The sequence below is a fragment of the Enterobacter cloacae complex sp. P43RS genome, from assembly GCF_014930585.1.
In the GTDB taxonomy this organism is placed as follows: domain Bacteria; phylum Pseudomonadota; class Gammaproteobacteria; order Enterobacterales; family Enterobacteriaceae; genus Enterobacter; species Enterobacter bugandensis.
On sequence record NZ_JADBRJ010000003.1, the window covers coordinates 285,634 to 399,891 of the forward strand.

The following is a 114,258-nucleotide window of genomic DNA, read 5'->3' on the forward strand; positions in this document are numbered from 1 at the left end:
ACGCGTTCCTGCAAAGCGGCGCGCAGGCAGACGACGGCGAAGTGGCAGAAATTGAAGCGCTGATCAAGGCGCGTCTGGAAGCGCGTCAGGCCAAAGACTGGGCGGCGGCAGATGCGGCGCGTAACCGTCTGACCGAGATGGGCATCATTCTGGAAGACGGCCCGCAGGGGACGACCTGGCGTCGTAAGTAAGTCTGTAACGCCCGGTGGCGCTAACGCTTACCGGGCCTACTTTTACCTTCTTTTCCACCACAACATCCCCATCAGCACCACCCCCGGTAGCCACACCCACAGCAGTTCCGAGATAATGACCTCATGCCCGTACGGCGTGGCGTAGCGCGATAGCGCAAACGGCGCGACCTTAATCACCTGCCACGGCGCAAAGAAGCGCTCGTCTGACCACGGCCACAGCCAGCCGACGCCTTTTCCGCCGGTGGTAACGGAATCCAGCAGGCTGTGCGACAGCAGTGAAACGGTTAAGAACAGCCAGCAGCGCGTCAGGCTGGCCCGGAACCATCGTCGGCCAATCAGCACGCAGAGTATCGGTACCGCAAAGGCAAACAGCAGCGAATGGGTAAAGCCGCGGTGGCCGAAAATATTCCCGTAGGCGACGCCGAATTTGAACGCCAGCACGTCGGCGTCCGGCAGCATGGCGAGCACGATCCCGGCAAACAGCAGGCGGGGAGGGATGACTTTCGTTCCCAGACCTAAGCCCAGGCAAAGGGGAACAGCAGCGTGAGTGATAACGGTAGGCATTGCAATTATCCATGGCAAATCACGGCAATATAGCAGCGAATCCGCTGCAGCAAACCTGTGTCAAATTCTGATTTTACGCCGACTCGCGGGCGATAAGCTGCCCGGACAGCGTAATGCGCTGGGTTTGCAGATCCGGCTCCTTCAGCTTGCGGATAATCAGCCCCGCCGCCTGTCGTCCTGTTTCATCGCTGGCCGAAGAGACATAGGTGAAGGAAGGGGAGGTGAGGTTGACGTGGAGCATATCTTCAAAACCGATCAGCGCCACCTGCTGGGTCAGGAACACGTCTTTCCCCACGGTGCGGCCCACCTGGTGAATGCCGGAAATGGAGCCGATCATCGCATCCGGGGAGTGGCAAAGCAGGGCGGTGATGGAGCTGTTTTTCTCCAGCAGCTGGCGCGTTGCCATCGCGGCGGCCTGGGTGTCGTCGCTGCAGGCCGGTGAATAATCATCGCGCCAGACCAGCCCGTTTTGCGTCATCGCGCTGCGAAAGCCGAGCAGGCGCTGCTCGCGGATAAGACAGCCCTCGCGCCCGCCAATGTAGGCGATCGTGCGGTGTCCGCGTTCGATAAGATAGCGTGCGGCAAGGTTCGCTGCCTGGCGATTATCGCGCATGACCAGATTGCATTTTTCGTCCAGCAGAGACTGCGAGACCGCCACCAGCGGCAGCGGGCACTGGCGGATCTGCTCCGGTAAAGCGGCGTTACGGGTGTCAGACGCCAGATAAATAACGCCCGCGACGCCCTGCTGCTTAAACGACAGCAGGGTCCGTTCCAGATGTTCCTGGTCGTTCAGCGGCTGGCCGAGAAACACCATATAACCCTGCTTCTCCAGCTCCTGAACGATGCTCGCCATCACCTTGATGGAAAAGCTGTCGCTGAAGTCACGCAGGATCAGGCCGATAAGATTGGAGGTGTTGGCGCGGAGGTTGGCAGCGGCAACGTTATGAACATAGCCCAGCGTCGTGATGGCGGCATTGACCTTCTCGATCGTCGCCTCTGAGATTTTCCCTTTCTGACGTAGCACCAGCGACACGGTAGAGACCGAGACGCCCGCGTGCTTTGCGACATCAATGATGCTGACTTTCTTCAAAACCGCTCCCTGAAATTTACCGATTATCAGCCGGATAAAACACGTCTCCCAGCGTACAGGAGACGTGTCGTTCAGGCATCTTATTATTTGCCGATCATGGTGGACATGGTCTGGGCGATAAACTGTGCTCTGGCACCGAAAATCACCTGGATCCCGTTGTCGCCGACGAAGACCACGCCGCGTGCGCCAAGCCCGTTCAGTCCGTCCCTGTCCACCGCATCGCTCTTCGCCACTTCCAGACGCAGGCGGGTGATGCAGGAGCCGACGGAGTCAATGTTCTGCGCGCCGCCCAGCAGGCCGATGATTTCGGTGGCAAGTTCGGAATCGGACTTGTCATTCGCGCTGGCGGTCACCTCCGTACGGCCCGGCGTTTTCACGTCGAAACGACGGATCACGAAGCGGAACGTGAAGTAGTAAATCAGCGCCATCGGAATGCCGATGATAATGGCACTCAGGAAGTTGGTCTGATAGCCGTTAAACGACGGCAGGATCCCGAACGACAGGTAGTCGATAAAGCCCGCCGAGAACGATTTGGCGATATGCGCGTGCAGCAGGTACATGGTCATGTACGCCAGGCCCGCCATGATGGCGTTGAAGACGTACAGAATCGGCGCCACGAAGATAAAGGTGAACTCTACCGGCTCGGTGATCCCCGTCAGGAAGCAGGTGAGGGCAGCGGAGAACAGAATACCGGCCGCGATTTTCTTATTCTTCGTATGCGCTTCGTGGTACATCGCCAGGCATGCCGCAGGCAGCGCGAACAGCATCAGCGGGAACTCGCCCTGCATGAACTTACCGGCGTTCTGGTAGGTGTCGCTGCTGAAGGATTTCACCCCCTCTTCGAGCATCTTGAACCAGATGGTCTGGTCACCGTGGATCACCTGGCCCGCCTGGGTGGTGTAATCCCCGAACGAATACCAGAAGGACGGATACCAGATGTGGTGCAGGCCGAGCGGGATCAGCGCGCGCTCCACCAGCCCGAAGATAAAGGTCGATGCCGCCTGGTTATCACCGTTTACGATCACTGAGAGCGCGTCGATACCGGCCTGAATATGCTGCCAGACGTACGGTAGCAGCAGCCCCATCAGGAAAGAGAGGAACGCCGTGGCGATCGCCACAAAGCGCTTCCCGGAGAAGAAGCCGAGGAACTCCGGCAGCTGCATGGTGTGGAAGCGGTTGTAGCACCAGGCTGCGAGAATGCCGCAGATAAGCCCGCCGAAGACGCCCATCTGCAGCGTCGGGATGCCGACCACCATGGCATATTTTCCGCCCTGTGAGGCCATTTCCGGCGTGATGCTTAATACGGTGCTGATGGTGATGTTGGTGACAAACACCGACACCGCCGCCGAGAGTGCTGCAATGCCGGATTCCGAGGCCAGACCGACAGCAGAGCCGATGGCAAACAGCATCGGCAGGTTATCAAAGATAACCCCGCCAGCGTTCATCATTAGCGGCAGGTGGAACTTATCGCCGAAGGCCAGCAGCAGGCCCGCAGCGGGAAGCAGTGAAATTGGCAGCATTAAGGCGCGACCAATCATCGATAACTTAGACAGCGATTTAACAAACCCTGATATCAGACTCATGCTGATTTCCCCCGAGTAGCGCTTTTTAAGCGCTGTTATTGTAAGTAGAACGTTTTAGTAGAACGTTCTACTTATCGTGGGGAAAGAGTGAAAAACGCGCAACTGAAATCTCACCTTTCAACAGATGAAATAGTGATTATTTGAAGTTGATCGATAAATAACCGTGATGGATATGGGGGGATTTTTGATCCCCTCTCCCCTTTGGGGAGAGGGTGAGGAGGACTCAGGCCGTCACGGTCACGCTCTGCCCTTCAAAGCTCACGGTCTGGCCGGCGACAATTTTGCAGCGCTTGCGGGTTTCCACCTCGCCGTCGACTAAAACCCGCCCGTCGGCGATAACGATTTTCGCCTGCGCGCCGCTTTCGCTCCAGCCTTCAAGCTTGAGCAGATCGCACAGCTCAACGTGCGGGTGTTTGCCTAATGAAAATGTGGCCATTTTATGCTTCCTCTACATCGTGGTACTCTTCGCATGCCTGCAAAGTATTCTGAATCAGCGTTGCTACAGTCATCGGGCCAACGCCGCCCGGCACTGGCGTAATGTAAGAGGCGCGAGCCGCCGCATCTTCGTACACCACGTCGCCGACCACTTTGCCGTTTTCCAGACGGTTAATCCCGACGTCCACGACAATCGCGCCCTCTTTGATCCACTCGCCCGGAATAAAGCCCGGCTTGCCGACCGCGACGATCAGCAGATCGGCGTTTTCAACGTGGTGACGCAGGTTTTTGGTAAAGCGGTGGGTCACGGTGGTGGTGCAGCCGGCCAGCAGCAGCTCCATGCTCATCGGACGGCCCACGATATTGGACGCGCCGATGACCACGGCGTTCAGGCCGTAGGTGTCGATGTTATAACGCTCCAGCAGCGTCACGATGCCGCGCGGGGTGCACGGGCGCAGACGCGGCGCGCGCTGGCACAGGCGGCCCACGTTGTACGGATGGAAACCGTCGACGTCTTTATCCGGCGCGATACGCTCCAGTACCTTCACGTTGTCGATGCCCGCAGGCAGCGGCAGCTGAACCAGAATGCCGTCGATCTCTTTATCGGCATTCAGGGTGTCAATAAGTTCCAGCAGTTCCGCTTCGCTGGTGGTTTCCGGCAAATCGTAAGAGCGGGAGACGAACCCCACCTCTTCACACGCTTTGCGTTTGCTGCCGACATAAATCTGTGATGCCGGGTTGCTGCCAACCAGCACAACGGCCAGCCCGGGAGCGCGTTTTCCGGCGGCTTTACGCGCCTTCACTTTTTCCGCGACCTCAGAGCGCACCTGCTGCGCAATCGTTTTACCGTCAATAATCTTTGCTGCCATCAGAGAGAAGATTCCGTCTGTAACGTTTGAAAGGGGGGATTGCCTGTATTTTGTCAGAAGCGAGCGCCGCTGTCAGTCACCCTTTACGAGTTTTCATCCGTGAGGCGCAAAAACCCTTCTTAAGTGATGGTCAATTTCTTAGACGGGATTAGGATGTGACCTGGCGAAATGGCAGTGTTTTGACATATTTAAAAATTACATCCTGAGCTACTTTGTCTCCTCCGAAATAAGTTTTCAATTATGCAATTGAACGTATTTCTTATTCCCGATTTTTCGCGGGAAGGGTTATTTACATTTTAAAGGAATAGACATGAAACTCAGCAACATTGCTTCTTCTGTTATTGCAACACTGGCCCTGGTCGCGGGTGCCGCTAATGCAGCCGATCCCGTTACGCCGGTTACCGTAAATGGCGGTACCGTGCATTTTAAAGGTGAACTGGTTAATGCTGCTTGTTCAGTAAATACCGATTCTTCCGAGCAGACGGTTAATCTCGGTCAGTATCGTACCGCGAAATTCACCAAAGTGGGCGACACCACCTCTAATATTCCGTTCAACATTGAACTGAATGACTGCGATCCGCTGGTTGCGAAAACCGCTGCCGTTGCTTTCACCGGCCAGATCGACGCGACCGACAAAACCCTGCTGGCCGTGACGTCCGGTAACAACGACAACACCGCGAAAGGCGTGGGTATCGAGATCCTCGACAGCAAATCTAGCGTGCTGACCCCGGACGGTGCCACCTTCTCTGCCGCGAAAGACCTGATTAAAGGGACTAACACCCTGCAATTCACCGCGCGCTACAAATCTACGGCTGCAACCACCGAGCCAGGCCAGGCGAACGCTGACGCCACCTTCGTAATGAAATACGAATAATACCCTCGCACAGGGATGTTCAGGCCTCAGGGACGAGGCCCGTCATACGCTACTGCCAGGAACGAAGGATGACAAGGACTGGAACACTACTGCTGTTAACCCTTGCGATGGCCTGCCCGGCATCGGCGCATACCGTGGTGATCGAAGGCGGCAAGGTGCATCTTCGTGGGGAGCTGGTAAACGGCGGCTGCGCCGTGGCGCCCGACAGCCAGAATATGCGCATCGACATGGGGCAGTACCGAACCAATTCATTTTCCGGTGTGGGCAGCTTTTCAACGGTTAATGTGCCGTTCACCGTGCGGCTGCTGGACTGCAGCGTGGATGTCTCCCGCATCGTGGGGATCCAGTTTCAGGGCGTGACGCCCGCGGAAGATCCGCAGGTTTTTCTGGCGACATCGCGGCCAGGTGAAACGCCTGTCAGCAGCGGCGTGGGGCTGGCGCTTTTTGATGAGCAGCAGCGTCAGATTATCCCGAATGCGACGGCCGTCAGCTGGTTGCCCGTGAATACCAGCGAGCTCGCATTTCATTTTAGCGCCCGCTATCGCGCTATTTCCGAACACCTCGTGCCAGGCAATATTCAGTCGGATGTCTGGTTTACGTTGATTTATCCATAACACCTGCGAACACATTATTAAAGGTACGGTTTTGATGAATATGCTAATTAAACCAGGACTGCTTTTATCGTTTATTTTAATGATGGTTTCTGCTTGCGCGAATGCTTCCGGCGGTATTGCGCTGGGGGCCACGCGCGTTATTTATCCGGCGGATGCGAAGCAAACGTCGCTGGCGATCACCAACAGCAATAAACAAGAACGCTACTTAATTAACGCGTGGATCGAAAATGCCAGCGGGCAAAAGGAAAAAACCTTTGCCGTCACGCCGCCGCTGTTCGTTAGCGAGCCGGACAGCGAAAACACGCTGCGTATTATTTACGCCGGGCCCGCGCTGCCCGCCGATCGCGAATCGCTCTTTTACATGAACGTGAAGGCGATCCCGTCAGTGAACAAAGCGAAAACAGAAAACAATAACGTGCTGCAGCTGGCGATCCTTTCGCGCATCAAGCTGTTTGTGCGCCCGAATAACCTGGCGATGCAGCCGGATGAGGCGCTTTCCCAGCTGCGCTTTGAGCGCGTGGGGAACCATCTCAAAGTCAGCAACGCCTCGCCGTATTACATCACTCTGGTCAACCTGAAGCTGGGCGGTCAGACGCTGGAAAACCTGATGGTCGCGCCGAAAAACTCGGCTCAGCAGGTGCTGCCTGCCGGGGCTGGCGGTACGCTCTCCTGGCAGAGCGTGAATGACTACGGTGCCATTACACCGGCGCGCAGCGTCAACCTGTGAGCAGAGTCAGGGCGATGAAAAACCACCAGGGACGTTACTGCCCGGTTGCACTGGCGCTGATGGCCGCGCTCTGGCCGCAGGCTGGCTGGAGCGAAAGCTACTTCAACCCGGCCTTCTTATCCGACGACACCGCCAGCGTGGCGGATTTGTCGCGTTTTGAACAGGGGCACCAGCAGGCACCCGGCATCTATCGCGTGGATATCTGGCGTAACGATGAGTTTATCGGCACCCAGGACGTGCGTTTTGAACAGGCCGAGAACACGCCGCCGGTGGCGGGCGGCCTGTCGCCGTGCATTACGCGCGCGATGCTCGATCGCTTTGGCGTCAACGTTGCCGCATTTCCCGAGCTGGCGAAGGTGCAGGGTGAAACGTGCGTTCCATTGACCACGGCTATTCCCGGCAGCGAAACGGTATTTAACTTTGCTTCACAGCGCCTGAACGTCAGCCTGCCGCAGGTGGCAATGCAAAACAGCGCGCGAGGCTATATTCCGCCTGAACAGTGGGATGAAGGCATTCCCGCCGCGCTGGTGAACTACAGCTTTACGGGCAACCGGGGAAGCGAAGACGACAGCTATTACCTGAACCTGCAGAGCGGGCTGAACTATGGTGCCTGGCGTTTACGCAACAACGGCGCATGGCGCTACACGCAAAATAACGGGAAGCGGCGCAGCGAGTGGCAGAATATTGGCACCTGGGCGCAGCGCACCGTTATCCCACTGAAAAGTGAGCTGGTGCTGGGCGACAGCAACACCGGGAATGACGTTTTCGACAGCGTCGGTTTTCGCGGCGGGCGGCTCTATTCGTCTGACAGCATGTACCCCGACAGCCTGCAGGGTTACGCGCCGACCGTACGCGGTATTGCCCGTACGCCTGCCAAAGTGGTGGTTCGCCAGAACGGCTACGTTATCTATCAAAGCTACGTCCAGCCCGGCGCGTTCGCCATTACCGATCTTAACCCGACCTCCTCCAGCGGTGACCTTGACGTCACGGTGGAAGAGAAAGACGGCAGCCAGCAGCGCTACACCGTGCCGTACTCCACCGTGCCGCTCCTGCAGCGTGAAGGGCGCTGGAAATATGACCTCGTGGCGGGGGATTACCGCAGCGGTAACAGCGACCAGGATACACCGTTCTTCGCCCAGGGCACCCTGATTACCGGCCTTGCTAACGGCTTTACGCTCTATGGCGGCACCCAGCTGGCGTCACGCTATACCGCAGTGGCCGTCGGTGCCGGGAAAAACCTCGGTGACTGGGGCGCAGTCTCCGTCGATATCACCCACGCCCGCAGCCAGCTCGCGGACGACAGCAAACATGAAGGGCAATCGCTGCGTTTTCTGTATGCAAAATCGCTGAACGGGTTTGGCACCAACTTCCAGCTGCTGGGCTACCGCTACTCAACGAAGGGGTTTTACACCCTGGACGACGTGGCCTGGCGCTCAATGGAGGGCTACCAGTATGCCGATAGCCAGGACGATAACGATGTGCCGGACGTGCAGAGCTATCACAACCTGACGTGGAATAAAAAAGGCCGCTTCCAGCTCAACATTTCCCAGTCGCTGGGGGATTACGGCTCGGTCTATATCTCCGGGAGCGAGCAAACCTACTGGGGGACGGACGAAACGAACCTCTGGTATCAGCTGGGCTACGCGGGGGGCGTGAAGGGGATCAATTACTCCCTGTCATGGTCGTGGAACAAATCCGTCGGGATCGACGGTACCGACCGGATCGCGTCGTTTAACGTCTCTGTGCCGTTTAGCCTCTTTACTCGCCAGGGCTATCGCCGGGACAGTGCGATCGATCGCGCCTATGCCACCGCATCCGCCAGCCGAAACAGCGATGGCGACACGAGCTGGCAAACCGGCGTCAGCGGCACGCTGCTTGAGGACCGCAACCTGAACTACAGCGTGACCCAGGGACACGCCAGCACCAACGGCTCAAGCGGAAGCGCCAGCGCCAACTGGCAGGCAACCTACGGCACGCTGGGCGTGGGCTACAACTATTCCCGCGATCAGCACGATCTCAACTGGCAGCTCTCCGGTGGGGTGGTTGGCCATTCAGACGGCGTGACCTTCAGCCAGCCGCTGGGCGATACCAACGTGCTGATTAAGGCGCCGGGGGCATCAGGCGTCAGCGTGGAAAACCAGACCGGCGTGAAGACCGACTGGCGAGGCTACGCGGTCATGCCGTACGCCACTGTCTACCGCTACAACCGCGTGGCGCTGGATACCAATACCATGAGCAACAACACCGACATCGAAAACAACGTGAGCAGCGTGGTGCCGACAAAAGGCGCGCTGGTCCGCGCCAGCTTTGATACCCGCATTGGCGTGCGCGCCCTGCTGACGGTAACGCGCGGCAACCAGCCGGTGCCGTTCGGCGCCGTGGTGCGCGAAACCCAGAGCGGCGTGACCAGCATGGTGGGGGATGACGGGCAAATTTACCTGAGTGGGCTGCCGCTGGAAGGCGAACTGCTGGTCCAGTGGGGTAACGGGGCGCAGTCCCAGTGCCGCGCGCCTTACAGCTTGCCTGAAAAGAGCCTGCAACAGGCGATCACACTTAAGGGGATCCGCTGTGATTAAAATCCATATCTTTGCCTTGTCGCTTCTGGCACTCCTGCCCGCGACAAACGCGTTAGCCACCGTGTGCGTCAATGAAAAGGGCGTGCCGACGGAGGTGCATTACGACCTGACGGATAAATTCAACAGCTCGAATAACCAGGTTGGGCAGGTTGTCACCCTCAGCGAGAAATCGCAGTGGGTGGGGGTAAACGCCGTCTGCCCGAAGGGCACCGTCGGGAATACCACCAAGCGCAGCTACGTGACGGATTACCCGATCACCGGGACCAGCGATGGCTATCAGTATCTGAAGCTTAACGACTATCTGGACGGGGCGATGAAGATCACGGATAGCTATGCTGGCGCGTTTTATCCACCCAAAAACTATATCCAGATGGGGAGCCATCCGAACGTTTCAAAAAACAAACCGTTTGGCGTGCAGGATTCCAGCCTTATTTTCCGTCTTAAGGTGACCCGACGCTTTATCAATATGGTGGTGATCCCGCGTGCCACCATGTTCCGCGTTTACGTCACCACCACCTCCTCCGATCCGTTGACCACGCCGGTCTACACCATCAGCTACAGCGGAACCATTCAGGTGCCGCAGAGCTGCGCCATCAACGCCGGCAATGTGGTTGAATTTGATTTCGGCGACATTGGCGCCTCCCTGTTCAGCAAGGCGGGCGTGGGTAACAAGCCGGAGGGCGTCTCATCGCAAAGCAAAACCATCGCGATTAAATGCACCAACGTGGAGGCAAACGCTATGCTGACGATGCGCGTCGAGGCTGAAAAGGTCTCCAATAATGTGGTGGTGTCGGATAACCCGGATGTGGGGTTTATCATTGCCAACGAGAGCGGTGCGCCGCTCACGCCTAACAACCTGACGAGCAAAATTCCGTTCCGCCTGGACGACAGCGCGCAGGCGCAGGTGGGGATCCGGGTCTGGCCGGTGAGCGTGACGGGCAACAAGCCAGCGGAAGGACGCTTTACCTCGCGCGGATATTTGCGTGTGGATTACGACTAAGGAGCAGACATGCGAAACGGGATCCGTTTTATCACCGTGGCGCTCTTTGCGCTTTGCACCCAGGCTCAGGCGGAAACCGCATTGGGCGAAATTAATATTCGGCTCTACGGCAATATTGTCGATTTCACCTGCGCGGCTGAGGGTAACGATAGCGACAAAACGGTCACGCTGGGCACCTGGCCCACGAAGCAGCTCAACACCACGGGGAGCCGCACGCAGCCTATGCCCTTCACGCTGAAGCTGACCGGCTGTCCGCCCGGGGCGGCGTCCATTACGTTCTCGGGTAAGGCTGACGGGAGCAATAGCGGGTTGCTGGCGCTGAATGATGCCAGTACAGCGAGCCACGTCGCCGTCGAGATCAGGGATGCGGATAAAACGCGTCTGGCGCTTCAGCAGGCCAGCCAGCCGGTCACGGTTGATGCACAGGGGAATGCGACCCTATCATTTTATGCCAATTATATTGCCACGGCCGATAACCCTCAGCCCGGACGGGCTGATGCGGATGCTACCTTCATGATTAATTATAATTAGCACTGACCGCACTCCCTGCAGCTCGGATAAACTGCAGGGAGTGAATTCAGGTTATAGCAGCTCGTGTGCTTTGGCGTAATCTATTAATTCCACGATGCTTTGTACGCCAAGCTTGGAATAAATATTGGATTTGTGCGCGCTGATGGTCTTATTGCTTAACAGTAACTGTTCAGCAATCTCCTTATTGGATAATCCATTCGCCAGATAACGTAATACCGTGACCTCGCGATTCGATAATGGCATATCCGCTGCCATCCCTTTTCCCGAACCCATATGGTTTATAAAATTCAGCGTTTCCGACGGGAAAAAAGAATAGCCCATCAGAATCATCTCTACGGCGTTGTAGATCTCACCCAAATCTTTTCGTTTACTGACGAAGCCGTTGGCCCCGGCGCGAATCGCACGACCCGCGTAAAATAACTCTGATTTAGAGGAGAGGAACAGAATCTTAATGTCTTTGTTTAAGTTTCTGATTCTCTTCAGTAAAGAGAAGGCGTCTGTGCCCGTAAGTTCGATGTCAAGGATCACCAAATCGATAGGATGATTGCGAATACAGTCAAGAACTTCATGGCTATCGCCAGACTTAAGCTTGACTGTGATATTTTTATTTTTCTGTAGCAGGACCTCTATCGACATTCTGACGATAGGATGTTCGTCCATAATGATAACGGATGCCGGTTTCATTTTTAATGCCTCAGATTGTTAAAAGCGTTATGCAGAGTTTTGTAAAACTCTCGAAATGCCGGAAGGATATAAAGTGCAGATCCCTATACCGTAGTATTTCCCTGGAAAGAGCGAAAGCATCCTTGTTTACGTAATGAAAAGAACAGTGCCTCAGCGCGGTCATCTCATTTGGCTGGTGTTGGCAAAAAGATTTTTCTTATTCAGATTTGGTACGCATCTTATTATACAGAGTAAGTTTTTTCCGAAAACCCTGTAAATTAGTCTCCGCTTATTGGTTTGTATTATCTTCTGGATCTTAATGGCTATGTTTTTAAATTTAGCGGAAATATCCTGTTATCCCATTTACCGCATCTTTTCATCTTTATGTAATAACAAAAAATAACAGATGTCTCTTTATGTTGCGTAATTGTTAATAAAAAAGGCCGCCGATTCGGCGGGCGACCCAGGGTCAAAGAGGCGAAAAAGTGCCCTCGCAAGGTGCCAAACCTTCATCTGAAAGTGCTTAAGGCGCATCAACGTCACGCCATCATCGCGCAGGAGAACATGCTATCCACTTTGCTTTCCGCTCCTGGAGAGTGAAGCGAAGCTGCTTGTTTTTACATCATTATCATCTTATTAACGCCCTCTGCATTCACTTAACGGATGGAGGAAAGTGCTGCCTTTGGTTCATTCTGTGACATTTCACATGGTTCCGAACCATAAATTAGGAATAGTTATAAAATCGAATACATTGTTAAAATTTAACCATTTCATAACATGCGTGATAAGTAAATTCCTAAAGCGCTTTAGGAAATAAGAAGTTAGTGCGTAAGTTAAAACGTGCAATCAGAGAGGTTATTAAGAAGGTGTAACAATTCCTGGCGATGGCTCAGCCCCAGCTTAAGCAGGATGCAACTGAGACGATAGATAATGCGGCTATAGGGGCGATTCTGCAGAAGGGCAATCTGACGCAGCGTCTTACCGCGGGCAAGCTCCTGCAAAATGGGCCATTCATTGCGGGAAAACCAGTCTTTATCGGACCCCTGCGGTGGGCGGGCATCCATCAGGCTGTGCTGAAGCCCTGCCGCGTTCATCTGACGTTCCAGCACGTGAAAAGGCCCCGCCGCTTTGCAGAAGAGACGGGTATCATAATTATCTGCCCGGACCAGTAGCCACGGCGTCAGGAAGGGGGGATACAGGCTATGCCTTCTTAACTGATCCAGCTGATCAATCAGCCCGTTGGAACGGCTTTCTACATCCACCACCAGACGCGCTGAAGGCCATTGTGCCTGAGCGCCGAGCGCATCATCCAGTGAGATATAGTCGCAACAGCTGCTCAGGGGAAACTGCCCATTGAGAAAACCGGTGCGCAGAAAATGATCCTCCGTGACCAGAATGATAAACGGAGCGTCGGTTTTTCGGGGCTGGCTGATGGACTGGCTCAAAAACTCGAGCCGGTCGAAAAAGGGGGGAGCAAAAGGTGAGCGCGTAAATCCCAGTGCATCACTTCCTGTACGCCGCCGCCGGTAACGGCGCACTGTCATTCGCATGGTCTCCCTCCTGGAAATGGCTCTTTAATCCTCCGGCCATGTCCAGGACGGCCAGTAATATCCCTGGCCGAGATCTGCGCCTGCCTGCAGTGCCCAGGTGCGATCGCGTTCAGTCTCAATACCTTCGATGAGCACGCTCCCGGCCAGCTGAAAGCAACGTGAAACCAGCTGCCTCAGCGCGGGTGTGGCGCGTAAACGCCAGAATGCGCCCTTATCAATTTTGATGCCGTTCAACGGTAATCGACAAAATAAAAACGGCTGAATGACCGTTTCGTCGATGTCATCCAGCCATATACTGTGCCCCTGTTCCCGGAGTTTCGACAGGTTTTGAATGACGCGCTGCTTCTGTGCGGCAGAGAAAGCCAGAAAGGCAGAGAGATCAACAATCTCGATATTCAGCGGCGTGTTTTTCAGATTGATGAGCCGCTGAAAAGACGCTGGCTCTGTCATAACGGTTATCGGCAGATTAATAAAAAGGTTATTACCGTGCGGCGTCTTTTTTAGTGCGGCAAGCTGCGCTTCAAGCAGCGTCATTGACCAGCCTGCCGACTGATGGCGAAAAAAATCCTCGCTGTGCTGCGTTTCGGACAGAATGCTAAGCACCTCCACGCCAACCTGACGCTGAGAGGTGAGGGCGACGACAGGCTCCAGTTTGATGCCGACGATGTCCTGAGAAATAAACTGTAATCGGGGGGGCGTATCGAACGGGTTTTGCGCTGTCACTCCATTGTCCTGTTGTCTGTCAGCCTCCAGGCGGCCGGGAAACCTCGCTCTAGTGTGACGAGCCGACGAGCAGGAAAACAGCAGGCGTTACTTAAATACAACTAAGCCTTTTCGCAGCGCTAAATTTTACGGTGAAACAGCGAGAAATGTTGAGAAAATAGCCGTATTTACAATCGGCTAGCGGTAATTGCCCCCGAAAACGGAAAAGGCATTGACTCACCTGCCATTGACCGTATAATTCTTCGCGTTTCACCACCGCGAAGTTCACTCTTCTCAGTGCGCCCTTAGCTCAGTTGGATAGAGCAACGGCCTTCTAAGCCGTAGGTCGTAGGTTCGAATCCTACAGGGCGTGCCATTTAGAAACAGGCACTTACGCCAGTTTCAAACCATCCTGATTTTCTCCTTGTGTCGTATTTGCGTCATGGTTGCCAAAATGGCATCAATTTTCCGTGCGTGTTCACTTAAATGGTTCAGCGCAAGGTGAGCATCCCCTTTTATCACGCATTAATTTGAGCAGGATCCTGCAGAGATTTGCGCTTGCCAAAGCATAGATAATGCGTATAGTTCTCATTTGCATTGCAACCAATATATTCTAAAGCCCGTCCACGGGCTATTTTTGCGCGCACTTTCAAACGAGTTAACGATGAACAACACCAAAATGCACAAAACGCTGCTGGCGCTCGCCATTGGCGCGGTTACACATTCCGCCTGGGCGGCAGAGGATAAAAAAGAAGACACCATCGTTGTGCAGTCTGCACCTGCCGGTGACTTTAAACCCGGTGGCGACCAGCTGGTGCCGGCCTTCCTTGACGGACAGGTGGCGAACGGCGGGCGAATGGGGATGCTCGGCCAGCAGAACGCCATGGACGTGCCGTTCAACATCATCAGCTACACCTCAAAACTGGTGGAAGATCAGCAGGCGAAAACCATTGCTGATGTGGTCGCCAACGACGCGGGCGTGCAGTTTGTGCAGGGTTACGGCAACAGCGCAGAAACCTTCCGCATTCGCGGCCTGAAGTTTGACGGCGACGACATGACCTTCGGTGGCCTCTCCGGCGTGCTGCCGCGTCAGGTGGTGGATGCCCAGATGGTTGACCGCATTGAGATCTTCAAAGGGGCCAACTCCCTGATGAACGGCGCGGCAAGCTCGGGCGTGGGCGGGATGATCAACCTTGAGCCTAAACACGCGGGCGACACCCCGCAGGCGAAAGTGGGCGTGGACTACACCTCGGATTCCCAGATTGGCACCACCCTGGATGCGGGGCGTCGCTTTGGCGATAACGACCAGTTCGGCGCGCGCGTGAACCTCGTGCATCGTGAAGGGGAAACCGGCGTACCGAACGATCGCCGCCGCACCACGCTGCTCTCCACCGGCCTGGACTACAAAGGCGACCGCTTCCGCACCTCGCTGGATCTGGGCTATCAGAAAAAAACCTTCCACGGCAGCCCGACCAGCGTCAACATCTCGGCGGTGGACTTCGTGCCAGAACCGCCGAAAAACGATCGCAACTTCTCGCAGAAGTGGGCCTACAGCGATATCGAAAACGAGTTCGGGATGTGGCGCAGCGAGTACGACATCACCGATAGCTGGACCGCCTATACCGGCCTCGGCGCGCAGCACGCGCACGAAGAAGGGATCTACAGCGCGCCGAAGCTGGTGGACAAGAGCGGTAACGCAACGGTCAGCCGTCTGGATACCAACCGCATCAGCGATTCCGTCAGCGGGATGGCGGGCATTCGCGGCAACTTCAACACCGGCTTCGTCTCGCACAAGGTCAACGTGGGGTACTCCGCAATGACCAAAAACGAAAAAATCGCCTGGAAAATGTCGGCGGCGAAGGATAACCCGACCACCAACATCTACCACAACACCGGCGTGGATATGCCGGACAGCACCAACTTCAACGGCTCCGGCGGTAAATACAGCGATCCGCTGACCAGCGGGCGCACCCGCACCCAGGGCTGGCTGCTGAGCGATACCCTGGGCGTGCTGGATGATAAATTGCTGTTCACCGCCGGCGCACGCCATCAGAAGGTGGTTATTCGCGGGTACAACAAAATCACCGGCGCGGAAAACGACGCGGACGGTTTCGACGGCAGCCGCTGGATGCCAACCTACGGCGTGGTTTACAAACCGTGGGAAGAAATTTCCCTCTACGCCAACCACACCGAAGCGCTGCAGCCGGGCAAAACCGCACCTAATACCGCCACCAACTACGGCCAGAGCACCGGCATCGTTCACTCTAAGCAGAACGAAGTGGGCGTGAAGGCGGACTTCGGGCGCGTGGGCGGCTCTCTGGCGCTGTTTGAGATTAAAATGCCCTCGGCGATCCTCGATGCTAACAATCACTACGGCCTGGATGCGGAGCAGCGTAACCGTGGCGTGGAGCTGAACGTCTTCGGCGAGCCGATGCTCGGGATGCGTCTGAATGCCAGCGCCACCTGGCTGCAGGCGGAGCTAACCAAAACCAAAAACGGCGTGAACCAGGGCAACGATGCGATCGGTATTCCGAACTTCTACGCCGTGCTGGGCGCGGAGTACGACATCAAGCCGGTTGACGGCCTGACAGCGACCGCGCGCGTGAACCACTCCGGCACGCAGTATGCCGATCTCGCGAACAGCAAAAAGCTGGATAGCTACACCACGCTGGATCTGGGCATGCGCTATCGCTTCGCGGTGAACCACAACGCAAACCAGATGACCGTGCGCGCGGGCATCGACAACGTGACCAATGAGAACTACTGGGCCAGCGTGGACGATTCCGGTACCTACATCACTCAGGGCGAACCGCGAACCTTTAAGGTCTCGGTTGGCTACGAGTTCTAAGCGTTCCACCTCGTTATCCGGGGCACGGATGCCCCCATCCTTCCGTCATCGTGTTATAAAATTGTAATAAAAGCTTCTTACACTGGTCGCCAACTCTTTACCTCTTGGCCAATGACAGGAAGCCGCTATGGGCAGACCCCTCAAATCCGTTTTTAAAAAAGAACATCGCGACGACATCGCTAACCGCAGCGCAAACCCGGTATTCTCCGAGGTGGCGGAGGTGTTCCTCTCCCGCCGCCGTTTTCTCCAGATGGGGGCCGTTGCGGGGGCCGCCGTATCATTCCCGTTTCTGATCAAACCTGAGAACGCCATTGCCGCGCTATCGAAACCTTCCGCGCTGGCAAAAGCGGTTTCCCTGGGCTTTACCAGCATCGACGTCTCTACCGAAGATACGGTCAGGGTGCCGGAAGGCTATATTGCCCGCCCGTTCTATCGCTGGGGTGACCCGACGGGGATCAAAAACAACATGCCGGCCTTTAAGCCGGACGCCAGCAACACCACGGACGAACAGGCCGTGCAGGCGGGCATGCACCACGACGGCATGGCGTGGTTTAGCCTGCCGCAGGGGGAGCAAAACCCGGAGCATGGCCTGCTGGCGATGAACCATGAATACATCGACAACGGGATGCTGTTTACCGACGGTACGGCGAACTGGAGCCTCGACAAAGCCCGCAAGGGGCAGAACGCGATGGGCGTTTCGGTGGTGGAAGTGAAAAAAGCGGGCAGCGGCTGGGAGGTGGTTCGTCCGTCTTCGTTCGCGCGCCGTATTACCGTCAATACGCCGATGCAGCTTACCGGTCCGGCGCGGCATCAGGACTTAATGAAAACCGCCGCCGACCCGCAGGGGGAGCGCGTGCTGGGCACCATGCAAAACTGCGCCAACGGCCACACGCCGTGGGGCACCTACCTCACCTGCGAGGAGAACTGGTCGGATATTTTTGTCAAAAAAGCCGATCTCAATCCGCTGGAAAAACGCTACGGCATCAGCGACAGCGATGAATCCTACCGCTGGAACGAGGTGGACGAGCGGTTCAGCGTCGATAAAACTCCTAACGAACCCAACCGTTTCGGCTGGGTCGTGGAGATCGATCCCTACGACCCCACCTCCACACCGCGCAAGCACACCGCCCTGGGCCGCTTTAAGCATGAGGGGGCAGCCGTCACGCTCGCCGCCGATAACCGCGTGGTGGTCTACATGGGGGACGATCAGAAGTTTGAGTACATCTATAAGTTTGTCTCGGACAAAAAATACGATCCCGCGAACCGTGAAGCCAATATGCAGCTGCTGACCTCCGGCACGCTGTACGTCGCCAGGTTCAACGAGGACGGGAGCGGAGACTGGCTGCCGCTGATCTTCGGGCAAAATGGCCTGGATAAAAGCAAAGGGTTTGAAAGCCAGGGCGATCTGCTGATTAAAACCCGCCTGGCGGCCGACGCGGTGGGGGCGACCAAAATGGATCGCCCCGAATGGATAGCCGTCGATCCGCACGCCAGCGGCAGCGTCTACTGTACGCTCACCAACAACAGCGATCGCGGGAAAGAGGGGAAAGCGCCGGTGGATGCCGCCAACCCGCGCGCCAACAACGTGTTTGGGCATATCATGCACTGGCACGAAGACGGCGCGGACCCTGCTGCCGCGCGCTTTAAGTGGGATATTCTGGTCATGGCCGGACGCACCGACGGCGACGATCCGAAGGCCAAAGGCTCCATGCAGGGCGCGGCATTCGGCAGTCCGGACGGACTCTCTTTCGATCATCAGGGCGTCCTGTGGATCCAGACCGACGTCTCCTCCAGCACCATCAATAAGAAAGCGTACGAGGGGATGGGCAATAACCAGATGGTGGCGACCATTCCGGGCACCAACGAGTATCGCCGTTTCCTGACCGGGCCGCGCGGGTGTGAGATCACCGGCATTGCGTTTACGCCGGACAACCGCACGCTGTTCATCAACATTCAGCATCCGGGGGAGGGCGGGGATGATATTACCGACCCGGCCAACCCTCGAGCTGTTTCCAACTGGCCGGACGCCAGCCCGAACGGACGCCCGCGATCGTCCACGGTGGTGATCGTTAAAGCGGACGGCGGAATTATCGGGTCGTGACGTTTATCCGCCGGGCGCACGCGCTGGCCCGGCGTTAAGCTTGCTACCACCAGCATGAAGTGTTAAAACGTGCCCCTTCTAAAAAAGAGACAGGGGTAGGGCGTGAAAGACGCGTCATCCGCTTCAGGCCATGGTCGCGCTGAAGCCTCGTCGGATCAGAATCCGACGCTGCAACGTGGTTTGCAAAATCGACATATTCAGTTAATTGCCCTTGGCGGCGCAATCGGTACCGGGCTGTTTCTCGGCATCGGCCCCGCCATTCAGATGGCCGGCCCGGCGGTTCTGCTGGGTTACGCTATCGCCGGGATTATCGCCTTCCTGATCATGCGCCAGCTCGGCGAGATGGTCGTTGAAGAGCCGGTGTCAGGCTCCTTCGCGCACTTTGCCTATAAATACTGGGGCCCGTTCGCAGGCTTCCTCTCCGGCTGGAACTACTGGGTGATGTTCGTGCTGGTGGGGATGGCGGAGCTGACCGCTGCAGGCATCTACATGCAGTACTGGCTGCCGGACGTGCCTACGTGGATCTGGGCGGCGGCCTTCTTCGTCATCATTAACGCCGTTAACCTCGTCAACGTGCGTCTTTATGGTGAAACCGAGTTCTGGTTTGCGCTGATCAAGGTGCTGGCGATTATCGGCATGATCGGCTTTGGCCTGTGGCTGCTGTTCTCCGGCCACGGCGGCGAGCGTGCCACTATCGACAACCTGTGGCAGCACGGCGGCTTCCTGGCGACCGGCTGGAAAGGGCTCATCCTCTCGCTGGCGGTGATTATGTTCTCCTTCGGCGGTCTGGAGCTGATTGGCATTACCGCGGCCGAAGCGCGCGATCCGCACAAAAGCATTCCGAAAGCGGTCAACCAGGTGGTGTACCGTATTCTGCTGTTCTATATCGGCTCGCTGGTGGTGCTGCTGGCGCTTTACCCGTGGGTGGAAGTGAAGTCCAACAGCAGCCCGTTCGTGATGATTTTCCACGATCTCAACAGCAACGTGGTCGCTTCGGCACTGAACTTCGTCATTCTGGTGGCCTCTTTGTCGGTGTACAACAGCGGGGTCTACTCCAACAGCCGTATGCTGTTTGGCCTCTCCGTACAGGGCAACGCACCGAAGTTCCTTACCCGCGTCAGCCGCCGCGGCGTGCCGGTGAATTCGCTATTCCTTTCCGGCGCGATTACGTCTCTGGTAGTGCTAATTAACTACCTGCTGCCGAAACAGGCCTTCGGCCTGTTGATGGCGCTGGTTGTCGCCACGCTGCTGCTAAACTGGATCATGATCTGCCTGGCGCACCTGCGTTTCCGCGCGGCGATGCGCCGTAAGGGACGCGAGACGCAGTTCAAAGCGCTGCTCTATCCGGCGGGGAACTACCTCTGTATCGCGTTCCTGGCGTTGATTCTGGTGCTGATGTGCACCATGGATGAGATGCGGCTTTCAGCAATGCTGCTGCCGGTATGGGTGGTGTTCCTGTTTATCGCGTTTAAGCTCTCACGCAAAAAGTAACCCGTTTTTCTCCCTCTCCCTGTGGGAGAGGGCCGGGGTGAGGGCAACAGACCGCACCAAACCAGACCGCACCTGCCTTCACGCCCGGTGGCGCTGCGCTTACCGGGCCTACAAAACACTGCTTCATCTTTATCGTGACCCCCCTCCCAAATCTTCTACGATCCACAGGATCTTTATTTTGTAATCGATTACTTTTCATTTGAGTTGTTTTGTAATCGATTACTTTTTCCGGGTGAGGCTTATCATGGTGTCAACTGAAAGTAGTGAAAAGGCGATAGCGCAGCACCGGCTACTGGTGCCGCGGCTGTCGCTGATGATGTTTCTGCAATTTTTTATCTGGGGTAGCTGGTCGGTCACGCTCGGCCTGGTGATGACCCAGCACAACATGTCTCTGCTGATTGGCGATGCGTTCTCCGCCGGGCCCATCGCCTCCATTCTCTCGCCGTTCGTGCTCGGGATGCTGGTGGACCGCTTCTTCGCCTCGCAGAAGGTGATGGCGGTGATGCACCTCGCGGGCGCGGCGATCCTCTGGTTCGTGCCGGGGGCGCTGATTGCCGAGAACGGCGCGCTGCTGATTGGCCTGCTGTTTGGCTACACGCTCTGCTACATGCCGACGCTGGCGCTGACCAACAACATCGCGTTCCATAGCCTGGCGAACGTGGATAAAACCTTCCCGGTGGTGCGCGTGTTCGGCACCATCGGCTGGATCGTGGCGGGCATTTTCATTGGCGTCACCGGCGTGGCGTCCAGCGTTACCATCTTTCAGGTAGCGGCGGCCAGCTCCGTGCTGCTGGCGCTTTACAGCCTGACGCTGCCGCACACGCCTGCGCCCGCGAAAGGCCTGCCGGTGAAGGTGCGGGATCTCTTCTGCGCGGATGCGTTCGCGCTGCTCAAAACCCGCCACTTTTTCGTCTTCTCCGTCTGCGCGATGCTGATCTCCGTCCCGCTCGGCACCTATTACGCCTACACCGCCTCGTATCTGGCGGATGCAGGAATTGCCGACGTCAGCACCGCCATGTCCTTCGGGCAGATGTCCGAGATCTTCTTCATGCTGGTCATTCCGCTGCTGTTCCGCCGTCTGGGCGTGAAGGTCATGCTGCTGATCGGCATGCTGGCGTGGTTCGTGCGCTACGCCATGTTCGCGCTGGGCGTCAGCGAGGAGGGGCGCATTCTGCTGTATCTCGGCATTCTGCTCCACGGTGTCTGCTACGATTTCTTCTTTGTCGTCGGCTTTATCTACACCGACCGGGTGGCAGGCGAAAAGGTGAAAGGCCAGGCCCAGAGCATGATCGTGATGTTCACCTACGGCATCGGCATGCTCCTCGGCTCGCAAATTTCCGGCGCGCTCTATAACCGCCTGGTGGCAGGGCAGACCGTGCCGCAGGCGTGGGTGACATTCTGGTGGATCCCGGCGGTAGCGGCCGCGGCGATCGCGCTGATTTTCCTTCTCACGTTTAAGTATGACGATGACAAGGCGTAACGTTCAGGAGGTGGTATGAGGACGATGAAAGGACCCGGCATTTTTCTGTCGCAGTTTATTGGCGCAGAAGCGCCGTTTAATTCGCTCGACGGGCTGGCTGAATGGGCGGCAGGTAAAGGTTATAAGGCGGTGCAGATCCCCTGCAACCATCCGCACATCTTTGACGTCGAGAAAGCGGCGGAGAGCCAGGCCTACTGCGACGACATCACCGCAAAGCTGGCCGCACACGGGCTGGTTATCAGCGAACTGTCGACCCATCTGGAAGGGCAGCTCATGGCGGTGAACCCCGCCTACAGCGACGCGTTTGACCACTTCGCGCCCGCGTCCGTGCGCGGTAACGATGCTGCGCGTCGGGCGTGGGCCACGGAGAAGCTGAAGCAGGCGGCGGTCGCCTCGGCAAGATTAGGTCTGAAAGCGCACGCCACCTTCTCCGGCTCGCTGGCGTGGCCGTTTTTCTATCCGTGGCCGCCGCATAACGAGCAGCGTTTTCAGGAAGCATTCGAGGAGCTGGCAACCCGCTGGCGGCCAATACTGGATACCTTTGGCGAGCAGGGGGTGGACGTCTGTTTTGAGCTGCATCCCGGGGAAGATCTGCACGACGGCGTGACCTTCGAGCGTTTTCTGGCGCTGGTGGATAACCATCCGCGCTGCAACATCCTCTTTGATCCGAGCCATATGCTGCTCCAGCAGATGGACTATCTGGCCTTTATCGACATCTTCCATGCGCGCATCAAGTCGTTCCACGTGAAGGATGCCGAGTTCCGCCCCAGCGGGCGCAGCGGCGTGTACGGCGGCTACCAGCCGTGGATCAACCGCGCCGGTCGCTTCCGTTCGCCCGGCGACGGGCAGATCGACTTTAAGGGCATTTTCAGCAAGCTGACCCAGTACGACTACGACGGCTGGGCGGTGCTGGAGTGGGAGTGCTGCCTGAAGGACGGCGATACCGGCGCGCGCGAAGGCAGCGAATTTATCCGCCGCCATATCATTCCCGTTTCCGGACGGGCGTTTGACGATTTCGCCGCAGGGGGCAGTCATGATTAACGTCGGGATCGTCGGCAGCGGGTTTATTGGCCCGGCACATATCGAGGCGCTCAGGCGCCTCGGGTTTGTTCAGGTGGTCGCGCTGTGCGACGGCTCGCTCGTTAAGGCGCAGGAAAAGGCGCGCCTGCTAAACGTACCGCACGCGTACGGCAGCGTTGAGGAGCTTCTCGCGCACCCTAATTTGCACGTGGTGCACAACTGCACGCCGAACCACCTGCACGCACAGATTAACCGCCAGATCCTGCGCGCGGGCAAACACGTGTTTTCCGAAAAGCCGTTGTGCATGACGCCTGAGGAGGCGCGCGAGCTGGTGGCGCTGGCGGAGCAGGCGGGCGTGGTGCATGGCGTGAGCTTCGTCTATCGCCAGTTTGCGATGGTGCGTCAGGCGGCGAGCATGCTGCGCGCAAGCAGCCTCGGGCGGATTTTTGCCTCACACGGCAGCTACCTGCAGGACTGGATGCTGCTGGAAACCGACTACAACTGGCGGGTGGATGCCGCGCTCGGCGGCGCATCGCGCGCGGTGGCGGATATCGGCTCCCACTGGTGCGACACGGTGCAGTTCGTCACCGGGCGGCGCATTACCGAGGTGATGGCTGATTTATCCATCGTCTGGCCGACGCGCAGGGCCAGCAAGGGCGGGAATCAAACCTTCTCCCATGACGAACAGGCGGAGTATGAAGACAAACCGGTCACGACCGAAGACTTCGGCTCGGTGCTGTTCCGCTTTGACGACGGCAGCAAGGGCTGCTTTAGCGTCTCGCAGGTGAGCGCCGGGCGTAAAAACCGCCTGACGTTTGAGATCAACGGCAGCGAGCGTTCGCTGGCGTGGGACCAGGAGGTGCCGCAGCAGCTGTGGATCGGCCATCGTGCGCAGGCAAACCAGACGCTCACCGACGATCCAGGCCTGATGAACCCTGACGTAGCCGACAGCGCCCACTTCCCTGGCGGGCATATTGAAGGCTGGCCGGATGCCTTCAAAAATATGATGGCGCAGTTCTACCGCGCCGTGCAGGCGGACGCAATGCCGGAGACGCCGCAGTTTGCGACGTTTCACGATGGCGCAAACGTGATGTATATCATTGATGCCATTGTGAAAAGCCATCAGCAGCAGCGCTGGGTGCGCGTGGAATGCTGACGCATTGCCCGGTTCGCCGGGCAACAAATTTATGGTAGCCTGCACAAAACGCTAACCGCAGGATGTATCGTCGCTATGTCAATTCAGAAAATCGCTCAGCTGGCCGGGGTTTCCGTGGCAACGGTCTCTCGCGTGCTGAATAACAGCGACACCGTGAAGGCGAAAAACCGCGAGCGCGTTCTGCAGGCGATTCAGGAGAGCAACTACCAGCCAAACCTGCTCGCCCGTCAGCTGCGCACCGCCCGCAGCTATATGATCCTGGTGATGGTGTCCAACATCGCCAACCCGTTCTGCGCCGAAGTGGTGAAGGGCATCGAAGCCGAGGCGGAGAAAAACGGCTACCGCATTCTGCTATGCAACTCCGGCTCGGACATCGAGCGCTCCCGCTCGGGCTTGAGCCTGCTCTCCGGCAAAATCGTCGACGGCATTATCACCATGGACGCCTTCTCGAAGCTGCCGGAACTTGCCGCGCTGATTGGTTCTGCACCGTGGGTGCAGTGCGCCGAATACGCCGATGCGGGCGCGGTCTCCTGCGTCGGCATCAATGATGTGGACGCTTCACAGCATGCCGTCAGCCAGCTGGCCGACGGCGGCCGCAAGCGTATCGCGATGATCAACCACGATCTCAGCTACAAATATGCCCGCCTGCGCGAACGCGGCTACAAGAGCGTGATCCACCTGCGGGATCTGGACTATCAGGCGGTGGAGTATGCCAGCGATCTCAGCTCGGGGGCGGGCATGGCGGCGATGCAAAACCTGTTAAAAGATAATCCGCCGGATGCGGTATTTGCCGTTTCCGATACGCTGGCGGCGGGCGCGCTGCGCGCCATTCAGCAGGCAGGTCTGCGGGTGCCAGAGGATATTGCCGTGGTCGGCTTTGACGGTACGGAGCTGGCGGACATGATTTCACTTACCACCATCGAACAGCCGTCGCGCGATATCGGGCGCAAGGCGGTCAATCTTCTCTTAAACAAAATCGACAACCCGGATGCGCCCACGGAAAGGGTGATGATGGACTGGCGCTTTATTTCCCGCGCCAGCACCTGATTATCTGGCAATAACGCCTGCCAGGGAGCGAATATCGTTCCCGGTCGGCGACTGGTGAATACGCAGGCCAAACTCATCCACTACCGCGAAAATATGGTCGAAGATATCGGCCTGAATATCTTCGTATTCCGCCCAGATTACCGTATTGGTAAAGGCATATATTTCAATCGGCAGCCCGTTGGCATCCGGCGCCAGCTGGCGCACCATCAGCGTCATATCTTTACGAATACGCGGATGATTACGCAGATATTCATTCAGGTAAGCGCGGAAGGTGCCGATATTGGTCATCTTGCGCAGGTTTAATACCGATTCCCCTTCGCCGTTCTGCTGATTCCACAGGCTGATTTCCTCATGCCGCGCGGCCAGATAAGGCTTCAGCAGTTTCGCCTGAATCAGCTTCTGCTGCTCCTGCTCGTCGAGAAAATGAATGCTGGTGGTATCGATATTCAGGCTGCGCTTGATGCGTCGCCCGCCGGAGGCGGACATCCCACTCCAGTTGATAAAAGCGTCGGAGACCAGCGCCCACGTCGGAATGGTGGTGATGGTGTTATCGAAGTTGCGTACTTTAACGGTCGTCAGGCCGATGTCCGTCACCGTACCATTAGCGCCGTACTTCGGCATCTCCAGCCAGTCGCCGAGCTTGAGCATGTCGTTGGCGGAAAGCTGAATACCCGCCACAAGGCCGAGTATCGGGTCTTTAAACACCAGCATCAGGACGGCGGCCATCGCACCCAGACCGCTGATCAGAATCGCCGGGGACTGGCCGATCAGCAGGGAGATAATCAATATCCCCACCAGGATAGCGCTCACCAGCTTGATGCCCTGGAAGATCCCCTTCAGCGGCAACTGCGAGGCGGTCGCCATCTTTTGCGACAGATTAAATATCACGTCCAGCAGCGAGAAGAAGGAGAGCAGGGCATACACCATCACCCACAGCTTCGCGCAGGTGGTGAGTATTTCCGCCGCTTCGCTGCCTTTTTGCAACCACAGTACCGCCTGAACGTTGACGATTATCCCCTGCAGGGTAAAGGCCAGACGGTGAAATAATTTATTCTGGGTAATGATTTGCAGCCATAAATGGCTACTGGCCTGCGCGCGTTTCTCGAATGCGCGCAGCACCAGTTTGTGCAAAATAAAATGAACAATGATGGCGGTGAGAAAAATAATACCAAAGATAATCACTAAAGAGGTGGTGTGATTAATTTCAATCCCTAACTCTTCAACCTGAGCAATTAATTCCTGCATAACGTCTCCTGTATTGTTGCAGCCCCATAATGGCGGCTGCGGATCTATTATGCAAATTCACAGGGTTATTTGGCGGCCTCACAGACCTTCACTACCGGCAGGCAGAGACGATGACGCATGCGCAGCGTCGCCAGCGCCAGGATAACCATCAGGCCGGTTTCCACCGCCAGGAAAAGGGTAATCGCCTGCGCGTAATCCCCGTGGTAATGCTGCAGCCCGTGCAGCAAAATCGCCCCGAAAATGGCCGGTCCCAGACCCAGCGCGGCCTGCTGCAGCGTGCTGAGAATGGCGCTTGCGGCCCCTGCGTCGTCAGGCTGGATGTCGCGCATCCCGATGCGGTAGAAGCTGTTTACAATCAGCGCCTGGCCGTAGCCCACCAGCCCGGTGGCAGGGGCCAGCGTCAGCGCGGTGTTGTTTACGCCCCAAATCCGGAACGTCGCGATGAGCGCCAGCAGGCCGATTATCTGAATTGCCAGACCCGTCAGCAGAATCGTGCTGGTACTGTAGCGGGCAATCAACCGTGGCGCGAACCAGGCAGAGATAAAATAGGTCACGCCCAGGGCGATAAAGCTGTTCCCGGACTGCCACGGCGCCATCCCCAGACCGGTCTGCATGGTCAGCGCCATACAGAACATAAACCCGGACCAGACGCTGAAAAAGAGCAGCGCAATCACGATGCCAAAGCGAACGCTGCGAAGCTGAAGCAGGCGTGGCGGGATCAGCGGATGGGCATTCTCTCTCTCCTTTTTGCGCGCGTTCCGCGCCATCAGCCAGGCCAGCGGAATAATGGCAAGAAGCATAACCTTCAGCGACCACGGCCAGTGCCACTGCGGACCGAGCGCCATCGGGAACAGCAGGCAGCAAAGAATGAGGGCCAGCAGCACGGTGCCTGTCCAGTCGATGCGCGACGGCGTTTCACGACGGGTTTCCGGCACGTAGCGGCGGCTTAACGCCAGCACCACCAGACAAATCGGCACGTTGATAAAGAAGGCGTTACGCCAGCCCAGCCCGGCGATATCCGCCGACACCAGCCAGCCGCCGCCCATCTGCCCGACGATAAACGCAATCCCGCCAATGCCGCCAAACAGGCTAATGGCTTTCGCGTGGGCGCTACCTTTTAGCGTGACGTGCAGCGTGGCGAGGATCTGCGGCATGATGAGCGCTGCCCCCGCGCCCTGAACGATGCGTGCGGCCAACAGTTGTTCAATATTTCCCGCCATCCCGCACAGCAGCGAGGCCAGCCCAAAAACTGCCACGCCCCACATAAACAGGCGACGGCGGCCAAGGTTATCCCCCAGCTTGCTGCCGAGCGCAAGGCAGACGGCAAAGGCCACGCCGTAGAGAGCGACAATGAGCTCCAGCTCGGTGGCGGTGGCATGCAGCGAGTGGGTGATGGCGTCCAGCGCCACGTTGGTGATTGAGGTATCAATCATCGGCAGCATCTGGCCGGTTAACAGCAATATCAGGCCTGCGCGACCCGGTGAAACAACTGACGTATTCATGGTAACTCCATTGCGTCATTCATCAGATGGTCGTAGCATCAACCATCTGATAAACGGGTACCAGTTCTTGCTTATACTGGTACTGGCACTACCATGCAGGGGGATTTATGGCCTTGATGTCTGAACCCGTCACCTCACTTCAGGATGACACCCGAAAACAGCTGGGGGCATTTTTACGTGCCCGGCGGGAAAGCCTCGATCCCCAGCGTCTCGGCCTGCCGCGCAGCGGTCGGCGGCGCACGCCGGGCCTGCGCCGGGAAGAGGTGGCGATGCTCGCTGACGTGGGCGTGACCTGGTACACCTGGCTTGAGCAGGGCAGGGACGTTAACCCCTCCAGCGCAGTGATGGCCGCCATCGCAAAAGCGCTGCAGTGCACCCCGACCGAGGCCCGGCATCTTTTCGTGCTCGCCGGCTTGCCGCCGGGTGAAGCCCCGCAGGCGGTCTGCTGCGAGGGCATCAGCGAAGGCACGCGCCGCCTGCTCGATACCCTGATGCCTAAACCCGCCAGCATTCAGAAGCCCAACTTCGACATCGTCGCGTGGAATGACAGCTTCGGGCACCTGATGGGCGTTGATTTCAATGATATCCCGCCGGAAGACCGCAACTGTATTTACCTGTTCCTTACCCATCCGGCGTGGCGCGCGCGTCTCGGCAGACGCGACGACGTGCTGCCGATTTTCGTTTCCTATTTCCGCGCGGCGATGGCCGAGCACCGGGGCGACCCGCTGTGGGAAGCCAAACTGGCGCGCTTCTTCGCGGTGTCCGAAGAGTTCAAAACCCTGTGGCACCAGCGCAACGACGTGCGCGGCGTGGAGAACCAGCTCAAGCTGTTTACCCATCCAGAACTGGGAGATTTTACGCTGCAGCAGATGTACTGGTACTCCGCGCCGCGAAACGGATCGCGGCTACTGGTGTATCTCCCGGTGGATGAGGCGGGGGAAAGGGCGATGGAATGGCTGGCGGCGCAGGGGAAGTAAGTTTTTTGCGAGGCGCTTTCAGGTAATCAAAGCGGCTCCGGTTCTTCCTGTTAAAAATGGGTAAGGTGGGACACGAAAAGCTAAATTAGCCTTTAATGCAAATTGCCTTATATGCTAATATCATCAGGGATGAAATATCGTGTTCAGACTTATCGTTCATGAGGCGGTAAGGGAAGAGATTCTCTTACTGCCTGCTGGGGTGAAGGCGAAGCTGATTCGCCAGCTTGATAAATTGCGTTTAAACCCGACGGCTCTTCGGGAACCTGACAGCAAACCATTGCCGCATGGCCTGTTTGAAATAAGGACCGTTGGGCTGATCCATACCCGAGGTATCTATGTTTACCCGCGGGAAAAGACGATTTTTCTTTTGCGCGTGTTTGTTAAGAAGACGCAAAAAACGCCCTCTGCTGAACTTCGTCTGGCACTGAAGCGACAACAGGAGATGTGGGATGAGCAAGAAGATTATTGACTGGGATGAACTCAGGGCTGAACTGTTAAGCGATTCAGAGGTTCAGGCTTCCTTTGATGCAGAAGAGCGCAAGGAGCGTTTGCGGGAGATGCTGGCGCAATGGCGCAATCATGCTGGCCTGACGCGCGCCCAGGTGGCGGAGCGGATGGGCGTCAGCGCACCAACGGTATCAAGAATGGAAGCGAATATTACCCGGGCGAGTCTCGATACATTAACGCGTTATGCGCTGGTGTGCGGGATAAAGCATCCGCAGATTACGCTTTATTGACGCTTAATCAACTTACTGAATTTACGCGATTTCTATTGGAAGTTAAGTTGACTATACTTATGCGATGAGAAACAACTAATGATTGATTCCGCAGAGTTCAGCCAAAAACTTGGGCTTATCTCCCGAAACGTCGAACATACCGAAGCATTTCTGGCGCGGGGTACTGCGGATTTTCATCTGCCGGGGTTCTTGCTGCCTGTCGGATACCGGCTTTTAAAATCGCGTTATGGTGATGAATATCGTCTCGTGACTACCGATGACGGTAAGCCTTATACGGCGTATGCCGTGAAGCTTACATTTCATAAAGAAATTACCTTTCCCCACGGTGCCGCCACGCAGGTGATGGTATGGCGCACCCCGCGCGCCGTCCACCAGCGCGTAATAAGCGGATTACCGCAATTATTTTTCCAGTGGGTGCTCAGCGAATACGACATCGTAGTCTCCGACAGCGAGCAAACGGGGGACGGGCAACGGTTCTGGCTGCGCATGATCGACTGGGCGTTCACCATGAACTATCGCATTAGCGTGGCAGACGGTACAGTGGGAGAAGAATGGACGTTAACGCCCGTAAACTCTTACGCCGAGCTGGAAGAGCGCTGGATTGCCTTTGCCTGGGGAAGCGATCGCGATGTGCATCCACACCGCAGGCTGGTCATCAGTAAAACGTAACGGGCCGCGTGCAGCGACCCGTTTGAATCAGCACTCGGTCACAATCGTGCTCAGTGGCAGACGAGACTTCGGCAGCGTGGCGTTAAAATCTTCCACGCTGTGATGCCCAACCGGCACCACCACCAGGCTGGTGAAGCCTTTCTCTTTCAGACCAAACTCTTCATCCAGAATCGCCGCGTCAAAGCCTTCAATCGGCACCGCGTCCAGACCCATCGCGCCCACGCCCAGCAGGAAGTTACCGACGTTCAGGTAAACCTGTTTCGCCATCCACTGGTCGTCATCTTTCAGATCCACGCGGTGCATGTCGGCGAAGTAGGTGCGGCCCTTATGGTTCGCGGCTTTAGCTTCCGGCGTGTTGAAACGGCCATCGGCCTCTTCCTGGTCGACAACGCGTTCCAGCCAGGCGTCGTCCATCGCGGTTTTCGCGCAGAACACCACCACGTGAGAGGCGTCCAGCATTTTGCGTTCGTTGAACACGTAAGTGCCTGCGGCGGATTTTGCCACGCGGGCTTTTCCTTCCTCGGTGCTGGCCACAATGAAGTGCCACGGCTGGGAGTTGGTGCTGGAAGGGCTGTACTGCAGCAGGGTTTTGATTTTCTCTGCTTCTTCAGCGGTCAGTTTTTTGGTTGGGTCGAACGCCTTGGTAGAGTGGCGTTTCAGGGCGACAGAAATGATATCCATAACTACTCCTGGTAATGAAATTCGCCCGTGTGCGGGCGCGAAAGGAGAGCAGATTACCGCGCGAAGCGGCAAAAGATAAGTGCGATTCGAGCGGTTATACTGTTCGGCACAGACGAACAATCAGGCAGGGCGTATCCATTTCTGGTCTTTTTTCGGCAGCTTATCGACGACCAGGTTCCACGAATCCTCGATCAGGTCGGCGACCAGTTCTGGCGTGATGTCCTCGGTGCCGTAGAGCGAAATCCAGTGTTTTTTATTGAGGTGGTAGCCCGGCTCAACGCCACGGTAAATCTGCTGATTTAACAGGGATTTTTCCGGGTCGGATTTCAGGCTAACGTGGGGGCGTCCGTGCGCGGTGGCCATCAGCATAAAAATTTTCCCGCCCACCTTAAACACGTCGTACTCGGGGCCAAACGGCCAGCAGTGTTCGGTGAAAGGCATCTCCAGCGCGACGCGTTTTGCGTGCGCCTGCAGGGATTTACTGTCCATCGTTATCCTCCTGAGCCAGCCCGCGCCACATGGCTTCGAAACCCAGCGCTTTAAAATCGGTGGCGCGGGACGGATCGCGGGTGGCAAACTCCATGGTGGTTTCCGCCAGCGATAAGAAAAGCGCATCGCCAAACGTTTTGAATTCATCGGACATAAACACCGGGCGCACCGAACGGCGGCATAGCTCGTGAAGTTCCGGGAACATCTCTTTCACCGCCTGTTCCGTTTCAGCGCTTAGCTTTTCACTCACGCCAATCTGGCGGATCGCCGCATGCGCCACGGGGTTACGAATCCCCCAGTCCACGTAGCTGTTCCAGATATTGCGGGTATGCTCTTTAGGAAGCGTGAGGGTGCGATCGAGGTTCGCCAGCATGGTCTGGCAGAGATCCTGCTTGAGGTGCAGGTAAAGGGCATTCAGCAGATCGTCTTTAGTAGCAAAGTAGCGAAACAGCGTGCCTTCAGCGACGCCCGCATTACGGGCAATTAACGCCGTTGAGGCGGCAATACCTGACTGTGCAAATGCCACCGTCGCGGCTTCCAGTAAGGCCTGTTTTTTATCTTCACTCTTCGGACGTGCCACTAAATTTTTCCCCCTTTCAATTATAAAAACCCTGATTGAAACACGTGCTTTGACACGCTGCAACGCGGAATGTCAAAGATCGAAAACGTCTTGACGACTTTATCATCATATCTATAATGAGTGCTTACTCACTCATAATCAAGTTTCCCTCGCGTAAACCATCGGATGGCGCGCGTTATCGGGTCAGGATATGAAAAAGCCTCTCTTCATCTGCGTGGTGTTCCTCATGATTATTGCTTCAGCTGCGAGTTTACCGTTTGTTCTGAATGCCGGATTTGGCCAGCCGCCGCAGGGTGCGCAGCTCACGGAAGTGGAGGCTTCTCCGCACTATCGCGACGGGAAGTTTCACAACGCGCTCCCGACGCCTGGCTTTACCGGGCAGCAAAACATGCTGGTGGCGTGGTGGCAGTTCCTGACCCGTAAAACCGAAAACGCTCGTCCGGCGCAGCCGCTGCCGCTGGTGAAAACCGATCTGGCGAGCCTGCCTCTGGAGCAGGATACGCTGGTGTGGCTCGGCCACTCCTCGTGGTATATGCAGCTGGCGGGAAAACGCATTCTGATCGACCCGGTCCTCGGCAACTACGCCGCGCCGTTCTCGTTCCTCAATAAAGCGTTTGCGGGAGAGTATCCGTGGCGCGCGGAGAGCATGCCGGAAATCGACCTGCTGATCATCTCGCACGATCACTACGACCATCTGGACTACGCCACCATCCGGGCGCTGCTGCCGAAGGTGAAGCGCGTCGTTACGCCGCTCGGCGTGGGATCCCACCTGCGCTACTGGGGAATGAAGCCTGAGATTATCGACGAACGGGACTGGAACCAGTCGGTGCACATCAGCGATGCGCTGACGGTTCATGTTCTGCCCGCGCGCCACTTCTCGGGGCGCAGCATTAAGCGTGACCAGACCCTGTGGGGCAGCTTCATGTTTGTCACGCCAGAGCAGAAGGTCTACTACAGCGGCGATTCCGGTTATGGCCCGCACTTTAAGGCCATCGGCGAGCAGTTTGGCGAAGTGGATTTAGCCATCATGGAAAACGGCCAGTACGACCAGGACTGGAAGTACATCCACATGCTGCCGGATGAAACGGCGCAGGCCTCGGCGGACCTCAATGCGAAAGCGGTGGTGCCGGGGCATAACGGACGTTTCGTGCTGGCGAAACACACCTGGAACGATCCGCTGATCCAGCTGGCGCGGGCCAGCAAGGACAAAAATTATCGGCTGCTGACGCCGGAGCTGGGTGAGCCGGTCCGGGTGAGCGATAGCACGCAACAATTTCGTGAGTGGTGGGAATAATGTTGAACCAAGAAACAGAGGGGGAGAGCAGCATGACGATTTCCGCTCAGGTCATTGATACGATTGTCGAATGGATCGATGACAACCTACACCAGCCGCTACGCATCGAAGAGATCGCCCGCCACGCGGGTTACTCCAAGTGGCATTTACAGCGGCTGTTTATGCAGTACAAAGGCGAAAGCCTGGGGCGCTACATCCGCGAGCGCAAGCTGCTGCTGGCGGCGCGGGATCTGCGTGAATCTGACGAGCGCGTATACGAAATCTGCCTGCGCTACGGCTTTGAATCGCAGCAGACGTTTACGCGCATCTTTACCCGCACCTTCCATCAGCCGCCCGGGGCTTACCGCAAAGAGAACCATAGTCGGGCGCATTGAAATTGACGAAACAAAGGCCGGGTAAGGCATCGCTGCTACCCGGCTTTTTTATTGGCCTACGACGCCAGTGAAAACCAGCGGCGCCAGACGAAACGCAGGATGAAGAATTCGATAGCGCCGAGCAGTAAAAACCACACGCAGAACAAAATGGTGTAGAGCTGGTTCAGATCGACCATATGAAAGGTTTGAACCAGCTTCTGCGCCAGCACCAGACCCAGCGACGGCGCGGGTAGCAGTAAGCAAGAGATCAGGGCCATCAATAAAATGCCCCCCGCAGTCAGCAGCGATTCCAACGGGTGTTTCATCGTAATGTTAATCGTCAGTTAAAAATGTCATTGTCCGGCATCCTTTAACGTAAAGCAATATCAACCCGTCGGCCCTTTTTTAATTAAATAATTCCTTCCCCCGAAGAATAATGCGCGGAAGGAGAATAATTTAATCCTGATGATTAAATTAATATCGCGCTATGTAAATAAATGTCTGCATCACGAAAATAATTTTACAAACATATAGGTGCTATATCCAATTAACGTCGCAATAACAATGGCTGCGACAATGTATAACGCCAGGCGCCGTCCGCGATAAATACCAAACATGGTTCCCCCTCGTTTAGGATTGGTTTAGAAATATTTTGTAAAAATCAGCTCGTCGAAATAATTTTAATCAATTTTGAATAACCCAGTGGTAAATATATTGCGGTAGATCAATTTTACCCGCAAGACTTTAAAATCAATTTATTTAAGCCAGAAAGGAATTCAGGCTTCTGTTCACCGGATATTGAAGGAAAAATATGATGACTGAAAAAAAATACTCCCCAAACGTGCCGCCTTCCGGCGGGCTGGCATACCAGCAGACCGCAGAGCAGGTGCTTACCCACGTGCAGAGCCAGGCCAGCGGTCTGGATCGTGCAGAGGCGCAGGCGCGTCTGCAAAAAACAGGGCCGAACGCGCTGCCGGAGAAAAAAGGTAAACCCGCCTGGCTGCGTTTTTTGGCCCATTTTAACGATGTGCTGATTTACGTTCTGCTGGCCGCCGCGGTATTAACGGCGGTAATGGGTCACTGGGTCGATACGCTGGTAATTTTGGGCGTGGCGGTCATCAATGCGCTAATTGGCCACATTCAGGAAAGCAACGCGGAAAAATCGCTGAAGAGTATTCGCAATATGCTTTCCAGCGAGGCGCGCGTTATTCGCAACGGCAACCATGAAACCATACCGACGACGGAAATTGTTCCGGGCGATATTATTGTATTGCGCGCGGGGGATCGTATTCCGGCGGATATGCGTTTAATCGAGGCGCATAATTTACGCGTGGAGGAGGCGATTCTGACCGGTGAGTCCACCGTGGTGGATAAACACACGAATCCGCTGAGCGGCGAATTACCGCTGGGCGACCGCACCAATATGGTCTTCTCAGGAACGACCGTGAGCGCGGGCGGCGGCGTCGGCGTAGTCACCGCGACCGGCAAGGATACGGAGCTCGGCCATATCAACCAGATGATGGCGGGCATTGAAAAACACCGCACCCCGCTGCTGGTACAGATGGACAAGCTCGGTAAAGCCATCTTCGTCATTATTCTGGCGATGATGGCCGCGCTGTTCGTCTTCAGCCTGATGTTCCGCGAGATCCCGATGGGCGAGCTGCTGCTCTCCCTGATTAGCCTGGCGGTCGCCTCCGTACCGGAAGGTCTGCCGGCGATTATCTCCATCATCCTCTCCCTGGGCGTACAGGCGATGGCGCGCAAGCGGGCGATTATCCGCAAGCTGCCGACGGTTGAAACGCTCGGCGCGATGACCGTAGTCTGCTCGGATAAAACCGGGACCCTGACCATGAACGAGATGACGGTAAAAGCCATCATCACCGCCGACGTCTGCTACCGCGTGGACGGCAACAGCTACGAGCCGGTAGGCAATATCTACCTGGAAGGCAGCGACGAGCCGGTCCACATCCAGCCGGGCACCGTCCTGGAGCAGTACCTGCGCACCGTTGACCTGTGCAACGACAGCCAGCTGATTCAGGACGAGCGCGGCCTGTGGGGCATCACCGGCGGGCCAACCGAGGGCGCGCTGAAGGTGCTGGCGGCCAAGGCCCACCTCGAGCCGGTCGTGACCACGCTGGTTAACAAGATCCCGTTCGATTCTCAGTACAAGTACATGAGCACCCACTACCAGATTGGCGGTGAGGAGCAGATTTTGATTACCGGCGCGCCGGACGTCATTTTCGCCCTGTGCAACCAGCAGCAGACGCGTAACGGTGCGCAAGCGTTCAACCGTGCGTACTGGGAAACGGAGATGGAGCGCTATGCGCGTCAGGGGCTGCGCATGGTTGCCGCGGCGTTCAAACCGGCGAACGGCGAGCAGGAGCTGACGCACGACGACTTGAGCCACGGCCTGATTTTCCTCGGCATTGCCGGAATGATGGATCCGCCGCGCCCGGAAGCGATTGATGCGATTAACGCCTGCCAGCAGGCGGGGATCCGCGTCAAGATGATCACCGGGGATCACCCGCAGACGGCGATGAGCATCGGCCAGATGCTGGGGATCAGCAACAGCGAGCAGGCGGTCACCGGCTATCAGCTGGAGAAAATGGACGACGCCGAGCTGGCGGAAGCGGCGGTGAAGTATGACATCTTCGCCCGTACCAGCCCGGAGCATAAGCTGCGCCTGGTGAAAGCGTTGCAGGATAAAGGCGAGATCGTCGGCATGACCGGCGACGGCGTAAACGATGCCCCGGCGCTGCGCCAGGCGGACGTCGGCATCGCGATGGGCATTAAGGGCACGGAAGTCACCAAAGAGGCAGCGGACATGGTCCTGACGGACGATAACTTCGCCACCATCGCCAGCGCGGTGAAAGAGGGGCGTCGCGTTTACGACAACCTGAAGAAAACCATCCTGTTCATCATGCCGACCAACCTGGCGCAGGGGCTGCTGATTGTGATTGCGCTGCTGGCGGGGAACATCATTCCGCTAACGCCAGTGCTGATTTTGTGGATGAACATGGCGACCTCCGCCACGCTCTCCTTCGGCCTGGCCTTTGAGGCCGCCGAGCGCAACATCATGCGCCGCCCGCCGCGCCAGACCGGGCAGCACGTAATGGACGCCTACGCCGTGTGGCGCGTGGCCTTCGTCGGCACCATGATTGCCATCGCCGCCTTTGCGCTTGAAGCCTGGCTGGCCCCGCGCGGGCACAGCGCGGAGTTCATCCGCACCGTGCTGCTGCAGATGCTGGTCTGCGCCCAGTGGGTGTACATGATTAACTGCCGCAACACTGAAGGGTTCTCACTGAACCGCGGCCTGCTGGCGAACAAAGGGATCTGGCTGGTGACGGGCGTACTGTTCCTGCTCCAGGCGGCCATTATCTACCTGCCGTTTATGCAGATGCTGTTCGGCACCGAAGCGCTGCCGCTGCGCTACTGGTTCGTGACGCTGGCGGTGGCTGGGGTGATGTTCTTCGTCGTCGAAATCGAGAAGCGACTGACCCGCAGGTTCCGTAAGGCTGCATAACGAAAATCTTACCCCTCACCCTAACCCTCGCCCCTTTGGGGAGAGGGCCGGGGTGAGGGGAGAAACAACGCTGAGGTACTCCCATGAAACTTCCACTCCTGTTCGCACTTCTTGTCAGTACCCTGCAACCCGTCTTTGCCGCCGCGGTCCCCGTTCGCGTCGCCACCGTGGAGCAGACCGCCCATGCCGCCGAGCGCCAGATCCCGGGCCGCATCGAAGCCATTCACACCGTTGAACTGCGCGCACGCACGGAAGGCGTGATAACGAAAATCAACTTCCGCGACGGGCAGTACGTGAAAAAAGGCGACGTGCTGTTCGAGCTGGACGACGCCGAGCCGCGCGCTGCCCTGCGTCTGGCGCAGGCCGAAGTGAGAAGCGCTGAAGCCACGCTGCGTCAGGCGCAGCAGCAGCTTTCCCGCTTCGAAAGCCTGGGCAGCAGCAACGCCATCAGCCGTCACGACGTGGATAATGCCCGCATGCAGCGCGACGTGGCGAGCGCCGCGCTGGAGCAGGCGAAAGCCCGGCTCGACACCCGCAGCGTCACCCTGAACTACACCCGCATCACCTCGCCGATTGACGGTCGCGTGGGCCACAGCCAGTTCCACGTGGGCAGCCTGGTGAATCCTGCCAGCGGCGTGCTGGTGGAGGTGGTGCAGCTCGATCCCATCCGCATCGCCTTTGCGCTGGAAGAGGGAGCGTTTGCCACTAAAGCTGGACAGCACGCGGATATCAGCGCCATGAAGCAGGCCTGGCAGGCGCTGATCGACAGCAACGGCCAGCGCGTCGGCGGGGAACTCACCTCCGTGGACAACCGCATCGACCCGCGCACCGCCAGCGTGATGCTGCGCGCCGAGTTTGCTAACCCGCGCCACCAGCTGCTGCCCGGCGGCAACGTGAATGTCTATCTGCGTCCGGCGAGCGAGCAGCCGGTGCTGACGCTGCCTGCCGCTGCGGTTCAGCAGAACGGCGACGGCTACTTTGCCTGGGTCGTTAACGCCGACGGCAACGCCGAAAGGCGCCCGCTGAACGTGGCCGGGCAGATCGGCCAGCAGTTTCAGATTGCCTCCGGCGTGAAGCCCGGTGAGCGAGCGATTACCGACGGCGCGCAGCGCGTGCAGCCCGGCGCTGCCGTCCAGATACTCAATTAAGGAGCCATCATGCTGACGTTTTTCATCAAACGCCCGCGCTTCGCGATGGTGATTGCGCTGGTCATCACCCTGCTGGGGGCCATCGCGCTGAGGATTATTCCGGTAGAGCAGTACCCGCAGATCACCCCGCCGGTGGTGAATGTTTCTGCCAGCTGGCCGGGCGCCAGCTCGGCTGACGTGGCGGAAGCCATCGCCACGCCGCTGGAGACGCAGCTTAACGGGGTGGATCACATGCTCTATATGGAGTCCACCAGTTCGGATGAAGGCACCTACAGCCTGAACATCACCTTTGCGGCGGGCACCGATCCGGACCTCGCCGCCATCGACGTGCAAAACCGCGTGGCGCAGGCCGTGGCGCAGCTGCCGACCGAGGCACAGCAAAACGGCGTGCAGGTGCGCAAGCGCGCCACCAACCTGATGATGGGGGTAAGCCTTTACTCACCGAACAACACCCACACGCCGCTGTTTGTCAGCAACTACGCCAGCACGCAGGTGCGCGAGGCGCTGTCGCGTCTGCCGGGCGTGGGACAGGTGCAGATGTTTGGCGCGCGGGACTACAGCATGCGCATCTGGCTGCGTCCGGACCGCATGAACGCCCTGAACGTGACCACCGATGACGTGGCGCAGGCGCTGCGCGAGCAGAACGTGCAGGGAGCGGCGGGCCAGATCGGTACGCCACCGGTATTCAACGGCCAGCAGCAGACGCTGACCATCAACGGGCTGGGGCGCTTAAGCCAGGCCGAAGACTTTGCCGACATCATTATTCGCGCCGGGGAGATGGGCCAGCTGGTGCGCATGAAGGACGTCGCCACCATCGAGCTCGGCTCGCGCAGCTACAGCTCGGGCGCTCAGCTGAACGGGCATGACTCCGCCTACCTCGGCATCTACCCGACGCCGTCCGCCAACGCCCTGCGCGTGGCCGACGCGGTGCGCGCGGAGCTGGAGCGTCTCTCGACGCGCTTCCCGGACGACCTGGTCTACGAGGTAAAATTCGACACCACCACCTTCGTTGCCGCCACCATTAAAGAGATTGGCGTCTCGCTGGCGCTGACCATGCTGGCCGTTGTGGTCGTGGTGTCCCTGTTCCTGCAAAGCTGGCGCGCGACGCTGATTGTCGCCCTCGCCATTCCGGTGTCGCTGGTGGGCACCTTTGCGGTGCTCTACGCGCTCGGTTACTCCGCCAACACGCTGAGCCTGTTCGCCATTATTCTGGCGCTGACCATGGTGGTGGATGATGCCATCGTGGTGGTTGAGAGCGTCGAAACCCTGATGGCTGAAGGGCAGAGCCGCACGGCGGCGACCGCGCTGGCGCTGCGCCAGATCGCCGGGCCGGTGATTGCCACCACGCTGGTGCTGCTGGCGGTGTTTGTGCCGGTGGCGCTCCTGCCGGGAATTGTGGGCGAGCTGTACCGCCAGTTCGCGGTGACGCTTTCGACCGCCGTCACGCTCTCAAGCCTGGTGGCGCTGACCCTGACGCCCGCGCTCTGTGCCATGCTGCTGCGCCCGCGTCCGGCGAAGCCTGCCGCCATTTTTCGTGGGTTCAACCGTGGGCTGGACGCCACGCGCACGCTTTACACCCGGATAGTGAGCGTATTCAATCGGCGTCCGTGGCTGGCGCTGCTGGCCACCGCAGGCGCGGCGGCAGTGGTGGCGTTCAGCTTTATGTCGATGCCAAAGGGCTTCCTGCCCCAGGAAGATCAGGGCTACTTCTTCGCCAGCGTCCAGCTGCCGGAAGCGGCCTCGCTGGAGCGCACCGAAGCGGTGATGGCTACCGCGCGCGAGCTGATCGCTAAAAACCCGGCGGTGGAAGACGTCATTCAGGTCTCCGGGTTTAACATCCTCAACGGTACCAGCGCCTCCAACGGCGGGTTTATCTCCATCATGCTGAAGGACTGGAGCGAGCGCCCGCCGCTGGACGAGGTGATGGGCACCCTTCAGCGCCAGCTGCTGGCCCTGCCGGAAGCGACCATCATGACCTTCGCGCCGCCGACGCTGCCGGGGCTGGGCAACGCCTCTGGCTTCGACCTGCGCATTCAGGCGCAGGCGGGGCAGAGCCCGGCGGAGCTGGAGCGCGTTACGCGTGAGGTGCTGGCAAAAGCCAACCAGCATCCGCAGCTGAGCCGCGTGTTCACCACCTGGAGCAGCAACGTGCCGCAGCTGACGCTGACCGTTGACCGCGAGCGTGCGGCCCGGCTCGACGTGCCGGTGTCGCGCATCTTCAGCAGCCTGCAAACCGCCTTCGGCGGCACCCGCGCCGGGGATTTCAGCGTCAACAACCGCGTCTACCACGTGGTGATGCAGAATGAGATGCAGTGGCGCGAGCGCGCGGAGCAAATCAGCGAGCTGTTCGTGCGCAGCAACAGCGGCGAGCGGGTGCGTCTGAGCAACCTCGTCACCATCACGCCGACCGTCGGCGCGCCATTTATTCAGCAGTACAACCAGTTCCCGTCGGTATCGGTAAGCGGTTCGGCAGCGGAAGGGGTAAGCAGCAGTACCGCGATGGCGGCGATGGGCGAAATTCTGGCGCAGAGCCTGCCTGCCGGGTACGACTACGCCTGGAGCGGCATGTCGTATCAGGAGCAGCAGACCGGCAACCAGGCGGTATGGATTGTGCTGGCGGCGGTGGTGATGGCGTGGCTGTTCCTCGTCGCCCAGTACGAGAGCTGGACGCTCCCGGCGAGCGTGATGCTTTCGGTGCTGTTCGCCATCGGCGGGGCGCTGGTCTGGCTGTGGCTGGCGGGCTACGCCAACGACGTGTACGTGCAGATCGGTCTGGTCTTGCTGATCGCGTTAGCGGCGAAAAACGCGATTCTTATCGTGGAGTTCGCCCGCGCGCGGCGGATGGACGGGATGGCGATTGTCGATGCCGCGCGGGAAGGGGCATCGCGCCGCTTCCGCGCGGTGATGATGACCGCCGTGTCGTTCATCATCGGCGTCCTGCCGATGATGCTGGCGACCGGGGCGGGTGCCCAGAGCCGCCGCATCATTGGCACTACGGTGTTCAGCGGCATGCTGGTGGCAACCGTGGTAGGGATTGTGTTTATCCCCGCGCTGTTCGTGCTGTTCCAGCGCCTGCGCGAGTGGGGCCACGGCCTTACGGACTCGTCGCCCACAGCTCGCAGTGCTTCTGAACCAGAGAAATAAGCGAGCCGCCGTCGGCGATGAAGTCCCGCATGCGCTGCGCCTCGCTCTTGCCCTGCTTTAACAGCAGGGCAATTTCATTAATTGCGCTCGTTGCGCCGAGCTTCTCGGCCGACGGCGCAACCTGCTCCAGCAGCCAGGCGATATCCTCCACCACGGTTTTGTGCTCGCCGGTATGCACGTCCGTCAGAACCCCCTCCAGCCCGTAGCGACACGCCTGAAAACGGTTAAAGCGGTACAGCAGAAAATCCCGCTCCTGATGCTTATACGGCCGCGTGGTCAGCAGCCAGTGGGACGTCGCCTGGATCAGCCCGGCGATATTAATCGCGTGGCCGAGCGTCAGCGGGGTATCCATCACCCGTACCTCAACGGTGCCAAAGTGCGGGCTGGGGCGAATGTCCCAGTGCAGATCTTTAATGCTGTCGATCATGCTGGTAGCGCTCAGGCGGCGGAACAGCCCTTCGAACTCCTGCCAGCTGTTAACCCACGGCATCTGGCCGTTATCCGGGAACCCCGAAAAGATATTGAGCCGCGACGAGGAGAACTTCGTGTCTGTGCCCTGCATGTACGGCGAGGCGGCCGCCAGGGCGATAAAGTGTGGCACGAAGCGCGACAGGCCGTGCAGGAGGTAAATGGCGTCATCCCCGGTCCGGCAGCCGACGTGCACGTGCTGTCCAAACACCGTTGCCTGCAAAATCAGGTAGCCAAAGCGCTCCAGCGTGACGTTATAGCGCTCGTCGTCGCACACCTCCTGACGCTGCCATTTCTGGAACGGGTGCGTTCCGCCGCCGCAGATCTGAATATGCTGCTCCGCCGCCGCGCGCAGGATGCTCTGCTGCATCACCGAGAACTGCGCCGCCGCCTGGTCAATGTTCTGGCACACGCCGGTGGCGATTTCGAGCATGCTTTCGGTGATGTCGTGTTTGACTTCACCGCCTTTGATGTCGTCTTTGACGGCGGCGATGAGGGCAGAGGAGTCCTGGCTCAGATCGTAGCCCGGCGGGTTAACTACCTGCAGTTCGAGTTCGATGCCGAGGGTGAACGGTTCAGAGGATTTGAAATCAGGTAAAGGCATGGCGCACTCCGTTGTCTGTGAATGTTGAGTATAGACAACGGGTGTGGCGCGCTCGTCTCAGGGTGGTATAACTGATAGCAGGCTTAGCAAAAGGGGAGTGACTCATGTCTGACCATCCAACCATTGCGCTGATTGGTCCCGGTGCGATTGGCATCACCATTGCCGCGGTGTTGCATGACGCGGGCCGCACGCCGCTGCTCTGCGGACGCACCGCGCATCCGGAATTACGCCTGCGTTACGACGAGGGGGAAACGGTTGTGCCCGGTCCGGTATTCACCGATCCGTCCGTCATTACTCGCCCCGCAGATCTTGTTTTTGTGGCGGTAAAAACGACGCAAAATTCCGACAGCGCCAGGTGGCTGCGCGCGCTGTGCGATGAAAACACCGTGGTCTGCGCGCTGCAAAACGGCGTAGAGCAGAAGGCGCAGCTTGAGCCTTTGGTCAGTGGCGCAACGGTGCTGCCGTCGGTGGTCTGGTTCCCGGCGCAGCGCGAGCCGGATGCCTCCGTCTGGCTGCGCGCCAAACCGCGCCTGACGCTGCCGGATGTGCCCCAGGCGCAGCGGGTGGTCGAAGCGCTTCGTGATACGCGCTGCGCGGTTGAGCTCTCGGAAGATTTCCCCACAGTCGCCTGGCGCAAGCTGCTGCAAAACGCGGTCGCCGGGTTGATGGTGCTGGCCAACCGCCGCGCCGGGATGTTCAGGCGCGAGGATGTCAGCGAGCTGGCGCTGGCCTACCTGCGCGAAGGGCTGACCGTCGCCCGCGCTGAAGGGGCGAAGCTGAACGATGACGTGGCGCAGGAGATCCTGGCGAACTTCCAGCAAGCGCCTGAGGACCTGGGTACGTCGATTCTCGCCGACCGCCAGGCGGATCGCCCGATGGAGTGGGATATCCGTAACGGCGTCATCCAGCGCTACGGCCGCAAACACGGCATTGCGGTGCCCATCAGCGATGTAGTGGTGCCGCTGCTGGCGGCGGGGAGCGAGGGGCCGGGTTGAGCCTGGGTCTGGAGGGAAGGAAAGACCCGGCCGTTGTGCGCCGGGTAGCGTCTCTACTTAGCCTGACGGGCTTTCTCTGCTTTCAACTCTTCCATTGTTGCCTCCAGGATCCAGAGGCACTGAGCACCCTCAACCGTCTCCAGCAGCGCCCGGCGGGTACGCTGATAGAACGCGTCGATTTCTTCGGGGGATTTCTCTAAAGGCGGCGTGCAGACAATATCGCTGCCTATCATGTGCGGCCACTTTCCGGCGTCAATGGCGCGGAGCGCTTTCAGCGTTGCGTTCGTGTTTGTTATGAGCGCTGCGGCTAAGGCGTCCTCCAGCTGTTGCGCCTGCTTGACGTCAGCCGTAGCAGACAGGGTAGGAGCTTGCTCAATCCAGTGTGCATCACCAGAGGCGATTCCATTAAGTGCTGATGACCAGTCAGTGCTGGCTGCAATGGCTGGGACGGCGAGCGCACATAGCAGGAGTACGATAGGGTATTTCATCGCACGACCTCAAGGTCACCGCCGTCACGAAGGATTTTACGTCGCGTTGACAGTGAGAGAATGATGCACCCCTCTGATGCAAACCCGGCTTGACCATACTTGTGGTCACCATGAATGCGGAATTCTGAGCGACCAAAACTCTCTCCGGAGGTTTGCTCAAGGATGATTGTAATTGGTCCTTTTGAATTCGAATGACCCGCGATTTTATATGTCCCGCGAGGCAGTGGCCCCAGTCCCTTTACATGCTGACGGTCCGGGTTGTTTTTATTCGTAAGAGCACCGGAATATCCGGTCTCAATTAGTTTACCGTCTTTATACATCCTGCCGGTAGACTGCTCATACTTCCATCCCATAACGTTCTCCTTATGCCGTTTTGCGATCATTCCAGCTATCAGAATGCATGATGTTACCGTCGACATAGCGCCAGGTAATTTTTTCATACAGCAGTTCTACCAGCTCAAGATGGTTATGTTTCTCATAGTCAGGATCTTTGACGTCAAGCATCATTGGACAGACGCTGACGATCGTCACTCCTTCCATAAGGCTGGAAAAATATTCCACTTCCTGGCCGGCATCGTTGATGTGGTAAAACTTTACCTCTGCGGATTTTAGCTTCTGACCTGTGCTGACAGCCTTGTACAAATAGGGGCTGGAGGCGTCGATCTCTTTATCGAAAGAATAAGGGGAATGGACGCGAAGACTTGTTGCTTTGCCGTTATGCTTGTCCGTGGGTTGCATTACGCCGTGGTTCAGTGCGATTAACTCAATACTTCCTTCACGACCATGTATATCGACAGAGCCTTTGATGTCGGCACCACCGTCGTCTTTGAGCCATAAATAAGCGGGAATAGCCATTTGTATAAAACTCCATTTAAGAAAATCCTGAAAAAGCCTTTTGGTTAAGTTGGTTAGGTAACCATGGTGACGCTAGCGCTTATAAAGTGGGTCGTCAATTTTTGTACGATTTGGATATGAAATGATCTGCATTTTCGTTGATACAAATTAAGAAAATGTGGGATCTTACGGTTTGAAACTGGAAAATTTATTAATGTTTAATGCCGTGGTTTTACTTAAGTATTAATTAAGTAAATATTGATTGAAAGTCTAATAAATATTTGGGTTGTTATTAGGTTTATATCTATTTAACGATTTATTGATTGGTTAAAAGCTCATAACGGTTCGTCAGAATACCCGCAAATCCCTAGCGACATGCCTGAAACGGTTAAAGAGGTTAAGCAGAAAATCCTACTTCCGATGCTTATATAGCCGTCTGGTTAGCTGCCAGTGCAGATCTTTTATGCTGTCATTCCTGGCCGACCGTCAGGCGGATCGCCCGATGGAGTGGGATATCCGCAACGGCGTCATCCAGCGCTACGGCCGCAAACACGGCATTGCGGTGCCCATCAGCGACGTGGTGGTGCCGCTGCTGGCGGCGGGGAGCGAGGGGCCGGGCTAACGGCCGCTGTTTTTCCATTCGGCAAAGTAATGGGCGGCCGTGCTGCCCATCGCTTTTCTAAACAAAATGATAAACGCATTCATATCTGAGAGTGGAGGCGGGCCGATAGAGAGGAAGGGAGATGAACATGAATGTCCGCTCTGTGCCAGCAGCAGACGTTGAGGAGAATATTATTTTGATGTGAAATATTTGCGTAATATTTTTTCTAATAGCGAGAAAACGACCGTCACCCTTTTGGGAGTAATCAGCTGGTAAGGTCGATATAAATAAAATTGCCATTTCTCCTGTCGGAGTTCTGGCAGTGGGGGAACAAGTTGGCCGCTTGCTAAGTACTCCCTACAGATAAAATCGCTGGATTGCACAACCGTTTTTCCGGCCAATGCAGCCTGAATTTCGGCGTATGGGTCTGTAGTATAAAACTCAATATGACGAGGGACAAAAGTGTTCACTGCGTCACTCATAAACTCAAATGATTTTCCCGTCTCAGGATTAATTAAACCACTGAATGGATAACGCTGTCGAAGATCTTCTAAATCAGTAGGTGCTCCCAGACGCTCAATAAGTTCAGGGGATGCAACCAAAATATGTTCAACTTGTCCGATGTTTTTAATGATAAAGTTTGGATTAGGTTCTCGCCCTACGCGTATACCTATATCGATACGATGCTCAATAGTATCAAGTTTCATCATATCTAAACGCCAGTCAATAAATAAATCAGGATAGGGGCGTAGTGCAGTCAAGAGTTCATACAAGATTTGTTCATGATTTGAAAATCGAAGTAATGTGATGCGAACAATACCTTTCATTTCATTATCATCTTTCGCCATCTGAAATAATTTTTCAGAATCTTCCAGCAGTCGCTTCGCTTGGGGTAAAAATAGTTCGCCGAAACTGGTGAGAAAGATCGAACGAGTATTGCGTTTGAATAAAGGTTCACCAAGTTGTTTCTCCAACTCAGCGACTGTTCGGGTTACTACTGATGGTGAAACCGACAGTTTGATGGCTGCTTCGCGGAAGTTCAAGGTCTCAGAGGCGATGATGAAAAATTTTAGTGCATCAAGTTTGTTCATGATTATTGTGAAATTTGCAATAATGTATTTTGATAATAGCAATTAATTTGCAACTATTCCAGCCATATAATCGAACAATCAAATAAGTAACCTGTCTTACTTTTTATCAGAACTCAAAAGAGTAAATTATGTCAATTCAACCAGTAGAGTTAAACAAAGCCTATCGTTTATTACAGGTCGGGCCAACCACGATGATATCGGCTAAAAATGATGGCATTGAAAATGTCATGGCAGCGGCCTGGGTGGGATTAGTAGGCAATAACAAAGTGATGGCTTTTATAGGTCCACAGGCATTTACTCGCGGGCTTGTAGAAAAAAGCGGATATTACGCTGTCCAGATCCCAGTAGTAAATCAGATGGAAATGGTTTTATATGCTGGAGGCCACAGTTATTCCGACACACCAGATAAAAATAGTAAAATCCCACTATTTTATCAGAAAGAGTTTGATCTGCCTTTAGTTGAAGGTTGCGCTGGCTGGTTAGTATGTAAGGTCATACCCAATGAAGAAAATGAAAAGCAGCACAACTTGTTCTTGGGGGAAATTGTCGGAGCATGGAGTGATGACCGCGTTTTCAGAAATGGGCACTGGATTTTTGATGATGCGCCTGATGAATTACGTACTGTCCATTACGTAGCTGGTGGACAGTTTTATGCCATTGGCAAAGGTACAAAATTTAATTATGGTCCGGGAAAAGACTAATCCTTACTTCTGTATAAATGTAGCCATATAACATGTCTACATAGAGGTAGTAGCAAAAAAAAACAATTAAGATGTCCGCTTTTCGCTCATAAGAGACAACCATACTCAAATCTCCCACATTGCAGGAGATTTGAGTATGAACACGTCACCGTGGAATAAAGACCGTATCATAGGCCAAAAAAGACCACTTCAGATATCTCATATCTGGGGGATCCGAATCCGGCTTGAACTGGAAGGTAAAACGCGTGATTTAGCTCTGTTCAATATGGCCTTAGACAGTAAGCTACGAGGCTGCGATCTGGTGAACCTCAAAGTATCTGATGTTGCATATGGTAGCTCGGTTTCAAGCAGAGCAACGGTGCTGCAACAGAAAACCGGAAGCCCTGTGCAATTTGAGATAACCAAAGGGACAAGAGAAGCTGTTGCTGCATTGATAAAGCTTGGCAATTTGCACAGTAAAGACTTCTTGTTTCGGTCTCGGATCGGAACTAACCGGCACATATCAACCCGACAATACAGCCGAATTTTTCATGGGTGGGCAGAAAAGCTTGGTCTCGAAGCTTCGCTTTACAGCACACATTCCATGAGAAGAACAAAACCTTACCTGATATACAAGAAAACCAAGAATCTCCGGGTGATCCAACTTCTGTTGGGCCATAAGAAACTGGAAAGCACTGTCCGTTATCTAGGCATCGAAGTCGATGATGCGTTAGAGATCTCTGAATCGATTGAAGTCTAAGGTTGTCAGGGCTGCAACAGCAGCCCTGTGCCAGGAGCGGACGTTGTTTTTCAACTATTACCCAGGCCTGCGAACCACCTCATCTTTATCCCTTAAATTCTCAATGTATCGATAACCGCTCTTAGAGCGGGTGACACATTGCGGTGCGGATAATAGAGATATGAACCTTCCAGGCGCTGACTGTAGCATTGCAAAACTCTGATCAGCGCCCCCTGTTCTATATCATCAGAAACTAATTCCTCCGGAACATAAGCCAGTCCCAGGCCTAGCCGGGCGGCTTTGGCTTCCATATAGCTGTCAGCAAAGGCCCATTGTCCCTGAGGTTGATGGGTTATCTTTTTACCGTCTTGATTGAGTTCCCATGCATACAGGCTGCCGTCTCCAAACTGGTAAGCGATGCAGGGATGAATAACTAAATCGGAGGGAGTTTGCGGAAATCCGTAGCGACGAAAGTGCTCGGGCGTGCCGACAACGGCCATCTCCATATCGGGCGAAATGCGCACCGCGACCATACCGCTACCTACTTCCGAGCCCAGACGTATACCGGCATCGAAGCGCTCAGCAATAATATCGACAAACCGGCTTTCGCTGATGAGCTCCAGCCGAATATCTGGGTAGCGTTGTTTAAACACCGCCAGCTTCGGCAGCAGCACTTTATCAATGGCGTGCTGACTGGCATTAATACGGACCGTACCCGATGGGGTATGGCGATAATGGGCCAGCGTGGCAAGCCCCATATCTAAAGCGTCAAATCCAGATTCGACGGTTCGATAGAGCAACTCGCCGGCATGGGTGAGCGATAACTTGCGCGTGGTACGCACCAGAAGCTGCACGCCCAGTCGTTCTTCCAGCTCGCGCACTGCACGACTAATTCCTGACTGCGCCAGGCCAAGCCTCTGCGCGGCGGCAGTAAAACTCCCTTCTCGCACGACCTGCATAAACAGATAGAGATCGTTATAGTTTTCCCGTTTCGCCATCATCCTTCCCCTGCTGCCGCATCACAATTCAGAACAATATGTTATCAATCTTAGCATTTTTCACCCTCTAATCAGTACTATTTCTGCTAACTATAATGTGCGCATTGCAACAAAGCACAGCAGCGTTGTCCGTAGGAAACCTGTTTCTGGCACGTTTTATGAAGGGGATTTTGATGACTGCTTTCACCCAAAAATTGACAACTGCGATACCCGCCCTGTTGTTATGCGCATCATTAAGTGGAGTCACAAATATGAGTTACGCTGATACAGCCAATCCGAACGCGCCCGTTTCGCTGGTCGAGAAATGGGATAAAACTTTTACTGAGAGCACGCAAGTTGATCACCGTAAGGTGACCTTTCCGAACCGATACGGGATCACCTTAGTCGGGGATCTCTACATCCCGAAGGATCGTGGGGATCGCAAGCTGGCAGCTATTGCTGTTAGCGGCCCCTTCGGGGCGGTGAAAGAGCAATCCAGCGGCCTGTATGCGCAGACGCTGGCTGAACAGGGATTTGTCACTCTGGCTTTCGACCCTTCATACACGGGCGAAAGCGGCGGCTACCCGCGCAACGTCGCATCTCCGGATATCAACACCGAGGATTTCAGCGCGGCGGTTGATTTCTTAGGCCTGCAAAAAGAGGTGGATCGCAACCGTATCGGGCTGCTCGGTATCTGCGGATGGGGCGGCATGGCCTTAAACGACGCCGCGATGGACACGCGTGTCAAGGCGGTGGCGACCAGCGTGATGTATGACATGAGCCGTGCGATGGGGCATGGCGTGGGCGATGGCAAAGACCGCTATACCACTGCCGATCGTCGTGCCGTATTGCAGTATCTGAACACGCAGCGCTGGAAGGATGCGGAAAATGGCGCTTTCGCGCCAGGCGGGCATGACATTTATGTTGATGAGAAGGGCAACGTCACCGCTTCCGATCGTATTCTGCCGGAAACTCTGCCCGCGAATCCTAACCCAGTATTGAAAGAGTTCTTTGATTATTACCGCATGCCGCGTGGTTTCCATGCGCGTTCGGTCAACTCAACCGGTGCCTGGAACGCAACCATGCCGCTGTCATTTATGAATATGCCGCTGCTGAGTTACGCCAATGAAGTTACTATCCCTACACTCATCGTGACCGGCGAAAAAGCCCATTCACGCTATTTTGCTGAAGATGCCTTTAAGGCAATCGGCAGCAAAGAGAAAGAGTTAGTGATTGTCCCTGGGGCAAACCATGTTGATCTGTACGACAACGTTGCGGGTAAGATCCCATTTGCCAAATTTGAGCACTTTTTCAAAGCAAACTTAAGGTAACCCGAAAAGTTTACCAGGCCACCTGTCATAAACGGGTGGCTTTTACCTGCCTGGTGTGACGCCGAATATGTCACATCGCCCCATATTCTCACCCACCTATTATGTCGTTATTCCCTGAATAACTTCTGACCCGACTGCGCCTGAATCTGGCTGGTTCGATATTAAGGGATGCTAATAATGTCCACTGTAAGTCTAAAACCATCATACGAAAAAAAGCATGCATACTGGAGCGGCGTATTTGCCATGACGCTTTGCGTGTTTGTGCTGATCGCTTCTGAGTTTATGCCAGTCAGCCTGCTTACGCTCATTGCCCGCGATTTGCACGTTACCGAAGGGTTGGCAGGGCAAGGAATTGCCGTCTCTGGCGCACTGGCAGTGCTGACCAGTCTGACTATCTCCCATATTGCCGGGGATCTAAATCGTAAATATCTTCTGCTGGGGCTGACGGTCTTAATGGCCATATCGGGAATAGTTATCACCATAGCGCCTGACTATCCGGTTTATATGCTGGGGAGGGCTCTGATTGGCGTAGTTATCGGAGGGTTCTGGTCAATGTCGGCTGCAACCGCCATTCGGCTCGTGCCGCAGCACCAGGTTCCCCGCGCACTGGCAATTTTTAATGGCGGCAACGCGCTGGCCACCGTTGTGGCTGCGCCGCTTGGTAGCTACCTGGGGACAATCGTCGGTTGGCGTGGGGCCTTTTTATGTCTCGTCCCCCTTGCGATAGCTGCGTTCATCTGGCAATGGGTCAGCCTGCCTTCGATGGAAAGCGATAAAACACAAAAACCACAGGGATCTGTGCTTCGTCTGTTCAGCGTCGCCATCGTACCAACGGGACTGCTGGCCTGTGGGTTGTTCTTTATGGGGCAGTTTGCTTTATTTACCTACGTGCGCCCCTTTCTGGAGAGCGTCACCAGGGTGGGACCTTCTGACCTTTCTCTGATTTTGCTCGCAATAGGCGTAGCAGGTTTTGTCGGCACAACGATCGTCTCAACATTCCTGAACGCCAAATTTTACAAGACCTTAATCATGATCCCGTTGCTTATGGCCGCGATTACTGGTGCGTTACTGCTGGTCGGACACCACATCTGGGCCGTTGCCGTATTATTAAGCCTGTGGGGGCTACTTGCGACGGCTGCGCCAACAGGATGGTGGACATGGATAGCACGAGCGTTACCCGAAGATGCAGAGAGGGGTGGTGGCCTCATGGTTGCGGTGATCCAGCTATCGATTGCGCTTGGTTCAACGGCTGGAGGTCTGGCATTCGACAGTCTGGGATGGAGAAGTGCATTTGGTTTAAGTGGTTTGTTACTACTGGGGGCGGTAGTGATGACATATGCAACATCCCGTCAAAATAGGAAGGTACACTAACGCAATTCTTTTATATCTGGTGTGCGCTCTTTAAGGACATACGACAGAGGGGCGAATGTCCGCTCCTCGCTCTAAGCGGACCTTGACTGCGGCCCTCCACTTTGTGCCAGAAACGGACGTTCATGCAGATATTGCCGCTGTAAAAGCAACTAAATTTGCAAAGCAGGATTTGCTTAAAGCAACATAGCCACCAGTACCATGCACAACAGCATCACGTAGATTCTCGCGTGCCAGACATCAGGGACGGCGGGGAACACCCGGCGGCTAAATACTATACCCGCCCAGCCAGCCACCAGGAGCATGCCCAGAATCTTCAGGCTGATAAAACCCACAAAACCGCCTGCCGAAATTTTGTGCCAACCGCTTATCGCATAGGTCACCGCACCGCACAACGCCACCGGCAGGGAAAGCGGGTTGGCCGCGCTAATACACTCTCGCATCGTATGACCGTGTCGCCGCAACAACGGCACCGTCATTACGCTGCCACCCACACCCAGCAATGCGGCAATCGTGCCGATTAGCATACCGTCGCAGCAGTCAACGTAATGTGGGTGGGGCCGTGGTCTTCCCGCCAGCAGGATGCTGTGCTGGCTGAGGCGAAGGCCAATCCGGGCGTGGCCGCACTGGCTCAGGGGAAGTTTCAGCCGTCTTCAGATGGTAACTCAGTGTTGTTTATTGAATCCGTAGAGGGTTCTGAATTCCAGGGCGTATTTCTGGCTCAGCTACGGCCAAAAGGGAATGCTCGCTCTTCCGTTGTTGTGGCCGATTCAGGCCAGCTTTCCCGGCATAAAGATGGTTCCCAAATTGTAACGCTGAATAAGGGCACACGCTTTGAGGGAACCGCCACACATCGTGACTTCCGTATCACTGATTTCAATAATTATCAGGCAACTATCGGGAGAAAGAACGTTACTGCGGATCTGAACGACACCGAACAGATGGATATACGTACCCTGTGGAATGTGGGCAGCGAGCGTGCCCGTGCAGATCTTCACTGGCGTATAACGCTTGTGATAACGGTATTTATCATGGCGCTACTGGTGGTGCCTCTCAGCGTCGTTAATCCGCGTCAGGGACGCGTACTCTCGATGCTGCCGGCGATGCTGCTCTACCTGATCTTTTTTCTGCTGCAAACGACGCTGAAATCCAGTGCAGGTAAAGGCAGGCTCGACCCTGCCGTCTGGATGTGGGGAGTCAATCTATTGTATATCGCTCTGGCGACGGTCCTGAACCTGTGGGACACCCTTCCTGTACGGCGTATCCGCGCCCGTCTTTCCACCAGAAAATTCCAGGAAAGATCTTCAGACTGAGCTCGTAATCAGGCAGCTTAATGATAACGGGACCTGCTGCAGTTGATACTGTGCTGTTGCAACTGCGCAAAAAAGAAACTTCAGCAGCGGCCCTCCCTAACTCTTCATTATGTCCTGACGCCAGTTAAGACACTCACCTTTATGAACCTGAAGAGATAGCCGGATTGTCCTCATATAAGACGGTTTTTTCTTTTTTGCAGATTTCGACATGATCCGACTTTGCCTTTTTTCGGATCTGACCGTGAAAAGAGACAAGTTAGCATATGTATTACACATCCATATACCTGGTATCTACATCTGCATATACTGAACATAGTTATTAAGGCCGGTCGGCCAGGAGGAAATGATGAAAACCGTATCGGACCGAAGTCATTGCTCTTTTAGGGATTTTTACACACTGCGTTTAATGATTTCATGGATAGTGCCCACCATATTTGGTGGGCACTATCCTCTCAGGAATTTCAGGATCTGTCAGACGGAGCTGAGATGACGCTTACTAGGATTCCACCACTTGACCGGATGCAGTTCTGATGTTGCTGCATGAGAAAGGCCATCCCTGGCGATGGCCTGTGGCATCATAGCCTGTCAGGTCTGCAACGTCCGGGGTGAACCGGACATCGCGTTACGTCAGGCAGAAGCAAACGTAAATCCGTTGAGCTCAGGGTCTGCCTTCGCGAGCTGGCTGAGTAACCCGATGTTGATGAGCCGGGAAAGGTTGATCAGGCCAATGAGATCTGCGTCTTCATAGAAAGACTGGAGCTGCGCAATTATCCCCTCAGGTTCGAGAAAACGATGTCCCTCGATGGTCGCGCTGCAGGCTTCATGCACCAGTGCAAAATCGTTGCCAGCAAGGCTCCGGTACAGCATACCAGCGGTGAAGCCCGAAGATTCACCATGAAAGAACGGCACTTTTTTTCGGCTGGCAAGCGATTCACCTACAGCGGGCAGGAGACCTTTTCTCACAATCGTTTTATCCAGCAGCAGAGTGGCCCGTAACGCGTCAGGAATGCTTTCAGACAAGGTGATCAGGGTCTTAGAAAGAAAGGGAACGCGGTTCTCAAGTGAAAAGAGGGAAGAGATGCGATCCTCATTATGTAAGTTATAGTCATGAAGGTCGCGGCGTTTTAATTTTTGATAAAAAGACCAGTAGTCTTCATTGCCGAGATGGCTTTCGGATGAGACGAACGCCGAGTCAAAGAGTTTATAGTCACTCAGTTCCTGCCAGGCTTTCAGGTGCATACATCCGGGTGATTCCAGATCGTATTTTTCTTTCAGATACCGCAGCGACTCTTCGACGCTCTGCCATGGATCTTCTTCGTCAAAGACAAACGACTGAGTATATCCCCCAAACAACTCATCGCTGCCGTTACCAGACAGCACCACGCGAACATCCGGCGTATGTGCTTTGATGTAAGAGTAGATGCAAGCCTTATAGATCTGTTCTGCGCCAAAGTAGGGGCTTTCACTCGCCCACAGAAGAGTTTTCCAGTCCTCCGGCAGAACCGTCATTTGCGAGTCGACATAAACCTTATGTAGCGGAACACCGAACTGTTCGGCTGCTGCGATGGCTCCGCTGACGTCTCCTGATTCTTCGGTACCGGGCGAGACAAGCGTATATGCGACCACGTTGGCATCCTTCAGGGCGGCCAGCACGCCTATAGAATCGATCCCCCCGCTAAGCAAGATGCCTGTCCGGCCGGATGGCGAGAGCTGCTGTCGGCAACTGGCCTCAAAAGCCCTCGAGAATTCGGCTATGAAACTCGACGGCGTTGTCAACGGTGGCATGTTCTCCGGTGTGCCGGCACAGTAACGGACAACCACAATGCCTCCGGTGGACACATTGTATTTCACTATGCTTCCCGGAGGGACTGATTTGACCCGTGCAAAGACGTTACGGTATTTTAAGGCGTCATAGCCAACATCGCCGCGCAACCACGGGTCATTGAGCATTTCAGCATAATCAATATTCTTGTCCGGTAAAAACGGCAATACTCCCTTTGCTTCAGATGAAAAGAAAATATCACCCTCTTCATCCACCCTGTAGAACAGGGGTTTGATACCAAGCGGATCGCGAATCAGTGAGATTTCATTTCGTTGCTTGTCATAAATAACGATGGAAAACATACCTTCCAGGTGACCGGCAAATTGATCCCCAAAGTAGTGGTAGAGCGTCGGGATCACCGCACAGTCAGAATCATTTTGATAAAAATAATCGGAATAACGGTCCCTTAAATCCAGATGATTATATATTTCAGCATTCGCGAAGCAAATTACGGTACCATTTTGATTCAATAACGGTTGCGATCCGTTGTGTTGTGAAACAATAGCCAGGCGGTTGAAAACAACAGAGAACCCCTCATTGTTATAATGGGTTGTTTCATCGGGACCTCTAAACTGAAGTTTACGTGCCGACTCCCATAATGCCCGCTCATGCCCGGCGGGGTGCTTTGAATAATACCCTACGATTCCGCACATATTCTATTATCCTTTAAAGAAAGTGGCAATTTCCTTTCCATCACGATGTTCAATAGCCATGTGGATACCAAATATCGCGGCATGATGAGAGGCAAGATCGGATACATATCGATAATAGACATCAATGTCGACGTCATACAGATAAAAAGCATCAGGGATATGTTTTTTATCTGTCATATATAAACGAGAAATCACTGAAATGGACTGCGAGTCTTCTACCATTTTCACTTCACTGTAAAGAAGCCTCCGTCCCTCTGAAAAATGCCTGGCGTATTCCGAAAGGGTCGGTGCATGTCCATTAAATAAGAAAAGATCATACCCTCTTGCCATTGCTTCTTCCAAAACCCACCGTGAAAGATCAGCGGGTGTCATTGAAAATTTTCTGCCAAGCGCAATAAGCATTACGGCATAAGAGATTATGGCTTCGCTGCGCGGGTCAAAATCGTCAGGCGTAATATTTTCTATCATGACAGATAACTCATATATTTTCTGATGGCATAGTTAAGAGCCTGATAATTATCAAACACATCGGCGTGACTTCTTTGGTAACTATCAGTGGTGATATTTTTGATGGCAAGTATAACCGACTCATTTATTTGCGCTGGATGATATACATCCTCACAGGTTATATATTCACGTAGGGCTGGATCTTTAATCATTTCTTTTTTAAGAGCATCAAGGATCACCTCCACCTTTGAGGGCACAGAATACGTGAGATTCACCGCAAGGGTCTCCACGTCAGAGCGGGTAGCATGCCACCATCCCCGGGGAACAAATAACACGCTCCCAGGTTTGAGGACGACTTCCGTCGCCTGTTCAAAGAAGTTTGCCGGGGGCTCTCCCTGCCAGTACTGCCGCATTTCTGCCGACAGATGGGGGTAGTCTTTTAAGTCAAGATGTTCTAGAGGCCGGAGGGCATTTTCATTGGGCATAAAGTACCATTTTTTCTCCCCCTGAATTTGGAAAACAAAGTTAACGTAGGAGTCGAAATGGGGGACGAGTCCTCCCTGTTTGTGCGCGGCGTAAATGATAGCCTTATGAAAAACATTTTCTGGTAATAACAGGTTTTTTTTGAGTTTTTTTCCAATCCTATACAATTTTTCATAGGCTAAATCAGCAAAATCGAACTCCAGTGCTGCACCTTCTGCGTAAAGTTTCGCGGCCTTGTTTGCATTGACCATTAAGCGGTCTGACAAGCCTTCCGTTCTCTCCAGTAATTTCTTCCCGTAACACATGACCGGAGATTTGTAGTCCCGCATGACCGTGTCAATGGTAAACGAGTCGGGAAGGCTGAGAAAACTGAGCACGTCGTCTAACTGCGCATGCGACACGTGGTAATTCTTATCCGGCCAGCAGTTCTCAATAAAGCCCTGAAGTCCGTCCGCTCCAAATATAAGTCCATTGTCACTGACCACATTATTCATCTGAACGTCCTCTGCAGATTGGGTTTTTCTGCCATGCGTAGCATCATAAACAGGCAGAGCATAACCACAGCAAATATCATCCCATCTGTCGCGACCGCGATACCCGCGGAATATGACTCTGAAATGACGGTTAATAATTTTGCGCCGACTGCGGCACCGAGGCAGCTTATAAGAATAAAGCATGAAAAAATCGCCCCTTTATACTTATCTTCCGTGTTGGATTGGATAATCAGGCGGGTCATTGAGAATCCGATGCTGGTCCCTACACCCCATAAAACTCCTGAAGCCAGACAAAGATAGGGGGTCTGACTGAGGCCGAAGAAAATGACGCCGCAGCTGCAAATTAACCAGCCGATGATATAAAGACTATTATGATTAGTGCTCTTCAATTTACGTAAAACAAAGAATCCGGTGGCTAACCCACCTAATGACCAGGCAATTTGCATGCCAGCAATATAAAAATTGTTACTATTATCTAACTCCTTGACGTGCAGGGCAACACCGACCACAAAGACCGCCATCGAACATACGCCAATCATAAAATAAGTAATGCTCATCAGTAATATCGTTTTATTGGAAACGATTTCTCTTAATGCATCCAGCATGACCTTTATGTATTTTGGCTTCACCGCATCCGAACTGACTTTATCTGGGATCTTAAAAAGAAAAATGAGCCCCATCACACTGAGTAAAAGCGCAATGCTCAGGTAGGTTTTTGTGCTGTCAGTGATGAGGATGTAAGACAATAGTGTACCCGTCAGCCCAAAAAAATAGTTCAACGTGGTTGTGTTTATTGTCATGTTTTTTATTCTGCCAGAATTAATATCAGGGAGAATACTGTCCAATGTAGGCTTAATAAAACCCGTTCCAAAACCAAATAACAGACTATACGCATACACGTTGAAAATAGGTAACTCAGAAGGCGGACTGAAAATAAGTGAAATGACAGCAAATGAGAGCAGGATAAACCCAAAAATAGCTAACCTTCTGGCACTGATGATATGGCTGATACATCCCGCCACAACAATCCCAATCACAATGGAGATATAAAATACTGAAAACGCATCTGCCGTTTTATCCATCATTCCCGCGCCTAAAAAGACGATGAGCCACGGCAGAAAATAGGCATTGGCTGTTTCCATAAAATACCAGCATGAACTGTATCTATAATAGTTTTTTTCGCTGTTGGTTAACATATGGCTTCCTGTATATTAACTCCCACAATGTTGGTCGTGGACTGTCAATGATGAGCTGATGATCGTAATTGATGTAGTCAATGCCAGCCACTAACTCTTCTTCGCTAAAGTCGACAGGCTGAAGTTCATACGCATTCATGCTGGCGCACGCCAGGAAATGCTCAATAGCCGAGATCTCAATACTCTCTTCTACCGCTTTTTTTACAATTTCCCGGTAAGAGTATTCATCCAGCTGTTGCTCAAACTGGGGAAGTAGAGCTTTTACATCCGGATAGGTATCGACTAAGTAAAGCACCCCGCCATCCATAAGTACGCGGTCGCACTCCCGCAGGGCCTGGACAGGATCTTGCCAGTGGTGAAAACAGGAGTAGGAAAAAATCAGGTCGAAGCACGCATCAGGAAAAGGCAGTGAATGCACATCTCCCAGAACCAACTTTACGCGATTGGTCAAATCCAGAGAGGCGATTTTAATGTTGGCCAGATCGAGCATGCTGGGGTTTATATCTAAGCCATCAATCTGACAGACATTCTGTTTCGCGAAAAAAACGCTCAGATCGCCAGGACCGATACCCAGATCAAGAGCTCTTGTGATATCACATTCGGCGCACAGTCGCTGCATTCTTGTCGCTAACATCGGGTAGATATGGCGTTGATATTTTTGGACAAAATCGTTGTATTTTATACAGGCCTTTTGACTGAGCATGTTCAGTTCCTCAAGGTCACATCTTCAATAATTTTTTCTTCCTGCATCTCCTGGATCAGACTTTCAACATCAGACGTTATATCGGAAACGACGGCATCATATTCCTGTGATAAAGCGTCAACGATCTGCATATTACTGAGCCCGTCATTAATTTTTTTGAAAACGAATGCCGCCGTGGAGTTCAGCGCGTAATCTGGCTCAATAATGATAGATTCGTTTACTTCTTTCCACTTAACCCCGTCTGAAATAACAAAAAAAATCTCTTTCATGACAAAATCCTTTTATTAATCGATGGAAATAACCAATGCGAAATAAGGGGTGTCCGGAGACACCCCTTATTCTCTCTTAGATCAATGACCGCCAGCAGATACTGAGCGACGGATTTGAACTAAGCGTGGTTTAGCATAAGTCTTTTTCATTGCTCTATTCCTTTTGAAAGTAAATTGATATAATCGCCCTGTTTCACAACAAGTTGTTAACAGGTATTTAATATTTAGCAAAGGTAATGGTTTCCTGCAAGAAAAATTAATCGCTATTTTTAAATATTATATCTAACTGAACAATAAGGCTTTTTATTGATTTCGAAGCGCAATTATTAATAATTAAAATATTAAGGGGTTGTTACGATTATGTTAATGACGCATCTTCTTAAAAGAAATTCATGTTCAACTTTAACATCTCTCATCCTGGAGCACTGCGGCGGTGATTCAATGGTTGTGCATGGAGAAGAGTTTTTTCTTCCATCGCTTCCTGTATTTGTGTGCTGCAAAGATGATGAGGTCCACGGTTTTTGCATTTTTAAAGAAAACGAAAAATATATTGAAATTGTTGCGCTGAATGCATTAAGACCCCGGAAAGGGATTGGTCGTATTCTCATCGGTGAAGTCAAACGCTATGCCGAGGCTCAGGGAAAGTTTCAAATTAAACTCACAACGACAAATGAGAACGTGGGTGCCATTGCTTTTTACAAAAAAATGGGTTTCAAACTGTATGCTGTAGATGTTGATGCTGTTACAAGGGCTCGATTAATCAAACCGTCTATCCCGTTATTTAGCGATCAAGGTATTTTAATTAAAGATGAACTGAATTTTTCATTTTCATGGGACAATGCATGCCATTGAATTTATTGAGCTTACGCCCATTATTTGATCAGTAAGACACAGACCGGCATGACCAGGGCCCCGGAAGGGATGGCACTTTCGTTCACCGCTAAAGTTAGCTTTTTCCGGGGTGTGATGGCATATCTGGCTCATTCTTCAGAGCCAGGGCTGATGAAGAAAAAACAGTGCAAACGCTCCCCACTATGGCACGTTCATACAGTTCCAGATGCAACCTGATATTGCCCGGGATTTCAATGAAATTCACCTGTCCGCAGAACTGCGTGCTGTCTGCGATCTCGGCTACCACTTACTCCGAGATGCGCTTCGGCGCCACCGGTCTGAAGGCCTCCCCGCGCCACGTGCAGCTGGTTGACGCGTTCTGCGCCCGCCTCGACGGCATCCTGCCCGGGGACCGCGCCGCGGTGGACGCGAACACGGAGATTAAGGTGGCGCTGCGCCTCGCCGGAACGCCGATCGGTCTGAACGACACGGCGATAGCCGGGCATGCCATTGCGGCCGGCGCCATTCTGGTGACGAATAATGTGAGGGAGTTTGAGCGGGTGCCGGGTCTGGTGCCGGAAGACTGGGTTAACTGACGGCAGTAAAAGCTCATGAGGGAGGGATGTCCGCTTTGTGTCAACAACGGGTAAAAAGTGATCCACTTACCGTCACCACCAACGGTCTAATATTGATCCACCTTGTTTACTCAGGATTAGCTTCCGCTATAACCCCGGCCTTTCGTTTCTGCTTCAGCCGATAGCTCTCTCCTTTTATCTGGACTACGTGTGAGTGATGTAATATCCGATCCAGCATCGCCGAGGTCAGGGCTGCATCACCGGCGAACGTCTGGTCCCACTGCCCGAACGGCAGGTTAGAGGTCAGGATCATCGCGCTCTTTTCATAACGTTTGGCGATGACCTGGAAGAACAGCTTGGCTTCCTCCTGACTGAACGGCAGATAACCTATTTCGTCGATGATGAGCAGTTTTGGGGCCATAACACCGCGATTGAGTGTCGTTTTGTAACGCCCCTGACGCTGGGATGTCGACAGCTGTAACAGCAGGTCCGCAGCTGTTGTGAAGCGAACCTTGATGCCCGCCCGTACTGCTTCGTAGCCCATGGCTATCGCCAGATGTGTTTTTCCCACGCCCGAGGGGCCCAGTAACACGATGTTTTCGTTACGTTCGATGAAGCTCAGGGAACGCAGCGACTGGATTTGCTTCTGAGGTGCGCCGGTGGCGAAGGTGAAGTCGTATTCCTCGAACGTCTTTACCGCCGGGAAGGCTGCCATCCGTGTGTACATCGCCTGTTTACGCTGATGCCGGGCCAGTTTCTCCTCATGTAACAGGTGCTCCAGGAAGTCCACGTAGCTCCATTCCTGCTCCACCGCCTGTTGCGACAGCGCCGGTGCTGCGCCGATAAGACTGTCCAGCTGGAGTTGTTCGGCAAGCACCATCAGCCGTTGATGTTGCAGTTCGACCATCATGCGGCTCCTCTGCAGAACGTGTCATAGATGGACAGCGGATGATGCAACGGCTGCCTGTCGAAGGTCACCAGGCTTTCGTCGACCTGCACGTCATACTGTTTTTTCTCCGGTGGCAGTGCCAGCATGGACTGCTGTTCCTCCACCCAGCGATCACAGGGGCGGGTCTGGATAGTTTCATGCTTCCGTTGATTGGCCACATCGTACAGCCAGCGCAGGCCGTAACGGTTTGCGGTTTCAACATCGACGGTGATCCCCATCGGGCGCAGGCGCGTCATTAGCGGGATGTAGAAGCTGTTGCGGGTGTACTGCACCATTCGCTCCACCTTGCCTTTAGTCTGTGCCCTCAAGGGGGCGGCACAGCCGGGGAGAGAAGCCCATTTCTTTGCCGAACTGCCACAGGGAAGGATGGAACCGGTGCTGTCCGGTCTGATAAGCATCTCGCTGGAGCACCACCGTTTTCATATTGTCGTACAGAACTTCCCGCGGTACACCGCCGAAGAAGCTGAACGCATTGCGATGACAGGCTTCCAGCGTGTCGTAGCGCATGTTGTCGGTGAACTCGATGTAAAGCATTCTGCTGTACCCCAGAACAGCAACGAACACATGCAGGGGGGACTTGCCGTTTCGCATGGTCCCCCAGTCAACCTGCATCTGCCGTCCGGGCTCGGTTTCGAAGCGAACGACCGGCTCTGCCTGTACGGGGAGTGTCTGCGAACAGATGAACTCTCTCAGGATAGTCAGCCCTCCACGATAGCCCAGCTCCATGATTTCCCTGGCAATAACGGTAGCCGGGATTTTGTAGGGATGCGCATCGCTGATCCGCTTCGATATGTAATCGCGGTATTCATCGAGCAGTGATGATGATGTCGGGCGTGGTGAATACTGCGGCTTTTCAGATTTGGCTTTCAGGTGGCTGCGGACAGTATTGCGCGAAATACCCAGTTCCCTGGCAATGGCCCGGATACTCATTCCCCGCTTGTGCAGGACTTTAATTTCCATACGAATCTCAAAAGTGATCATAAGCTCCCCTGTATTCAGAGGAGCAGATTAACCCCTGGATCAATTTTCAACCGCTGGGGTGGATCAGTTTTGCACCGTTGGTAACACTTTGTGCCAAAAGCAGACTTTAAGTTGTCCAAGAACAGCTCTCATATCTTGGCCTATTTATGTCGACCACCGCTTCAGTGCCTGCAGGATTTAAGGGGACAACGAGCCTGCATGTGGACACAGGTATATCGGTGAGTTAATGTCTTTAAGGGGTATCATTTGACAGTATCTTGAGGGACTTAGAGTGCGGGTTAAATCGATTAAGCTTACCAATTTCAAGAAATTCAAAGATGAATATTTTGAATTCAACGATGACGTAAATATCTTTGTAGGTGATAACAACGCCGGTAAAAGTACTATTCTGGAAGCCCTGGAAATCGTACTGAATTACAGCTATCGGGGCCGCCCCTTCAACAGCGAGTTTACGCCAGACATTTTTAATAAGGATGCAGTGCAGCTTTTTTTGGCTTCTGATAAATCGGCCATGCACTTGCCTGTCTTGGCAATAGAAGCATTCATTGAGGGAGTGCCTGAATACCGGGGTACAAATAATTTCCTTAAAGCCGATGCTCAAGGTATCACGGTGCTGGTGCGCTTTGATGACACGCTCAAGGACGTTTACGCCGACCACTTACTGACAAACCCACACATTACGAGTATCCCGATCGAATTCTACAAGCTGGAATGGCTGGATTTCGGATGGAATCCTGTTAAAGCCGTAGCGAAGAAATTCCGGGCGTTATACATCGACCCAACTCGTATCCACCCCACTCTGGGTAAGAATCAGTACATCTCTACCATACTTAATACCGCTTTAAAGAAAGAGGAACTGGTTAAGCTGACCCTCAATTATCGTGAGAATCAGCAGGTTTTTAACAACTCAGGTGAGGTCAGGACAGTCAATACCGGTCTGGATACGGACCACTTGATCACAGAAAAAAAGCTGTCCATTGCCGCAAGCACTTTACCAGCGGGCTCTATTCAGACCAGCCTTCAACTTGAAGTAGATGATGTCCCTTTCCAGTTCATTGGCAAGGGTGAGCAGAGTAATGTGCAGATCAAGCTCGCGATTCAGAACAAGTCGAAGGATATCGATTTGGTGATGATGGAGGAGCCCGAAAATCACCTTTCTCACACTAACCTCAATAAGCTGGTTCACTACATTGAAAATCAGCGGGGCGACAAACAACTCTTCCTTACCACTCACAGCTCGTATGTGCTCAACAAGCTGAGCATTGATAAAATCTGCCTGGTTCAGTCGGGATACAAACGTCTGCATAAGCTTGCCCCTGCAGTGGTCAAAACCTTAAAGCGCTTACCGGGCTATGACACATTGCGCGTGGCACTCTCGCACAAAGTCATCCTTGTCGAGGGACCGTCAGACGAGTTAGTACTCAAGAAGATTTACCACCGCAAGCACAACCGCCTGCCCGAGCAGGATGGTATTGATATCATCGTCGTGCGCGGAGTCGGGTTTGATACGTTCATCTCCGTAGGTATGGAAATTGGTACCCGAATAAACGTCCTCAGAGATAACGATGGCGACTATGAAGAAAACGTCGTGAAAGTGCGTGCCGATTATGCGGCCTATCCCAATATCAAGCTTATCTCCTCTGCCAAAAATGAGGAGTTTTCGCTTGAACCCGCGATGATATATGCCAATGCAACCGACTTGGTTACGCTGGACGCTTTCGCCAAAGTGGTGTTATCGACACAGACGTTTAACCTCTACGATAAATTAGTCGACTTAGATAAGAGACGCGACTTTCTGATCGATTGGTTTCGAAGCGTCCAGGGAAACGGTAAGGGCGCTCGCAAAGTCGATTCAGCTATCAAGCTGTTCGATGGCACTCTGAATTTCAGGTATCCACCTTTCCTCGATGAGGTGTTCGACTTTGCCTAATGAATTCTGGATTGCCGGTGCAGGATCAGGAAAAACCCAAAAAGTCATTGAGGATGCCATTGAAGTCATAAAGGCGGGCGGACGCGTATTGGTCGTCACCTACACCATGAACAACCAGGCAGAGCTCCGTTCTCGCTTTGTGGAATTGTACGGCAAACACAGCGATGATTTTGTTGTGAAAGGCCTGTTTTCATTTTACCTAGAAGACTTAGTGAGACCTTATCAAACGGCCATGTTTCCAGATCGAATCACTTCTACAATGTTCACCGAGCATAACCCTCACCTGATACCTGGTACGAGGAAATGGCATTCCAAAAGAGGGGAAAAAATTAATGGGGCGCTGAATCCTCTTCATTATCTGACGCCGTGCAAAACCAAAGCTTACACTGGACTGCTGGCGAAGCTGGCAACAAAAATCTCCGCTTCAACAAAGAATGCCCCCGCTAGCAGATTGAAAGAGATTTATCAGAGGATCTTTTTTGATGAGGTTCAGGATTTGGTTGGATGGGATTTTGACGTTATCAAAGCACTCAGTAAGGCAATGCATAACTCTATTTGCTGTGTAGGCGATTTTCGTCAAACTATTTACACGACCACGTTCGGCCACAAGGCACCGGAAACACCTGAGCAAAAGATTCAATACTTCAAAGACCTCAATTTTAGTCCGTTCTCGCTGGCGAAGAATCGCAGATGTATCCAGGAAATCTGCGATCTCGCGGATACCATTCATCCCGGTATTTATGAACAAACGCAATCAGAGGTGGGAGAAGTACCTGCTGAGATGGCCCATCACTGCGGCTGTTTTCTCATAAAACCATCTCAGGTGAACGATTATCTCAATATATTCAAGCCTCAAGTTTTGCGATGGTCATCGCCCATGGGAAAAGGCTATTTGCCACCAGGTATCACCTGTCACACTTTCGGCTCCTGTAAAGGTCTCGGTTTTGACCGCGTACTAATTATTTCACCGGAGAAACATCTCAAGTATCTGGGTGGCGACCTTGACGTGTTCGATAAAGATAAAACGGAGGAATCTAGAAACAAGCTGTACGTGGCCATTACCCGAGCTCGTTACAGCCTGGCGTTTGTCGTTGAGGAAGAGCATTTTACAAATATAAAGCTGCCACATTGGGTTAGACCTATGTAAGTCGATGCTAACGTCTAACCATTTAACTTCCGCTTTTCGCTCTTAACGGACATTCAACAAACTACTCTGTACTTTGAGTAAGGCCAAAGTCCTGCTTTTTACCCCAGCAGAACCCCGGCCACCCATCACCCGCCTCAGTGCGCCGTTATATAAGGCTCCTTCACAAACTCCGCCAGCAGCCAGACCATATCATGCAGCAGCCCGGTGAGTTCTTTCGCCACGCTCGCAGGTAATGTCCCGCCCATTACCGCCAGCGTTAACGCTACGGCATAGTCCACCTGTAGCGCCGTTTCTTGCCAGCATTCCGGCACGCAGGAGGCGATCTTTTCCCCGGCAATGAGTCGTTCGACCAGATACGGTGGAAGTTCTGTGTCACAGCACTCGCGCAGCCGTTTCAGCGCAGCCAGCAGTCGCCCGCATAGCGTGGCAAAGGTCACTGCGTCGTCAGTTTCCACCAGTACGCTGACATACGCGGTACAGGCATCGACCAGTTCAAAAAGATCCGCAGAATCGGAAATTGAAGCGTTGATGAGGTGATGAACAGCGCTTTCTTCAGAGAGCGCGTAAGAAAATCCTGGGGTAGTAGCCATTTAGCATCCTCTTTGTCTAAAAAAACGTCATGTTATGCTAACGGGTTCCTACGCCCGGTTACGGATGTGCCGCAACGCAGGCACTTTACGACCGCGGAGAAGGGATGAAAAGGGATAACCCTGAATTACATAAGGTTGCTTGCAGGTTTGCGAGGCGGCTTCCAGAACGGCATTTCCGGGCACCGCCGCACCATTAATCCTCGCTCATCATCGCCAGAAACCGCTTCACCGTCCGCGAACGTTCGAAGCGCCGCCAGCAGAGCGCGATATCGGTATAAAGCTCCGGCGAGCGCAGCGCGTGGTAGGTGACATTCGGCGGTGAAATGGCCGCCATGGATTTCGGCACCAGCGCGAACCCGCCGCCGGCGGAGACCATGCTCAGGGAAGAGGAAAGCTGCGACGACTGCAGCGCGCGCTGCACGTTTATTCCGGCCCGCTCGCAGCAGCCGTAAACCCGGTCATACAGCCCCGGCGCGACCTCCTGCGGGAACAGCACCACCGGCGTATCCCGAAGTTCCTCCAGCGCCAGATCGCCGCACGTCGCCAGAGGATGATCGCGATGCAGCGCCACCACCATTGGCTCCCGGTCGAGGATTTTTAATTCGAATACCTTGCTGCTTTCGCACGGCAGGCGCACAAAGGCGATATCCAGCTCACCCTCCGCCAGCATCGTGGTCAGCGACGACATGTTGGCTTCCACCTGGTGAACCTGCACTGCCATGTTCTGCACCTGAAACTGGCGGATCAGGGCGAAGATTTTGGGATGAAAAGCATCTGAACTGGTAATGCCAATCGACAGGCTGCCGTTCAGCCCGCGCGCGATGCCCCGGGCTTTCTCCAGCGCGGCGTCGCTCAGCGCCAGGATCTTACAGGCGTCCTCATAGAAGGCTTCTCCCGCCTCGGTCAGCTCCACGCCCCGCGTCAGGCGCCTGAATAGCGGCGTGCCCACTTCCTCCTCAAGCCGTTTGATCTGCTGGCTCAGAGGAGGTTGTGAAATACCCAGCGCGTTGGCCGCCCTGGTGAAGTGTCGCTCGCGTGCTACCGCGACAAAATAGCGCAGATAACGAAGTTCCATATCAAAAACGTCTCAAACCAGCATGGATTCTATATTGGAACTCTCTGCTGAATCGGGTCAACATTTATTTAACCTTTATAAATAAAGTTGAAGAGGACGAGCATGATGATGCATTCATCTGCATGCGACTGTGAGGCGAGTTTATGCGAGACCCTGCGCGGGTTCTCGGCTCAACATCCTGACAGCGTGATCTATCAGACATCGCTAATGAGCGCCCTGCTAAGCGGCGTCTACGAAGGGGAGACCACCATCGCCGACCTGCTGGCACACGGCGATTTTGGCCTCGGCACCTTTAACGAGCTGGACGGCGAAATGATTGCCTTCAGCAGCCAGGTGTACCAGCTGCGCGCCGACGGCAGCGCCCGCGCCGCGAAGCCGGAGCAAAAAACGCCGTTCGCGGTAATGACCTGGTTCCAGCCGCAGTACCGCAAAACCTTCGACGGGCCGGTCAGCCGTCAGCAGATCCACGACGTGATCGACCAGCAAATCCCCTCCGACAACCTGTTCTGCGCGCTGCGCATCGACGGCAATTTCCGCCACGCGCACACCCGCACCGTACCGCGCCAGACGCCGCCGTACCGGGCGATGACCGACGTACTGGACGACCAGCCGGTGTTCCGCTTTAACCAGCGCGAGGGCGTGCTGGTGGGGTTCCGCACGCCGCAGCATATGCAGGGCATCAACGTGGCGGGCTATCACGAACACTTCATCACCGACGACCGACAGGGCGGCGGCCATCTGCTCGACTACCTGCTGGAGAGCGGTGTGCTCACCTTCGGTGAAATTCACAAGCTGATGATCGACCTGCCCGCCGACAGCGCGTTTTTACAGGCCAACCTGCACCCCAGCAACCTTGATGCGGCTATCCGCGCCGTCGAAAACTAAGAGGAGAACTACCGTGAACAGTGAGAAACAGTCACGTCAGTGGGCGCACGGCGCCGATATGGTTGTCGGTCAGCTGGAAGCGCAGGGCGTGAAGCAGGTGTTCGGGATCCCGGGCGCAAAAATCGACAAGGTCTTTGATTCCCTGCTGGACTCCTCCATCGAGATCATTCCCGTACGCCACGAGGCCAACGCGGCGTTTATGGCGGCGGCAGTGGGGCGCTTGACCGGCAAAGCCGGGGTGGCGCTGGTCACCTCCGGACCGGGCTGTTCAAACCTGATCACCGGTATTGCCACCGCCAACAGCGAAGGCGACCCGGTGGTCGCGCTGGGCGGGGCGGTGAAGCGGGCGGATAAAGCCAAGCTGGTGCATCAGAGCATGGACACCGTCGCGATGTTCAGCCCGGTGACGAAATACGCCGTAGAAGTGAACTCCCCGGACGCGATTGCCGAGGTGGTGTCCAACGCGTTTCGCGCCGCCGAGCACGGCAGGCCGGGCGGGGCGTTTGTCAGCCTGCCGCAGGATATTGTCGACCAGCCCACCACGGGGGCGATTTTGCCCGCCAGCGGTCCCGCGCTGATGGGGCCGGCACCGGAATCCGCCATTAACGACGTGGCGAAGCTTATTGAAAAGGCTAAAAACCCGGTCATCTTACTCGGCCTGATGGCCAGCCAGCCCGCCAACAGCGCCGCGCTGCGCAAGCTGCTGGAGAAAAGCCGTATCCCGGTCACCAGCACCTACCAGGCCGCCGGGGCGGTGAATCAGGAGCACTTCACCCGCTTTGCCGGACGCGTCGGCTTGTTTAACAACCAGGCGGGCGACCGGCTGCTGCATCTGGCGGATCTGATTATCTGCATCGGCTACAGCCCGGTGGAGTACGAGCCTTCTATGTGGAACCGCGGCGACGCTACGCTGGTGCACATTGACGTGCTGCCCGCCTATGAGGAGCGCAAGTATGTTCCCGATCTGGAGCTGGTGGGGGACATCGCCGCCACGCTGAACCTGCTCGCCAGCCGCATTGAGCACAAGCTTGAACTGAGCCAGCGCGCCTCGGAAATTCTGGTCGATCGCCAGCATCAGCGGGACCTCCTCGACCGCCGCGGCGCATCGCTTAACCAGTTTGCCCTGCATCCGCTGCGCATCGTGCGCGCCATGCAGGACATCGTGAACAACGACGTGACGCTTACCGTCGATATGGGCAGCTTCCACATCTGGATCGCCCGCTACCTCTACAGCTTCCGCGCGCGTCAGGTGATGATCTCCAACGGTCAGCAGACCATGGGCGTGGCGCTCCCGTGGGCGATTGGCGCGTGGCTGGTCAACCCGGGGCGCAAAGTGGTGTCGGTCTCCGGCGACGGCGGCTTTTTGCAGTCGAGCATGGAGCTGGAAACCGCCGTACGCCTCAACGCCAACGTGCTGCACATCATTTGGGTGGATAACGCCTACAACATGGTTGCCATTCAGGAAGAGAAAAAATACCAGCGTCTTTCCGGCGTCGAGTTCGGCCCGGTCGACTTCAAAGCCTATGCCGACGCCTTTGGCGCGAAAGGCTTTGCCGTGGAGAGCGCCGACGCGCTCGAACCGACGCTGCGTGCCGCAATGGATGTCGATGGCCCGGCCGTGGTGGCCATTCCCGTCGACTACAGCGATAACCCGCTGCTGATGGGCCAGCTCCATCTCAGCCAGATTTTGTGAATCAACATAAGGACAGATAAATGCAAAAAGTGGCTCTCGTAACCGGCTCAGGCCAGGGGATTGGCAAAGCGATCGCGCTTCGTCTGGTGAAGGATGGTTTTGCCGTCGCTATCGCCGATTACAACGAAGAGACGGCGAAAGCGGTTGCCGATGAAATCACCCGCAGCGGCGGGAAGGCTGTCGCCGTGAAGGTGGACGTCTCTGACCGCGAGCAGGTGTTTGCGGCCGTGGAGAAAGCCCGCACCGAACTGGGCGGCTTCAACGTTATCGTCAACAACGCCGGGGTGGCGCCGTCCACGCCGATCGAATCCATCACGCCGGAGATTGTCGACAAGGTCTACAACATCAACGTAAAAGGGGTGATCTGGGGGATTCAGGCCGCGATTGACGCGTTCCGCAAAGAGGGGCACGGCGGCAAAATCATCAACGCCTGCTCCCAGGCGGGCCACACCGGCAACCCGGAGCTGGCCGTCTACAGTTCCAGTAAATTTGCGGTGCGCGGCTTAACCCAGACCGCCGCACGGGATCTTGCTCCGCTGGGGATCACCGTTAATGCCTACTGCCCGGGCATCGTTAAAACGCCGATGTGGGCGGAGATCGACCGTCAGGTCTCCGAGGCGGCGGGTAAACCGCTCGGCTACGGGACCGAGACCTTTGCCAAACGCATTACGCTTGGCCGCCTGTCCGAACCGGAAGATGTTGCCGCCTGCGTTTCATATCTTGCCGGGCCAGACTCTGACTATATGACCGGCCAGTCTCTGCTCATCGATGGTGGGATGGTGTTCAACTAAATTCTAATAAGCTCTGACATGAGTTTTCCCCTGCCTCCGAGCAGGGGCTTTTTTTTGTCTCCTCCGCCATTGTGCATTACACTGCGCGCTGCAAAACTTTAGTCATTACGATCTGACAGGCGGTAACAGCGATGAACGGTACAATCACAACGTGGTTTAAAGATAAAGGCTTCGGATTTATCAAAGATGAAAACGGCGACAACCGCTATTTTCATGTGATTAAGGTCGCGAACCCCGATCTGATTAAAAAAGACGCTGCGGTGACCTTCGAGCCAACCACCAACACCAAAGGCCTTTCCGCGTATGCGGTGAAGGTGATCCCGGAGAGCAAGCATCTCTATATCGCGGGCGAGCGCGTGAAGCTCACCTCGATCAAATCCTTCGTGGTATTCAGCGAAGAAGAGCCCGTTGAGACCAAAATCGACAAAGAGAACGCGGTGCTGTCGGTGGGTCTGCTGATGAACAGCATCAAACCAAAATCCGACAAGAAGCCGGGCGAAATGCGCACGGTGAAGAAGCTGGCGATCACCACCTTCCAGAACACGACGATGATCTTTACCGAAGATGAAATCGACATTGATGCCACGGTGAAGCTGCTGAAGTAATTTCGTGCCGGGTAGCGGCTCTCCCTTACCCGGCCTGCATTTCCTCTCTTTTCGTCCGCTTTTTAACCTGCTATAACAAACTCCTTACCTTTCAGGGAGTCATCGCCGTGCCCGAAATCAATCAATATGGTCAAACCGTTAACGATATCGTCCCGGACTGGAAATGCGCCCGGGTCTTAACCCGCACCCCGCTCACCGGTCAGTATTGTCGTCTGGAGCCGCTGGACGCCGATCGTCACTCGGCTGATTTATATGAGGCCTACGCGCTGGGTGATGACAGCGACTGGACGTGGCTTGCCAGCACCCAGCCTGAAAGCGTGGAAGCCACCGCCCACTGGGTGCTCGGCAAGGTGATGGATGACGATCTGGTCCCGTTTGCGGTAATCGATTTACGCACTGAAAAAGCGGTAGGGCTGGTGAGCTACATGGCGATAGAGCGGTTCCAGGGCTCGGTGGAGATCGGCCATGTCACCTGGTCGCGGAGGATGAAAGGCACCCGCATCGGCACCGAAGCGGTGTGGCTGCTGCTGAAAAATGCGTTTGAGCATAAGTACCGTCGGCTGGAGTGGAAATGCGATTCGATGAACACCGCCTCACGCAGCGCGGCGGAGCGGCTGGGGTTTGTCTGGGAAGGGCGCCTGCGCCAGAGGCTGGTGCGTAAAGGGCGCAACCGCGACAGCGACATGCTCTCTATTATTGACGGCGAGTGGCCGCAAAGGGACGCGGCGTTGCGCGCGTGGCTGGCGGCGGAGAATTTTGACGCCCAGGGGCGGCAGATTAAGCGGCTGGAGGCGTTTCGTTTATAAGCTTTTTATGTAGGGTACAGCGCAAAGATGCAGTTAATCCGCGGAAATCGCGATTTCAATCAGGTTGGTTTTTCCTGACTGCAGTCCGCGGGTTACCGCTTCGGCGATGTCTGCAGCATCGGTTATCCGACAACAGCGAATGCCCATGGCGGTGCCCAGCGACTGAAAATCGATGTGCGGATTAATCAGATCCATCCCGATAAAGCGTCCCAACTGCGTCGAGCTGTAACCCGGCTGTCCTTTCATAAAGTTTTTAAGAACGTTGTACTCCAGGTTATTCATCACGATAAAGGTGACCGGCAGGTTTTCGTGTGCTGCCGTCCAGAGCGCCTGCGGCGAATACAGTGAGGCGCCGTCGCCCATCAGGCACACTACCGGCTCGCGGCCCAGCCCCAGCGAGTGGCCCACCGCCGCAGGCATACCCCAGCCCAGACCGCCACCGCGCATGAAATAGTAGCGCTGGTGCTGCGTGTCGGAGATAAAACGTCGGACATGTCTGGCTGTGGCAATCGCTTCATCAACAATGGTGACGCCCGGCGGAACGGCTTTGATGACTTCATAGGCCGCCACCATCGGCGAAATGGCCGGGCGCAGCCGCTCGGCAGCCAGACGTTCTTCCTGCAGTTGCCACTCTTTTTCACGTTCAGCGCGTGCCGTTTTGAGCAGCCGCTGATGCGTCAATTTGCCTGCCACCAGGCGCTGCTGAAGCAGAGGTAAGAGCGCCTTCAGGGAGAGTTTGATATCCCCCATCACCGACAGGCGTGTAGCGTAGGTGCGGCCCAGCTCGTTCATGTCGGCGGAGAGCTGGTAGACCGCGCATGAGCCCGGAATCGCGTCTCCTTCGCTGTATAATATGGTGATCAGGCTTCTGCCCCCGATGATAAACACCGCGTCGTAGGCGTTAACGATGCTGGCAATTTCACTGGCGGTGGTAGGCATATTGCCGCGCCAGAGGGCATGCTGCGTGGGAAAGGGCAAATTCAACGGCCACGATGAGCCGTAAACGTGTGCACCTAGCGCTTCTGCAAGCTGGACAATCTCCGGCGTCGAGCCGCTGGAGTGAACTTCATCCCCCGCCACAATCATGATCCTGCCGGGCGTAACCTGGCTCAGGTCCGCCGCCAGCTCGTCCAGGGAGCCCGCGACGGTGTGATAGTTCACTTTGGAGGCCGTTTGTATCCCGGCGTCGCTCAGCTCTTCCATCACGTTCATTGGCAGAGAGAGCAATACGGGCCCGGCGGGGGGATAGCTGGCAGCATGGAACGCGCGACGCACCAGCACCGGGAGCTGGTCGGCGCTGGTGACCTCCTGCGCCCATTTCACCACCGGCGATCCAATGGAGACTATGTCATCGTACAGGAGCGGGTCGCGCACGTAGTGCCGCGTGTCCTGCTGCCCGACGGTGACAACCAGCGGCGTTTTCATGATCCGCGAGTTGATTAAATTTCCCATTCCATGCCCAAGACCGCTGGCGGTGTGCAAATTGATAAAACCGGTCTTGCCGGAGGCTTTCGCGTAGCCGTCAGCAATGGCGACCACGCTGCTCTCCTGGAGCGCCAGAATATAATGAATATTTTCATGCCGGAGCAGGGCGTCAATCAGCGGGAGTTCCGTCGTGCCGGGGTTGCCAAATATATATTCCACGCCTTCACTCTCTAGAACCTCAAGGAGAATGTCGGCACCTGTTCGCATATTTAAATCTGATAAGGACGTTAATGACTTAATCATAATGACACCTCATTCAGCGTTATTTAAGTCATGCTAAAATTCTTCCTGCGTTGGGCGGACGACAATTTCATTTACATCAACATCATCAGGCTGCTCGATAGCAAATAATACGGCCCGCGCAATGGCATCTGCCGGAATAGCCTGCTTATAAAATTCATGCAGGAATTTTTTACTCTCTTCGTCAGAACTGCCGAACTGCAGTTCACTCTCGACCGCACCGGGGGAAATAAGCGTAGTGCGGACCGTTTTACCCACCTCCTGACGCAAGCCTTCGCTCAGCGCGCGGACGGCGAATTTCGTGGCGCTGTAGACCACGCCGCCGGGCGCAAGCACCTTAATTCCGGCCACCGACGCAACGTTAATAAAATGCCCGCCACCCTGGCGCTGGAACACCGGTAACGCCGCCGCAATGCCGTATAAAACGCCTTTGAGGTTGGTATCGATCATCCGATCCCACTCGTCGGTCTTGCGCTCGCTGATGGGGGCGATAGCCATAAAGCCCGCGTTGTTGATCAGCACATCGACACGTTGGTATGCGGCAACGGCAGCGTCAATCGCGTGCTGGACCTCCTCCTGACGGGTCACGTCCGCCTTCACGGCAATTGCCCGGCCGCCCTGCTGGATGATGCGATCCACCAGGGCATTAACTCTGTCCAGACGACGCGCCACCAGTACCAGAGAAAAAGGCTTATTCGCTAAATACAGGGCAATAGCCTGACCGATACCGCTGCTGGCGCCGGTGATAACAACAACGTTGTTTGCACTATTATTCATGATCTTATCTCGCGGTTGAGTGATGCAAAAATAAAGGCAGGGGAGAATTAAAGAATAATGACGCTTTCTTTAATTTCAGTTTTAAATATATTGTATATTTCGAATGGAAAGACATTCGATTAAACTTAGTTGAATTACGGGAGCAGTGTCAACAGACTTTTAAATGAACAAAATAATTGCCGGGTAATATTTATTTCTTATAGTTATCGAAAAATATTATCGTAATGAAGGGATGTATTGAAAACCCTCTCGTTTTACGGAGAGGGCAGAATATTAAACGTTCTGTAATGCCTGACGAACCGGCGCGCCGTTCGCCACGTAATACGCCGCCGTGCTCTTCGCCAGCGGCTCGCGCCCGCGAATCGCATCAGCAATTTTCTCGCCGATCATAATCGTGGTGGCGTTCAGGTTGCCGGTAATAATCTGCGGCATGATCGACGCATCCACCACGCGTAATCCTTCCAGCCCGTGAACGCGGCCTTCACCGTCAACCACCGCCATCTCGTCATAGCCCATTTTGCAGGTGCCGCACGGATGGAACGCGGTTTCGGCATGGTTACGCACAAACTCGTCCAGCTGTTCGTCGGTCTGGCATTCGACGCCCGGGCTGATTTCACGACCGCGGTATTTGTCCAGCGCCGGCTGGTGCATGATCTCGCGGGTGATGCGGATCGCGTCGCGGAACTCCTGCCAGTCCTGCTCGTGGGACATATAGTTGAACAGGATCGCCGGATGCTGGTGCGGATCGCGCGACTGAATGCGCACGTGCCCGCGGCTCGGGGAGCGCATGGAGCCGACGTGGCACTGGAAGCCGTGTTCCTTCACCGCGTTTGAGCCGTTGTAGTTAATCGCTACCGGCAGGAAGTGGTACTGAATGTTCGGCCACTCAAACTCCTCGCGGCTGCGGATAAATCCGCCCGCTTCGAAGTGGTTGCTCGCACCCACGCCGGTGCCGCCAAACAGCCACTCCGCGCCAATCTTCGGCTGGTTCCACCACTGCAGGGCAGGGTAGAGGGAAACCGGCTCCTTACATTCATACTGGAGGTACATCTCCAGATGATCCTGCAAGTTTTCTCCCACGCCGGGTAAATCATGCACCAGCGGGATATCGAACTGCTTCAGCAGCTCAGCGTTGCCCACGCCGGAACGCTGGAGGATCTGCGGTGACGCAATGGCGCCTGCGCACAGGAGGACTTCTTTATTCGCCGTCGCTTTTGACGGAATGGTGCTCTCGCCTTCCAGCCACTCAACGCCCACCGCGCGCTTGCCCTCAAAGAGGATGCGATCGGTCATGGCGTGGGTGCGGATGGTCAGGTTAGGACGCGGTTTTGCCTGGTCCAGATAGCCGCGCGCGGTGCTGGCGCGTCGGCCCTGCGGCGTGACCGTGCGGTCCATCGGGCCGAAGCCTTCCTGCTGGTAGCCGTTGAGATCGTCGGTGCGCGGATAGCCCGCCTGCACGCCTGCTTCCACCATTGCTTCAAACAGCGGGTTTACGCCCGGCTTAGAGGTGGTGACGCTCACCGGACCGTCGCCGCCGTGGTAGTCGTTCGGCCCCACGTCGCGGGTCTCTGCCTTGCGGTAGTAGGGCAGGCAGTTGAGGTAGCTCCAGTGCTCCAGACCCGGTTCTTTCGCCCAGTTGTCCAGATCCATCGCGTTGCCGCGCACGTAGCACATGCCGTTGATCAGCGACGAGCCGCCCAGCCCTTTGCCGCGTCCGCACTCCATGCGGCGGTTGTTCATGAAGGGCTCTGGCTCGGTTTCATACGCCCAGTTGTAGCGCTTGCCCTGGAGCGGGAAAGCCAGCGCGGCGGGCATCTGGGTGCGGAAATCAAAGCGGTAGTCCGGCCCGCCCGCCTCAAGCAGCAGGACGGTGGTGTTCGGATCTTCAGTCAGTCGTGTAGCCAGTACGTTGCCGGCAGAGCCGGCCCCGATAATGATGTAGTCAAATTGCAAATAAACCTCCCGGTTAAAATATGGACTGGAATTTACCCATCTCAACCTGGATGGACTTCACCTGGGTGTAGCTCTGCAGCGTCATCACGCCGTTCTCGCGGCCAATGCCGGAGTGCTTGTAGCCGCCAACCGGCATCTCCGCAGCGGATTCACCCCAGGTGTTGATCCAGCAGATGCCCGCTTCAAGCTGATGAATGGCGCCGTGGGCGCGGTTCAGATCGGCGGTGACGATGCCCGCCGCCAGACCGTAGTCGGTGTCGTTGGCGCGGCGAATGGCTTCTTCATCGCTTTCATAGGTGAGGATGGACATCACCGGGCCGAAGATCTCTTCGCGCACGATGGTCATCTCGTCGGTGCAGTCGGTGAACACGGTCGGAGCTACCCACGCGCCGTTATCAAACCCGTCGCCCTTCAGCACGTTGCCGCCGCACAGCACGCGCGCGCCTTCTTCTTTGCCTTTGGCGATGTAGCGCATCACGCTGTCGCGATGCGGGAAGCTGACCATCGGGCCAAAGTTGGTGTTTTCATCGAACAGATCGCCTGCGCGGATGCGGCCCACGCGCTCAACGATTTTCTGCTCAAACGCGGCCTTAGATTTTGCAGGCACGAACACGCGGGTGCCGTTGGTGCACACCTGCCCGGAGCTGAAGAAGTTGGCCATCATGGCGATGTCCGCGGCGAGATCCAGATCCGCATCGTCAAATACAATCAGCGGGGATTTGCCGCCCAGCTCCATCGTCACCTCCTTCAGGGACGAGGCCGCGGCGTTCGCCATCACCTTTTTGCCGCTGGCGACGCCGCCGGTGAAGGAGACTTTGGCAATGCCCGGATGCTCGGTCAGGTACTGGCCGGTCTCCGCGCCCACGCCCGGCAGGACGTTAAACACGCCGTCCGGCAGGCCCGCCTCGGTGTAGATTTCTGCCAGCTTCAGGGCGGTGAGCGGAGTGACCTCGCTCGGTTTGAAGATCATCGCGTTGCCCGCTGCCAGCGCCGGGGCGGATTTCCACAGGGCGATCTGGATCGGGTAGTTCCACGCGCCGATGCCCGCCACCACGCCCAGCGGCTCGCGGCGCGTGTAGACGAATGAGGTGTCGCGCAGCGGGATCTGGCTGCCTTCCAGCGCCGGGATCAGCCCCGCGTAGTACTCCAGCACGTCCGCGCCGGTGACGATGTCGACGGTCGAGGTTTCAGAAAACGCCTTACCGGTGTCGAGGGTCTCCAGCTTCGCCAGCGCGTCGTTGCGCTCGCGCAGGATATCGACGGCGCGACGCAGGATGCGCGAGCGCTCCATGGCGGTCATCGCCGCCCAGATTTTTTGCCCGCGCTTTGCGCTCTCTACGGCGCGGTCCACGTCTTCGCGCCCGGCGGCCTGCACGCTCGCCAGAACTTCACCGTTGGCCGGGTTGATGGTCTCGAAGGTGCGACCGCTGGTGGCGGATGTATAACCACCATTGATATAAAGCTGCTGTTCTGCCATTCGGGACATAAATTCTCCTCGGTTATTCGGTCGGTAAATGCTGGCTGATAAAGTGGCTGGTAAGTGACTGGGCCAGGGTCTTATCCAGCGGCTTGCCGCTCAGCGCGGCGCGCAGCCACAGCCCGTCGATCAGCGCGGCGAGCCCGTAGCCCGCCTCTTCAGCCTGTTCACGCGGCAGCTCGCGGCGGAACTCGTACACCAGGTTTGAGAGCAACCGGCGGCTGCTGACCTGCTGCAGGCGGTAGAGCATCGGCTGGTGCATGCTGCTCGCCCAGAAGGCCAGCCAGGCCTTCATCGCCGCGCCGCTGACCTGGGTTTCATCAAAATTGCCGCCGACAATCGCCTGCAAACGCTGCTCCGCGCTGCCGTTCGGCAGGGCGCGTAAGCGGCTTAATACCGCATCGCGCAGCTGGCCGGTGATGTCGCGCATGGTCGCTTCCAGCAGGCCGTTTTTATCTTTGAAATAGTGGCTGATGATCCCCGTGGACACGCCCGCCCGACGGGCGATCTGCGCAATGGTTGCGTCATGCATGCCCACTTCATTAATTGCTTCCAGCGTGGCGTCGATAAGCTGCCTGCGCCGGATCGGCTGCATCCCCACTTTGGGCATTTTTGCCACTCCATTCATCAGCGTTGGTAATCTATTAAAGCGGTTTTTGATTGGACGTTCAATATAAAATGTGTCTTAATTGTTGCGATTTTGGATTTCAATAGTTACAAAAACAGTGGGGATACTGGATGACAGACCTTTCACAAGACAGAGAAAAAGACAAAATCAACCCGGTCGTTTTTTATACGTCCGCCGGGCTGATTTTGTTGTTTTCCCTGACGACCATTTTCTTTAACGATTTTTCTGCCGAGTGGATTGGCCGCACCCTGAACTGGGTGTCGAAGACCTTCGGCTGGTACTACCTGCTGGCGGCGACGCTCTATATCGTCTTCGTGGTCTGCATTGCCTGCTCGCGCTTCGGCTCGGTGAAGCTCGGGCCAGAGCAGTCCAAGCCCGAGTTCAGCCTGCTGAGCTGGGCGGCGATGCTGTTTGCCGCGGGCATCGGCATCGATCTGATGTTCTTCTCGGTAGCTGAGCCGGTCACGCAGTATATGCAGCCGCCGGAAGGGGCGGGGCAGACGATGGAGGCCGCGCGTCAGGCGATGGTCTGGACGCTGTTCCACTACGGCCTGACGGGCTGGTCGATGTATGCCCTGATGGGGATGGCGCTCGGATACTTTAGCTATCGTTATAATTTGCCTCTCACCATCCGCTCCGCGCTGTACCCGATTTTCGGGAAAAGAATTAACGGCCCGATTGGCCACAGCGTCGATATTGCGGCGGTAATTGGCACCATCTTCGGCATCGCGACGACGCTCGGCATTGGCGTGGTGCAGCTCAACTACGGGCTGAGCGTGCTGTTTGATATCCCGGATTCGATGGCGGCGAAAGCGGCGCTGATTGCGCTCTCGGTGATTATCGCCACCATTTCGGTGACCTCCGGCGTGGATAAGGGCATCCGCGTGCTCTCTGAGCTGAACGTGGCGCTGGCGCTGGGCCTGATCCTGTTCGTGCTGTTTATGGGCGACACGTCGTTCCTGCTCAATGCCCTGGTGCTGAACGTGGGCGACTACGTGAACCGCTTCATGGGCATGACGCTGAACAGCTTCGCCTTTGACCGCCCGGTGGAGTGGATGAACAACTGGACCCTGTTCTTCTGGGCGTGGTGGGTCGCATGGTCGCCGTTTGTTGGCCTGTTCCTGGCGCGTATTTCGCGCGGGCGCACCATTCGTCAGTTTGTGATGGGCACCCTGATCATCCCGTTCACCTTTACCCTGCTGTGGCTGTCGATTTTCGGCAACAGCGCGCTGCACGAGATCATCCACGGCAACGCAACCTTTGCCCAGGAAGCGATGGCGCACCCGGAGCGCGGCTTCTACAGCCTGCTGGCGCAGTATCCGGCGTTCACCTTTAGCGCCTCCGTGGCGACCATCACCGGCCTGCTGTTTTACGTCACCTCGGCGGATTCCGGCGCGCTGGTGCTGGGCAACTTCACCTCGAAGCTGAAGGACATCAACAGCGACGCGCCGAACTGGCTGCGTATCTTCTGGTCCGTCGCCATCGGCCTGCTGACGCTCGGCATGCTGATGACCAACGGCATTTCGGCGTTGCAGAACACCACGGTGATCATGGGCCTGCCGTTCAGCTTTGTGATCTTCTTCGTGATGGCCGGGCTGTATAAATCGCTCAAGGTGGAAGACTATCGACGCGTCAGCGCCAGCCGCGACACCGCGCCGCGGCCAATGGGCGCCCAGGACAGGCTGAGCTGGAAGAAACGCCTGTCGCGCCTGATGAACTACCCGGGCACGCGCTACACCAAACAGATGATGGAGACGGTCTGCTTCCCGGCGATGGAAGAGGTGGCGCAGGAGCTGAAGCTGCGCGGCGCCTACGTGGAGCTGAAAAACCTGCCGCCGGAGGAGGGCGAAACCCTGGGGCACCTGGATCTGCTGGTGCACATGGGCGACGAGCAGAACTTTGTCTACCAGATCTGGCCGCAGCAGTACTCGGTACCCGGCTTTACCTACCGGGCGCGCAGCGGGAAATCAACCTACTACCGGCTGGAGACGTTCCTGCTGGAAGGTAGCCAGGGGAATGACCTGATGGATTACAGCAAGGAGCAGGTGATTACGGACATTCTGGACCAGTATGAACGGCACCTGAACTTTATCCATCTGCACAGGGAAGCGCCGGGGAATAGCGTGATGTTCCCGGATGTCTAAACGGATTCTTAAAATACCTTTAAGCTGTATATAAATACAGTTATTTGGCGCAGCATTACTCAAGGAAGAGTAACCATGCAGCATGAGCCTGGTGTTGAAGCATTCGGGCTTTTGCTGCGTTTAGGGAAGGAACTATGGATGAGTCATGCGATAGAGTTTATCGAAACATCACTCTTTACCCGACAGATTAAAAGCATTGCTACGGATGATGAATTAAAGGATCTGCAAAAGGAACTTATTGCGTGGCCTGATAAAGGTGACCTGATCCAGCAGACGGGTGGTTTACGTAAAATAAGGATGGCGGCAGCCTCAAAGGGAAAGAGAGGGGGTATCAGAGTGATTTACTTTCTGGCCACGGAGGAGGTGATCTATTTCATTATGGCCTATCCAAAATGCATAAAGGACAGCCTGACAGAGGCAGAGAAAGCAGAACTTAAAAAGCTGACTTCCATTCTGAAAAATACTGCTTCCAGTGCCGTAAATGAGAGGTGTACTATGTACCCTAATCAGGCAGGTGGAGGCTAATAATGAGTATTTTTAATGAATTAAAATCTTCGCTTGAAGAGGCCGTTGAGATCCATAACGGAAGAAAAGCCGCTTCCCGAGTAACCCGCTATGAAGTTGCAGATGTGCGTGCCATCAGAGAGCAGCTCAATATCACGCAAAGCGAAATGGCGAAGGCGCTTGGCACGAGCGTCGATACGATAAAGAGCTGGGAGTCCAAACGCCGCAATCCAACCGGGCTGGCGGCGAAGGTACTTAATGTGATTCGGGAGAATCCTGCATTTTACAAGGCACTTGCCGGGCTGTGAGTCGCCCTTATGCCGGGTGGCGCTGCGCTTACCCGGCCTACAAAACTGCTTTTCCGTAGGCCTGATAAGCGAAGCGCCGACAGGCCCGCCCTTCATTGACATAACTTTAATGATAACTATTTTCATTTAAATATAGCCTGTGCTATACCTTATAGCACAGGCTAATTTTGCTTTGAATTTAACCACCTCAGGAGACTTCTGCGATGCACCCACTGCAAGGATTAAAGCGTCTGTTGCTCGGCGCGCTGCTCACGGCTACGACCAGCACGGGCGCGCTGGCGGCTGAAAAGTTCCAGGTCATCACCACCTTTACCGTCATCGCGGATATGGCGAAAAACGTGGCGGGGGATGCCGCAGAAGTCACCTCCATCACTAAACCGGGCGCTGAAATCCACGAGTACCAGCCGACGCCGGGCGATATCAAGCGCGCGCAAAAGGCGCAGCTGATCCTTGCGAACGGCATGAACCTGGAGCTGTGGTTCCAGCGTTTTTATCAGCACCTGAACGGCGTGCCGGAGGTGATTGTCACCCAGGGCATCACCCCGATGGGCATCAGCGAGGGGCCGTACGACGGCAAGCCTAACCCGCACGCGTGGATGTCGCCGGACAACGCGCTGATTTACGTCGATAACATCCGCGACGCGCTGGTGAAGTACGACCCGGCCAACGCGCAGGTCTACCAACGCAACGCTGACGCCTACAAGCAGAAGATCGTCGCGACCCTCGAACCGCTGCGCAAGCAGGTGGCGGAGATCCCGGAAGACAAACGCTGGATGGTGACCAGCGAGGGCGCCTTCTCCTATCTTGCGCGGGATCTGGGCATGAAGGAACTTTACCTGTGGCCGATCAACGCCGATCGGCAGGGGACGCCGCAGCAGGTGCGCAAGGTGATCGATCTGGTGAAGAAACATCGCATCCCGGCGGTATTCAGCGAAAGCACGGTCTCCGATAAGCCGGCGCGTCAGGTGGCGCGGGAAACCGGCGCCCACTACGGCGGCGTGCTGTACGTTGACTCCCTGAGTGCGGAAAACGGCCCGGTGCCGACCTATATCGACCTGCTGAACGTGACCACCCGCACGCTGGTGCAGGGCATTCGCGACGGCATGAAGGAGTGACCATGCAAAAGGGGATTGTCGTCACGGACGTGACCGTGACCTACCGCAACGGCCACACGGCGCTGCGCAATGCGTCGTTCAGCGTGCCCGGCGGATCGATTGCCGCGCTGGTGGGGGTGAACGGCTCCGGCAAGTCCACGCTGTTTAAGGCGGTGATGGGCTTTGTGCGGGCAGCGAGCGGCACTATCACCCTCCATGGGCTGCCGCCTCACCGGGCGCTGCGCCAGAACCTGGTCGCCTACGTGCCGCAGTCGGAAGAGGTCGACTGGTCGTTTCCGGTGCTGGTCGAGGACGTGGTGATGATGGGGCGCTACGGGCATATGGGATTTCTGCGGCGGCCTAAAGCGCAGGATCGGCAGATCGTGACCGACGCCCTGAAGCGCGTGGATATGCTCGAGCTGCGCCATCGGCAGATTGGCGAGCTCTCCGGCGGGCAAAAGAAGCGCGTCTTCCTGGCGCGGGCGATTGCCCAGCAGGGCGAGGTGATCCTGCTCGACGAGCCGTTTACCGGCGTGGACGTTAAAACCGAAGCCAGAATCATCAGCCTGCTGCGCGAGTTGCGCGACGAGGGCAAAACCATGCTGGTCTCGACCCACAATTTGGGCTCGGTCACGGAGTTTTGCGATTACACGGTGATGGTCAAAGGCACCGTGCTGGCGAGCGGTCCGACGGAAACCACCTTCACCGCCGAAAACCTTGAGCGCGCCTTCAGCGGCGTGCTGCGCCACGTGGTACTCAGCGGCTCGGAAGATCGCATCATTACCGACGATGAGCGACCCTTCGTGACGCACCGGCAGGAGGCTAAATGAACGCGCTTCTCGAACCCTTCAGCTATGAGTACATGCTCAACGCGATGTGGGTCTCGGCGATGGTGGGTGGGCTGTGTGCGTTTCTCTCCTGCTACCTGATGCTCAAAGGCTGGTCGCTAATCGGCGATGCGCTCTCGCACTCCATCGTGCCGGGCGTGGCGGGGGCTTACATGCTCGGGCTACCGTTCTCGCTGGGGGCGTTTTTATCGGGCGGGCTGGCGGCGGGCAGCATGCTGTTTCTCAACCAGCGCAGCCGCCTGAAGGAGGACGCAATCATCGGGCTGATCTTCTCCTCCTTTTTCGGGCTGGGGCTGTTTATGGTCTCGCTCAACCCGACCTCGGTGAATATTCAGACCATCGTGCTCGGCAATATTCTGGCTATCGCACCGGAGGATATCGTCCAGCTGGCGATTATCGGCGTGGTGTCGATGGTTATCCTGCTGTTCAAATGGAAAGATCTGATGGTGACCTTTTTTGATGAGAACCACGCCCGCGCCATCGGCCTGCGCCCTGAGCGCCTGAAGATCCTGTTCTTCACGCTGCTGGCGGTCTCTACCGTGGCAGCGCTGCAAACCGTCGGCGCGTTTCTGGTGATCTGTCTGGTGGTCACACCCGGCGCAACCGCGTGGCTGCTCACCGACCGCTTCCCGCGTCTGCTGATGATTGCCGTCGCCATTGGCAGCCTCACCAGCTTCCTCGGCGCATGGGCCAGCTATTATCTGGACGGCGCCACCGGCGGCATTATTGTGGTCGCCCAGACGCTGCTGTTCCTGCTGGCGTTCGTCTTTGCGCCGAAGCACGGGCTGCTCGCCAGCCGCCGCCGCGCGAAGGAGGCACACCCATGATGGCGCTGCTCCTTGAACCCTTTCAGTTTGCGTTCATGAACAACGCGCTGCTGATTTCACTTCTGGTAGCCGTGCCCTGCGCGCTGCTGTCGGTTTTTCTGGTGCTGAAAGGCTGGGCGCTGATGGGCGACGCCATGAGCCACGCGGTGTTTCCCGGCGTGGTGCTGGCGTGGGTGATGGGCCTGCCGCTGGCGCTGGGCGCGTTCGTTGCCGGTCTGTTTTGCGCGGTTGCCACCGGCTACCTCAAGGACAATAGCCGGATCAAGCAGGATACGGTGATGGGGATCGTCTTTTCCGGGATGTTTGGCGCGGGGCTGATCCTCTATATCGCCGTTAAACCTGAGGTGCATCTCGACCACATTCTGTTCGGCGATATGCTGGGCATTAACGGGATGGACATTCTGCAAAGCGGTCTCGTCGCGGGGCTGATTGCGCTGGTGATTGGCCTGAAGTGGCGCGATTTCCTGCTGTTTTGCTTTGACTATCAGCAGGCGCAGGCGAGCGGCCTGCGCGCCCGATGGCTGCACTATGGCTTACTGTGCATGGTTTCGCTGACCATCGTGGCGACGCTGAAGGCGGTGGGGATTATTTTGTCGATTTCGCTGCTGATTGCCCCCGGCGCGGTGGCGGTGCTGATCGCCCGACGCTTCCACATGGCGCTGCTGGTGGCTGTGGCGGTATCAGTACTGGTGTCGGTCAGCGGCGTGTATGCCTCGTTTTATCTCGACAGCGCGCCCGCGCCGACCATAGTGGTCCTGTTCGCGGTGGTGTTTATCGTGACGTTTGTGGTGACCAGCGTGAAGGCGCGTCGGCAGGAACGTGTGACAGCAGGGTGATCGCCTGCTCGCCGCGCAGTTGCCAGTGCAGGGTGAAGGCGGTGCCTTCGTTAAAGCCTGACAGTTGACGGGTCAACGCCAGCGTAAGCGTCTTATCGTCGAGCAGGGTGACGCGCGCGCTGTCAAACCCCATGTAAGCCTGCACCTGCGGAAAGAGGGCCTTAAACAGGCTCTCTTTGGCGCTGAAAACCAGCGTCAGGGCGAGGGCGAACGGGTAACCCGAGTGGGAAAGCACGCGCTCTTCCTGGGCATCTATAATGCCATCTTTGATTTCCCTTGCTTCATTTTCGGCGAGGATCGCTTCACTATCGATACCGATAAGCGCAGGGTATGGCGCGACGACAGCCATCGCCTCCGTGCCGCTGTGGGTGATGCTGCCGGAAATTCCGTCCGGCCAGAGCGGTTCCCCGCTGGGGCCGATGGCGGGAACGGTGTGGTCAGGTAAGGCGTGCGCGGCCGCGATGCGTCCTGCCAGATGGTCAGCCTTGCGTTTACGTCCGGCGTCAGCGAGCTGGGCGTGATGGGGGAGCCAGAGGAGATCGGCGTCGGTGAAGGTGGCGGGGTCGAAGGTGATGCGGTGGAGGGTGAGGCCGGCGAGAGAAAATGTGCTGTGGGTGGTGTGCATGGTTTTTCCCTCTGAATTGTGCGGACTGATGCCCTCACCCCAACCCTCTCCCACAGGGAGAGGGGGAAGTCACTGCCTGTATCAGAATCTTGTGTTTACGCTCATATACCAGGTGCGACCCGGTTCATTATACGTATACGCACCCGCACCGTACATATACGCGCCGGTTGTCGCGTTCCCCGTGGTCTGGGCATTACCCGCGCGCCACTGGCGCTTGTCGAAGACGTTGTCCACGCCGCCGGTCAGGCTGACGTTTTTCGTCACGTCCCAGGTGGCGCTCAGGCCAACGATGCTGTACGGGCTGACCTCGTCTTTCTCAGACCCGGTCACCGGCTGGCCTTTGTAGTTGTACTTCTTCGGCTGCTGCTTGCCGTACCAGGTGAAGGTCGACTGCAATGACACATCCTGGTGCACCTGCCAGCTCAGGGTTGAGTTCAGCGTGTACTCCGGAATGATCGACAGACGGTCGCCGGTCTCCTTGTTCTTGCTCTGCAGCATATAGGTGATGTTGTTGGTCCAGTTGATGGTGTCGCTGACCGGCACGTTCAGGGAGCCTTCCAGACCTTCCACCACCGCCTTCGGCACGTTTTCCCACTGGTAGATATCGGTGGTGACTTTACCGGTGGAGGTCTGGCCAATCGGCGCGTAGCCCGCTTCAATCTTGTTGCGGTAGTCGTTGCGGAACCAGGTCACGCCCGCCAGCCAGCCGTCGCGTTTCCACTCCAGGCCAATCTCTTTGTTGATGCTGGTTTCCGCTTTCAGATCGTCGTTACCCATCATGTAGCAGCCCACGCCGTCGGAACTGGCGTAGCAGCCCTGGCCTTTACTGTACAACAGGTAGTTCGGGTTGGTCTGGTACAGGCTTGGCGCTTTGTAGGCACGCGCGATGCCCATCTTCAGGGTGAAGTCATCCCCCAGACCTTGCGACAGGTTCAGGGACGGGCTCCAGTTATTGCCCACGATGGTGTGGTGGTCGAAGCGCAGGGCAGGGGTCAGCATGGTGCTGTCGGTCAGCTCCATGTTGTTCTCAGCGAACAGGGAGAAGATCTCCGCTGACGTGTACGGGCTACGGTCTTCGCTCATGCCCGGGATGGTGCCACCCTGCTGGGTTTGCGAGAAGGAGGTCGAATCCTTCATCCGCTGCTGGTTCCACTCGGTGCCGAGCGTCAGGTTCTGGTTCACAATGAAATCAATCGGCAGGTTAATTTCGCTGTGCAGCATCACGTCGGCCAGATCGGTGTCGGTGAATTTATTGCTGTTGAACAGGCCTTCCGTACCGCCCGCCAGCCCTTCGCCCAGGCGGGAGTTGCGGGTGTGTTCGTACTGCGCCCAGTTGCTGGTGGTAATGCCGTTGTCCCAGCCGCCGTTCCAGGTCACGGCGAAGTTCTGGCGATAAATACGGTTCGTCTCTTTGCCGTAGTTCTTCTTCACCAACGCGTTGTCGTTGTTGGTGTTTTGCGTGTCACCCGCATAGAGGTTGTTCTGGCGGCTGTAGCCCGCTTCAAACTCCAGCGACTGCATCGGCGCGAAGTCCCAGCGCACCACGCCGTTGATGTCTTTGTTCTCTACACCCTCGCGGCCCGCGGGCAGGGTGTTGGCGTAGGCTCCGGTACGCTCAGACTGGTGGCCCTGGTTGATGTCCCACGCGTCGGCCTGAGTCTTATCCAGGTTACCAAACATGCGGAAGCTGAAGTCGCCGCCCAGCGGGCCGCTCAGGCTGAAGTTGGTGCGCTTGGTAGAACCTTCATCCTTGTGTTCAGGCGCGTTCAGGTAGGTGTTCCAGGAGCCGTGCCACTGGTCGTCGAATTTTTTGGTGATGATGTTCACCACGCCGCCCGCCGCGCCGTTACCGTAGCGTGCGGCGGCCGGGCCGCGGATCACTTCGATGCGCTCGATCATCTCCGGCGGTACCCAGCCGGTATCGCCGCGGGTATCACGCTCGCCGCGCCAGCCCAGGCGGATGGAGTTGCGGCTGGTGACGGGCTTGCCGTCGATCAGGATCAGGGTGTTTTCCGGACCCATGCCGCGAATGTCGATCTGACGGTTGTTCCCGCGCTGGCCGCTGGTGGAGTTCCCGGTCAGGTTAACGCCCGGCATGGTGCGGATGATTTCCGCCACGTCCCGCGCGGGCGGGTTTTTGCGGATCTCATCGGCGGTGATGGTCGACACGCCAGGCGCCTGCAAATTCTGCTCGGCGGCGGTGATCACCATGGTGTCTTCGTGCTGCGCAGAGGCGGCGTTGTCGTCTGCCATGGCGGGCAGCGCGACGCCATAAATCCCTAAATTGACCAGCAAGGCCAGAGAGTGAATCTTCTTATTCATTGTACGTCCCGCTTTTATGGTTATTTATGAACGCGCTTCCCACAGCGCGGGCAATACGCTATTGCAAATGCAAATAGTTATCAATAATATTATCAATAAAATTTGCTCTGAAACAAAAAATATTGCTAAACATGGGGTTATAAGGGTGACGGCGTTAACAACCGGAAGTGAAGCGTGGTGGCAGTCGAAAAACGGGCCGGAATGGCAACGTCATGAGGAAAACTATCGCGTCACATTCTGGTGGCGGGACCCGTCAGGAACCCAGCAGACCTCAACGGTTAAACGCGTCTGGCTCTACGTTACCGGCGTGACCGACCACCATCAGAATGCCCGCCCGCAATCGCTTGAACGCATTCCCGATACCGACGTCTGGCAGTGGCAGGGGGAGTTCAGCCCCGAATGGCGCGGCAGCTACTGTTTTATCCCCTCCGATAACGAAAACGATTTTGCCGATGCAGTATTTGAAAGCGAGCAGCCGGACCGCATGGCACTGCGCGAAGGCTGGCGCAAGTTGCTGCCTCACGCGGTTTCAGACCCGCTGAATCCGCAGAGCTGGCGCGGCGGGCGCGGGCACGCCGTCTCGGCGCTGGAGATGCCGGAGGCGCCCGTACAGCCGGGCTGGAACCATCCCGATATGCCTTACAAAAAGCCCGTCTGCATTACGTGGGACAGCGCGCGCCTGAAGAACCGTCGCCGCGTGTGGATTTTTACCACCGGGGATGAAAGCCCCGAGCGCCCGCTGGCGGTGCTGCTTGACGGGCAGTTCTGGGCCGAAAGCATGCCGGTCTGGCCTGCGCTGGCATCGCTCACCGCCGAGCGCAACCTGCCGCCTGCGGTCTACGTCTTAATCGATGTTATTAATATGGAGCACCGTAACCGCGAGCTACCGTGCAATCCCGACTTCTGGCTGGCGGTGCAGGAAGAACTTCTCCCCCTTGTCCAACAACGCGCGCCGTTTAGCGACCGCGCCGACCGTACGGTGGTCGCAGGGCAAAGCTTTGGCGGTCTCTCCTCCCTTTATGCCGCACTGCACTGGCCGCAGCGTTTTGGCTGCGTGCTCAGCCAGTCCGGCTCCTACTGGTGGCCGCACCGCGGCGGGCAGCAGGACGGGCTGTTAATAGAACAACTTAAAACCGGCGAAATATCCCCTCGCGGGTTACGCATCCTTCTTGAAGCCGGGCGCAATGAGCCGCTTATCTTGCGCGCAAACCAGGCGATCCTCGCCGAACTACACACTCAGCAACCGGTTATCTGGCGTCAGGTTGACGGCGGACACGATGCGCTTTGCTGGCGCGGTGGGCTGACGCAGGGGCTGATGACCCTCTGGCAGCCGTTCATTCAATAACGGAGTCTGTATGGAATTCAGCAATCCTTTCGATAATCCGCAGGGACAGTTCGCCATTTTGCAAAATGACCAGGGGCAGTACAGCCTGTGGCCGCAGCAGTGCGAATTGCCTGCGGGCTGGCGCGTGGTCTGCGAGCCGCACTCTCAGGAGGCGTGCCAGCAGTGGCTGGCGCAACGCTGGCAGACGCTTGAGCCGTCCTGTTTTGCGGGGGAGCGCGCATGAACCGTCTTCCTCTCGTCGCCGCCCAGCCGGGTATCTGGATGGCAGAGCAGCTTTCCTCGCTGCCAAACGCCTGGAGCGTGGCGCACTACACCGAGCTGAAAGGGAATATCGACGCGCCGCTGTTGGCTAAAGCCATCGCCGAGGGCATGATGCAGGCCGATACCCTGCGCATGCGTTTCGCTGAAGATAACGGCGAGGTCTGGCAGTGGGTCGATGAGACTCTGATCCTGCCGGAGCCGTCCATCGTTCGCGTTGATTCTCACGACGCCGCCGTGGCGCTGATGGAGGCCGATCTCAGCCAGGATCTGCGCGTGGACAGTGGTCAGCCGCTCGCTTTCCATCAGCTGATTCAGGTCGGTGACAACCGCTGGTACTGGTATCAGCTCTATCACCATCTGGTGGTGGATGGCTTCAGTTTCCCGGCGATTACCCGCCAGATCGCCGGGATTTACGCTGCCTGGAAGAAAGGGCAACCCACCCCAGCCTCACCGTTTACTCCGTTCGCCGAGGTCGTTGACGAGTATGAGCGCTACCGAGACAGCGAGGCGTATCAGCGCGACGGTGCTTTCTGGGCCGGGCAGCGCAAACAGCTTCCTCCTCCGGTCTCGCTCTCCTCCGCGCCGCTGCCGGGACGCGCCGCCACTATCGACATCCTGCGCCTGAAAATTGCAATGGACGCTCGCGCCTTTAGCCAGCTGGCGCAGGCAGCCGGGCAGGCACAGCGCACCGATCTGGCGCTTGCGCTGGTGGCGCTGTGGCTGGGCCGCCTCACCGGACGGCTGGACTACGCCGCCGGGTTTATCTTTATGCGCCGCATGGGGTCCGCCGCGCTGACCGCAACCGGCCCGGTGCTTAACGTCCTGCCGCTGGCGGTGAATATTAATCCGCTTGAGAGCCTGCCGGAACTGGCGCTGCGCCTGGCGAACCAGCTGAAAAAGATGCGCCGACATCAGCGCTACGACGCCGAGCAGATCGTGCGCGACAGCGGGCGGGCCGCAGGGGACGAACCCTTATTTGGGCCGGTGCTGAACGTGAAGGTGTTTGATTATCAGCTGGATATCGACGGCGTGGAGGCCATCACCCACACGCTGGCGACCGGCCCGGTGAACGATCTCGAGCTGGCGCTGTTCCCGGACGAGCAGGGCGGATTAAGCATTGAGATCCTCGCCAACAGGCAGCGTTACGACGACGCGACGCTGAAGCGCCACGTTTCGCGCCTGAACGCGATGCTGGCGCAGTTTGCCGCGAACCCTGACCTGCGCTGTGGCGACGTGGAAACCGTATCAGAGCAGGAATACGCCCGGCTGGCGCGCATCAACGATACCGGCCTGGCGCTGCCCTCCACCACGCTGGCGGATCTGGTGGCGGAGCAGGCGAGCAAAACGCCGGACGCCCCCGCGCTGGCGGATGCCCATATTGAGCTGAACTACCGCCAGATGCGCGAGCAGGTGGTCGCGCTGGCAAACCTGCTGCGCGTGCGCGGCGTGAAGCCGGGCGACAGCGTGGCGGTGGCGCTTCCGCGCTCGGTGTTCCTGACCCTGGCGCTACACGGGATTGTTGAAGCCGGCGCCGCCTGGCTGCCGCTGGATACCGGCTACCCGGACGATCGTCTGCGGATGATGCTGGAGGACGCGAAACCGTCGCTCCTCATTACCACCGACGCGCAGCTTCCGCGCTTTAACGATCTGCCGATACCTTCATTTAGTTACAACATGCTATTGCCAACCACTGGCGCTGAACCTCTGCGTCTGGCGAAGCCGGAGCAGACCGCGTACATCATCTTTACCTCCGGTTCGACCGGGCGTCCAAAAGGGGTCATGGTCGGCCATACCGCCATCGTTAACCGCCTGAAGTGGATGCAGGACCATTATCCGCTGGGCGCGAACGATGTGGTGGCGCAGAAAACGCCGTGCAGCTTTGACGTGTCGGTGTGGGAGTTCTGGTGGCCGTTTATCGCCGGGGCGAAGCTGGTGATGGCGGAGCCGGACGCGCACCGCGATCCGCAGGCGATGCAGAGCTTCTTCGCAGAATATGACGTAACCACCACCCACTTCGTGCCGTCGATGCTGGCGGCGTTTGTTGCCTCGCTGACGCCGCAAAACGTCGATTGCTGCAGAACGCTGAAGCAGGTGTTCTGTAGCGGCGAGGCGCTGCCAACGGCGCTGTGCCGCGAGTGGGAGCTGCTCACTCATGTACCGCTGCACAACCTCTACGGCCCAACCGAAGCGGCGGTGGACGTGAGCTGGTATCCGGCGTACGGCCCGGAGCTGGCGGCAGTGGAGGGCAACAGCGTGCCGATCGGCTTCCCGGTGTGGAATACGGGGCTGCGCATTCTGGACGCGATGATGCGCCCGGTGCCGTTCGGCGTGGCGGGCGATCTGTATCTCACCGGCATTCAGCTGGCACAGGGGTATCTGGGACGGCCCGACCTCACCGCCAGCCGCTTTATTGCCGATCCGTTTGCCCCAGGCGAGCGGATGTATCGCACCGGAGACGTCGCCCGCTGGCTGGACAACGGGGCGGTGGAATATCTGGGCCGCAGCGATGATCAGCTGAAAATCCGCGGTCAGCGCATTGAGCTGGGCGAAATCGACCGGGCGATGCTGTCATTGCCTGACGTGGCTCAGGCCGTGGCGCATGCGTGCGTGTTTAATCAGGCTGCGGCAACGGGCGGCGATGCCCGCCAGTTGGTGGGGTACGTGGTTTCTGAATCCGGTTTACCGCTGGATCGCGACGCGCTGCTGGACTCGCTCAGGGCACAGCTGCCGCCGCATATGGTGCCGGTGGTGCTGCTGCAAATCAGCGCGCTGCCGCTGAGCGCTAACGGCAAGCTGGATCGCAAGGCGCTGCCGCTGCCGGAGCTGACCAGCAAAACCTCCGGTCGCGCACCCGAGACGCAAACCGAAGCCGCCGTGGCGCAGGCGTTTTCTGCGCTGCTGGGCTGCGAAGTGAACGATATCGACGCCGACTTCTTTGCCCTCGGCGGCCATTCACTGCTGGCGATGCGCCTCGCGGCTCAGCTCGGCCGTGCGTTCAGCCGCAAGGTCACGCCGGGGCAGATTATGGTCGCCTCGACGGTCGGCAAGCTCAGCGCGCTGCTGGACTCGCAACTGAGCGACGAACAGGCGCAGCGCCTGGGGTATGAAACCCTGCTGCCGCTGCGTGAAAGCAACGGCCCGACGCTGTTCTGCTTCCATCCGGCGTCCGGCTTTGCCTGGCAGTTCAGCGTCCTGGCGCGCTACCTCAGCCCGCGCTGGTCCATCGTCGGCATTCAGTCGCCGCGGCCAAACGGCCCGATGCAGCAGTGCGCTGATCTCGATGGGGTGATCGAACATCACCTGAACACGCTGCGGGAGCGGCAGCCGCAGGGGCCGTATTACCTGTTCGGTTATTCCCTCGGCGGCACGCTGGCGCAGGGCATTGCGGCCCGCCTGCGCGAGCAGGGTGAAGCGGTGGCGTTCCTCGGCCTGCTGGATACCTGGCCGCCGGAAAGCCAGAACTGGGCGGAGAAAGAGGCAAACGGCCTTGACCCGGAAGTGCTGGCGGAGATCGAGCGCGAGCGTCAGGCGTTTATCGCCGCCCAGCAGGGACAGGGCTCCAGCGAATTGTTTAACACCATTGAAGGCAACTACGCGGACGCGGTGCGGTTGCTCACCACCGCGCACAGTTCACGCTTTGACGGTAAAGCCACGCTGTTTGTTGCCGAACGCACGCGAACGATGGATCCGCATACGGCCTGGGCGCCGTGGGTGGGCGAGCTGGAGGTCTACAGCCAGGACTGCGCCCACGTGGATATCATTTCACCGCAGGCGTTTGAAAAGATTGGGCCGGTACTGAAGGAAATTTTAGGATAGTGCAAATGCCGGGTGGCGCTGCGCTTACCGGGCCTGAATGTAGGCCCGGTAAGGCGTAGCCGCCACCCGGCAATTACCGCCGACCTAACGGCACCACCAGCGGCGTACCCGCCACCGGATCGTCAATAATCATGCAGCGCATGCCGTAGATCCGCGCGATCAGCTCTGGCGTCACAATCTCTTTCGGCGCGCCCTGCGCCACAATCTCGCCGTCGCGCAAGGCAATCAGATGCGTGGCGTAGCGGCAGGCCTGATTTAAATCATGCAGCACCGCCGCCAGGGTATACCCCTGCGTGCGGTTCAGCTCGCTCAGCAGCTCCAGCAGGTCAATCTGATGGCTGATGTCCAGCCAGGTCGTCGGCTCGTCCAGCAGCATAATGGCGGTTTCCTGCGCCAGCACCATCGCGATCCACGCCCGCTGTCGCTGTCCGCCAGATAGGGTATCCACGCTTTGCTGAGCCAGATCGGTGATGCCCGTTGCCTGCATCGCGCGCTTCACGGCCTCGTCGTCCTCTTTGCGCCAGCGGGTAAACAGCGGCTGGTGTGGGTAGCGTCCGCGCGAGACCAGCTCCTGCACCGTGATGTCTCCCGGCGTGGTGGCGTTTTGCGCCAGCAGCCCGATGCGCCTGGCCACCTCTTTGCTGGCGAAGCGCTGGATCTGCTCCCCGTCGAGGAATACGCTGCCCTCTGTCGGCGACATCAGGCGGCTCAGGGTGCGCAGCAGGGTTGATTTGCCGCAGCCGTTCGGACCGATAATCGCGGTGAAGTGGCCGTCCGGAATGGCGACGGTTAAATCACGGGCAATGATTTTTTTGCCATAGCCGAGGGTCAAGTTTTCGCCGCGCAAGCGGGTTGTTGAATCTGTCATTTCTTGCGTGACTCCTGAACGAGCAAGACGATGAGGTAAATCCCGCCGAGGCTGACGGTCACCACGCCCACCGGAAGTTGATAAGGCATAAACAGCCGCTGGGCGCAGAGATCGGCGGCCAGCAGCAGCATCGCACCGCACAGGGCAGCCTGGGTCAAGCCCCAGCGCGCGGTGCCGCTAAGACGCCGCGCGATGTGCGGCGCGACAAGGGCAATAAACGAGATCGGCCCGGCAATCGCGGTGGACGCGGCGGTCAGCAATACCGCCACCAGCATCAGCATCAGGCGCGAGCGCTCAACGCTCACGCCCAGCGCGCAGGCGCTGTCGTCGCCCATCTCCAGCAGCCGCATCCGGCGTACCAGCAGCAGGGCGCCGATAAACATCAGCAAAATTAGCGGCGCGGCGGGCCAGGTTTTGCCCCACGTCAGGCCGTTGAGGGAGCCGGCGTACCACAGCCCGGCGGAGAGCGCGGTTTCCAGAGACGCCTGCAACAAAAGCCAGGTGTTAAAGGCCATCAGCATCGCGCGGATGCCTATCCCGATAATGATCAGCCGGAAGGTGTCGATGCCGTTGCGCCAGGCCAGGGCCCAGATAAGCAGCGAGGTCAGAATGCCGCCCGCCATAGCCGTAAAGGTAATGGCCGTCAGATGCTGCCCGAACAGCACCATCGCCACCAGCACGCCGCTCCACGCGCCGGTATTCAGGCCCATCACGTCCGGGCTGCCGAGGGGGTTACTCATCAGCGACTGGAAAATCGCGCCGCTGACGCCGAGCGCCGCGCCCACCAGGATCGCCATCGCCACGCGCGGCAGTCGCCATTCGGTGACCACCATGGTGATGTTACGCGGCGCGCTGCCGGTGAGGGCGTGAAAGACCTGCGCGAAATCAAGCGTTACGGCACCGCTTTGCAGGCTCCAGACCGCCAGCAAAGTAATGGCGATAGCTAGCAGTAAGACGCTGGTGAGTAAACGACGGGAAGGAGCCATCATGCGCCACCTCCGCGTCTGCGACGTACCAGGAAGATCAGCACCGGCGCGCCGATAAACGCGCTCACCACCGAGACGCGCAGCTCGCCGGGCACCAGCAGGCGGCCCAGCACGTCGGCAAACAGCAGCAGGGCAGGGGTGGCCAGCAGCGTGACCGGCAGCGACCAGCGGTGGTCCGACCCCACCAGCCAGCGCGCCATGTGCGGCATCATCAGGCCGATAAAGGCGATCGGACCGACCACGGCGGTTGCGCTGCCGCTTAGCACGGTGATAGCGAGCAGGCCAGTCAGCTGCGTGCGCGCGACGCGGTTGCCGAGGGCGGTCGCGGTGTCGCTGCCGAGACTCAGGCTGTTCAGCGACCGGCTTAAACACAGCGCCACGACGGCGGCGATAATGACCGGGATTGCCACCACGTTTAAGGTTTCAAGGGTGCGGATATCCAGCGAACCGGCCTGCCAGAAGCGCAGCTGGTCATACACGTCCGGGTTGAGCAGGGCGATGCCGCTGGACAAGCCTTCCAGCACCGCCGCGAGCGCTACGCCCGCAAGCGTCAGGCGAACCGGGCTCAGCTGCCCGCCGCCCTGACTGCCGGTAAACGCGACCACCAGCGAGGCGGCCAGCGCGCCGCAGAAGGCCATCGCCAGCTGTTCAGAGGGCGACGTTAACCCGAACAGCGCTGCGCCGAGCACGATGGCAAAGCTGGCGCCGGAGTTGACGCCAAGAATGCCGGGGTCTGCCAGCGGGTTACGGGTAAGGGTTTGCATCAGGGCACCCGCAAGGCCGAGCGCACCACCGGCCAGCAGTCCGGCAAGAGTGCGGGGCAGGCGTGCGTCGAGCACGATGGTGCAGTCGGCGCTCTGACAGGTGCCGGAGAGCGCATCAACGATAACGTAGGCGGGTAGCGGCTTCGCGCCGACCAGCAGGCTGAGTGCAATCGCAAGGATTAGCAGTAGCAATAATACGGGCACGGCAATGGCGCGCACCGCAGAAGAGGAAAACGACATAGCAACATCCATGATTTGATAATGATAGTGATTATCGTTATCTATCTTATTTGGCTATGTTAGCATGTGCGCCCATGGAATGGGTAGAAATAGACTCAAGGCTTTGTCATGAATCAAAAATCCTGGCTGCTTAACCTCAGCCTGTTGAAAACGCACCCGGCGTATCGCGCCGTTTTTATCGCTCGCTTTATCTCCATTTTGTCCCTCGGCCTGCTCGGCGTCGCCGTGCCGGTACAGATCCAGACTATGACGCACTCCAGCTGGCTGGTGGGGTTATCCGTCACCTTAACCGGCGGGGCGATGTTTATCGGGCTGATGGTCGGCGGCGTGCTAGCGGATCGCTACGAGCGTAAGAAGCTGATCCTGCTCGCGCGCGGCACCTGCGGGGTGGGCTTTATCGGGCTGTGTCTGAACGCGATGCTGCCGGAGCCGTCGCTGATGGCGATTTATGCCCTTGGCCTGTGGGACGGTTTTTTCGCCTCGCTCGGCGTGACGGCGCTGCTGGCGGCAACGCCCGCGCTGGTGGGCCGCGAGAACCTGATGCAGGCGGGGGCGATCACCATGCTCACCGTGCGCCTCGGCTCGGTGATTTCGCCGATGGTCGGCGGCCTGCTGCTGGCAACGGGCAACGTGGCCTGGAACTACGGCCTTGCCGCGGCGGGCACCTTTATCACCACCCTGACGCTGCTGCGTCTGCCGCTCCTGCCACCGCCACCGCAGCCGCGCGAGCACCCGCTGAAATCGCTGATGGCCGCTATTCGTTTTCTGTTCAGCAACCCGCTGATTGGCGGCATTGCGCTGCTCGGCGGCCTGCTGACGATGGCGAGCGCCGTGCGCGTGCTTTACCCGGCGCTGGCGGGCGAGTGGCAGATGAGCGCCTCAGAGATTGGCGTGCTGTACGCCGCCATTCCGCTCGGTGCGGCCTGCGGGGCGCTGACCAGCGGTAACCTGGCCCAAAGCGCGCGTCCGGGCTTGATTATGCTGGTGGCGACGCTGGCCTCGTTTATCGCCATCGGCTTCTTCAGCCTGATGCCGGTCTGGGCGCTGGGGGTGATGTGTCTGGTGATTTTCGGCTGGCTGAGTGCGGTCAGCTCACTTTTACAGTACACCCTGATCCAGACCCAGACGCCGGAAGGGATGCTGGGGCGTATCAACGGCCTGTGGACCGCGCAGAACGTGACGGGCGATGCGATTGGCGCGGCGATACTCGGCGGGCTGGGGGCGATAATGACCCCGGTGGCGTCGGCGAGCAGCAGCGGGTTTGTGTTAGCGATGGTTGGCGCGATCTTACTGGTGGTGCTGGTGGAATTGCGGCGGTTCAGGCAGGAGGTCGTGTTGAACGACGGTGCGGCCTGATGCCCTCACCCCGGCCCTCTCCCACGGGGAGAGGGAGGGAAAATGCCTACTTAAACAACGCATTCAATCTGTCTAACACCAGCATCGCGCTGTAATAATCCAGGCGGAACGTCTCCGTTCCCAGCGCCCAGACGCGTTTGTTTTTCACCGACGGTAAATGCGCCAGCAGCGGGTTGGCGTAAATCGCATTCACGTCTTTCTCGTCGCCGGCAAACACGAACAGCCCTTCGCCGTTCAGCCCCGTCGCCAGATTTTCTCCACCCAGCTGAATAATGTCGTGACGCTTGCCCTGGCTTTTTGAGGTGTGCAGCCCATCGGGTAACGCCGCCAGCGTAAAGCCCAACTGGTGTAACAGCTTGCCCTGCGCCGATTCTGTCGTCCACAGGTTCGCCGTGTGCGCGGCGGCGGTGTAGACGATGGCATTCACCGGCTGCGGCGGCAGTTTCATCTGCTGTTTCACCTGCGCGAGCTGTTTATCGAACGCGGCGATGCGTTCAGCGGCCTGTTTCTCGTGCCCGGTCATCGTGCCCAGCTGGGTCAGCAGTTCCTGCCAGCTTTTGTCGTCGTAATTGATGATAAGCGTCGGGGCGATGGCGGAGAGCTGATCGTACAGCGCCAGCGCGGAATCCCCGCCGGTGGCGCTGATTAGAATCAGGTCCGGCATCTGGGCGGCCACCGCTTCGGCGCTCGGCTCGCCGATGTACAGCCGTGCAACCTTACGCTGTTTTGCAATATCCCCCCACTGGCGCAGGAAACCCTGCGCGTCCGCCACGCGGTTGTTCGGCGTGGTTGCGCCGCTGGCAATGACCGGCGCGTCAATCGCCAGCAGGGAGCCGGTTAAGGTCACGCTGGTAGAAACAATGCGCGCCGGTTTGCTCTCAAGCGTATGCACGCCGCGGCTGTCGTTGACCTGGCGCGGCCAGTCGGCGGCGGCGGCTGAGGTTAGTCCTAAAACAAAAAGTCCTGTCAGAAGAAGGGCATTGCGGCAAACGGCAGCGATTTTCACAGAGCGGCATCCTGTTTTTATTGAAGATAATGCTTCTCATTTTCATGGTTGCCGGGAAGGGATGCAAGCGTTTGTCGCAGAAGTTAATGGCCCGACGGTTGACAGCGGGGCGCTGTGGGATTAGGTTAGCCGACGAAAATATAAATGATAATCATTATTGCTTCTTTTATCATTTTGAGGAGGATGATATGGACACGTCCCTGGCTGAGGAAGTTCAGCACACCGCGACCACGCTGCAATCAGACAGCTTTTTCTTTATGTCGCCTTACCGCAGTTTTACCACTTCAGGCTGTTTTGCCCGATTCTCTGAACCTGCCGTCGGCGGCGACGATCCGGCGGGGCAGTTCCAGCAGAAATTAGCCCAGGCTTTCCGGGATGCGAAAGCCAGCGGCATCGCCCATCCCGTCATGGTAGGGGCCATCCCGTTCGATACCCGCAAGCCGTCTTCGCTGTTTATTCCGCAACGCTGGGAAACGTTTTCCCGTCCCGCTCGTCAGCAGTCCGCACGCTATTTCTCCGGCGCGCAGGCGCTGAAGGTGGAACAGCGCACCGAGATCCCCGCTCAGCCCGTTTTTGAAGAGATGGTCGCGCGCGCCGCGTCGCTCACCGCCACGCCGCAGGTGAATAAGGTAGTGCTGTCGCGCCTGATTGATATCGCCACCGACAATAAAATGGACAGCGGCGCGCTGATGGAGCGTCTGATCGCTCAGAACCCGGCGAGTTTTAACTTCCACGTGCCGCTGGAAGACGGCGGCGTGCTGCTCGGCGCCAGCCCGGAACTGCTGCTGCGCAAAGAGGGCAGGCACTTTAGCTCGCTGCCGCTGGCAGGCTCCGCACGCCGCCAGCCGGACGACGTGCTGGATCGCGAGGCGGGCAATAAGCTGCTGGCCTCCGAAAAGGACCGCCACGAACACGACCTGGTGACCCAGGCGATGAAGGCCATTCTGGAACCGCGCAGCCATCACCTGAGCATGCCGTCTTCCCCGCAGCTCATCACCACGCCGACGCTGTGGCATCTGGCGACGCCGGTTGAAGGTGACGCGCGCGAGAACGAAAACGCCCTGACGCTGGCCTGCCTGCTGCACCCGACCCCGGCCCTGAGCGGCTTTCCGCATCAGGCGGCTAAAGAACTGATTGCCGAGCTGGAGCCGTTCGACCGCGAGCTGTTCGGCGGCATCGTCGGCTGGTGCGACAGCGAAGGCAACGGCGAGTGGGTGGTGACCATCCGCTGCGCGCGTCTTTACGAAAATACCGTTCGCCTGTTTGCCGGCGCGGGCATTGTGCCTGCCTCCTCCCCGGTGGGCGAGTGGCGCGAGACGGGCGTGAAGCTCTCCACCATGCTTAACGTGTTTGGTTTGCACTAAGGAATACCCATGACCATCCCTTTTACCCGCTGGCCTGAGGATTTTGCCCGCCGCTACCGTGAAAAAGGCTACTGGCAGGATCTGCCGCTGACCCACATCCTGACGGACCATGCGCAAAGCGATGCGGTCGCGATTATTGACGGCGAACGGCACATCACCTACCGCGCGTTTAATGAGGCGGTGAATAACCTCGCGTCTGCCCTCCAGGCGCAGGGGCTGCACCGCGGCGAGACCGCGCTGGTGCAGCTCGGCAACGTGGCCGAGTTTTACATCACCTTTTTCGCGCTGCTGCAGATCGGCGTCGCGCCGGTTAACGCGCTCTTTAGCCACCAGCGCAGCGAGCTGAACGCCTACGCCGCCCAGATCAAACCCGCCGTGCTGATCGCCGATCGCCAACATGCCCTGTTCGCGGGGGATGATTTTCTCAATACCTTTGTGGATGAACACCGCTCGGTTCGCGCCGTGCTGCTGCGCGGCGATAAGGGTGAACATGCGCTGGAAGCGCCGATTGCGCGCCCGGCGGACAACTTCATCCCGAACCCGACGCCCGCAGACGAGGTGGCGTTCTTCCAGCTTTCCGGCGGCAGCACAGGCACGCCGAAGCTGATCCCGCGTACGCACAACGACTACGACTACAGCATCCGCCGCAGCAATGAAATCTGCGGCATCACTGCGCACTCCCGCTATCTGAACGCGCTTCCCGCGGCGCATAACTACGCCATGAGCTCGCCGGGATCGTTAGGCGTGTTCACGGCGGGCGGCTGCGTGGTGCTGGCGAACGATCCGAGCGCCACGCTCTGCTTCCCGCTGATTGAGCAGCATCAGATCAACGTGACGTCGCTGGTCCCTCCGGCGGTGAGCCTCTGGCTGCAGGCGATTGCCGACGGCGCGGGGAACGCGCAGCTGAAATCCCTCAAGCTGCTCCAGGTGGGCGGCGCACGCCTCTCCGCCACGCTCGCGGCGCGTATTCCGGCGGAAATCGGCTGCCAGCTGCAACAGGTATTCGGCATGGCGGAAGGGCTGGTGAACTACACCGCCCTCGACGACGCACCGGAACGCATCATCAACACCCAGGGCCGCCCAATGTGTCCGGACGACGAGGTGTGGGTGGCGGACGAGGACGGCAACCCGCTCCCGCGCGGGGAAGTCGGACGTTTGATGACGCGCGGCCCGTACACCTTCCGCGGCTATTTCAACAGCCCGGAGCACAACGCCAGCGCCTTTGATGCCAACGGTTTCTACTGCTCCGGCGATCTGATCGCCATCGATGAGCAGGGCTACATCACCGTGCAGGGGCGCGAGAAAGATCAGATCAACCGCGGTGGCGAAAAGATTGCCGCCGAAGAGATCGAAAACCTGCTGCTGCGCCACGAAGCGGTGATCCACGCCGCGCTGGTGAGCATGGAGGACAGCCTGCTGGGCGAAAAAAGCTGTGCGTATCTGGTGGTGAAACAGCCCCTGCGTGCGGTTGAGGTGCGTCGCTTCCTGCGCGAGCAGGGCGTTGCCGAATTTAAGCTGCCGGACCGCGTGGAGAGCGTGGATGCGCTTCCGCTCACGCCGGTCGGCAAAGTTGATAAGAAACAGTTGCGCCTGTGGCTTGCTGAACGCGCCCGGGGCTGAGGAACAGAGAATGGCCATTCCAAAATTAACCGCTTACGCGCTGCCAACCGCCGCAGAGCTGCCGACCAACAAGGTGAACTGGGCGTTTGAGCCGGAGCGCGCCGCGCTGCTGATCCACGATATGCAGGAGTATTTCCTGAACTTCTGGGGCGAAAATAGCGACATGATGCAGCAGGTGGTGGCGAACATCGCTAAACTGCGCGCTTACTGCAAAGAACACAATATCCCGGTGTACTACACCGCGCAGCCGAAAGAGCAGAGCGATGAAGACCGCGCCCTGCTGAACGACATGTGGGGGCCGGGCCTGACTCGCTCGCCGGAGCAGCAGCGTATCGTGGCTGAACTGACGCCGGACGAAGCGGACACCGTGCTGGTGAAGTGGCGCTACAGCGCGTTTCACCGCTCACCGCTGGAGCAGATGCTGAAAGAGACCGGCCGCAACCAGCTGCTGATTACCGGCGTTTATGCCCACATCGGCTGCATGACCACCGCTACCGACGCCTTTATGCGCGACATCAAGCCGTTCTTTATCGCCGACGCGCTGGCGGACTTCACCCGCGACGAGCACCTGATGTCGCTGAAATACGTGGCAGGACGTTCTGGCCGCGTGGTGATGACCGATGAGCTGCTGCCGTCCGTTCCGGCAACGAAAGCCGCGCTGCGCGCGCTGATCCTGCCGCTGCTGGACGAGTCCGACGAGCCGATGGATGACGAAAACCTGATCGACTACGGTCTGGACTCGGTGCGCATGATGGCGCTGGCCGCCCGCTGGCGAAAGGTGCACGGCGACATCGACTTCGTGATGCTGGCGAAAAATCCGACCCTCGACGCCTGGTGGGCGCTGCTCTCCCGTGAGGTGAAGTGATGGCGGGGGCCGATTTTACCGGTAAAACGGTTTGGGTAACGGGCGCGGGTAAAGGTATCGGCTATGCGACCGCGCTGGCCTTTGTGGAGGCGGGCGCGCGGGTGACCGGGTTCGATCTGGCCTTCCCGCAGGACGATTATCCGTTTGCCACCGAAACGCTGGACGTAGCGGACGCGGCGCAGGTGGGCGACGTCTGCGGGCGTTTACTCGGCACCCTTGCGCGCCTCGACGTGCTGGTTAACGCGGCGGGCATTCTGCGCATGGGCGCGACGGACGAGCTTTCGCAGGAAGACTGGCAGCAGACCTTTGCGGTTAACGTCGGCGGCGCGTTTAACCTGTTTCAGCAGACGATGGGCCAGTTCCGCCGTCAGCAGGGCGGGGCGATAGTGACCGTGGCCTCCGACGCGGCGCACACCCCGCGCATCGGCATGAGTGCCTACGGTGCGTCGAAGGCAGCGCTGAAAAGCCTGGCGCTGACCGTCGGGCTGGAGCTGGCGGGCAGCGGCGTGCGCTGTAACCTGGTGTCGCCGGGCTCAACGGACACCGACATGCAGCGCACCCTGTGGAAAAGCGACGATGCGGAGCAGCAGCGCATTCGCGGCTTTGGCGAGCAGTTCAAGCTCGGCATTCCGCTCGGCAAAATCGCCCGTCCGCAGGAAATTGCCGCCACCGTGCTGTTCCTTGCGTCCGATGCCGCCAGCCATATTACCCTGCAGGATATCGTGGTGGACGGCGGCTCCACGCTGGGGGCGTAATGATCTGGAAACGTCATTTATCGCTTGAAGAACTGAACGCCACCAGCGTGAATACCCTGGTGGCGCATCTGGGCATTGTCTATACCCGCCTCGGAGACGACACGCTGGAAGCGGAGATGCCGGTGGATGCCCGTACCCATCAGCCGTTTGGCCTGCTGCACGGCGGCGCCTCGGCGGCGCTGGCGGAAACGCTGGGCTCAATGGCCGGTTTTCTGATGACCCGCGACGGGCAGAGCGTGGTCGGCACAGAGCTGAACGCCACGCACCATCGCGCGGTCTCTCACGGTAAGGTGCGCGGCGTGTGTCAGCCGCTGCATCTGGGGCGTTCGAGCCAGAGCTGGGAGATCGTGGTATTCGACGAGCAGGGGCGGCGGTGCTGTACCTGTCGGTTGAGCACGATGGTGCTGGGGTAAGTCATTCAGCTGAAAGTGATCGGCTTAACACTGTGGTGTAAATCTCTGGTTTGACCACGCATTATTGCGTTTCAAAGTTGTTAAATTTTATCCGTTGTTCTAGAAACAAAATGTAACATCTCACTGTTTCACAACAACGGACAACAACTATGAACAACTCAGGGAAATACCTTACGTGGGCGGTGCTCTCCGTTGTGGGAGCCTTTGCCCTGGGCTATATCGCCCTCAACCGGGGGGAGCAGATCAATGCGCTCTGGATCGTCGTCGCCTCCGTCTGCATTTATCTCATTGCGTACCGTTTTTATGGCCGCTATATCGCAAAGACGGTACTGGGCGTAGACGGCACACGCATGACGCCTGCCGTACGCCACAACGACGGGCTGGACTACGTGCCGACCGATAAAAAAGTGCTGTTCGGTCACCATTTCGCGGCGATTGCCGGTGCAGGCCCGCTGGTGGGGCCGGTGCTGGCGGCGCAGATGGGCTACCTGCCGGGGATGATCTGGATCCTCGCTGGGGTGGTGCTGGCGGGCGCGGTACAGGATTTTATGGTGCTGTTCGTCTCCACCCGTCGCGACGGCCGTTCGCTGGGTGAGCTGGTGAAAGAGGAGATGGGGGCAACCGCCGGGGTGATTGCGCTGGTGGCGACCTTTATGATCATGGTGATCATCCTCGCGGTGCTGGCGATGATCGTGGTGAAAGCGCTGACCCACAGCCCGTGGGGAACCTACACGGTCGCCTTTACCATTCCGCTGGCGCTGTTTATGGGGATTTACATTCGCTACCTGCGCCCCGGGCGCATTGGTGAAGTCTCTGTCATTGGCCTTGTGTTCCTGGTATTTGCGATTATCTCCGGCGGCTGGGTGGCGGAAAGCCCGACCTGGGCACCATTCTTCGACTTTACCGGCGTGCAGCTGACCTGGATGCTGGTGGGCTACGGCTTTGTGGCGGCGGTGCTGCCGGTGTGGCTGCTGCTGGCCCCGCGCGATTATCTCTCAACCTTCCTGAAAATCGGCACCATTGTCGGGCTGGCCATCGGCATTCTGATTATGCGCCCGACCCTGACCATGCCTGCGCTGACCAAATTCATCGACGGTACCGGCCCGGTCTGGACTGGTAACCTGTTCCCGTTCCTGTTTATTACCATCGCCTGCGGTGCGGTGTCGGGCTTCCACGCGCTGATTGCCTCCGGGACCACGCCGAAGATGCTGGCCAACGAGAATCAGGCCTGCCTGATTGGCTACGGCGGCATGCTGATGGAGTCCTTCGTGGCGATTATGGCGCTGGTTTCCGCCTGCATTATTGATCCGGGCGTTTACTTTGCGATGAACAGCCCGATGGCGGTGCTGGCCCCGGCCGGCACCGTTGACGTGGTAGCGTCCGCCGCGCAGGTGGTGAGCGGCTGGGGCTTTGCCATTACCCCGGAAACGCTGACGCATATCGCTAATGAGGTGGGCGAGCAGTCAATTATCTCCCGCGCGGGCGGGGCGCCGACGCTGGCGGTGGGCATGGCCTACATCCTGCACGGCGCGCTGGGCGGGCTGATGGACGTGTCGTTCTGGTATCACTTCGCCATCCTGTTCGAGGCGCTGTTTATTTTGACGGCGGTGGATGCGGGTACGCGTGCGGCGCGCTTTATGCTCCAGGATCTGCTGGGGGTGATCTCGCCAAACCTGAAGCGGACCGATTCGCTCCCGGCTAACCTGCTGGCGACGGCGCTGTGCGTGCTGGCGTGGGGCTACTTCCTGCATCAGGGCGTGGTCGATCCGCTGGGCGGGATCAACACCCTGTGGCCGCTGTTCGGTATCGCCAACCAGATGCTGGCGGGCATGGCGCTGATGCTCTGCGCGGTGGTGCTGTTCAAGATGAAGCGCCAGCGTTACGCGTGGGTGGCGCTGGTGCCAACCGCCTGGCTGCTAATCTGTACCCTGACGGCGGGCTGGCAAAAAGCCTTCAGTCCGGACAATAAGGTGGGCTTCCTGGCGATCGCCAACAAGTTCCAGGCGATGATCGACAGCGGCAAGATCCCGGCGCAGTACACCGAGTCACAGCTGTCTCAGCTGGTATTCAACAACCGTCTGGATGCCGGACTGACCATCTTCTTTATGGTGGTGGTTGTGGTGCTGGCGTTGTATTCTCTGAAAACCGCGCTGGCGGCGCTGAAGGTCGACACGCCGACGGCGAAAGAGACGCCGTATGAGCCGATGCCTGAAAACCTGGACGAGATTGTGACCCAGGCGAAAGGGGCGCATTAACCTGTGTGCCGGGTGGCGCTAGCGCTTACCCGGCCTACATTTCCAGTGAGACCAGAATGATGTTCGACACCCTCTCTAAAGCAGGTAAGTACCTGGGCCAGGCCGCCAAAATGATGATTGGCGTGCCGGATTACGATAACTACATCGAGCATATGCGCGTCAACCACCCGGACCAGACGCCGATGACCTACGAAGAGTTTTTCCGCGACCGCCAGGACGCCCGTTACGGCGGCAAGGGCGGGGCGAAGTGCTGTTAACCCTCTTTCGGTAAATAGAGGCTGATTTGCTCCTGCTTGCAGCCATAAATTGCCGCCAGCTTTTCGCGTGTGCGCTTTTGCGGACGGGAGTCCAGCGCTTCCAGCTGTGATACGGCGGACTGGCTGATGCCGAGTTTTTCCGCCACTTCCTGCTGCGACATGCCGCGCAGAATGCGCCATGCGGCCTGCAGGCTGACGTTCTCGCTATGCATGATGTCGCACACTTCACCCGGTAAACCTACGTTATCGTAGATATCTGATTCGTAAGGGATGTCTTCCCAGTCGTTTTCATCATCGTCATCATACTCAAGCATGGCTAAACGCATGCGAAAATATTCATCGTAGGGAATGACAACATACTGTTTTTTTCCTTCTTCATCCTTGATGAACTGAACAGTCATATTCCGTATGCTCCTCATGAAGGTAGGTGGTGGTTGTCCGGCGTTTTACCGTCACTACGTAACAGGTATCACCCGGCGGGTCTCCGAAGGTGTAAATGACCCTGTAATCACCTAATCGCAACCTGTAGTGGTTTACGGGAGAAGATAATTTCTTGATATCCGCGACAGGTGATGTTTTATCATCCATCTTCTCCAGCCTGAATTTAATGCGGTTCTGATATCGCGTATCGATTTTAGAAAATTGCTTCTCTGCTGTTTTTGACCACACGATCTTCATCCGTACCTCCACTGTACGCCCACACAAAATATAAGGAAATAATAAGACTATTAGATAAATTCTGAATTTCTTATGAGGTACTGTAGAGCGGAAAAAAAGCGCAGGTAAGAGGCAAAACGCAAACCGTCGAGGCGGCTCGACAAGGCCTCTGCCGGGCGACAGAGGCTTGCAGGAATATTGCGATCAGGCGTTCAAACCGCCGTCCACGTCCAGACCGGTGCCTGAGATCTGCCCGGCTGCCGGGCTGGCGAGGAAGGTAACCGCCGCCGCGACGTCTTCCGGCTGGCCGTAATGGCCCAGGGCAATAAGCTGACGCTGTGAGTCAGCCTGTTCACCGTCCTCCGGGTTCATATCGCTGTTGGTCGGTCCGGGGTGCACCAGGTTAACGGTAATGCCGCGCGGGCCAAGATCGCGGGCCAGACCGCGGGTGAGGGAGTTCAGTGCAGATTTGGTCATTGAGTAGACGGCAATCCCCGGCTGTGCCACGCGGTTCGCCAGACAGCTGCCGATGTTGATGATGCGCCCGCCGTCGGACATGTGTACCAGCGCTTCCTGAATAGCGATCACCACGCCGCGGATGTTGACGTTGATGAGGGCGTCGATGTCCGCCAGCGTCATGGACTCCAGCGGGCCGCCGCGCGCGATACCGGCGTTATTGACCAGGATGTCCAGCCCGCCGAGAGAGCGTGCCGCATGGGTGACGGCATCCTGAATCGCCTGCGCGCTGGCGCTGTCGGCCTGAATGGCCTCGCCGTGCCGCCCCAGCGCCTTAATTTCCTCGGCGACCGCCTGGGCTTTATCGGCGGATTTTTCATAGGTGATAACCACATCGGCACCGGCGCGCGCCAGCGAAAGGGCAATCGCACGACCCAGCCCGCGGCTGGCGCCGGTAACCAGCGCCTTTTTACCTGTTAAATCGATCTGCATGATGACCTCGTTACGAGAGTGGTGAGAACCATCATTAGGTATAGCCCGTCGGCGCAATTAACGGCGGAAGGATTCTACTTTCTCAAACGCGGCGCGCAGAGCCTCAGGCGTTAACGTCACGGGCAGATAGTGAATCGACTCCACCGGGCGCAGAGTGTGGGCGATGACCTTGTCGAGATCGTCGCGGTTATTGATGTCGACGTCCAGCTCGCGAAGCGTGGTCGGCAGGTTAAAGCGCCGGTATGCCGCCACCAGCTGTGCCAGCACGTCGTCCTGGCCGAGCAGGGCGCTCTGCACCAGAATGCCGTAGGCCACCTTGGTGCCGTGCAGGTATTTTTCCGTCTGCGGCAGCACGGTTAAGCCGTTGTGCACCGCGTGCGCCGCCGCCACGCGGGTGTAGCGCTCCCCCAGACCGCCCACCATCCCGCCGCCGGCAATAATGGCGTCCACCACGTCCCGAAACGCCTGCGTTAGCTCGCCGCGCTGCTGGTCTTCTAGCGCCTCTTCGCTGCGCTCCAGCAGCACGTCGCGGATCGCCAGCGCGCCGTTAAGGCCAAGGCGCACGGTCAGCGGCAGGTTTTCCGGCTGTGGGGCGAGAACCGCCGCTTCGTACCACTTCGCCAGCGTATCGCCGATGCCCGCCAGCAAATATTCCGCCGGGGCGTTCAGAACGATCCGCGGCTCCACCAGCACCAGAAAGTTAGCGTCGTCAAAAATCTCAAACTGCAGCGCCTGACCGGCATCGTTATACCAGACGGAGAGCAGCGTCCACGCTGCGCAGGTGGCGGCGATGGTGGGAATGCCCACGAACGGAACGCCTAAGCGGCGCGCCACGGCCTTGACGGAGTCCATCACCGCGCCGCCGCCCACGCCAATCACCACGCTGGCATCGCTTCCCGCTTCGTTCACCAGACGGGTGACGTCGCGCTCGCTGCAGTGGCCTTTAAACAGCAGGTGCTTCGCCCCCGGCGCGTTAAAGCTCTCCGGCAGGAACGGGCGCGCGCCCTCTATTGCGCGCTCGCCGTAAATCCACACCGCGCGGGAAAGCTGTTCCGGGGTAAAGAAGTCATTCAGATGCGCAAGGCTTCCGGAATGGGAGAAGTAGTTCGCCGGGCCGGGCACGACGCGGATGTCGGTGTTGCTCATGGTGTTGTCCTTTTTTCGCAAGCGCTAACCCGATGTTATGTCTGGACATCCGGATGGCTAATAATATTTCGCTTTATCTTATGCCTTTTCCGTCGTTGTCAGTCAACCGGAGCTGTGAAAAATTCGATAAATCAGAAGAGTTATGAAGGATTTACGCGGATGGTTTCCAGTCGTCTTGAAATGCGCGGTATCAGCCTGGCCTTTTCCGGCTTTCAGGCGCTGACGCGCGTGGACTTCACGCTGAACGGCGGGTCGGTGCATGCGCTGACGGGCGCCAACGGTGCGGGGAAATCAACGCTGATGGCGGTGCTGTGCGGGACGCACGACCACTATGAGGGCGAAATCTCCATTAACAACCAGCCGGTAAACATTCGCGAGCCGCTGGACGCCAAACGGCTGGGCATCCACCTCGTGCAGCAGGAGGTGGACGTGGCGCTGATCCCCGGGCTGAGCATTGCGGAGAACATCATGCTCGACCAGTTGGCGCAGCCTGGGCACCGCTACCGCTGGCGCACCGTTCGTCAGCAGGCGCGGCAGGCGCTGGCGCAGCTCGACGTTACGCTGGACGTTCGCCGCTCCATCGACGGCTGTTCGCTGGCCGAAAAGCAGCAGATTTTGCTGGCACGCGCTTTGTCCCACCACTGCCGTTTTTTGATTCTTGACGAGCCCACTGCGCCGCTGGACGCGCACGAGAGCGAGCGTCTGTTTGCGGTGGTAAGACGTCTGCAACAGCAGGGCATTGGCGTGGTGTTTATCTCCCACCGCATTCACGAGCTAAAAGCTATCTGCGACACCCTGACGGTGCTGCGCGACGGCAAGCTGATTGAGTCCGGCCCGATGGCCGATCTCAGCGGTGAAGAGATTGTTGAGAAGATGCTCGGCCACGTGCTGAGCGATATCTACCCGCCCGCGCGACCGCCGCACGGCGACGAAACGCTGCTGCGAGTGGAAGGACTGCACGACGACGCGCTGCTGAAGGATATCTCCCTGCACCTGCGCAAAGGCGAAATTCTCGGGATTGCCGGGCTGGCGGGGGCGGGGAAAACCGAACTCTGCAAGGCGCTGTTTGGCGCCAGCAAAAGCCGCGTGGCGCGCGGTGAGTTGAACCATCAGGCCTGGCAGCCGCGCGATCCGGCTGACTCGGTGCTGCGCGGCCTGGCGCTGGTGCCGGAGGAGCGGCGCAAGGAGGGCATTTTTATCGACGAGCCGGTGAGCATGAACCTTGCCGTGTGCGCCGATAACAGCTTCTCGCGCTGGAGCCTGTTTGGCCATCGTCAGGCGTGGCGCTGGGCGGAGGAGGTGATCGCCCGCGTCGGCGTTCGCGCCCGCGGTCCCGGACAGGTTTTGCGACGTCTCTCCGGCGGTAACCAGCAGAAGGTCGCCATCGGCAAGTGGCTGCGTAATGACGCCAGCGTGCTGATCTTCGACGAGCCGACCAAAGGCGTGGACGTGAAGGCCAAAACCGATCTGTTCCAGCTGATTGACGGCCTGGCTCGCGAGGGCAAAGGGGTGATTTACGCCTCCGGCGAGTTTGCCGAGCTGGTGGGACTGTGCGACCGCATCTGCGTCCTGTGGGACGGGCGCATCGTGGCAGAAATCGCCGGGGCCGAGGCCCGTGAAGAGACACTACTTTATTATTCAACCGGAGGAACGGCGTCGTGAGCAAGGCCCTTTCAGTAAACGCGACGGCGTCTGGCCGTCAGCAACTTTTTGATTTTCTCTACAAGTGGGGCATGTTGCTCACCGTCGTCGCGCTGGTGGCCGTCTTTGGCCTGGCGTCGGACAGCTTCCTCGACCCGAACAACATCATTAACATTCTGCGCTCGATTGCCATCGTGACGGTGATTGCCGTTGGCGTGTCGATTTCGCTGACCGTCGGCGGGTTCGATCTCTCCGTGGGCTCCACGGCGTCGCTGGCGAACGCGCTGGTCATTTCGCTTTTCGTCTGGCACGGCTTCGGCACCACCGAGTCGATTGTAATCACTCTCGCGCTCTGCACGCTGGTCGGCCTGTTTAACGCTTTCCTGATCGTCATCCTGCGTATTCCGGACATGCTCGCCACCCTCGCCAGCTTGTTTGTCATCCAGGGTGTGGCGATGACCTATAGCTACGGCGGGTCGATTACCGAGAATATGGTGCTGCCGAGCGGCGACATGGCGGAAGGGACCATTCCGGCGGCGTTCAGCCTGCTGGGGCAGGTGCCGACCATCGTCATCATCATGCTGGCGGTGACCCTTCTGGCGCAGCTGGGGCTATCGCTGACCACTCACGGACGCCGGATGTACGCCATTGGCGGCAACCCGGAAGCGGCGCGCCTCTCGGGCATTCGCACCACGCGCTATAAGGTGGCGGCCTACGTGATTGCCTCGCTGCTGGCGGGGCTGGGCGGCATTCTGCTGGCCTCCCGCATTGGATCGTCGCAGGTCAATGCTGGCGGCGGCTATCTGATGGATGCGGTGGCCGCGGCGTGGATCGGCTTCTCGCTGGCCGGGTCCGGCAAGCCGAACGCGCTTGGCACGCTGGTGGGGGCGGTGATCCTCGGCGTGCTGTCGAACGGGCTGGTGATGCTCTCCGTGCCGTATTACGCCATGGACATAATAAAAGGGCTGGTGCTCGCGGTGGCACTGGCGATTACCTACATACAAAAACGCTGACAACACAACGGGATAAAAAATGAAAAAGATTGCGCTCTCTTTGGTGGCACTGGGGTTACTCACTTCTCTGCCGGGATTCGCGGCCACGCCCGCGCCGGTTCCGGCCGCCATTGCGAACCACGACGGACCGATCCGCATCGCGGTGATCCGTAACCTCGGCTCGGACGACAACACCACGCAGTTTGTTGCCGGGGCCATTCAGGAAGGGAAAAAGCTCGGCTTTAAGGTCAGCACCTTTTTGAGCAACGGGGATGATGCTAAATTCCAGGACTTCGTTAACCAGGCCATCAGCCAGAAATATGACGGGATCATCCTGTCGCAGGGCCGCGATCCGTACTCCACCGCGCTGGTGAAGAAGGCGGTGGATGCTGGGATCAAGGTCGCCGTATTTGATACCGCCGTAAACGGCGAGATCCCGGGCGTGACCGTCACCCAGCAGGACGACGCCTCCCTGACGAATCTCTCCTTCGGCCAACTGGCGAAAGATTTCAACGGCAAGGCGAATATCGTCAAGCTGTGGGTGGCGGGCTTCCCGCCGATGGAGCGCCGTCAGGCAGCCTATAAAGAATTGCAAAAGCAGTACCCGGAGATTAAAGAGCTGGAGTCCATCGGCGCGGTCTCTTCTGACGTGCAGGGCGACACCGCCAACAAGGTGGGCGCGATCCTGGCGAAATACCCGAAAGGCAAAATCGACGCCATCTGGGGGACCTGGGACGCCTTCAGCCAGGGGGCGTATAAAGCGCTGAAGGAGAATGGACGCACCGAGATCAAGCTCTACAGCATTGACATCTCCAACCAGGATCTGCAGCTGATGCGCGAGCCGGGTAGCCCGTGGGCAGTGAGCGTGGCGGTGGATCCGAAGCTGATTGGTGCGACTAACGTGCGCCTGATCGCCAACAAGATTGCCGGGGAAGCCACGCCTGCCACTTACGACTTCAAAGCCGCTGCGATCCCGCAGGCGCTGCTGACCGCGCAGCCGGGGGCGGTGAACGTAGCGTCGCTGGGCAAAATCATTCCGGGCTGGGGCCAGACGGAAGATTTTATCGCGCCGTGGTTTGCGACGCTGGAAGCGAAAAATAAATGAGCATCCTCCCCACGCCAGAATACAGCCGCAATATGCGGCTGATCGGCCATAGCGATCAGGGCGGTCGCCCGGACGGCGTGCAGCTGATGGTGCACCGCGGTTTCGCCTATATCGGCCATATGGTGTCGCAGGGCTTTTCGATAGTAGACGTGCGCGACCCGAAAAACCCGAAACCCGCGGGCTATGTGCCTGCGCCGCCGGGCACCTGGAACGTGCACCTCCAGGCGCATGACGACCTGCTGCTGGTGATCAACGCCCGGGATCTGTTTGCCGATGCCCGCTTCGCCGACGAGAAGGTCTACTATACCCGTCAGGTAGGAGAGATCGTCAGCGACGTGCAAGACAGGGGCTGGAGCGCCGGGCTTCGCGTTTTTGATATCTCCACGCCGGACGCGCCGCGCGAAATTGGCTTTCTCTCGCTGAGCGGCATCGGCATTCACCGCATCTGGTACGTCGGTGGCCGCTGGGCGTACGTGTCAGCGCTGATCGACGGTTTTACCGACTACATCTTTCTGACGATCGACCTGGCGGATCCGCGCAAGCCTGAGGTGGCAGGGCGCTGGTGGCTGCCGGGCATGAACCAGGCCGAAGGCGAACAGCCGAACTGGCCGGAAGGGAAACGCTACGCGCTGCATCACGCGATTATTGCCGGCGATACGGCGTACGGCAGCTGGCGCGACGGCGGCTTAACGCTGCTGGACGTGAAGGACCGCAGTCAGCCGACGCTGATTAGCCACCGTAACTGGAGCCCGCCGTTTGGCGGCGGGACGCACACCGCGCTGCCGCTGCCGGACCGGGATCTGCTGGTGGTGCTGGACGAAGCGGTGCTCGATAACCAGCAGGACGGCGAGAAGCTGATCTGGCTGTTTGATATCCGCGAGCCGTCGAACCCGGTGAGCATCTCGACCTTCCCGCAGCCGAATGAAATCGACTACGTGGCGAAAGGGGCGCATTTTGGGCCGCACAACCTGCACGAGAACCGGCCGGGGAGCTTTGTCAGCTCAACGCTGATTTTTGCCACCTATCAGAATGCTGGCGTGCGCGCGTATGACATCTCCAATCCGTATCGCCCGGTAGAAACCGGTGCGCTGGTGCCCGCGGCACCGGAGAGGATGATGGACACGCGCCCGAATCGCCCGCAGGTGATCCAGTCCTGTGACGTGTTTGTGGACGCGCAGGGGATTATTTACAGCACGGACTATAACGGCGGGCTGTCGGTGATTGAGTATCTGGGGTGAGTGCGGTTTGATGCCCTCACCCCGGCCCTCTCCCACAGGGAGAGGGGGAAAATCAACTGTACTGCCGCACCCGCGCCACCAGATCTTCCGCGTTGTCGATACGATCGGCAATGACAATCAGCGCTTTGCCGAGCGCGATCGCGTGGCGCAGGCATTCGTGGCGCATGGCCTCGTCCTGGATGGTGTCGATATCCGCGACGTGAGAAAGCCCGACGCTGCGGCGAATGAGTTCGGTGCCGCAGAACCCGATGGCATCATGCCAGACCTTTTTCAGGAACGCGGAGGCATAGCCTGGCGCGCTGAGCGCGGCGTCGCGGGCTTTCTCGTTTACCAGCGCCTGGAAGCGTTCCGCGAAGGTGTTCCACAGCTCCTGAATATCGGTCAGGCGCTGCTCGCGCGCGGCGGCGGCATCGCGAATGCCCAG

At 57.2% G+C, this 114,258-nt stretch carries 104 protein-coding genes, 1 tRNA gene and 6 pseudogenes (2 of these 111 cut by a window edge); 62 read left to right on the forward strand and 49 right to left on the reverse strand.

Going from position 1 to position 114,258, the window contains the following annotated elements; genetic code table 11:
- Positions 1–191, forward strand: partial view of a cysteine--tRNA ligase gene (gene cysS / locus IM294_RS08395; protein ID WP_045260709.1) — the 3' end only. The gene continues 1,195 nt to the left of window position 1, outside the view; the window shows 191 of its 1,386 coding nt (coding positions 1,196–1,386); its start codon lies off the left edge, out of view; its stop codon occupies positions 189–191.
- 42 nt (positions 192–233) lie between these two features.
- Here the strand turns inward: cysS and IM294_RS08400 are convergent, their stop codons facing one another.
- The 5 genes from IM294_RS08400 to folD form a co-directional block, all read right to left on the reverse strand.
- Positions 234–755, reverse strand: a complete 522-nt coding sequence (locus IM294_RS08400; protein WP_028012221.1) for a metal-dependent hydrolase — start codon at positions 753–755, stop codon at positions 234–236.
- Positions 756–828: 73 nt separating this feature from the next.
- Complete coding sequence (gene malI / locus IM294_RS08405) at positions 829–1,845, reverse strand: Mal regulon transcriptional regulator MalI (protein WP_028012222.1); 1,017 nt, start codon at positions 1,843–1,845, stop codon at positions 829–831.
- A gap of 83 nt (positions 1,846–1,928) precedes the next feature.
- Complete coding sequence (locus IM294_RS08410; RefSeq protein ID WP_028012223.1) at positions 1,929–3,428, reverse strand: PTS transporter subunit EIIC; 1,500 nt, start codon at positions 3,426–3,428, stop codon at positions 1,929–1,931.
- Between the two features lie 223 nt (positions 3,429–3,651).
- Positions 3,652–3,864 carry a ribosome-associated protein YbcJ gene (ybcJ, locus tag IM294_RS08415; protein ID WP_126818321.1) on the reverse strand — a complete coding sequence of 71 codons (213 nt, stop codon included), beginning with the start codon at positions 3,862–3,864 and terminating at the stop codon, positions 3,652–3,654.
- A 1-nt stretch (position 3,865) separates the two neighbouring features.
- The gene (gene folD / locus IM294_RS08420) at positions 3,866–4,732 is read right to left on the reverse strand and encodes a bifunctional methylenetetrahydrofolate dehydrogenase/methenyltetrahydrofolate cyclohydrolase FolD (RefSeq protein WP_028012225.1); all 867 of its coding nucleotides are present in this window, start codon (positions 4,730–4,732) and stop codon (positions 3,866–3,868) included.
- 310 nt (positions 4,733–5,042) lie between these two features.
- Here folD and fimA point away from each other — a divergent pair, with 310 nt between their 5' ends.
- From fimA to sfmF, 6 genes are all read left to right on the forward strand, one after another.
- Entirely contained in the window at positions 5,043–5,606 is a 564-nt protein-coding gene (gene fimA, locus IM294_RS08425; RefSeq protein WP_028012226.1) for a type 1 fimbrial major subunit FimA, read from the forward strand.
- Positions 5,607–5,674: 68 nt separating this feature from the next.
- Entirely contained in the window at positions 5,675–6,220 is a 546-nt protein-coding gene (gene fimI, locus IM294_RS08430; RefSeq protein WP_028012227.1) for a type 1 fimbrial protein subunit FimI, read from the forward strand.
- Positions 6,221–6,254: 34 nt separating this feature from the next.
- Positions 6,255–6,947, forward strand: a complete 693-nt coding sequence (gene fimC / locus IM294_RS08435; RefSeq protein WP_028012228.1) for a type 1 fimbria chaperone FimC — start codon at positions 6,255–6,257, stop codon at positions 6,945–6,947.
- 14 nt (positions 6,948–6,961) lie between these two features.
- Positions 6,962–9,523 carry a fimbrial biogenesis usher protein gene (locus tag IM294_RS08440; RefSeq protein ID WP_041911034.1) on the forward strand — a complete coding sequence of 854 codons (2,562 nt, stop codon included), beginning with the start codon at positions 6,962–6,964 and terminating at the stop codon, positions 9,521–9,523.
- Positions 9,516–10,523, forward strand: a complete 1,008-nt coding sequence (gene fimH / locus IM294_RS08445; protein ID WP_041911033.1) for a type 1 fimbria D-mannose specific adhesin FimH — start codon at positions 9,516–9,518, stop codon at positions 10,521–10,523. The genes IM294_RS08440 and fimH overlap by 8 nt, the downstream gene beginning before the upstream one ends.
- A gap of 9 nt (positions 10,524–10,532) precedes the next feature.
- Positions 10,533–11,054 carry a fimbria assembly protein gene (sfmF, locus tag IM294_RS08450; RefSeq protein WP_126818322.1) on the forward strand — a complete coding sequence of 174 codons (522 nt, stop codon included), beginning with the start codon at positions 10,533–10,535 and terminating at the stop codon, positions 11,052–11,054.
- A gap of 51 nt (positions 11,055–11,105) precedes the next feature.
- On the opposite strand, the gene fimZ is transcribed toward sfmF, so the two are convergent.
- The 3 genes from fimZ to IM294_RS08465 all read right to left on the reverse strand — a co-directional run bounded on the left by fimZ (position 11,106) and on the right by IM294_RS08465 (position 13,990).
- Entirely contained in the window at positions 11,106–11,738 is a 633-nt protein-coding gene (gene fimZ, locus IM294_RS08455; protein WP_126818323.1) for a fimbria biosynthesis transcriptional regulator FimZ, read from the reverse strand.
- A gap of 812 nt (positions 11,739–12,550) precedes the next feature.
- On the reverse strand, positions 12,551–13,267 hold the full coding sequence (locus IM294_RS08460; RefSeq protein WP_126818324.1) for a response regulator transcription factor: 717 nt from the start codon (positions 13,265–13,267) through the stop codon (positions 12,551–12,553).
- Between the two features lie 24 nt (positions 13,268–13,291).
- Positions 13,292–13,990, reverse strand: a complete 699-nt coding sequence (locus IM294_RS08465; protein ID WP_028012234.1) for an EAL domain-containing protein — start codon at positions 13,988–13,990, stop codon at positions 13,292–13,294.
- A gap of 278 nt (positions 13,991–14,268) precedes the next feature.
- On the opposite strand from IM294_RS08465, the gene IM294_RS08470 reads away from it, so the two are divergent.
- Positions 14,269–14,345, forward strand: a tRNA-Arg gene (locus IM294_RS08470).
- Positions 14,346–14,360: 15 nt separating this feature from the next.
- Here IM294_RS08470 and IM294_RS08475 read toward each other — a convergent pair.
- Positions 14,361–14,479, reverse strand: a pseudogene (locus IM294_RS08475) (hypothetical protein); the annotation flags it as partial.
- Positions 14,480–14,633: 154 nt separating this feature from the next.
- Between IM294_RS08475 and IM294_RS08480 the strand changes: the two are divergent.
- The 7 genes from IM294_RS08480 (at position 14,634) to IM294_RS08510 (ending at position 25,112) form a co-directional block, all read left to right on the forward strand.
- Complete coding sequence (locus tag IM294_RS08480) at positions 14,634–16,817, forward strand: TonB-dependent siderophore receptor (protein ID WP_126818325.1); 2,184 nt, start codon at positions 14,634–14,636, stop codon at positions 16,815–16,817.
- 127 nt (positions 16,818–16,944) lie between these two features.
- Entirely contained in the window at positions 16,945–18,918 is a 1,974-nt protein-coding gene (locus tag IM294_RS08485; RefSeq protein ID WP_126818326.1) for a PhoX family phosphatase, read from the forward strand.
- A gap of 102 nt (positions 18,919–19,020) precedes the next feature.
- A complete protein-coding gene (gene pheP / locus IM294_RS08490) occupies positions 19,021–20,409 on the forward strand; it encodes a phenylalanine transporter (protein ID WP_126818327.1) in 1,389 nt (462 codons plus the stop codon).
- Between the two features lie 244 nt (positions 20,410–20,653).
- Positions 20,654–21,889 (forward strand): MFS transporter, encoded by a 1,236-nt coding sequence (locus IM294_RS08495; protein WP_126345080.1) that lies wholly within the window; start codon positions 20,654–20,656, stop codon positions 21,887–21,889.
- A 15-nt stretch (positions 21,890–21,904) separates the two neighbouring features.
- Positions 21,905–22,930, forward strand: coding sequence for a sugar phosphate isomerase/epimerase (locus IM294_RS08500; protein ID WP_126818328.1), 1,026 nt, complete (start codon positions 21,905–21,907; stop codon positions 22,928–22,930).
- Entirely contained in the window at positions 22,923–24,065 is a 1,143-nt protein-coding gene (locus tag IM294_RS08505) for a Gfo/Idh/MocA family protein (RefSeq protein WP_126818329.1), read from the forward strand. The genes IM294_RS08500 and IM294_RS08505 overlap by 8 nt, the downstream gene beginning before the upstream one ends.
- A gap of 75 nt (positions 24,066–24,140) precedes the next feature.
- Positions 24,141–25,112: a LacI family DNA-binding transcriptional regulator gene (locus IM294_RS08510; RefSeq protein WP_047362669.1), complete on the forward strand. Its 972-nt coding sequence runs from the start codon at positions 24,141–24,143 to the stop codon at positions 25,110–25,112.
- On the opposite strand, the gene IM294_RS08515 is transcribed toward IM294_RS08510, so the two are convergent.
- Together IM294_RS08515 and IM294_RS08520 are read right to left on the reverse strand one after the other, a co-directional pair.
- On the reverse strand, positions 25,113–26,357 hold the full coding sequence (locus IM294_RS08515) for a mechanosensitive ion channel family protein (RefSeq protein WP_041911005.1): 1,245 nt from the start codon (positions 26,355–26,357) through the stop codon (positions 25,113–25,115).
- 65 nt (positions 26,358–26,422) lie between these two features.
- On the reverse strand, positions 26,423–27,859 hold the full coding sequence (locus tag IM294_RS08520) for an MFS transporter (protein ID WP_048998955.1): 1,437 nt from the start codon (positions 27,857–27,859) through the stop codon (positions 26,423–26,425).
- Between the two features lie 107 nt (positions 27,860–27,966).
- Between IM294_RS08520 and IM294_RS08525 the strand changes: the two genes are divergently transcribed.
- The 4 genes from IM294_RS08525 (at position 27,967) to IM294_RS08540 (ending at position 30,242) form a co-directional block, all read left to right on the forward strand.
- On the forward strand, positions 27,967–28,836 hold the full coding sequence (locus tag IM294_RS08525; protein WP_069733226.1) for a helix-turn-helix transcriptional regulator: 870 nt from the start codon (positions 27,967–27,969) through the stop codon (positions 28,834–28,836).
- A 139-nt stretch (positions 28,837–28,975) separates the two neighbouring features.
- Entirely contained in the window at positions 28,976–29,305 is a 330-nt protein-coding gene (locus IM294_RS08530; RefSeq protein WP_193360341.1) for a type II toxin-antitoxin system RelE/ParE family toxin, read from the forward strand.
- On the forward strand, positions 29,286–29,573 hold the full coding sequence (locus IM294_RS08535) for a helix-turn-helix domain-containing protein (RefSeq protein ID WP_028012247.1): 288 nt from the start codon (positions 29,286–29,288) through the stop codon (positions 29,571–29,573). The genes IM294_RS08530 and IM294_RS08535 overlap by 20 nt, the downstream gene beginning before the upstream one ends.
- A gap of 78 nt (positions 29,574–29,651) precedes the next feature.
- Positions 29,652–30,242 carry a hypothetical protein gene (locus IM294_RS08540; RefSeq protein ID WP_047367649.1) on the forward strand — a complete coding sequence of 197 codons (591 nt, stop codon included), beginning with the start codon at positions 29,652–29,654 and terminating at the stop codon, positions 30,240–30,242.
- Positions 30,243–30,269: 27 nt separating this feature from the next.
- Here the strand turns inward: IM294_RS08540 and nfsB are convergent, their stop codons facing one another.
- The 3 genes from nfsB to IM294_RS08555 all read right to left on the reverse strand — a co-directional run bounded on the left by nfsB (position 30,270) and on the right by IM294_RS08555 (position 31,992).
- Complete coding sequence (nfsB, locus tag IM294_RS08545) at positions 30,270–30,923, reverse strand: oxygen-insensitive NAD(P)H nitroreductase (protein WP_047367650.1); 654 nt, start codon at positions 30,921–30,923, stop codon at positions 30,270–30,272.
- A gap of 120 nt (positions 30,924–31,043) precedes the next feature.
- Positions 31,044–31,412, reverse strand: coding sequence for an MmcQ/YjbR family DNA-binding protein (locus IM294_RS08550; RefSeq protein WP_028012250.1), 369 nt, complete (start codon positions 31,410–31,412; stop codon positions 31,044–31,046).
- Positions 31,402–31,992: a TetR/AcrR family transcriptional regulator gene (locus IM294_RS08555; protein ID WP_028012251.1), complete on the reverse strand. Its 591-nt coding sequence runs from the start codon at positions 31,990–31,992 to the stop codon at positions 31,402–31,404. The genes IM294_RS08550 and IM294_RS08555 overlap by 11 nt, the downstream gene beginning before the upstream one ends.
- A gap of 190 nt (positions 31,993–32,182) precedes the next feature.
- Between IM294_RS08555 and IM294_RS08560 the strand changes: the two genes are divergently transcribed.
- Both IM294_RS08560 and IM294_RS08565 read left to right on the forward strand, forming a co-directional pair.
- Positions 32,183–33,286 carry a RomA family MBL fold metallo-hydrolase gene (locus tag IM294_RS08560; RefSeq protein WP_126818330.1) on the forward strand — a complete coding sequence of 368 codons (1,104 nt, stop codon included), beginning with the start codon at positions 32,183–32,185 and terminating at the stop codon, positions 33,284–33,286.
- 32 nt (positions 33,287–33,318) lie between these two features.
- Complete coding sequence (locus IM294_RS08565; protein ID WP_028012253.1) at positions 33,319–33,660, forward strand: RamA family antibiotic efflux transcriptional regulator; 342 nt, start codon at positions 33,319–33,321, stop codon at positions 33,658–33,660.
- Positions 33,661–33,716: 56 nt separating this feature from the next.
- Here the strand turns inward: IM294_RS08565 and IM294_RS08570 are convergent, their stop codons facing one another.
- Positions 33,717–33,965, reverse strand: coding sequence for a DUF1158 domain-containing protein (locus IM294_RS08570; RefSeq protein ID WP_041910998.1), 249 nt, complete (start codon positions 33,963–33,965; stop codon positions 33,717–33,719).
- A gap of 488 nt (positions 33,966–34,453) precedes the next feature.
- On the opposite strand from IM294_RS08570, the gene IM294_RS08575 reads away from it, so the two are divergent.
- From IM294_RS08575 to IM294_RS08585, 3 genes are all read left to right on the forward strand, one after another.
- Complete coding sequence (locus IM294_RS08575) at positions 34,454–37,162, forward strand: cation-transporting P-type ATPase (protein WP_185860360.1); 2,709 nt, start codon at positions 34,454–34,456, stop codon at positions 37,160–37,162.
- Positions 37,163–37,245: 83 nt separating this feature from the next.
- Positions 37,246–38,310 carry an efflux RND transporter periplasmic adaptor subunit gene (locus tag IM294_RS08580; protein WP_126818332.1) on the forward strand — a complete coding sequence of 355 codons (1,065 nt, stop codon included), beginning with the start codon at positions 37,246–37,248 and terminating at the stop codon, positions 38,308–38,310.
- Positions 38,311–38,319: 9 nt separating this feature from the next.
- Positions 38,320–41,454, forward strand: coding sequence for an efflux RND transporter permease subunit (locus IM294_RS08585; RefSeq protein WP_126818333.1), 3,135 nt, complete (start codon positions 38,320–38,322; stop codon positions 41,452–41,454).
- Here the strand turns inward: IM294_RS08585 and IM294_RS08590 are convergent.
- The gene (locus IM294_RS08590) at positions 41,405–42,526 is read right to left on the reverse strand and encodes a YbdK family carboxylate-amine ligase (protein ID WP_126818334.1); all 1,122 of its coding nucleotides are present in this window, start codon (positions 42,524–42,526) and stop codon (positions 41,405–41,407) included. The genes IM294_RS08585 and IM294_RS08590 overlap by 50 nt on opposite strands.
- Positions 42,527–42,630: 104 nt before the next feature.
- On the opposite strand from IM294_RS08590, the gene IM294_RS08595 reads away from it, so the two are divergent.
- Entirely contained in the window at positions 42,631–43,521 is an 891-nt protein-coding gene (locus tag IM294_RS08595; protein ID WP_126818335.1) for an oxidoreductase, read from the forward strand.
- 53 nt (positions 43,522–43,574) lie between these two features.
- Here the strand turns inward: IM294_RS08595 and IM294_RS08600 are convergent, their stop codons facing one another.
- From IM294_RS08600 to IM294_RS08610, 3 genes are read right to left on the reverse strand one after another with little or no spacing between them, the layout of a single operon-like run.
- Positions 43,575–44,009 carry a hypothetical protein gene (locus IM294_RS08600; RefSeq protein WP_069733219.1) on the reverse strand — a complete coding sequence of 145 codons (435 nt, stop codon included), beginning with the start codon at positions 44,007–44,009 and terminating at the stop codon, positions 43,575–43,577.
- Positions 44,006–44,362, reverse strand: coding sequence for a tlde1 domain-containing protein (locus tag IM294_RS08605; RefSeq protein WP_126818336.1), 357 nt, complete (start codon positions 44,360–44,362; stop codon positions 44,006–44,008). The genes IM294_RS08600 and IM294_RS08605 overlap by 4 nt, the downstream gene beginning before the upstream one ends.
- A gap of 10 nt (positions 44,363–44,372) precedes the next feature.
- Positions 44,373–44,864: an Hcp family type VI secretion system effector gene (locus tag IM294_RS08610; RefSeq protein ID WP_088205191.1), complete on the reverse strand. Its 492-nt coding sequence runs from the start codon at positions 44,862–44,864 to the stop codon at positions 44,373–44,375.
- Positions 44,865–45,312: 448 nt separating this feature from the next.
- Between IM294_RS08610 and IM294_RS08615 the strand changes: the two are divergent.
- Positions 45,313–45,465, forward strand: a pseudogene (locus tag IM294_RS08615) (ketopantoate reductase C-terminal domain-containing protein); the annotation flags it as partial.
- A 170-nt stretch (positions 45,466–45,635) separates the two neighbouring features.
- On the opposite strand, the gene IM294_RS08620 reads toward IM294_RS08615, so the two are convergent.
- Positions 45,636–46,535 carry a LysR family transcriptional regulator gene (locus IM294_RS08620; RefSeq protein WP_126818337.1) on the reverse strand — a complete coding sequence of 300 codons (900 nt, stop codon included), beginning with the start codon at positions 46,533–46,535 and terminating at the stop codon, positions 45,636–45,638.
- Positions 46,536–46,663: 128 nt separating this feature from the next.
- On the opposite strand from IM294_RS08620, the gene IM294_RS08625 reads away from it, so the two are divergent.
- Positions 46,664–47,236, forward strand: a complete 573-nt coding sequence (locus IM294_RS08625) for a flavin reductase family protein (RefSeq protein WP_028012260.1) — start codon at positions 46,664–46,666, stop codon at positions 47,234–47,236.
- Between the two features lie 136 nt (positions 47,237–47,372).
- Complete coding sequence (locus IM294_RS08630; protein ID WP_126818338.1) at positions 47,373–47,975, forward strand: site-specific integrase; 603 nt, start codon at positions 47,373–47,375, stop codon at positions 47,973–47,975.
- A 92-nt stretch (positions 47,976–48,067) separates the two neighbouring features.
- Here the strand turns inward: IM294_RS08630 and IM294_RS08635 are convergent, their stop codons facing one another.
- Entirely contained in the window at positions 48,068–48,952 is an 885-nt protein-coding gene (locus tag IM294_RS08635; protein ID WP_126818348.1) for a LysR family transcriptional regulator, read from the reverse strand.
- Between the two features lie 173 nt (positions 48,953–49,125).
- Here IM294_RS08635 and IM294_RS08640 point away from each other — a divergent pair, with 173 nt between their 5' ends.
- Positions 49,126–50,262 (forward strand): alpha/beta hydrolase, encoded by a 1,137-nt coding sequence (locus IM294_RS08640; RefSeq protein WP_126818339.1) that lies wholly within the window; start codon positions 49,126–49,128, stop codon positions 50,260–50,262.
- A 177-nt stretch (positions 50,263–50,439) separates the two neighbouring features.
- Complete coding sequence (locus IM294_RS08645; protein WP_126818340.1) at positions 50,440–51,633, forward strand: MFS transporter; 1,194 nt, start codon at positions 50,440–50,442, stop codon at positions 51,631–51,633.
- A gap of 173 nt (positions 51,634–51,806) precedes the next feature.
- Here IM294_RS08645 and IM294_RS08650 read toward each other — a convergent pair.
- Positions 51,807–52,160: pseudogene (locus tag IM294_RS08650) on the reverse strand (TSUP family transporter); the annotation flags it as partial.
- Between IM294_RS08650 and lptF the strand changes: the two are divergent.
- Positions 52,161–52,943, forward strand: a pseudogene (gene lptF / locus IM294_RS08655) (LPS export ABC transporter permease LptF); the annotation flags it as partial.
- Between the two features lie 209 nt (positions 52,944–53,152).
- Here lptF and IM294_RS22070 read toward each other — a convergent pair.
- The 7 genes and pseudogenes from IM294_RS22070 to IM294_RS08685 form a co-directional block, all read right to left on the reverse strand.
- Positions 53,153–53,291, reverse strand: a pseudogene (locus IM294_RS22070) (hypothetical protein); the annotation flags it as partial.
- 279 nt (positions 53,292–53,570) lie between these two features.
- Positions 53,571–55,418, reverse strand: a complete 1,848-nt coding sequence (locus IM294_RS08660; protein WP_047367661.1) for an asparagine synthetase B — start codon at positions 55,416–55,418, stop codon at positions 53,571–53,573.
- Positions 55,419–55,424: 6 nt separating this feature from the next.
- On the reverse strand, positions 55,425–55,886 hold the full coding sequence (locus IM294_RS08665; protein WP_047367662.1) for a hypothetical protein: 462 nt from the start codon (positions 55,884–55,886) through the stop codon (positions 55,425–55,427).
- A complete protein-coding gene (locus IM294_RS08670; protein WP_185860359.1) occupies positions 55,883–56,842 on the reverse strand; it encodes a JmjC domain-containing protein in 960 nt (319 codons plus the stop codon). Before IM294_RS08670 ends, IM294_RS08665 begins: the two co-directional genes overlap by 4 nt.
- Positions 56,839–58,038 carry an MFS transporter gene (locus IM294_RS08675; RefSeq protein WP_126818342.1) on the reverse strand — a complete coding sequence of 400 codons (1,200 nt, stop codon included), beginning with the start codon at positions 58,036–58,038 and terminating at the stop codon, positions 56,839–56,841. Before IM294_RS08675 ends, IM294_RS08670 begins: the two co-directional genes overlap by 4 nt.
- Complete coding sequence (locus tag IM294_RS08680; protein WP_052954312.1) at positions 58,007–58,741, reverse strand: class I SAM-dependent methyltransferase; 735 nt, start codon at positions 58,739–58,741, stop codon at positions 58,007–58,009. The genes IM294_RS08675 and IM294_RS08680 overlap by 32 nt, the downstream gene beginning before the upstream one ends.
- A gap of 2 nt (positions 58,742–58,743) precedes the next feature.
- Entirely contained in the window at positions 58,744–59,010 is a 267-nt protein-coding gene (locus tag IM294_RS08685) for a PqqD family protein (protein WP_047367664.1), read from the reverse strand.
- Between the two features lie 360 nt (positions 59,011–59,370).
- On the opposite strand from IM294_RS08685, the gene IM294_RS08690 reads away from it, so the two are divergent.
- Positions 59,371–59,862 carry a GNAT family N-acetyltransferase gene (locus tag IM294_RS08690; protein WP_082131801.1) on the forward strand — a complete coding sequence of 164 codons (492 nt, stop codon included), beginning with the start codon at positions 59,371–59,373 and terminating at the stop codon, positions 59,860–59,862.
- A 233-nt stretch (positions 59,863–60,095) separates the two neighbouring features.
- Entirely contained in the window at positions 60,096–60,437 is a 342-nt protein-coding gene (locus IM294_RS08695; protein ID WP_370552117.1) for a PIN domain-containing protein, read from the forward strand.
- 106 nt (positions 60,438–60,543) lie between these two features.
- On the opposite strand, the gene istB is transcribed toward IM294_RS08695, so the two are convergent.
- Positions 60,544–61,326 (reverse strand): IS21-like element ISSen3 family helper ATPase IstB, encoded by a 783-nt coding sequence (gene istB, locus IM294_RS08700; RefSeq protein WP_126818343.1) that lies wholly within the window; start codon positions 61,324–61,326, stop codon positions 60,544–60,546.
- A pseudogene (istA, locus tag IM294_RS08705) lies at positions 61,323–62,346 on the reverse strand (IS21 family transposase). The gene istB and the pseudogene istA overlap by 4 nt, the downstream one beginning before the upstream one ends.
- Positions 62,347–62,617: 271 nt before the next feature.
- Here istA and IM294_RS22175 point away from each other — a divergent pair.
- Both IM294_RS22175 and IM294_RS08715 read left to right on the forward strand, forming a co-directional pair.
- Positions 62,618–64,276 carry an ATP-dependent endonuclease gene (locus IM294_RS22175; RefSeq protein WP_047367671.1) on the forward strand — a complete coding sequence of 553 codons (1,659 nt, stop codon included), beginning with the start codon at positions 62,618–62,620 and terminating at the stop codon, positions 64,274–64,276.
- Positions 64,269–65,423 (forward strand): UvrD-helicase domain-containing protein, encoded by a 1,155-nt coding sequence (locus IM294_RS08715; RefSeq protein ID WP_047367672.1) that lies wholly within the window; start codon positions 64,269–64,271, stop codon positions 65,421–65,423. Before IM294_RS22175 ends, IM294_RS08715 begins: the two co-directional genes overlap by 8 nt.
- A gap of 134 nt (positions 65,424–65,557) precedes the next feature.
- On the opposite strand, the gene IM294_RS08720 is transcribed toward IM294_RS08715, so the two are convergent.
- On the reverse strand, positions 65,558–66,013 hold the full coding sequence (locus IM294_RS08720; RefSeq protein WP_126818658.1) for a hypothetical protein: 456 nt from the start codon (positions 66,011–66,013) through the stop codon (positions 65,558–65,560).
- Between the two features lie 193 nt (positions 66,014–66,206).
- On the reverse strand, positions 66,207–67,088 hold the full coding sequence (locus tag IM294_RS08725; RefSeq protein WP_048998942.1) for a LysR family transcriptional regulator: 882 nt from the start codon (positions 67,086–67,088) through the stop codon (positions 66,207–66,209).
- 105 nt (positions 67,089–67,193) lie between these two features.
- On the opposite strand from IM294_RS08725, the gene budA reads away from it, so the two are divergent.
- The 5 genes from budA (at position 67,194) to IM294_RS08750 (ending at position 71,868) form a co-directional block, all read left to right on the forward strand.
- Positions 67,194–67,973 (forward strand): acetolactate decarboxylase, encoded by a 780-nt coding sequence (gene budA, locus IM294_RS08730; RefSeq protein ID WP_126818661.1) that lies wholly within the window; start codon positions 67,194–67,196, stop codon positions 67,971–67,973.
- Positions 67,945–69,666, forward strand: coding sequence for an acetolactate synthase AlsS (gene alsS / locus IM294_RS08735; protein WP_227015551.1), 1,722 nt, complete (start codon positions 67,945–67,947; stop codon positions 69,664–69,666). Before budA ends, alsS begins: the two co-directional genes overlap by 29 nt.
- A 20-nt stretch (positions 69,667–69,686) precedes the next feature.
- A complete protein-coding gene (locus IM294_RS08740) occupies positions 69,687–70,457 on the forward strand; it encodes a (S)-acetoin forming diacetyl reductase (protein ID WP_045631532.1) in 771 nt (256 codons plus the stop codon).
- A 131-nt stretch (positions 70,458–70,588) separates the two neighbouring features.
- Positions 70,589–71,062 carry a cold-shock protein gene (locus IM294_RS08745; RefSeq protein WP_045260739.1) on the forward strand — a complete coding sequence of 158 codons (474 nt, stop codon included), beginning with the start codon at positions 70,589–70,591 and terminating at the stop codon, positions 71,060–71,062.
- Between the two features lie 107 nt (positions 71,063–71,169).
- On the forward strand, positions 71,170–71,868 hold the full coding sequence (locus IM294_RS08750; protein ID WP_126818656.1) for a GNAT family N-acetyltransferase: 699 nt from the start codon (positions 71,170–71,172) through the stop codon (positions 71,866–71,868).
- A 33-nt stretch (positions 71,869–71,901) separates the two neighbouring features.
- Here the strand turns inward: IM294_RS08750 and IM294_RS08755 are convergent, their stop codons facing one another.
- From IM294_RS08755 to betI, 5 genes are all read right to left on the reverse strand, one after another.
- The gene (locus IM294_RS08755) at positions 71,902–73,596 is read right to left on the reverse strand and encodes a thiamine pyrophosphate-binding protein (protein WP_063942778.1); all 1,695 of its coding nucleotides are present in this window, start codon (positions 73,594–73,596) and stop codon (positions 71,902–71,904) included.
- A 33-nt stretch (positions 73,597–73,629) separates the two neighbouring features.
- Entirely contained in the window at positions 73,630–74,370 is a 741-nt protein-coding gene (locus IM294_RS08760) for an SDR family oxidoreductase (protein WP_023299541.1), read from the reverse strand.
- Between the two features lie 273 nt (positions 74,371–74,643).
- Complete coding sequence (betA, locus tag IM294_RS08765; protein WP_126818655.1) at positions 74,644–76,323, reverse strand: choline dehydrogenase; 1,680 nt, start codon at positions 76,321–76,323, stop codon at positions 74,644–74,646.
- Between the two features lie 13 nt (positions 76,324–76,336).
- Positions 76,337–77,809: a betaine-aldehyde dehydrogenase gene (gene betB, locus IM294_RS08770; protein WP_126818654.1), complete on the reverse strand. Its 1,473-nt coding sequence runs from the start codon at positions 77,807–77,809 to the stop codon at positions 76,337–76,339.
- A gap of 13 nt (positions 77,810–77,822) precedes the next feature.
- Positions 77,823–78,410: a transcriptional regulator BetI gene (gene betI, locus IM294_RS08775; protein WP_023334836.1), complete on the reverse strand. Its 588-nt coding sequence runs from the start codon at positions 78,408–78,410 to the stop codon at positions 77,823–77,825.
- A gap of 128 nt (positions 78,411–78,538) precedes the next feature.
- Here betI and betT point away from each other — a divergent pair, with 128 nt between their 5' ends.
- The 7 genes from betT to IM294_RS08810 all read left to right on the forward strand — a co-directional run bounded on the left by betT (position 78,539) and on the right by IM294_RS08810 (position 84,989).
- A complete protein-coding gene (gene betT / locus IM294_RS08780; RefSeq protein WP_049138743.1) occupies positions 78,539–80,572 on the forward strand; it encodes a choline BCCT transporter BetT in 2,034 nt (677 codons plus the stop codon).
- A 138-nt stretch (positions 80,573–80,710) separates the two neighbouring features.
- Positions 80,711–81,097 (forward strand): type II toxin-antitoxin system RelE/ParE family toxin, encoded by a 387-nt coding sequence (locus tag IM294_RS08785; RefSeq protein WP_041912044.1) that lies wholly within the window; start codon positions 80,711–80,713, stop codon positions 81,095–81,097.
- A 2-nt stretch (positions 81,098–81,099) separates the two neighbouring features.
- Positions 81,100–81,384 (forward strand): NadS family protein, encoded by a 285-nt coding sequence (nadS, locus tag IM294_RS08790; RefSeq protein WP_041910964.1) that lies wholly within the window; start codon positions 81,100–81,102, stop codon positions 81,382–81,384.
- 203 nt (positions 81,385–81,587) lie between these two features.
- Entirely contained in the window at positions 81,588–82,499 is a 912-nt protein-coding gene (locus IM294_RS08795; RefSeq protein ID WP_126818653.1) for a metal ABC transporter substrate-binding protein, read from the forward strand.
- 2 nt (positions 82,500–82,501) lie between these two features.
- Complete coding sequence (locus IM294_RS08800; RefSeq protein ID WP_028012282.1) at positions 82,502–83,308, forward strand: manganese/iron ABC transporter ATP-binding protein; 807 nt, start codon at positions 82,502–82,504, stop codon at positions 83,306–83,308.
- On the forward strand, positions 83,305–84,153 hold the full coding sequence (gene sitC / locus IM294_RS08805; RefSeq protein ID WP_048998924.1) for an iron/manganese ABC transporter permease subunit SitC: 849 nt from the start codon (positions 83,305–83,307) through the stop codon (positions 84,151–84,153). The genes IM294_RS08800 and sitC overlap by 4 nt, the downstream gene beginning before the upstream one ends.
- Complete coding sequence (locus IM294_RS08810; RefSeq protein WP_063438258.1) at positions 84,150–84,989, forward strand: metal ABC transporter permease; 840 nt, start codon at positions 84,150–84,152, stop codon at positions 84,987–84,989. Before sitC ends, IM294_RS08810 begins: the two co-directional genes overlap by 4 nt.
- On the opposite strand, the gene entD is transcribed toward IM294_RS08810, so the two are convergent.
- Both entD and IM294_RS08820 read right to left on the reverse strand, forming a co-directional pair.
- Positions 84,925–85,614, reverse strand: a complete 690-nt coding sequence (gene entD / locus IM294_RS08815; protein ID WP_126818652.1) for an enterobactin synthase subunit EntD — start codon at positions 85,612–85,614, stop codon at positions 84,925–84,927. The genes IM294_RS08810 and entD overlap by 65 nt on opposite strands.
- Positions 85,615–85,695: 81 nt before the next feature.
- The gene (locus IM294_RS08820; protein ID WP_045631298.1) at positions 85,696–87,936 is read right to left on the reverse strand and encodes a TonB-dependent siderophore receptor; all 2,241 of its coding nucleotides are present in this window, start codon (positions 87,934–87,936) and stop codon (positions 85,696–85,698) included.
- A gap of 145 nt (positions 87,937–88,081) precedes the next feature.
- Between IM294_RS08820 and fes the strand changes: the two genes are divergently transcribed.
- The 3 genes from fes to entF are packed head-to-tail and all read left to right on the forward strand — an operon-like array spanning position 88,082 to position 93,358.
- Positions 88,082–89,281, forward strand: coding sequence for an enterochelin esterase (gene fes, locus IM294_RS08825; RefSeq protein ID WP_126818651.1), 1,200 nt, complete (start codon positions 88,082–88,084; stop codon positions 89,279–89,281).
- Between the two features lie 10 nt (positions 89,282–89,291).
- Positions 89,292–89,504 (forward strand): MbtH family NRPS accessory protein, encoded by a 213-nt coding sequence (locus IM294_RS08830; protein ID WP_063449420.1) that lies wholly within the window; start codon positions 89,292–89,294, stop codon positions 89,502–89,504.
- The gene (entF, locus tag IM294_RS08835; protein ID WP_193360342.1) at positions 89,501–93,358 is read left to right on the forward strand and encodes an enterobactin non-ribosomal peptide synthetase EntF; all 3,858 of its coding nucleotides are present in this window, start codon (positions 89,501–89,503) and stop codon (positions 93,356–93,358) included. Before IM294_RS08830 ends, entF begins: the two co-directional genes overlap by 4 nt.
- A gap of 73 nt (positions 93,359–93,431) precedes the next feature.
- On the opposite strand, the gene fepC is transcribed toward entF, so the two are convergent.
- From fepC to fepD, 3 genes are read right to left on the reverse strand one after another with little or no spacing between them, the layout of a single operon-like run.
- Entirely contained in the window at positions 93,432–94,226 is a 795-nt protein-coding gene (gene fepC / locus IM294_RS08840; RefSeq protein ID WP_059357479.1) for an iron-enterobactin ABC transporter ATP-binding protein, read from the reverse strand.
- Positions 94,223–95,212: an iron-enterobactin ABC transporter permease gene (gene fepG / locus IM294_RS08845; RefSeq protein ID WP_126818660.1), complete on the reverse strand. Its 990-nt coding sequence runs from the start codon at positions 95,210–95,212 to the stop codon at positions 94,223–94,225. Before fepG ends, fepC begins: the two co-directional genes overlap by 4 nt.
- Positions 95,212–96,216, reverse strand: coding sequence for a Fe(3+)-siderophore ABC transporter permease (fepD, locus tag IM294_RS08850; protein ID WP_069733607.1), 1,005 nt, complete (start codon positions 96,214–96,216; stop codon positions 95,212–95,214). Before fepD ends, fepG begins: the two co-directional genes overlap by 1 nt.
- Positions 96,217–96,324: 108 nt before the next feature.
- Between fepD and entS the strand changes: the two genes are divergently transcribed.
- Positions 96,325–97,572, forward strand: coding sequence for an enterobactin transporter EntS (gene entS, locus IM294_RS08855; protein WP_063438253.1), 1,248 nt, complete (start codon positions 96,325–96,327; stop codon positions 97,570–97,572).
- Between the two features lie 46 nt (positions 97,573–97,618).
- On the opposite strand, the gene fepB is transcribed toward entS, so the two are convergent.
- Complete coding sequence (fepB, locus tag IM294_RS08860; protein WP_126818649.1) at positions 97,619–98,578, reverse strand: Fe2+-enterobactin ABC transporter substrate-binding protein; 960 nt, start codon at positions 98,576–98,578, stop codon at positions 97,619–97,621.
- Positions 98,579–98,766: 188 nt separating this feature from the next.
- On the opposite strand from fepB, the gene entC reads away from it, so the two are divergent.
- From entC to IM294_RS08895, 7 genes are all read left to right on the forward strand, one after another.
- Complete coding sequence (gene entC / locus IM294_RS08865; protein ID WP_126818648.1) at positions 98,767–99,942, forward strand: isochorismate synthase EntC; 1,176 nt, start codon at positions 98,767–98,769, stop codon at positions 99,940–99,942.
- 9 nt (positions 99,943–99,951) lie between these two features.
- Positions 99,952–101,562: a (2,3-dihydroxybenzoyl)adenylate synthase EntE gene (gene entE / locus IM294_RS08870; RefSeq protein ID WP_126818647.1), complete on the forward strand. Its 1,611-nt coding sequence runs from the start codon at positions 99,952–99,954 to the stop codon at positions 101,560–101,562.
- Positions 101,563–101,572: 10 nt separating this feature from the next.
- Positions 101,573–102,427: an isochorismatase gene (locus IM294_RS08875; RefSeq protein WP_028012298.1), complete on the forward strand. Its 855-nt coding sequence runs from the start codon at positions 101,573–101,575 to the stop codon at positions 102,425–102,427.
- Positions 102,427–103,182, forward strand: coding sequence for a 2,3-dihydro-2,3-dihydroxybenzoate dehydrogenase EntA (gene entA / locus IM294_RS08880; protein WP_126818646.1), 756 nt, complete (start codon positions 102,427–102,429; stop codon positions 103,180–103,182). Before IM294_RS08875 ends, entA begins: the two co-directional genes overlap by 1 nt.
- Positions 103,182–103,595, forward strand: coding sequence for a proofreading thioesterase EntH (gene entH, locus IM294_RS08885; protein ID WP_028012300.1), 414 nt, complete (start codon positions 103,182–103,184; stop codon positions 103,593–103,595). The genes entA and entH overlap by 1 nt, the downstream gene beginning before the upstream one ends.
- A gap of 149 nt (positions 103,596–103,744) precedes the next feature.
- Positions 103,745–105,850 carry a pyruvate/proton symporter CstA gene (gene cstA / locus IM294_RS08890; protein WP_017694336.1) on the forward strand — a complete coding sequence of 702 codons (2,106 nt, stop codon included), beginning with the start codon at positions 103,745–103,747 and terminating at the stop codon, positions 105,848–105,850.
- A 59-nt stretch (positions 105,851–105,909) separates the two neighbouring features.
- On the forward strand, positions 105,910–106,107 hold the full coding sequence (locus IM294_RS08895; protein WP_126818659.1) for a YbdD/YjiX family protein: 198 nt from the start codon (positions 105,910–105,912) through the stop codon (positions 106,105–106,107).
- Here IM294_RS08895 and IM294_RS08900 read toward each other — a convergent pair.
- The 4 genes from IM294_RS08900 to IM294_RS08915 all read right to left on the reverse strand — a co-directional run bounded on the left by IM294_RS08900 (position 106,104) and on the right by IM294_RS08915 (position 108,858).
- On the reverse strand, positions 106,104–106,508 hold the full coding sequence (locus IM294_RS08900; protein ID WP_126818644.1) for a helix-turn-helix transcriptional regulator: 405 nt from the start codon (positions 106,506–106,508) through the stop codon (positions 106,104–106,106). The genes IM294_RS08895 and IM294_RS08900 overlap by 4 nt on opposite strands.
- Positions 106,483–106,785: a type II toxin-antitoxin system RelE/ParE family toxin gene (locus IM294_RS08905; RefSeq protein WP_126818643.1), complete on the reverse strand. Its 303-nt coding sequence runs from the start codon at positions 106,783–106,785 to the stop codon at positions 106,483–106,485. Before IM294_RS08905 ends, IM294_RS08900 begins: the two co-directional genes overlap by 26 nt.
- Before the next feature lie 183 nt (positions 106,786–106,968).
- Complete coding sequence (locus IM294_RS08910; protein ID WP_048961273.1) at positions 106,969–107,712, reverse strand: SDR family NAD(P)-dependent oxidoreductase; 744 nt, start codon at positions 107,710–107,712, stop codon at positions 106,969–106,971.
- 57 nt (positions 107,713–107,769) lie between these two features.
- Positions 107,770–108,858 carry an oxidoreductase gene (locus IM294_RS08915; protein WP_126818642.1) on the reverse strand — a complete coding sequence of 363 codons (1,089 nt, stop codon included), beginning with the start codon at positions 108,856–108,858 and terminating at the stop codon, positions 107,770–107,772.
- 159 nt (positions 108,859–109,017) lie between these two features.
- Between IM294_RS08915 and IM294_RS08920 the strand changes: the two genes are divergently transcribed.
- The 4 genes from IM294_RS08920 to IM294_RS08935 are packed head-to-tail and all read left to right on the forward strand — an operon-like array spanning position 109,018 to position 113,834.
- The gene (locus tag IM294_RS08920) at positions 109,018–110,520 is read left to right on the forward strand and encodes a sugar ABC transporter ATP-binding protein (protein ID WP_126818641.1); all 1,503 of its coding nucleotides are present in this window, start codon (positions 109,018–109,020) and stop codon (positions 110,518–110,520) included.
- Positions 110,517–111,512: an ABC transporter permease gene (locus IM294_RS08925; RefSeq protein ID WP_048999873.1), complete on the forward strand. Its 996-nt coding sequence runs from the start codon at positions 110,517–110,519 to the stop codon at positions 111,510–111,512. The genes IM294_RS08920 and IM294_RS08925 overlap by 4 nt, the downstream gene beginning before the upstream one ends.
- A 19-nt stretch (positions 111,513–111,531) precedes the next feature.
- A complete protein-coding gene (locus tag IM294_RS08930; RefSeq protein ID WP_047363695.1) occupies positions 111,532–112,596 on the forward strand; it encodes a sugar ABC transporter substrate-binding protein in 1,065 nt (354 codons plus the stop codon).
- Positions 112,593–113,834: an LVIVD repeat-containing protein gene (locus IM294_RS08935; RefSeq protein ID WP_126818640.1), complete on the forward strand. Its 1,242-nt coding sequence runs from the start codon at positions 112,593–112,595 to the stop codon at positions 113,832–113,834. The genes IM294_RS08930 and IM294_RS08935 overlap by 4 nt, the downstream gene beginning before the upstream one ends.
- Before the next feature lie 52 nt (positions 113,835–113,886).
- Here the strand turns inward: IM294_RS08935 and mtnK are convergent, their stop codons facing one another.
- Positions 113,887–114,258 carry the 3' portion of an S-methyl-5-thioribose kinase gene (gene mtnK, locus IM294_RS08940; protein ID WP_126818639.1) on the reverse strand. 828 nt of this gene lie beyond the right edge of the window, so only the last 372 of its 1,200 coding nucleotides appear in the window; its start codon lies beyond the right edge, outside the window; its stop codon occupies positions 113,887–113,889.

What these genes read in the sequence shown, in the direction of transcription:
- entH (WP_028012300.1), top strand. Translation starts at nt 103,182, where the DNA reads ATGATCTGGAAACGTCATTTATCGCTTGAAGAACTGAACGCCACCAGC.
- IM294_RS08505 (WP_126818329.1), top strand. Translation starts at nt 22,923, where the DNA reads ATGATTAACGTCGGGATCGTCGGCAGCGGGTTTATTGGCCCGGCACAT.
- IM294_RS08800 (WP_028012282.1), top strand. Translation starts at nt 82,502, where the DNA reads ATGCAAAAGGGGATTGTCGTCACGGACGTGACCGTGACCTACCGCAAC.
- IM294_RS08525 (WP_069733226.1), top strand. Translation starts at nt 27,967, where the DNA reads ATGGCCTTGATGTCTGAACCCGTCACCTCACTTCAGGATGACACCCGA.
- IM294_RS08690 (WP_082131801.1), top strand. Translation starts at nt 59,371, where the DNA reads ATGTTAATGACGCATCTTCTTAAAAGAAATTCATGTTCAACTTTAACA.
- IM294_RS08585 (WP_126818333.1), top strand. Translation starts at nt 38,320, where the DNA reads ATGCTGACGTTTTTCATCAAACGCCCGCGCTTCGCGATGGTGATTGCG.
- IM294_RS08440 (WP_041911034.1), top strand. Translation starts at nt 6,962, where the DNA reads ATGAAAAACCACCAGGGACGTTACTGCCCGGTTGCACTGGCGCTGATG.
- IM294_RS08410 (WP_028012223.1), bottom strand. Translation starts at nt 3,428, where the DNA reads ATGAGTCTGATATCAGGGTTTGTTAAATCGCTGTCTAAGTTATCGATG.
- IM294_RS08625 (WP_028012260.1), top strand. Translation starts at nt 46,664, where the DNA reads ATGTCAATTCAACCAGTAGAGTTAAACAAAGCCTATCGTTTATTACAG.
- IM294_RS08600 (WP_069733219.1), bottom strand. Translation starts at nt 44,009, where the DNA reads ATGAAATACCCTATCGTACTCCTGCTATGTGCGCTCGCCGTCCCAGCC.
- IM294_RS08400 (WP_028012221.1), bottom strand. Translation starts at nt 755, where the DNA reads ATGCCTACCGTTATCACTCACGCTGCTGTTCCCCTTTGCCTGGGCTTA.
- IM294_RS08685 (WP_047367664.1), bottom strand. Translation starts at nt 59,010, where the DNA reads ATGAAAGAGATTTTTTTTGTTATTTCAGACGGGGTTAAGTGGAAAGAA.
- IM294_RS08760 (WP_023299541.1), bottom strand. Translation starts at nt 74,370, where the DNA reads ATGAATAATAGTGCAAACAACGTTGTTGTTATCACCGGCGCCAGCAGC.
- fimA (WP_028012226.1), top strand. Translation starts at nt 5,043, where the DNA reads ATGAAACTCAGCAACATTGCTTCTTCTGTTATTGCAACACTGGCCCTG.
- sfmF (WP_126818322.1), top strand. Translation starts at nt 10,533, where the DNA reads ATGCGAAACGGGATCCGTTTTATCACCGTGGCGCTCTTTGCGCTTTGC.
- IM294_RS08725 (WP_048998942.1), bottom strand. Translation starts at nt 67,088, where the DNA reads ATGGAACTTCGTTATCTGCGCTATTTTGTCGCGGTAGCACGCGAGCGA.
- IM294_RS08480 (WP_126818325.1), top strand. Translation starts at nt 14,634, where the DNA reads ATGAACAACACCAAAATGCACAAAACGCTGCTGGCGCTCGCCATTGGC.
- IM294_RS08515 (WP_041911005.1), bottom strand. Translation starts at nt 26,357, where the DNA reads ATGCAGGAATTAATTGCTCAGGTTGAAGAGTTAGGGATTGAAATTAAT.
- IM294_RS08535 (WP_028012247.1), top strand. Translation starts at nt 29,286, where the DNA reads ATGAGCAAGAAGATTATTGACTGGGATGAACTCAGGGCTGAACTGTTA.
- IM294_RS08795 (WP_126818653.1), top strand. Translation starts at nt 81,588, where the DNA reads ATGCACCCACTGCAAGGATTAAAGCGTCTGTTGCTCGGCGCGCTGCTC.
- IM294_RS08595 (WP_126818335.1), top strand. Translation starts at nt 42,631, where the DNA reads ATGTCTGACCATCCAACCATTGCGCTGATTGGTCCCGGTGCGATTGGC.
- IM294_RS08660 (WP_047367661.1), bottom strand. Translation starts at nt 55,418, where the DNA reads ATGTGCGGAATCGTAGGGTATTATTCAAAGCACCCCGCCGGGCATGAG.
- IM294_RS08645 (WP_126818340.1), top strand. Translation starts at nt 50,440, where the DNA reads ATGTCCACTGTAAGTCTAAAACCATCATACGAAAAAAAGCATGCATAC.
- IM294_RS08720 (WP_126818658.1), bottom strand. Translation starts at nt 66,013, where the DNA reads ATGGCTACTACCCCAGGATTTTCTTACGCGCTCTCTGAAGAAAGCGCT.
- IM294_RS08665 (WP_047367662.1), bottom strand. Translation starts at nt 55,886, where the DNA reads ATGATAGAAAATATTACGCCTGACGATTTTGACCCGCGCAGCGAAGCC.
- entS (WP_063438253.1), top strand. Translation starts at nt 96,325, where the DNA reads ATGAATCAAAAATCCTGGCTGCTTAACCTCAGCCTGTTGAAAACGCAC.
- entD (WP_126818652.1), bottom strand. Translation starts at nt 85,614, where the DNA reads ATGCACACCACCCACAGCACATTTTCTCTCGCCGGCCTCACCCTCCAC.
- IM294_RS08875 (WP_028012298.1), top strand. Translation starts at nt 101,573, where the DNA reads ATGGCCATTCCAAAATTAACCGCTTACGCGCTGCCAACCGCCGCAGAG.
- IM294_RS08540 (WP_047367649.1), top strand. Translation starts at nt 29,652, where the DNA reads ATGATTGATTCCGCAGAGTTCAGCCAAAAACTTGGGCTTATCTCCCGA.
- IM294_RS08610 (WP_088205191.1), bottom strand. Translation starts at nt 44,864, where the DNA reads ATGGCTATTCCCGCTTATTTATGGCTCAAAGACGACGGTGGTGCCGAC.
- IM294_RS08935 (WP_126818640.1), top strand. Translation starts at nt 112,593, where the DNA reads ATGAGCATCCTCCCCACGCCAGAATACAGCCGCAATATGCGGCTGATC.
- entF (WP_193360342.1), top strand. Translation starts at nt 89,501, where the DNA reads ATGAACCGTCTTCCTCTCGTCGCCGCCCAGCCGGGTATCTGGATGGCA.
- fepD (WP_069733607.1), bottom strand. Translation starts at nt 96,216, where the DNA reads ATGTCGTTTTCCTCTTCTGCGGTGCGCGCCATTGCCGTGCCCGTATTA.
- IM294_RS08640 (WP_126818339.1), top strand. Translation starts at nt 49,126, where the DNA reads ATGACTGCTTTCACCCAAAAATTGACAACTGCGATACCCGCCCTGTTG.
- nadS (WP_041910964.1), top strand. Translation starts at nt 81,100, where the DNA reads ATGAGTATTTTTAATGAATTAAAATCTTCGCTTGAAGAGGCCGTTGAG.
- IM294_RS08675 (WP_126818342.1), bottom strand. Translation starts at nt 58,038, where the DNA reads ATGTTAACCAACAGCGAAAAAAACTATTATAGATACAGTTCATGCTGG.
- IM294_RS08520 (WP_048998955.1), bottom strand. Translation starts at nt 27,859, where the DNA reads ATGAATACGTCAGTTGTTTCACCGGGTCGCGCAGGCCTGATATTGCTG.
- IM294_RS08460 (WP_126818324.1), bottom strand. Translation starts at nt 13,267, where the DNA reads ATGCGAATGACAGTGCGCCGTTACCGGCGGCGGCGTACAGGAAGTGAT.
- IM294_RS08915 (WP_126818642.1), bottom strand. Translation starts at nt 108,858, where the DNA reads ATGAGCAACACCGACATCCGCGTCGTGCCCGGCCCGGCGAACTACTTC.
- IM294_RS08590 (WP_126818334.1), bottom strand. Translation starts at nt 42,526, where the DNA reads ATGCCTTTACCTGATTTCAAATCCTCTGAACCGTTCACCCTCGGCATC.
- alsS (WP_227015551.1), top strand. Translation starts at nt 67,945, where the DNA reads ATGCGGCTATCCGCGCCGTCGAAAACTAAGAGGAGAACTACCGTGAAC.
- sitC (WP_048998924.1), top strand. Translation starts at nt 83,305, where the DNA reads ATGAACGCGCTTCTCGAACCCTTCAGCTATGAGTACATGCTCAACGCG.
- fimZ (WP_126818323.1), bottom strand. Translation starts at nt 11,738, where the DNA reads ATGAAACCGGCATCCGTTATCATTATGGACGAACATCCTATCGTCAGA.
- IM294_RS08620 (WP_126818337.1), bottom strand. Translation starts at nt 46,535, where the DNA reads ATGAACAAACTTGATGCACTAAAATTTTTCATCATCGCCTCTGAGACC.
- IM294_RS08575 (WP_185860360.1), top strand. Translation starts at nt 34,454, where the DNA reads ATGACTGAAAAAAAATACTCCCCAAACGTGCCGCCTTCCGGCGGGCTG.
- IM294_RS08920 (WP_126818641.1), top strand. Translation starts at nt 109,018, where the DNA reads ATGGTTTCCAGTCGTCTTGAAATGCGCGGTATCAGCCTGGCCTTTTCC.
- IM294_RS08820 (WP_045631298.1), bottom strand. Translation starts at nt 87,936, where the DNA reads ATGAATAAGAAGATTCACTCTCTGGCCTTGCTGGTCAATTTAGGGATT.
- IM294_RS08510 (WP_047362669.1), top strand. Translation starts at nt 24,141, where the DNA reads ATGTCAATTCAGAAAATCGCTCAGCTGGCCGGGGTTTCCGTGGCAACG.
- betI (WP_023334836.1), bottom strand. Translation starts at nt 78,410, where the DNA reads ATGCCCAAAGTGGGGATGCAGCCGATCCGGCGCAGGCAGCTTATCGAC.
- IM294_RS08910 (WP_048961273.1), bottom strand. Translation starts at nt 107,712, where the DNA reads ATGCAGATCGATTTAACAGGTAAAAAGGCGCTGGTTACCGGCGCCAGC.
- IM294_RS08930 (WP_047363695.1), top strand. Translation starts at nt 111,532, where the DNA reads ATGAAAAAGATTGCGCTCTCTTTGGTGGCACTGGGGTTACTCACTTCT.
- IM294_RS08785 (WP_041912044.1), top strand. Translation starts at nt 80,711, where the DNA reads ATGAGTCATGCGATAGAGTTTATCGAAACATCACTCTTTACCCGACAG.
- IM294_RS08745 (WP_045260739.1), top strand. Translation starts at nt 70,589, where the DNA reads ATGAACGGTACAATCACAACGTGGTTTAAAGATAAAGGCTTCGGATTT.
- IM294_RS08810 (WP_063438258.1), top strand. Translation starts at nt 84,150, where the DNA reads ATGATGGCGCTGCTCCTTGAACCCTTTCAGTTTGCGTTCATGAACAAC.
- fimC (WP_028012228.1), top strand. Translation starts at nt 6,255, where the DNA reads ATGAATATGCTAATTAAACCAGGACTGCTTTTATCGTTTATTTTAATG.
- IM294_RS08605 (WP_126818336.1), bottom strand. Translation starts at nt 44,362, where the DNA reads ATGGGATGGAAGTATGAGCAGTCTACCGGCAGGATGTATAAAGACGGT.
- entA (WP_126818646.1), top strand. Translation starts at nt 102,427, where the DNA reads ATGGCGGGGGCCGATTTTACCGGTAAAACGGTTTGGGTAACGGGCGCG.
- IM294_RS08670 (WP_185860359.1), bottom strand. Translation starts at nt 56,842, where the DNA reads ATGAATAATGTGGTCAGTGACAATGGACTTATATTTGGAGCGGACGGA.
- IM294_RS08550 (WP_028012250.1), bottom strand. Translation starts at nt 31,412, where the DNA reads ATGGACAGTAAATCCCTGCAGGCGCACGCAAAACGCGTCGCGCTGGAG.
- cstA (WP_017694336.1), top strand. Translation starts at nt 103,745, where the DNA reads ATGAACAACTCAGGGAAATACCTTACGTGGGCGGTGCTCTCCGTTGTG.
- fimI (WP_028012227.1), top strand. Translation starts at nt 5,675, where the DNA reads ATGACAAGGACTGGAACACTACTGCTGTTAACCCTTGCGATGGCCTGC.
- IM294_RS08580 (WP_126818332.1), top strand. Translation starts at nt 37,246, where the DNA reads ATGAAACTTCCACTCCTGTTCGCACTTCTTGTCAGTACCCTGCAACCC.
- fepC (WP_059357479.1), bottom strand. Translation starts at nt 94,226, where the DNA reads ATGACAGATTCAACAACCCGCTTGCGCGGCGAAAACTTGACCCTCGGC.
- ybcJ (WP_126818321.1), bottom strand. Translation starts at nt 3,864, where the DNA reads ATGGCCACATTTTCATTAGGCAAACACCCGCACGTTGAGCTGTGCGAT.
- IM294_RS08740 (WP_045631532.1), top strand. Translation starts at nt 69,687, where the DNA reads ATGCAAAAAGTGGCTCTCGTAACCGGCTCAGGCCAGGGGATTGGCAAA.
- IM294_RS08495 (WP_126345080.1), top strand. Translation starts at nt 20,654, where the DNA reads ATGGTGTCAACTGAAAGTAGTGAAAAGGCGATAGCGCAGCACCGGCTA.
- IM294_RS08485 (WP_126818326.1), top strand. Translation starts at nt 16,945, where the DNA reads ATGGGCAGACCCCTCAAATCCGTTTTTAAAAAAGAACATCGCGACGAC.
- entE (WP_126818647.1), top strand. Translation starts at nt 99,952, where the DNA reads ATGACCATCCCTTTTACCCGCTGGCCTGAGGATTTTGCCCGCCGCTAC.
- IM294_RS08565 (WP_028012253.1), top strand. Translation starts at nt 33,319, where the DNA reads ATGACGATTTCCGCTCAGGTCATTGATACGATTGTCGAATGGATCGAT.
- IM294_RS08695 (WP_370552117.1), top strand. Translation starts at nt 60,096, where the DNA reads ATGAAATTCACCTGTCCGCAGAACTGCGTGCTGTCTGCGATCTCGGCT.
- budA (WP_126818661.1), top strand. Translation starts at nt 67,194, where the DNA reads ATGATGCATTCATCTGCATGCGACTGTGAGGCGAGTTTATGCGAGACC.
- IM294_RS08830 (WP_063449420.1), top strand. Translation starts at nt 89,292, where the DNA reads ATGGAATTCAGCAATCCTTTCGATAATCCGCAGGGACAGTTCGCCATT.
- folD (WP_028012225.1), bottom strand. Translation starts at nt 4,732, where the DNA reads ATGGCAGCAAAGATTATTGACGGTAAAACGATTGCGCAGCAGGTGCGC.
- betT (WP_049138743.1), top strand. Translation starts at nt 78,539, where the DNA reads ATGACAGACCTTTCACAAGACAGAGAAAAAGACAAAATCAACCCGGTC.
- fepG (WP_126818660.1), bottom strand. Translation starts at nt 95,212, where the DNA reads ATGGCTCCTTCCCGTCGTTTACTCACCAGCGTCTTACTGCTAGCTATC.
- IM294_RS08900 (WP_126818644.1), bottom strand. Translation starts at nt 106,508, where the DNA reads ATGACTGTTCAGTTCATCAAGGATGAAGAAGGAAAAAAACAGTATGTT.
- IM294_RS08500 (WP_126818328.1), top strand. Translation starts at nt 21,905, where the DNA reads ATGAGGACGATGAAAGGACCCGGCATTTTTCTGTCGCAGTTTATTGGC.
- istB (WP_126818343.1), bottom strand. Translation starts at nt 61,326, where the DNA reads ATGATGGTCGAACTGCAACATCAACGGCTGATGGTGCTTGCCGAACAA.
- IM294_RS08560 (WP_126818330.1), top strand. Translation starts at nt 32,183, where the DNA reads ATGAAAAAGCCTCTCTTCATCTGCGTGGTGTTCCTCATGATTATTGCT.
- IM294_RS08755 (WP_063942778.1), bottom strand. Translation starts at nt 73,596, where the DNA reads ATGATTAAGTCATTAACGTCCTTATCAGATTTAAATATGCGAACAGGT.
- entC (WP_126818648.1), top strand. Translation starts at nt 98,767, where the DNA reads ATGGACACGTCCCTGGCTGAGGAAGTTCAGCACACCGCGACCACGCTG.
- IM294_RS08905 (WP_126818643.1), bottom strand. Translation starts at nt 106,785, where the DNA reads ATGAAGATCGTGTGGTCAAAAACAGCAGAGAAGCAATTTTCTAAAATC.
- IM294_RS08630 (WP_126818338.1), top strand. Translation starts at nt 47,373, where the DNA reads ATGAACACGTCACCGTGGAATAAAGACCGTATCATAGGCCAAAAAAGA.
- IM294_RS08570 (WP_041910998.1), bottom strand. Translation starts at nt 33,965, where the DNA reads ATGAAACACCCGTTGGAATCGCTGCTGACTGCGGGGGGCATTTTATTG.
- betB (WP_126818654.1), bottom strand. Translation starts at nt 77,809, where the DNA reads ATGTCCCGAATGGCAGAACAGCAGCTTTATATCAATGGTGGTTATACA.
- IM294_RS08895 (WP_126818659.1), top strand. Translation starts at nt 105,910, where the DNA reads ATGTTCGACACCCTCTCTAAAGCAGGTAAGTACCTGGGCCAGGCCGCC.
- IM294_RS08680 (WP_052954312.1), bottom strand. Translation starts at nt 58,741, where the DNA reads ATGCTCAGTCAAAAGGCCTGTATAAAATACAACGATTTTGTCCAAAAA.
- nfsB (WP_047367650.1), bottom strand. Translation starts at nt 30,923, where the DNA reads ATGGATATCATTTCTGTCGCCCTGAAACGCCACTCTACCAAGGCGTTC.
- IM294_RS08635 (WP_126818348.1), bottom strand. Translation starts at nt 48,952, where the DNA reads ATGGCGAAACGGGAAAACTATAACGATCTCTATCTGTTTATGCAGGTC.